The following is a 115,343-nucleotide window of genomic DNA, read 5'->3' as shown; positions in this document are numbered from 1 at the left end:
TTAGCCCCATATCTAAGAAAATTTGGAAAATTTACAGTACCTGATTTTATTGGAGATCGTTATTATTCGAATATTGCAAGAACAGTAGCTGTAATATGTGCTTTGATTGTCTCCTTTACTTATGTTGCTGGACAAATGCGAGGTGTTGGTTTGGTTTTTTCTAGATTTTTAGAAGTCGATATTAACACAGGTGTCTTTATAGGTATGATCATCGTATTATTTTATGCCGTACTTGGAGGTATGAAAGGGATTACGTATACACAAGTAGCTCAATATTGTGTTTTGATATTTGCCTTTATGGTTCCTGCCATTTTTATCTCCATTCAGATGACGGGCAATCCAATTCCACAATTAGGAATGGGAGGTAAAGTTACTGGAGAAAGTGTTTATTTACTAGATAAACTAGACGGACTTTCTACAGATTTAGGTTTTGCTGCTTATACGAACGGATCAAAATCATTAATTGATATCTTCTTTATTACGGCTGCACTTATGGTAGGTACGGCAGGATTACCACATGTAATTGTCCGATTTTTTACGGTTCCTAAAGTAAAAGATGCTCGAAAATCTGCTGGATATGCTTTATTATTTATTGCTATTTTATATACTACTGCACCAGCAATTTCAGTGTTTGCTCGAACAAATTTAATTGATACTGTAAGCGAAAAAGAATATTCAGAAATGCCTGCTTGGTTTTCTAAATGGGAAACCACAGGGCTTATTACATTCGATGACAAAAATAGTGATGGTAAAATTCAATATGTTGCTGATGAAACTATTAATGAATTGACAGTGGATCCCGATATAATGGTATTGGCAAATCCTGAAATTGCAAAGCTTCCCAATTGGGTTATTGCTTTGGTGGCAGCAGGAGGATTGGCAGCGGCATTATCAACAGCAGCTGGTTTGCTATTAGTAATCTCAACCTCGGTTTCGCACGATTTAATAAAAAAACAATTGAAACCTGATATTTCAGACAAAAGTGAACTAATAGCCGCTCGACTTTCAGCTGTCGTTGCTGTAGTTATTGCAGGGTATTTTGGTATAAACCCACCCGATTTTGTCGCCGCAACCGTCGCCTTGGCATTCGGTTTAGCAGCAGCTTCTTTTTTCCCAGCTATCATACTCGGTATTTTTGATAAACGCATGAATAAAGAAGGAGCAATTGCAGGAATGGTTGTAGGTATATTATCCATGTTATTTTACATGCTAAAATTTAAATTTCAATGGTTTGGTGGTGGAACTGAAGCAGAATGGTGGTTTGGTATTTCACCTGAAGGATTTGGTACGGTAGCAATGCTAATAAATTTCATTTTTTCAATAATAATTTCTAAATTTACTCCTCCACCTCCTGCAGAAGTTCAAGAAATTGTTGAAAATATTAGAATACCATCTAATGCAGGGGATGCAACACATTAAAACCAAAAAATGAAATTAAAAATAATTTTAACCTTCTGTATTATTGTAATTTCAGCATTATCATATGCTCAAAATAATGATAAAGCTAACGATTCAATTGTACTTGAAAAGGGTAAACTCACTGATGGCATTACCATTAAAGAAATTAAATCAAAAAAAAATGATGTTAGTATAAATGACCCCATCATTACAAGACCACCAACATTTGAAACATGTAAATCATTCAATGCTATTGAAGAGCAAAAAGATTGTTTTACACAAACATTACAGAAATTCATTTCGAAAAAATTTAACATCTCAGCGTTAACTATCCTACCCGAAGGCAGACATAAAATTCACTGTTTTTTTACAATTTCAAAAAAAGGAGAGATTACAAATATTGACATCTATTCCAACTACAAAATAGCTGAAACCGAAGCTGAAAAATTAGTATCAGAAATACCAAAATTAGAACCAGGAGAAGTAAACAATGAACCTAGCGATATTAGCTATTGGTTGCCTATAACTTTTATGTTGCAATAATAAAATAAATAATTATGAGTAATTACAGTATCAAACATTTAGAAGAATATTATCAAGTTTATAGAAAGTCAATCAGAGATCCAGAAAATTTCTGGTCAGAAATTGCTGAAGAGCATTTTATGTGGCGTAAAAAATGGGATAATGTATTGAGTTGGGATTTTTCCAAACCTGAAATAAAATGGTTTGAGGGTGCTAAACTTAATATTACTGAAAATTGTATTGATAGGCATTTGGCTACAAAAGGCGATAAAACGGCTATCTTATTTGAGCCTAACAGCCCTGATGAAGCCGCCCAGCATATCACCTATAGAAGATTATACGAGCGTGTAAACCAACTTGCTAATGTGCTTAAAGACCATGGTATTGAAAAAGGAGATCGTGTATGTATTTATTTACCCATGATACCTGAATTGGCAATTTCCTTATTGGCTTGTGCTAGAATTGGAGCCGTACACTCTGTTGTATTTGCAGGGTTCTCTTCAAACGCTTTATCTACGAGAATTAATGACAGTGACTGTAAGATGGTTATTACATCTGACGGATCGTACAGAGGAGCAAAAACAATTGATTTAAAAGGTATTGTAGACGTGGCTTTAGATGAATGCCCTTCCGTTAAAGATGTTTTAGTGGTAAATAGAATTAACTCAGATATAACGATGAAAGAGGGTCGCGACAAATGGTTGCAACCTCTATTAGATAAAGCTTCAATGGAGTGTGCCGCTGAAATTATGGATGCAGAAGACCCTCTGTTTATTCTTTACACTTCAGGCTCAACAGGTATGCCTAAAGGTATGGTACATACCAATGCTGGATATATGGTATATACCGCTTATACCTTTAAAAATGTTTTTCAATACAAAGAAAATGATGTGTATTGGTGTACAGCTGATATAGGTTGGATTACGGGTCACAGTTATATCGTTTATGGTCCATTAGCCAATGGTGCAACTTCCGTTATGTTTGAAGGCGTACCTAGCTATCCAGATTTTGGACGCTTTTGGGAAGTGATTGCTAAGCATAAAATTAATCAATTTTATACGGCACCTACTGCAATTAGAGCCTTGGCAAAACAAAATATTGACTTTCCAGAAAAACATGATCTATCCTCTTTAAAAGTTTTAGGATCAGTAGGCGAACCAATCAATGAAGAAGCTTGGCACTGGTATAATGATGTTATAGGTAAAAAGAAAAGTCCTATTGTAGATACGTGGTGGCAAACAGAAACAGGTGGCATTATGATTACTCCATTACCTTATGTTACCCCTACAAAACCAACCTATGCTACATTACCTTTTCCAGGAATTCAACCCGCTTTGATGGATGAAAACGGCGAAGAAATAAAAGGTAATCAAGTCGATGGTAGGTTATGTATAAAATTCCCTTGGCCATCAATGGCTAGAACCATTTGGGGTAATCATCAACGTTATAAAGAAACGTATTTCACAGCATTTAAAGATAAATATTTTACGGGTGATGGTGCATTACGCGACGAAGTGGGCTATTATCGAATTACCGGACGTGTGGATGATGTTATTATAGTTTCTGGTCACAATTTAGGTACTGCTCCAATTGAAGATGCAATAAATGAGCATCCTGCGGTTTCTGAATCGGCTGTTGTAGGTTTTCCTCATGATATTAAAGGTAATGCCCTTTATGGTTATATTATTCTTAAGGAAACTGGAGAAAGTAGAATTCATGACAATGTTAGAAAAGAAATTAATCAGATCATTACCGAACATATTGGCCCAATTGCCAAATTAGATAAAATTCAATTCACAAGTGGATTGCCTAAAACACGTTCTGGTAAAATTATGCGTAGAATATTAAGAAAAATTGCAAGTAGAGATATGAGTAATTTAGGCGATACCTCTACCCTATTGAACCCTGAAGTAGTTCAAGAAATAAAAGATAACGTACTGTAAAGAACAAAAAAGTGATCTATTAATTATCTGATTTTCAAATGTTTTGAGAGTTATTACCTTATTTTTAATTTGGATTTCTCATTAAAATTTTGTATTTTGCTCGTTATGATAGCAATAGATAAAACAGAAAATCAAAAATTATTCCAAGATTCGGTTACTTATGTTGAGAAGTTAGGTTTTGAAAACATAAAGGCGGACATTGAAGGTTATGAGACTCCAAAATCTTACTCCCAAAAAGGGACAGATTTTTCAGTAACACCAGATATTGTTGGTGAAAAAGCAGGTAGAAAACACTACTTCGAAGTAAGTTTAAAATCAGCTGAACCTAATCAATTGAAATCTAAATGGCGTTTTTTAGAAGTATTAACTCGTATGAAAGACAACCGCTTTAAAATAATAACATTTAGAGGTCATTATAAATTCACTGAAGACATGTTACAAGATATTAATCTTGAAAAAAACTTAATTAAACTATAATTTATAGTTATTCTTCTCGATATTTTGTTCTTAAAAATATCGAGAAGAATTATTTGACTCCCTCTTAGAATCAAAAGCATTTATTTATTTCTCAATAATTCATTTTGTTCTTTCATTAAATCAGTTAAATCTGACAGTAACTGAATATCTTTAGGAGTTACTACAGTATCATCCTTAGTATCTTGAGCTTTATTACGTAACCTATTCATAAATTTTACCACAATAAAAACCGTAAAACCTATAATAATAAAATCTAGAAAAGCCTCAAACAACGCTCCATAGCCTAAGGCTATTTTTTCTTGAATAATTTCTCCTGCACTATTCAATTCTGCATCTCTCAGAATTATTATCTTATCCTTAAAATCGATTCCATTTGTTAAATAAGACAATGGTGGCATCAATACTTTTTTTACCAGCACATCTATTACCTTATTAAATGATGCACCAATGATAACACCAATGGCCATATCCATCATATTACCCTTTACTGCAAATTCTTTAAATTCTTTTAATAATCCCATTAGTATCCGTTTTTTTATCCTTCTTCTATTTACAGAAAAACAATATCATTTACATTTATAATTGCAAAAATATTCTAATTATTAGTAATTAAAAACCTATAGTGAAATAGTTATCAAAGTTGTTGCAATAATTTCTTTATCTTTGTTTGCCAACACCATAATATCATTTATAAATTAACATAAAATATGAAAAAAATTACCTATCTCTTATTGATTATCGTGTTAGCTTCATCATGTGACTTAAATCTAGGTAAAGATGAATTTGATGCTGTTGACTGGAAAAAAAGAACCATAAACATAAGTCAAAAAGACTCACTACAATTTGGCAGAACCTATCTTTCCGTATACTCCCAAATATATAGTTATACTGAACATAAAACACATAACCTTACGGCGATGGTAAGCTTGAGAAATACGAGTTTTAATGATACAATTTATATTCTAAAAGCTGATTACTACCATACAAAAGGGCATTTAGTACGCACTTATATTAAACAACCTATTTACCTAGCTCCACTTGAAACTGTAGAGATAATTATTGACGAAGCCGATATTGAAGGTGGTACAGGTTCTAATTTTATTTTTGACTGGAATATTCCAAAAAAATCTCCAGATCCGCTTTTCGAGGGTATTATGAGCTCAACAATGAGCCAACAAGGCCTTTCTTTTACCACACAAGGAAAACGTATCGAATAATTTACTTTCAAATAACATTTTTAAATACTTCTTTAGTATACCCCAAAGAAAACATCAATGATAAAATTTTTTAAAATAAGCCTCGTTCTTTTTCTTGTACACACAACTCTAATAGCACAAGACTTAACTTTTGAAGAATACAATCCTAAATCAACCTTAGTTATTCCTGGTAAGATTATAAAAAAAGCTAAGTTTCCATTTATTGACGTGCACGGACATCAATACAACATGCCGAAACAAGATTTAAGCCCAGTTATTGCTGCAATGGATACGCTTAACATGGGTATTATGGTAAATTTAAGTGGCCGATCAGGAAAAGACCTGCAACAATCTGTTGCCAATATTGCTGAAAATTACCCCAACCGTTTTGTTGTTTTTGCCAATGTAGACTTTGATGGAGTTGGTAAAAAAGACTGGGCAAAAGATGCAGTAAATCAGCTAAGAGCAGATGTTAAAAATGGAGCAAGAGGACTAAAGGTTTATAAAAGTTTAGGACTCAGAAATAAAGACACTGACGGAAATAGAATTGCTATTGACGATAAAAGATTGGATCCAATATGGGCACTTTGCGGCGAATTAGGTGTACCTGTTTTAATCCATGCTGCAGATCCTAAATCGTTTTGGGATACATTTGATGGTGATAATGAGCGTTGGTTAGAACTCAAAACTCATCCGCGAAGAAAACGTGAAGCAAATGACCCTGCTCCATGGGAGCAAATTATTGCAGAACAACATCATATGTTCAAAAAACATCCTGAAACTACTTTTATAAATGCTCACATGGGTTGGTTTGCGAATGATTTGGGTAAATTGAGTGAGCTATTAGATGAAATGCCCAATATGAATGTTGGCATCGGTGCGATTATCGCTGAATTGGGTAGACAACCACGTTTTGCAAAAGCCTTTTTTATAAAATATCAGGATCGAATTTTATTTGGAAAAGACAGCTGGAAACCAGAAGAATTTCCAACGTATTTTAGAGTGTTAGAATCTAATGATGAATACTTTCCATACCATAAAAAATACCATGCTTTTTGGCCAATGTACGGCTTAGATTTACCCGATGATGTATTGAAAAAAGTATATTATAAAAATGCGTTGCGTATTGTACCTGGCTTGGATAAAAGTTTGTTTGAGGAGTAAATTCTACGTTGTGATTTAGGATGTTATATGTATTCCATTAAGCATTTCTTTACTATTAGGTTTCTCAAACCAACCCTCCATAAAGTCAAAGTTTTCTTTAGTCACTTCAAACTCAAATGTTACTCCTTTTTCAGTATTACGTTTTGTAATTCTGTTCAATCGGGTTTCTTTTGAAATGTTTAAAAAATGTATTGTTATTTCATAGCCCTTCGCTTTAGCAAATTTTCTAAACTTTTCTCTGTGTTCAAATTTTGAAAATCCTAAATCAAGAATAGCATCTGTATTTGCGTTTTCTAACTGATCTACTAAATCCATAATCATTTTTTCAGCACGTTCAATTCTTTCAAGAAACCATTCCAATCCGTCCGTTGGTTTCTTATCAGCCATAAAAAGTGTGTTATTCCATTTATCAATGGAGAAAATAACCCCATTTGTTTCTTTTTTCAATTCGTTAGCATACGTAGTTTTTCCAGCACCTGTATTCCCTACTATTAAGTGAATCATTTGTATTAATTTTATCTGTGACAATCGCTTCTTGTAAGAAACGCTTTAATGTTTTTCAACCTTTTTAGGTTTTAATTTTCTTTTCCAATACAGTATATACACAGTGCCCAAAATGGTAGGTAACGTCCAAGCAAATAAATTCCAAATACCTAAACCGGCGACTAAAAATGCCGTAACCGATGCAATAAAAGCTCCAATCATTTTTCCAACATGATTTCTTAGCCATTCATTTTTACCAATTATAATATTTTTATAAAAAATAAAATCTTTTATGGTTACTAGAAGTCCAAAACCTCCAAAGAAAATAAATAATAAATAATTCAAATCGTTTACTTTCATCAAACCATAAGCTCCAAATAATATCATTAATACTGATAATGATAACATACTCCCAGATATAATTTTATCAATTGGTTTCGCTGCTTTTTTGCTTTTCAATTTAAACGTTAATATTTGATTTCCTGAAATTACTAAATAGATGGTAAACAATCCAATTAGGAAAAGAAGTATGTTTTGATGATTGGGCATCCAAGAAATTGGTATTATAATTAATGAGCTTGTTATCATACCAATCGAAAATAATTTCCCCATAACTTTATGAGGTTTACTTCCTTTTTTCACAATTATACTGCCCAATCCGGTTATTAATCCCAGTCCTCCAAAAAAAGCATGGATATAAATAAAAATCTTAATTGTTTCTTCCATCGTACTATTGATTTAGTTTTTTCAAAATTCCATATATCCTTCTACAAAATAAAACTTAATTTCTTGAATTGTTATTTTTATATGATGAACTGCAAGAATTGTTACCAATATAAAAACCATAATTTGAATTCATAAAAAAACTAAGCTACTAATTAAGATGTCAGATTTTCATGATGTAAATAATCAATTTCGTTTAGTAACATTTCATATAGTTTAAAAACATTTGACAAACTAGTTACATCTTTTTTACGGATGCCTCCTTTAAAAATAAAAGATTTCCCTTCCAGCTCAATTTTCGGATTCTTACTATCCATTAAACATTGCGTTTCAATACTTTCTAATAATAATTCTGAAAATGGACTTTTTTTTCCTGAAAAATTATAAGTTTCAGATCTACTGAGAAAAGTAAATAGGGGTGCCTTAGTTAGTGAACAGTCTAAAAATTCAGTCTCTAAATCTGTCTTTCTAGAGTTTATTAAGATTGTTATTATTCTTCTATTCCATTTAACAGTAACTTCAACTATCCAGCTATGATAATTTTCAACAAAATGAACTTCTCCTTTGAGAAGTGTTTTCATTGATTGAATTATAGATTTCGTAAATTTATGATGTTCTTCCAAATTTATTATAATATACTTGAGCCTGCTGTTGTTTCTAAAAGGAATGTAAGTTATTGAATTATTACTATTATTAATTTAAACGTACAGACAAATTCTTTAATATTTGGAAAAAGTATAGAATTAAAAGCAGAGAACAATTATTGATACATGTAACCCTTAAATCTATAATTTAGAAAGCCTCTTTATGTCTTCCCAAGTAATCATTTCTAAACCCATTTTATTTTCGAACATATTTGTAACAAAAGCTTTTCCTAAATGCTCAACATCAATACCTCTAAACTTTTTTAATGGACCAAATAACACACGACTCAGTACAGGCCACACCTTTAATGTTATCCCTTGAGCTATCCCATATCTATTCGTTTTTGTTATAATCATTGAAGGTTGAAAAATACTGAGTCTATCAAAACTCATTGCTTCTAGTTCATTGACTAGCTCTCCTTTACTCCGTAAATAAAAAGATGCTGACTTTGCATTAATACCAACGGAAGATAATAATTGAAAGTGTGTAACACCAACTTCTTTACAGGCTTTAGCAAAAGAAATTACTGCAGTTTTATCTATTTTGACAAAGTCTTCTTTACTTACTTTAGACGGTTCACCTAAACCAAACGTACAAATGGCCACTTGATGATTTTTCACTATTTCTTGATACGTATTTGGATCAAAAACATCTACACTATGTTGTACTACCAATGTTTCAGATAGGTCTGGCACTAATCTACGACCTAACGTTGATATTTGAAGAACCTCTGCCCTCTTTATTAAGTAATTAAGCACCTGGTTTCCCACGGCACCTGTGGCTCCTAATACAATTACAGCATGTGATTTATTGGTCATATATAATTAAAGATATCTAGTCCAAAGAATAGCACTTTAGCAACAACTAAATTAAGGCTCTGGAATAACTAAAAGTACAGAAACATTTTAGTAAAAGAATAATGCCTTTTTAATTTCTGTACTCTTTTGATTTCGATATGTTTTTCTTTCGATGATGTATTCTATTAACCTGTATTTTTTAGCCCTCCTGATAACGAATTTGTAATGCTCAGTAGTTTTGTCAATAATTGATCACCCTCAATTGGATTGGTAACCATTAAACTTCTCCATTCTTTTAAATATTGAATATGAAGTTTGTGTAATACTTCCAATTCTTTTTCTCTTCTTTTCAAATTTTCAATTTGGCCTATTCTTCTAACGGAAGCTGACTCACCTAGTAAATCTTCAATGTGAATAATGCCTTCTTTATAATCCGTTAAAATTAGATTTAAAAAATTAGTTTTAATGTCTTTGTCAGAAACGAGTTCTGAATACACTTTCATCAGTTCCGAATTCGCAAGGATTAAATTTGTTTCTATTTGAATTAACATAAACCTTAAAAAAGGCCAAGAATCAACATGTTGTTTTAGCTCATTAAATTTTGATACTTTATTTTGTTTAAGTTCTTTTAAGGCGTGCCCAACACCAAACCAACCCGTCAAGGTAAAACGTGATAAATTCCAACTAAAAACCCATGGTATAGCCCTTAAATCACTTAATGTACGTTGTCCAGATCGCCGTGCAGGTCTCGATCCTATTTTACTTTTCTCTAATAAATCAATTGAAGTCGCTTCACTAAAAAACTGTATAAAATCATCATGCTGAACCATGTTTTTATAAAAAGCTACCGATTTATCTGTAATCCAATCTAACGTCTCATAGGGATAAATTTCATCATTTGCAGATGAGTGCATCTTCATAGTTTGTCGAGCCACACCTGACGCTAACATTTCTAAATTGTACGTTGCTGTTAAAAGATTACCAAATTGTTGTGCAATTGATTCTCCTTGTGTTGTTAATTTTATTTGACCATTTACGGTATTTTTAGGCATACTTTCCATAAAACGATGATATTTACCACCACCTCTACTTATAGTACCACCTCTACCATGGAAAAATATAATTTTTACATTATGCTTTTCGCCAATGTTGCAAAGACTTTCTTCAGCTTTATGTAAATGCCATTTACTCGCTAACACGCCACCATCTTTATTACTGTCACTATACCCAACCATTACTTCTTGCGTATTTGACATTAATTTAAGACGCTCTTTAGTGATGGGAAAATTTAAAAAATCTTCTAATATTTTATCGCCTCCTTCTAAATCTTCTATAGTTTCCAACAATGGAACCACACGTAAATCTGTATTTAAAAGTTGCGTTTCTCTCATTAATAAATACATAACCAACAAGTCACTAAGGCTTCTCGTCATACTAACAATTAAAGATCCAATTCCTTCTGAACCATATAAACTAATATGTTGCCTAACCACTCTAAAATAGTCTAGTACATTATCTGCTTCTAATCCATATGAAATTGTATTATTAGTTAAAGGAGCGTGTTTTTCTAATTCTTCTGTTAAAAAAGAAACACGTGTTTTTTCATCCCAATTATGAAAATCAAATTTTTCGAATCCAGATTTTTCTAATATCTGTGTAATTACTTTTTCATGATAACCACTGTTTTGTCTAATATCTAATTTGGCAAGATGAAATCCGAAACATTGAACTGTTCTTTCTACTGGAAACAAAATATCTTCTGCTATTCCTTGTGCTCCACCTTCTATTAAAATATTTCTAATAAATTTTAAATCTTCTTGCAATACGGTGCTCGACCTATAGTAAGAATCTGATTCACCAAATTTTTCAGCAATAGTGTTTTCAATTTTTATTACCAACAGGCTAACATATTGTCGCCAAGGTTCATGCGGATTACGTTTTAACGCTTTTTCTCCAGACGCTCCCAATATTTTTGCTTGCTTACTTACAGCTTCAAGTAGTGCAATGGGCACAGGGTTTTTAATTCCAGACAACGTTAAACGAGTGGCTAAATTCACCAATTGTTTATGAATAATATCTAATGCTTTTTCACGATGTATTAAGAGTGTATCTCTCGTAAAACTAGGTGTCACAAAAGGATGACCATCACGATCTCCTCCAACCCAACTACCAAAATTAAAATACGGATAATGCTCTGGATCCGTTAATTTATTAGCATTGAACCCTGCAGCTATCCAAGATTCCTTCAACCTTTCATCGCTTTTTTCTAATACCAAAGGGAATACCTTACTTAGGTAATACACAATGTTGTTACGTTCTGAAGTCAAATCAGGCTTTTCAAGATATGTATCTCCGGTTCTCCACCAACGTTCTAATAAATTGATAATCTTTTCTCGGATAGAATTTTTCTCAATTTTGGAAAGAATAGAATTTTCCTTTTGTACCAATAATAAGTACAGCTCTCTTTGTAATTCTATGATGGCAATTCGTTTCGACTCAGTTGGATGTGCGGTTAAAACGGGCATCACATTTAGAGAAGACAATAATTCAACAATCTTTTCTTCACTCAAGCCTTGTTCAATCCAAATCTTAAAAGTTTCTCCCCAAGAGCCTCTATTTGCAGCAATTCCATTTTCATTTTCCAGTTGCCTGTGGTATTGAATGGCAGCGTTTTCTTCGACTAAAGTTATCAACTGAAAATAAATACCTAATGCCTGTACTATTTTTTCATCAGATACGGAATATTCTAAAGTTTCATTTTGAGATGTTTTATATAAGTGTAGTAGTTTTATGGTTTCGTGCTCATTTATTCGCGTTAACATCTCTTCGTAGCAGAGAAGAATATACACTCTATCATCACTTATTTTTTGATATTCATTCGGTTCAATTTCAGTATTCATCTTAATTTTCAATATTAAAATTATTAAGAAAGCGTAATTCGTTACTTTTAGTAGATGTTATGCTTTAAAAAATATAAAACCCTATTATTTTTTTAAAGCTTAAAGATAAGGGTATTTATTTTAACTAAATAAAGTCTTAAAATAATCAAACCTAGATATCGATTTTATACAATATAAAGTAATATACGAATTTTATTTTTTTGAGAGATTTATAATTTCATCCGGTGTTGCAACATCTCCCTCCATAATTTTTTTATCATTCCCCATACTGAATCCCCATCTATAAATCCAAGAATATCCGTATTGAGTATATGAAGTAACTTCAGTTGAATACTCAGGAGTTTTTAAAGCTTCTTCTTGTGAAACAAAAGAATAGTTGTGTTTTTTCAGCATTATTATTAGATTCTCAATATAATCTGCGTTTAATAAACTTGCGTGTATCAACAAAGTTTGTGTAATTTCTCTATTGAAAATCTCTTTAGATTTTGATTCAAAAAAGAGCACTTTTTGTTCCATATAATTTATATACTTTTCACCTATTTCTTTCATTAACGTTTCATTTTTATCAACGAAAGCATTATGATAGGATTTTGCAAAAAGGTAGTCATCATTGTCAATAGTAACTGGTGACACTATATAATTATTATCATTTAGAAATGTTTTAAGTTTTTTATATGAGATAGAATCTGAGCCGGCATGTAAGTAAGGATGACGAAAATATTTGGGAGTTTTCCCATATTTATGCATCAATGGTTTTATTACTTTTTCACCTTTTAATAGATCATCAAAAAAAACGATATCAGAAACTTTATTATAATCTACATGAGAAAAAGTGTGATTTCCTAAATCAAGTCCACTTTGCAACCAAAGATCAAGTAAATGTACTTTTTGAGGATCCAACTTTCCTTTTTTATACAATTTTGATTCGTTTACAAATCCTATTGCGACTATGTTATTGTCTTTGAAAGCATTAAATAACTTGTTAGTAATTAATAAATCAACTTGACTAGTTTTTAGACTGTAACTTACGGTTGGTAAGTCATCAACAGTAATACATATTTTTTTCTGACAAACCGCGATGGAAGAATACAAAAAGACACATAATAAAAGAGATTTTATCATTATTCAATTTTTATAAATTTAGATTATAATAGAACTACTACTCCAGTATTATTTACTTTGAAATATAACAACTTTATATTTAAAGCTTTTAAAAATGGAAAGATAAAATCTTTATAATAAATCATCCCTCATTACCCAACAATTCATTAAAACATTTCAACTTTATATGACATACCTCTCATACTCAGCTTTATTTGATAGTACTTAATCTGAATACATTTTATCAATAAGTTCTTTATATTTTTTCTGTATAACTTTTCGCTTTAATTTTAAGGTTGCTGTAATTTCACCTGCTTCTATGCTAAAGCTTTTAGGGAGTAAAGTGAATTTTTTTATTTTTTCAAATTTTGAGAATTCTTTTTGAAGCTCTTCAAATCGTTTTTCAAATAGGTCAATAATCTGATTATTCGTAATTAATTCTTCAACATCTTTAAAGGTGATTTTATGTTCTAAAGCATATTTCTTTAAATTCTCAAAACTGGGTACTGCAAGTGCCGTAACGTATTTTTGTTGATCTCCAATAACTGCAATTTGCTCAATAAACGAATCGGTAATTAAAGCGGTTTCTAATTTTTGCGGTGCAATATATTTTCCGCCAGACGTTTTCATTAAATCTTTAATTCTATCGGTAATTATTAGGTTACCTTTTTCATCTATTCTACCTGCATCTCCTGTTTTAAACCAACCATTGTCAAAAACTTCTGCAGTAGCCTCTGGTTTTTTGTAATAACCTTTCATTACTCCTGGACCTTTTACTAAAACCTCATTATTATTACCAATTTTAATTTGAGATCCTTCTATAGGTTTTCCTGCCGAATTAAATTCAAAATTAGTATCTCCAAAGAGCGTAACCGTTGCCGTGGTTTCGGTTAAACCATAGCCACATTTAATATTGAGCCCAAATGAATGAAAAAAGGAGACCATATCTGCTGCTAAAGGAGCACCTCCACATGGCATAAACCTTATCCGACTACCAAATACGTCACGCAATTTACTTAGCACTAATTTATTTGCTATTTTATATTTCAATTTTAAAAATAGCGGTACTTTTTTAGCAATTCGTTTATGTTTATTATAATAATTATTACCAACACCCAACGCCCAACTTGCTAATTTCATTTTAGTTGGCGAAGCTTCCTTTCTTTTATCTTGAATTGCGGCAAATATTTTCTCAAATATTCGAGGCACGGTACACATTAAGGTTGGTTCTACTTCTTTTAAAACCTCCACAATTTTTTTAGGATCTTGATTAAAATAAACTTCGATACCTCTATGTAAACAAAAGAAAACCCAGCTCCGTTCGTAAATATGACTTAAAGGTAGAAAACTTAACGAAACATCTCTTTCTGAAACATTTAATTCATAATCATGTCCATTTAAAGAAGCACCAAAATTAGTATAATCCAACATTACACCTTTGGGTTCTCCTGTTGTACCTGAAGTATAAATGATACTTGCTAAATCATTTAAATCACACTCGTAATACCTTTTTTGAAGTTCCTTTTCAATCTGTTCTGAAGGCTCAAATGCTATAAAATCTTCTAAATAAATAGAATTGTTTGATTGATGGAGTTTTATCGTTTTTGTTAAGGCTACAATTAATTTTAAATACTTGGAAGTTTCTAGAAGTTCGTAAGCTTTATCATATTCATTTTGATCGCCAACAAAAAGTAGACTCACCTCAGCATCATTGACTACATATTCAACCTCTTTTTTAGAATTTGTAGCGTAAATAGGTATCGTAACTGCTCTAACACGCATAATTGCGACATCTGCAATTATCCAATTTGGCATATTTTCGGCAAAAATAGCAATATTCTGTTGTACCGATATTCCATAATTTAAAAGGGCTTTTGACAATGTTTCTATGCGAGATTCAAAATCTAACCAAGAAACACCTTCCCATTTATTAAGCTCATTATTCTTATAAAAGATGGCGTTTTTACTTTTAAAACGCTGACTATTTTCTTTTATCTCTTTTACTAAATGTTTGTAATTCATTACACTATTATTAGTTCCAAATTAATTTGGACATCGTCTAAATTAAAGCATACAAAGTTACGCATAATTGTACGCTGTTTGCCTAAATTGTGCGTTTCATATTTTAAAATATTACTATTTACATTTCGCTCTCAAATCACTCATAAGAACATTTATTGAACGAAAAAATGGCTTTTTGAATATACTTCATGTCTACTTAAGTAACTAATGCAGTATGACGTTGTACTCTTTAAATAAATTGAGATTCATTATTTTTCAAGTTCACCATTACTATAATTTTCTTGCTTGGTAATTTCCCCTATTTCGTTATAATAAATAACGGGGCCATGTTTTAGATCATCTTTAAATAAGGCTTTCATTTTAATTTCACCACTTTCATAATAAGTAATAACTTCTCCATTTGCTTTTCCGTTTACATAGACGTCTTTCTCTTTTATCTTACCACTAGGATAATAAATAACAACATCCCCTTCAAGATAACTAGTTTTGTTTTTATAAACATAGGTTTCTTCTGAAGTTATATTTCCCGCCTTATCATAATACTTCCAAACCCCATTTCTAAAATTTCTTAAAAACTCTCCTTCGGCTTGTATCACTCCCGATGAGTAATAATAATTGGCTGCCCCCTCTAAATAGCCAATGTCCTTTTTAAATACAAAATTCCTTTCCGATTCTAACTTTTCGTTCTTATCAAAATATTTCCATACTCCAGTATTAAAACCTTTTTTCACCTTGCCTGTTGCCTGCATTTTCCCATTGGGATGATATAAGGTGGTTTCTCCGTGCTGCAGTCCATCTTTCCATTCAGCAACGGCACTTAATGTTCCATTTTCATTATATTCATTACACTTTCCGTTTTGAAGGTTATTTTTAAAATAGCAATTCTGTGTAGCGATAAATTGACTGCCAATATTTTTATAACTCTGAAAAATATTAGGTTTTAATTTCACCTCTTTTACTTGTCCATCAGTTTCAATCTCTACCATTAAAGTTGTTCTACTTCTACCATTGTAATTGTAAAAGTATTTCTCATAAATTGGACTAGAGGCTATTAAACCATAATAGACCGTTCCTGTTCTTGCATAATCAGAAGCAACTCCTACAAAATCAATATCACATTGTAGAAAGTATTTGCCTGGCTTAATATTTTTAAAGGTAAAATTACCATATTCGTCCGTAAGTGCTTCAATTCTATATTGAAACGCTACTTTGTCCATAATAACATTTGCGTTGGGCTTAGTCTCCGTTTTACCCACTAATTTTTGCCATTCTATCAAGTAATCGGTAACAGGAAAAAGCATAACAATTGTATTTCTACCATAATGCTTAACTTTTTTTAAACCAGCTTCATTTCTATCTCGTGTAAAGGCAACCCCTCTAATAGTAGACATACCTGCTTCCAGCTTGGATGAAGCGTCTTTTATATCAAAATAGGCTTGAGGAAAATAAGTGAAATAATTGTTATTAAATTGGGCATTTGAAAAAATAGAATATAGTAAGAATGTATTTATAATTAAGAGCTTACTTAAGCTAAGTTTGGTAAAAAATGTTTTCATGATTTTTTTTTATCAAATAAATAAAAGTTGAAATTCCGCGTTGAATTTAAGATAAAATAATTGTTTTTTAAAACTGTTTATAAAAATAGAAACACCTACATCAAGATATTTTAAAATACAAGAAAAGTATACTTCGCATTAGTAATAAAGCTGCTTTAACGTTAGTTGTTTTAACAGGTAGATTTGATTGCTTTTACAAGAGCAAGTTAATTACATAGTTAAATTGGTTTAACAACATTAATTAGACAAAATGGAAGTAGTATAAGCGAGCAAAGAAGAATGAATAAAGTAGAAAAGCGTAAGGAACTCGCATTTACTGCATGTAATAAACTATTAAACCAAGCCTTTGCTATTGCTAAATAAAGATTAATATATGAGGACACCTACAAAAGTACTTTAATTAAAAAATGAATAATTTTTCTTTTTTTCACCACAGTATTTTGTTGTACAACGGTTTGTTTATTTGTCTTTAGTTCTTAACTTTATTAAATCTCCATTTGCGTTATATTTCCAATACCACTTAGAGTGTAGAATATTTGAATTTGCTTTGAGTAGTTTTTTATTGCAACCATAATGGCCTTGAAAAGTCATTTTATTTTGCTTGTTATATCTAAACTTATAAATTGCCACGCCCATATTATCTGCCATAAGGTTTTCATTAATGTCGTAATGTGCTTGATATACTTTATTATTATTTTTATCATATTTAAACTTCCAAATAGAAAAATTATGAAATCCAGCAGCCCTTTTTCCATCTTTGTCAAAATAAGATTCCATCAACATATTTGAATTTTTATCATATTTTCTTTTTACGATACAGACACCTTCTTCATTATTACTAAGATTGCCAAGTTTATCAACATTACGCGTTTCAATAATATTTTTTTTTTCATCTCGCAGCACAGTTTTTAGTTTTGTCTTATTGACTTGACTGAAACCTGTACTAATTTGAAATATATAAATAAGAAGAAATAGGGTTTTTAGAGATGTCATTTTTATGGTGTACATATTTGGTTTGTGATAAGATAAGTCCGAGTTTACGTTCGAGGCTTTTCCCCAGGAAAATCGGGAGCAATAAATTGCACACTTTGTTGTAAAACATTATTCAATATTATACTGAATCAATTCTGATGTTGTTATTTTGTCATTTTCTACCCACTTATGATAAATTAGTCCAATTCCTGGTTTAAAATAGAATTCATAAAATTCATTTTCAAGTGCTTCATGAGGAATTATTGTATATTTTATACATTCAAATTGTCCTATTTCAGTTTTTATTAAAGTTATTTTGTCATCTATTTTTACTTTTATAGTCTCATAAACTTTATAGGGATTTTGATTTAATTTATTATCATTTCTAAACATTAAAACTTCTTTAAAATCTCCATTATTTTGAGTTCTTAAAGTATCAATTTCATATTGTCCTTTTTCGTCATTTCTCACAATGTACTTAGAATTAAGTTCAGTCATATAGAACCATTTTTTATTATTAAAATCCATGGTTTTTTCTACTCGACTAATCAAGGTATCAGTTTTAATAAGTTTTCCTTTTATCTTAACTTTTTCAATATATTTCCAACTATTATTTACTTGTAAAGGTATCAATTCTTGAGAATTAATATTTATTGAAAAGAACATCGCTAAAGTGAAAAAAAACAATAATAATATATTTTTAGTCATTTTTTTAATGGTTTATAATTGTTGAGTTACGAACAGTACGGGAGCAAACTAGCGTTTGCTTTCCGCCACGCACGTATCATAATCTTTTGGTTTTGTTTTTTCTTATTTTGTATCAAAACGAAATCCCAAAGAATTTGCGACCTCATAAATATACGCTAACCATTCGTTCTAATACCTTAGCCCACATTAAGTTTAGGTTTTGTTGTACCTAGTTTTTATTGGGAATTGAGCTGCCATACCATTCTTATTATATTCCACATAGCAAAAAAGTCAGAACCTTTTAATGCATAAACATTGGCTTTTTCATCGCTTTTTTTTGTCAAAGTCAATTCAGTCCATTCCATTTTTGGTAAAGCACCGTTAAATGCTTCTTCCATTTCCTCCTTACTATCAAGAGAATGAGGTTTGATTTTCTTAATATTTGAAAATAATAAGGATTCCAATTTTCCATTATCTCCCCAGACAATTTTTCGAGTCCCAATAATAGTCCATTTAGTACTATTTGGTTGTGTAAAAAGTAACGTTGCTATTCCAATATTTTGGTCCATTATGTATTCATAATAATAGTCCTTCTTTTTTTGCGTAAGATTTTTAAAGTATAATGAATATTCAGTAGGAAGCTTATATTGTTCAGCTTTCCATACTAACCTGCTTGCGATATATTCATCGGTTTTCTGCATTTTTTAAATTGGGTACAACAATAGTGTATATGTAATAGCTACGCCATTGTTTAATACTATAAATGTAATTATTATTTTCACAATAGCACTACAAGCACCGTAATTATTGACATTATCATTTAATATGATTAGCACTAAACGTTTTTAACGGTTAACCAACGGATAAGTAATAACAAAGAAAAACCCGAACCAAGCAAAGCTCAATTCGGGTTTCTCAAAAAAAACAGAAAAATTGCTATTCTGCCATTGGCGGATATTTCGCCATAATTTCTGTTACAAATTCTTTTATACGTGCTTCTTTTTTAGAAATATTATTTGAAGATGCTAACGCACCTGTACCCATTCCTTGCCAAGCCAATTCTTTTTTATTGGCATCTATTAAGTCGATAAATAACGTACCTTCTGTAGATCGAGTTACATTATTATAAGCTCCCATTCCGAATCCGTAAGGGCCAAAACCACCATAATACCAAGGGTACCAACCGTTGTAATTATTGTTATACACATTAATTTTTTCTCTAGACTTGGTAAAGATATTTACCAATAAATCTGGATTTTCAGATTTAGTAAATCCTTTAGCTATTAAATCTGCCTCAACCGCTCGTAATATTCTACGTTTGTCTAAATCAGAAATGTCTACTTTGTCAATTCCTTTTTTATAAAAAGCAAACGTTTTGTATTGGTTAAAATCAACTTCTCTATCATAATCTGAAGAGACTCTAACTGATGCACAAGAGGATACTAAAAAAAGTACCACAACCACTGAAAGTAATTTTACGTATTTCATAATTATTTTTTTTAATAACGGTTTAACCTAATAACATATCGTCAACTATATTAGGAAGCGTAACTTTTAAATTGGGTTCTACTTCCATCGCACGCTTTATAGCAAATATAGCTTCTTTATTTCTTGCCCAACTTCGTCTAGCAATACCATTGTTTACATCCCAAAATAACATGGCTTGCAAACGTTGTTCAGCTTCTTTACTACCATCAATAACCATGCCGAAACCACCATTAACAACCTCTCCCCATCCAACGCCACCACCGTTATGAATAGATACCCAGGTGGCTCCTCTAAAGCTATCTCCAATTACATTTTGTATGGCCATATCTGCAGTAAACTTTGAGCCATCATAAATATTTGAGGTCTCTCTAAAAGGAGAGTCTGTGCCAGAAACATCATGGTGATCTCTTCCTAAAACAACAGGGCCAATTTCACCAGCAGCAATCGCATTGTTAAACGCCTTGGCTATTTTAATGCGACCTTCGGCATCTGCATATAAGATTCTGGCCTGCGAACCCACTACTAATTTATTTTCTTGTGCTCCTTTTATCCATTTCACATTATCAGCCATTTGCTGTTGTATTTCAGCTGGCGAATGCTGCATCATTTCTTCTAAAACTGCACAAGCAATAGCATCTGCTTTTTCTAAATCTTCAACCTTTCCAGATACACAAACCCATCGAAAAGGTCCAAAACCATAATCGAAACACATGGGCCCCATAATATCTTGTACGTAACTCTTATATTTAAAATCTATTCCGTTTGCAGCCATTACATCAGCTCCAGCTCGTGATGCTTCTAACAAAAATGCATTACCATAATCAAAAAAGTAAGTGCCTTTTGCTGTATGCTTGTTAATAGCATCGGCTTGACGCCGTAAACTTTCTTGAACTTTTTCTTTAAACGCAGCAGGATTTGTTACGATTAATTCAGTAGCCGCCTCGAAAGACAACCCCACAGGATAATAACCGCCTGCCCAAGGATTATGTAATGAGGTTTGGTCAGAACCTAAATCGATATATATATTTTGCTTATCAAATTGTTCCCAAACGGCAACCACGTTTCCATGATAGGCTATGGAGACTACTTCCTTATTTGCTTTTGCTTTACGAACACGCTGTACTAACACGTCTAAATCATCAAAAACTTCATCTACCCAACCTTGTGAATGTCGTGTTTCAACCGCCTTTAAATTAACCTCAGCACATACTGTGATACAGCCTGCAATATTCCCGGCTTTAGGTTGTGCTCCGCTCATACCTCCAAGCCCAGAAGTCACAAACAATTTTCCCGCTAATCCTTCACCTTGTTTTGCAATTTTTCGACCCGCATTTAAAACTGTAATCGTAGTTCCATGTACAATACCTTGCGGACCGATATACATAAAACTACCCGCAGTCATTTGCCCATATTGAGTTACTCCTAAGGCATTAAATTTCTCCCAGTCATCGGGTTTGGAATAATTAGGAATCATCATACCGTTAGTAACCACAACCCGTGGTGCATTTTTATGCGAAGGAAACAGCCCCATGGGATGACCTGAATACATCGTTAAGGTTTGCTCATCAGTCATTTCAGCCAAATACTGCATCGTTAATAAATACTGAGCCCAATTTTGAAACACCGCTCCATTGCCTCCATAAGTTATCAATTCGTGCGGATGTTGTGCTACGGCATTGTCCAAATTATTTTGAATCATATGCATTATGGCTTTGGCTTGCAATGATTTTCCAGGATAGGCTTCTATCGGTCTGGCATACATTTTATACTCAGGTTTAAACCGATACATATAAATTCTACCGTATGTTTCTAGTTCTTCCTTAAATTCAGGTAATAATGTGGCATGAAATTTAGCATCAAAATAACGAAGTGCATTTTTAAGAGCCAACTTTTTTTCATCTTCTGATAAAATGGCTTTTCGTTTTGGAGCATGATTTATTTCCGAATCATACGTTTTAAGATTGGGAAGTTGGTTTGGAATACCTTTTAAAATTTGTTGATGAAATTCGTTCATTGGTATTTATTTATTATAAACCGTTTATTATTCTCTAATTATCACAAGAATCTGTTTTTTTATCATAACCATAAGGACAATGTCTACATCCGCTTTTACAACAATACCCACGTTTTAAATGGTATTTCTCTGTAAACACTTTGTATCCTTTTTCCGTGAGATAATAATCCTCAGGTTCTAATTTCGGTAAATTATTAAACATGCAATTTTATTTATGAGGTAAATTTACCGTAAATATCATTAAATAAATTCACTAATTTCGCCATGATATGGATTTTAACGTAAACAGCAGAAACCAATCGGTGCATTTTCCATTATTGGAGGATATTGAACTTGTTATTAAACGAGAAGATGAAATACATCCTGAAATATCTGGTAATAAATATAGAAAATTAAAGTATAATTTAATTGCTGCCAGAGAGCAAGGCTTTGACACCTTACTCACTTTTGGCGGTGCCTATTCTAACCATATTGCTGCTACAGCTGCTGTAGGATTAAAATTTGGGTTTAAAACCATAGGAATTATCAGAGGCGAAGAACTTGTTGATAAAATTGAAGGAAATGCAACCTTGGCATTTGCTCAAAAATGCGGAATGCAGTTTAAGTTTATCACTAGAAGTTTATATCGTGAAAAAGAAAATACAGCATTTTTAAGTACTTTAAAAGACGAATTGGGTAGCTACTATTTAATACCTGAAGGAGGTACAAATAGTTTAGCCATAAAAGGTTGCGAGGAAATTTTAACAAAAGAAGACAAAAGCTTTGATTATATTTGCACATCTGTTGGAACAGGTGGCACTATTTCTGGTATTATAAATAGTACCGCACCTCAACAGAAAGTGATAGGATTTTCATCACTTAAAGGAGATTTTTTAAATGATGAAATTGCCAAATGGGCAACCAAGAACAATTGGGAATTAAATACCAAATTTCATTTTGGTGGTTACGCTAAAATAAATGATGAGCTTATTACATTTATAAATAATTTTAAGCTGACAACTGATATTCCCTTAGACCCTATTTATACCGGAAAAATGATTTACGGTATTGTAGCTATGGCGAAAAATAATGTATTTAAAAAAGGAAGTAAAATACTGGCAATTCATACTGGCGGTTTACAAGGAATAGCAGGAATGAACACTGTATTAAAACAAAAGAATTATTTGCAATTAATTTAAAATGAAGTATCTAAATATAGTTTTGAGTATTATTATTTTAAGTGTCTTTGCCAGTTGTGGCTCACACAAAAGAACAACATCACAAAAAATAATAGATCAACGACAACAAAATAAAGTCGTAAAAAAGACGGTAACACCCGTAAAACTTCAAAAAATAGATGAAGCTGATGTTATTCATGCAGATCTATTGAGACGTAAGCCTAATTTGAATGAAAACACAATGGCGTATATTGATGAATATAATGATATTGCCATTTTAGAAATGATAGCGTATAAAATACCTGCTAGTATTACCTTGGCACAAGGTATATTAGAATCTAACAGCGGTAAGAGTAGACTTTCAGTGAAAGGCAACAATCATTTTGGTATAAAGTGTCATACTTGGGATGGTAAACGTATGTATCATGATGATGATGCTCGTCAAGAATGTTTTAGAAAATATGAACATCCATTAACCTCTTTTAGAGATCATTCTTTATTTTTATTTGACAGAAAACGTTATGCTGGTTTGTTTGAGCTTCGTAAAAAAGATTATAAAGGTTGGTCAAAAGGTTTGAGAAAAGCGGGTTATGCAACAGACCCTAGATATCCTGCAAAGTTAATTACACTTATAGAAACTTATGAATTAGATAAGTATGACGACTTTGATGAAAGCTATCTTTACAATGGTAAGGTAATTAAAAAAACAAAAGATGATGTTACTTCTAAATATATCATTGTATCTAAAGGAGACACCTTGTATTCTTTAGCTAAAAACAACAACTTAACCGTTGATAAATTAAAGTGGTTAAATGGTTTAAAGAATAATGAACTGTCTGTAGGCCAGAAAATTTTTGTTGAGTAATTGCAATAGTAAAATAACTTTTTACAATAAAAAAATCGTCATAAATACTTTCGTATCAGTAACGATTTTCCAAAACTAAATCTAAATTATTAATTATTAATTATTATTTAATCTGTTATTTCCTCTATTACCTTTAGAGTTTTGCTTCTTCATGTTACGCTTTCCTTGTTTTTTCATTTTATCTCCTCTGCGTTTGGTTGTAGTTTTATAGGTTTCATATTGGTCTTCATTTAAAATCTTTTTCATAGATTCTTGACGAGCCAATTGTGCATCTAATCTTGCTTTTTGTTTGTCATATGAATTTCTGTTCGCTGGTTTTTCTCCTTTTTCACGTAAGGCTTGCATCTCTTTTCTTCTTGCATCACGCACAATAGCTTGTTCTTTGTTTAAATCATAAACCTTTTTTTGCTGAGCATCTGTAAGGTCTAAATTTAATGCCATTTTTTTTGTTTGTAATTCTGCCATTTGATCAGGTGTCATCGCTGATTTATTAAAGCCTCTTTTATTGTTTTGAGCAAAAGCACCTACAGTTAATAAGGCCATAAAACCTCCAATTACTAAATTTCTTCTCATCGGTTTACTATTTCCTATAAGGGATTTATTTTTTGTTTCTAAATTTTTCATGATATTTATTTTAATGTTATACTGCTTTGACTGTAACTATTAAAAATAGTTTAATTAAAAGTTTGATTTTAACAGGAGATTAACATTCCAAAAAATTAGTGACGCTATTAGAAAATTACTGTTTAATAGCTTTCAGAAACCTTAATAGCTTGATAAACAAACTATTTGTTTGTTTTTGCATGGGTAAGTACAGCTCTTAAAATTAAATATTGAGCCGCTAAATAGGTGAGCATAATAATGATAGGGAACAAATTATTGGTAGTATAAAACTTATTTATTGCCAACACAGAATCGGAAATAATAAAAAGACAAGCACCCATAAACATATATTTTGAAGCGACACTTTTTCTATTTAAGTAAAATAATAAGGAAACGATGCCCATCACAGAAATGGTAATACCATAAACCACCACAGGCACAAACAATTCATTTAAACTATTTTTCAATAAATTGATGAGTGCAAAAAACACTAATAAAAAGGGTATGGTTGCAATGAGTATTGTTTTTAAACTAGAGGTATTAATCCAACCTAATACTATTTTAATGTAAATGATATGTGCTATTAAAAAGGAAATTAAACCTAACATAAAATAAAGTTCGCCTTCAAATAACAATAATACATCACCAAAAAAGGAAAACACTAAAGCACCGACATACCAGCCATTAACTTGCTGCATTGACACTACATAGAGTGTCAAAAGCGTTAGCATTAACATGGGTTTAAAAACACTACGCAGTAGTTCTATATTGAAAACAACACCTACCATATCACAAAGTGAAACCATTACAAAAAGAGTTGTAATAATAGTAACCTTATTAATATTTTTGGTTGTAGCCATTATATCATCGCTATATAATCATCTTCTGAAATAATAGGAATACCTAAATCTTCCGCTTTGGTACGTTTACTGGGCCCCATATTATCACCTGCAATAATATAATTGGTCTTTTTAGATATGGAGCTTGATACTTTACCACCATTATCTTCAATTGATTTTTTAAGTTCGTTTCTACTCATTTTTGTAAAAACACCTGATACTACAAAAATCTTACCTTGCAATTCATCTGTCTGATTTTCCAACGCCTTGGCGGAAAGCTCCATTTGCACGCCATAGCTTTTTAATCTATTTACCAAGTCAATATTAAGAGGGTTGTCTGAAAAATCAATGATACTTTGGGCTATACGGTCTCCTATTTCATCAACGGCTATTAATTCTTCAAAACTTGCATTGAGTAAACTATCAATGTTCTTAAAATATTTAGCCAATTTTTTAGCAACTGTTTCACCAACAAATCGAATTCCCAAAGCAAATAAAACACGTTCAAATGGAATTTCTTTTGATTTTTCAATTCCTTTAATCATATTTTCGGCAGATTTTTCAGCCATTCTTTCTAACGGAATAATTTGTTCCGTTTTTAACTCATACAAGTCGGCATAATTTGTAATTAAGTTCTCCTTAGCTAACAAGGCAACCGTTTCACCTCCCAAGCCTTCAATATCCATGGCTTTTCTACTGATAAAATGTTGAATTCTACCTGCAATCTGCGTCGGACAACCATATTCATTAGGGCAATAATGTTTAGCATCTCCTTCAGTTCTTACCAACGCTGTATTGCATTCCGGACAATGTGTAGCATAAACCGTAGGTTGAGAATCTGCGGGTCTTTTTGTTAAATCTACCCCTACTACTTTAGGTATAATTTCACCGCCTTTTTCTACAAATACAGTATCATTAATACGAATATCTAGTTTTTCTATTTGGTCAGCATTATGCAACGATGCACGTTTTACAATGGTACCAGCTAACTCAACCGGTTCTAAATTAGCAACTGGTGTTATGGCTCCAGTTCTACCCACTTGATAAGAAATACTATTTAAAACGGTGCTTTTTTGCTCTGCTTTAAATTTATAAGCTATTGCCCAACGTGGAGCTTTGGCTGTATACCCTAATTCATCTTGTTGATGTAACGAGTTTACTTTTATTACCACACCATCAGTTTCATAAGGTAAATTGAATCGTTCAGTATCCCAAAAATTAATATAGTCTAATATTTCGTCTATGGACTTTGCTACTTTTATAGTATCAGGAATTTTAAATCCCGCTTTTTTAGCATTTTCTAAGGCTTCATAATGGGTTTTAAAAGGTAGTCGTTCTGCCACCACATGATATAGTAAGCAATCTAATGGTCGTTTAGCCACCTCTGCACTATCTTGCAATTTTAAACTACCACTTGCCGTATTTCTTGGATTCATATAAGGATCATCTCCTGCCTCTACCCTAGCTTCATTCATTTTAGCAAACCCTTCGAGCGGTAAAATAATTTCACCTCTAATTTCAAAATCGGCAACAAAATTACTTTTTAATTGCAACGGAATTGAGCGTATGGTTTTAATATTGGCAGTAACATTATCTCCTTGAAATCCATCACCTCTCGTTACGGCTTTTATCAATTGACCATTCTCATAGGTTAAATTGATAGAGGCACCATCATATTTAAGCTCACAAGTATATGCAACCGCTTCGGTTCCTAATATTTTTTGAACGCGTTTTTCCCAATCCAATAAATCTTCTTTAGAATAACTATTACTCAACGAATACATTCTATTTTTATGGGTAATCGTTTCAAAATTCTTCGTAATTTCTCCACCAACACGTTGTGTAGGTGAACTGGCATCAAAAAACTCAGGGTGCTTTGTCTCCAACTCTTGTAATTCTTTGAGCTTCATATCAAAATCATAATCGGAAATGGTGGCATTATCTAACACATAATAGTTATAATTATGTTCACGTAATACTTCTCGGAGTTGATTGATTTGTTCTTGTATTGATGCCATTTTCTTGGTAAATTTTAAAAGTTAAAAATAAGGAATTTATATAGGTTTAGGCTAAATAATCATTTGACTTTCTTTGTAAAAGATTCAAACCTTATAATCACGGAAGTAAATCATAATTAATGCTCTAAATTTCAGTAATGAAAGATTAATAAACAAAAGAAATGTTTAAAATGAAACAAAATATTTTCTCTTCCCGTTAATTTTGAATCTGTAAATAATATATTTTTACATTCATTTAATACATTAATATATATATGGTTGTTTGGGGTCTTTTTATTTTAGCAATTTTAATTTTCTTAGCATTAGATTTAGGTGTTTTTAATAAAAATCCGCATGTTATTAGTATTAAAGAAGCTTCGGCATGGACAGCAGTTTGGGTGACGCTTTCCTTTCTTTTTTCGGGTGTTATTTATTGGCTATATGGTTCGGGCACTATTAATAACCCAGATCAATTAACGGCTACTGATGCTACTATCAAATATATTACGGGCTATTTAATAGAACTTTCATTAAGTATTGATAATATTTTTGTGATTGCCGTTATTTTCACCTCCTTTAACATTCCATTAAAATACCAACATCGCGTTCTATTTTGGGGTATTTTAGGTGCAATCATTTTTAGAGCTTTAATGATTTTCTTTGGTGTAGTGCTTATTAATAAATTCAGTTTTACTACTTATGTTTTTGGAGCTTTTTTACTATTTACGGCCTTTAAAATGCTAACACAAAAAGAAGAAACGTATAATCCTAAAAAGTCTTTTGTATATAGAACGCTTAGAAAAGTAATGCCAATAACCACTCAAATGGATGGGCAAAAGTTTTTTATGCAGTTAAGACATATAAAAGCGGCAACACCACTGTTTATAACGTTGGTTGTAATTGAGTTTACAGATATATTATTCGCCCTAGATTCTGTGCCTGCCATCTTAGCCATTACTTCAGATCCATTTTTGGTATTTAGCTCTAATATCTTTGCTATTTTGGGGCTACGGTCTATGTATTTCTTTCTTTCAAATATGCTTAATAAATTTGAATATCTTAAATACAGTTTGGTCGCTATTTTAACCTTTGTAGGTGTAAAATTAATTTTAGCACATCACTTTAAATTTCCAGAATGGGTTTCGCTAACCTTTATAGGCATGTCCTTGCTGATAGGTATTTTAGTTTCACTAAGAAAATCAGAAGATTAAATATTTTAGTCGCGTATCAATGGCATTGTAGAACAACGCAACAATCCTTCTTGTTTGGCAATTTCGGCATACGGCACTTCTTCAACCGTAAAACCGTGTTGACGCAACCATGTATTTAAGCGTGTAAAATTACGTTCAGAAACGACCACTTTTTCAGAAATAGAAAATATATTACTATTCATATTATACATTTCTTCTTTTGAAATTTCATAAGTATTTTCAGCTCCAAAATAATTGACCAACCAATTGTACTCTTCTTCAATTAAGAATCCATTTTTATGGAGTATCGCTTTGTCTTTACCAATAGGTTGAAAACAACAATCTAAATGCAAGGCATTATCTTTAGCATCTGTATTAGATTTACGCAGCTCAAATGATTTTACCTTTTTGTTAGGAAACAATTCTTGTAAAGCTTCAACGGCATAACTATTAGTACGTGCAGTAATTAAATCAGCGTAATCATCACCCGTATAAACACCTACAAAAATGTACTCATTCCATGGCATTACATCACCGCCTTCTACATGTACCTTTTCTGGTAATTTAATTACGTTTATAGGATCTATTTGAGCTATAACATAATCTATAGCCTCGATTTCTCGATCTCGGTCAGGCAGTATATTTGATTTTATAAATTTATCTTCAATGACAAAGGCAATATCTCTAGTAAAAATCTGATTGTAATTCTCTATTGATTTTGGTCTAAAAACATGCACATCATATTTTTTAAAAACCGCATCTAAGGCTTCCATTTCAAGTATCATATCTTCTTGCTTCGGATAGGTACCTGCCAGAATATGCTCAATTGACTTAGGGTCATACGCTTCTTCAACAGAAGGTGCTGAACCATTACTGTTTGCAATACCTAAGATTACTGCTCGTAGTCTTGAAGTTTCGTTTTGTATATTTAGTTTAAGCATATAAAAAATGTCATTTTCCCCAAAAATATGGAAAAAATGACATTATAGATATTTTAAAATTGATAATTATCGTTTTTCTACTGGTATAAAAGGTCTTAAGGTTTCACCAATATATATTTGACGTGGTCTACCAATAGGTTCTTTGTTTAAACGCATTTCTCTCCATTGAGCAATCCATCCTGGTAAACGACCTAAAGCAAACATTACCGTAAACATTTCTGTTGGAATACCTAACGCTCTATAAATGATACCTGAATAGAAATCAACATTTGGATATAGTTTTCTTTCTACGAAATAAGGATCTTCCAAAGCTTCTTTTTCTAAGCCTTTAGCGATTTCTAAAATTGGATCTTCAATTCCTAAATCTGCTAAAACTTCATCAGCTGCTTTTTTAATAATTTTAGCTCGAGGATCAAAGTTTTTATAAACACGATGACCGAAGCCCATTAATCTAAAAGGATCGTTTTTATCTTTAGCTTTGGCCATGAATTTTTTAGTATCACCACCATCAGCTTTTATAGCTTCTAACATTTCTATAACCGCTTGGTTTGCACCACCATGTAATGGTCCCCAAAGAGCTGAAATACCTGATGCCAATGACACGAATAAACCTGCATGAGAAGAACCTGCAATACGCACAGTACTTGTTGAACAATTTTGCTCATGGTCTGCATGTAAAATTAATAGCTTATCTAAGGCTTCTACTACAATAGGATTTAAAGTATACTCTTCATTAGGTTGTCTAAACATCATTTGTAAGACATTCTCTACATACCCTAACGATGTGCTTCCATAATTTAGAGGTAACCCCATTTTTTTACGCATGGTCCAAGCCACCAATACTGGAAACTTACCTAAAATCTTAACTATCGATTTGTACATCGCCTCTTCAGACCGAACATCTACTGACGTTGGATTAAAAGCGGTTAATGCACTTGTTAATGAACACAATACGCCCATTGGGTGTGCCGATTTTGGAAAAGCATCTAATATTTTCTTAACATCCTCATCTACAATAGATTGATGTTGAATATCATAATGAAATTTATCCAACTCTTTTTCAGTTGGTAATTCTCCAAATATTAGTAAATAGACAACTTCTAAAAAGTGTGCCTTTTCAGCTAGTTCTTCAATACCGTAGCCTCTATAATGTAAAATTCCTTTTTCACCATCTAAAAATGTAATAGCACTCTCACACGACCCCGTGTTTTTAAACCCTGGATCTAACGTTATAACTCCGTCTGTACTAGTTCTTAGCGAGCTTATATCAATTCCTAATTCATCTTCAGTACCTTTTACGACCGGAAATTCATACGACTTTCCATTTATTGCTAAAGTTGCTTTTTCTGACATGTATTTTGCTTAAATTTTATTAAATATAGTATAACGCTAATTTACAAAAATTACTATAATAATTTTAAGAAAAAAATTGAATTTAATATTCCGCATAAAAAAAAGCGATTATCTAAGATAATCGCTTTTTATATTCACTTATAATTAAAATTATTTAACCTTAAATGCTTTTTCTTGAGGATAATAAGCTACATCTCCTAATTCTTCCTCTATACGTAATAATTGATTGTACTTAGCCATACGATCTGAACGAGAAGCAGAACCAGTTTTAATTTGACCACAATTTAACGCTACCGCTAAATCAGCAATAGTATTATCTTCTGTTTCACCTGATCTGTGACTCATTACCGTTGTATATCCAGCATCTTTTGCCATATTTACAGCAGCAATAGTTTCTGTAAGAGAACCAATTTGATTTACTTTAATTAAAATTGAATTCGCAATGCCATTCTCAATACCTTTTGCTAAACGCTCTACATTTGTAACAAATAAATCATCACCAACTAATTGAACTTTATCTCCAATTAATTCAGTAAGATATTTAGTTCCATCCCAGTCATTTTCATCCATTCCATCTTCAATAGAGATAATTGGATATTTAGCAGCCAATTCAGCTAGATATTCTGCTTGTTCTTTAGAAGTTCTTATTACACCTTTATCACCTTCAAATTTTGTGTAATCGTATTTACCATCAACAAAAAATTCTGCAGATGCACAATCTAAAGCAATCATAATTTCGTCACCTAATTTGTAACCTGCATTAGAAACAGCTTTTGCAATAGTATCTAAAGCATCTTCTGTACCTCCAGCTAAGTTTGGTGCAAAACCACCTTCATCACCCACAGCTGTACTTAAACCTCTATCGTGTAATACTTTCTTTAAGTTATGGAAAATCTCTGTTCCCATTTGCAAAGCATGCGTAAAGTTTTTGGCCTTTACTGGCATAATCATAAACTCTTGAAAAGCAATAGGAGCATCTGAATGCGAACCACCGTTGATGATATTCATCATTGGTACTGGTAACGTTTTTGCAGAAACACCTCCTACATAACGATAAAGAGGCATACCTAATTCATTAGCAGCAGCTTTAGCAACAGCTAAAGAAACACCTAAAATAGCATTTGCTCCTAACTTAGATTTATTGGGTGTACCATCTAACTCAATCATTAATTTGTCAATCAACGCTTGTTCAAAAACAGAAGTTCCAATTAATTCTTCAGCAATTATATCATTAACATTAGCAACGGCTTTTAAAACACCTTTACCCATATAAGCTTTACCACCATCGCGTAATTCAACAGCTTCATGTTCTCCTGTTGATGCTCCAGATGGTACTGCAGCTCTACCTAATATACCACTATCTGTAATTACATCAACTTCTACAGTTGGATTACCTCTTGAATCAAAAATTTGACGTGCGTGAATGTTAATTATAATGCTCATGACTTTACTATTTTTTGTTATTATTTAATGTTTTAAACTCTCTTAAATTGTTATTGTAAATTTACGCAATTACTACCGTTTTTACCTTAAAAATAAACCTTATATACGACAACGTTTTCGATAAAAATTAGGTCAATTCAGCTTGCAGAAGATTCCTTTTACATTTACAAAATTGTATTAATTACTTTCAATCATTTCAAAGAATTGATCAAAAAGATATACCGAGTCATTTGGTCCCGGACTCGCCTCTGGATGGTATTGTACAGAAAAACACTTTTTATTTTTGATCCGAATACCTGCTACGGTATGATCATTTAAATGCATGTGTGTTATTTCTACATTTTCATTCTTTTCAGTTTCTTCTTTGTTAATTGCAAATCCGTGATTCTGAGATGTTATTTCACCTTTTCCAGAAATTAGATTTTTTACAGGATGATTAATTCCTCTATGACCGTGGTGCATTTTATACGTGCTAATTCCATTTGCCAAAGCAATTACTTGATGCCCTAGACAAATTCCAAATAGCGGTAAATTCTTTTCAATAATTTCTTTAGCAACTTTCTGAGCTTCTAATAATGGTTCTGGATCTCCAGGACCGTTAGACAAAAAGTATCCATCTGGATTAAAACTACTCATTTCCTCAAAAGTTGAGTTATAAGGGAAAACTTTTATATACGCATCTCTATTGGCTAAATTTCTAAGAATATTCTTTTTTATACCAATGTCCAATGCCGAAATTTTATATTTAGCATTCTCATCACCCACATAATAAGGTTTGTCTGTTGACACTTGAGATGCCAATTCTAACCCATCCATATTAGGAACTTCTGCCAATTGCTTTTTTAATTTTTCAATATCATCTATCTCCGTTGAAATAATCGCATTCATCGCTCCATTTTCTCTAATATAAGTTACTAGAGCTCTCGTATCCACATCAGAAATTGCAATCAAATTGTGTTTTTCAAACCAATCTTTTAAAGAACCATCAGCATCAGGGCGTGAATAATCAAAACTAAAGTTTCTACAAATTAATCCAGAAATTTTTATTCCATCTGATTCAACTTCAGCTTCCTTGACACCATAGTTACCAATATGTGCATTGGTAGCTACCATTAATTGTCCAAAATATGAGGGATCTGTAAAAATTTCTTGATATCCGGTCATTCCTGTATTAAAACAAATCTCTCCTGTTGATGAACCTTCTATGCCTATTGATTTCCCTTCAAAAATAGTTCCATCAGCTAATAAAACGATTGCCTTTTTTCTAGTTTGATATTTCATTTAGCGTATATGATTTTTACAAAAATAATATAAAAAAAAGGATAAACTAAATTAGCTTATCCTTTTTATATTTAATGTTTATTAACATTCTATTCTTCCTCTTCTGAATTAGAAGCTTTTTTATCAGCAACTGGAACTGGAGGTACAGCTGTAGTAGCTTTACTACCACCTCTTCTACTTCTTCTAGTATTTTTCTTCTTATTGCTATTAGGATTGTAAGTAGTATTGTAATCTACTAATTCTACCATAGCCATATCAGCATTATCACCTAATCGGTTACCCAATTTGATAATTCTAACATAACCTCCTGGTCTGTCTGCTACTTTAGTAGCAACTTCTCTAAACAATTCAGTTACTGCCTCTTTTTGTCTCAAATAAGCAAAAACTATTCTTCTATTGTGAGTAGTATCAGCTTTTGATTTTGTGATTAAAGGTTCAACAAATTGTCTTACCGCTTTCGCTTTAGCAACCGTTGTATTTATACGTTTATGCTCTATTAATGAACATGCCATATTAGCTAACATGGCTTTTCTATGAGCAGTTTTTCTACTTAAATGATTAAATTTCTTTCCGTGTCTCATCTCTTACTATCCTTATTCTTTGTCTAACTTATATTTACTTAAATCCATTCCAAAAGTTAACCCTTTGACATTCACTAACTCATCTAATTCAGTTAATGATTTTTTACCAAAGTTTCTAAACTTCATTAAGTCGTTTTTATTGAATGATACTAAATCACCTAAAGTATCAACTTCAGCAGCTTTTAAACAATTTAATGCTCTTACTGAAAGATCCATATCAATCAACCTCGTTTTTAACAACTGTCTCATGTGAAGTGATTCTTCATCATAAGTTTCAGTTTGTGCAATTTCATCAGCCTCTAAAGTAATACGCTCATCAGAGAATAACATAAAGTGGTGAATCAATATTTTTGCAGCTTCAGTTAATGCATCTTTAGGGTTTATTGAACCGTCAGTTACAATATCAAAGATTAATTTTTCATAATCTGTCTTTTGCTCCACACGAAAGTTCTCTACTGCATATTTTACATTTTTTATTGGTGTAAAAATTGCATCAGTAAATATAGTACCTAAAGCAGCGTTTGCTTTTTTATTCTCTTCAGATAAAACAAATCCTCTACCTTTTTCTATTGTAAATTCTAAATCAAGTTTAACTGATTTTTCCATTTTACAAATAACTAAATCAGGATTCAATACTTGAAAACCTGAAATAAAGTTTTGAAAATCACCAGCAGTTAACTGATCTTTACCAGTTACTGTTACCGTTACTGTTTCGTTTTCAGTTTCTTCAATTTGTTGCTTAAAACGTACTTGTTTTAAGTTCAAAATCATTTCAGTAACATCTTCTACAACACCTTTTACTGTAGAAAATTCATGCTCAACACCTTCAATTCTTAAAGATGTAATTGCGTATCCTTCTAATGAAGATAATAAAACTCTACGTAGTGCATTACCAACTGTTAAACCATAACCTGGTTCTAAAGGTCTGAATTCAAATCTACCTTCAAAATCAGTAGATTCGATCATTATTACTTTATCGGGTTTTTGAAAATTTAATATTGCCATAAGTTCAAATACTATCTTTAATTATTTAGAGTATAATTCTACAATAAATTGTTCATTAATATTTTCTGGAATTTGAATTCTTTCTGGTACAGTTACAAAAGTACCTTGCATTGTATCACTATTCCAGTTTAACCACTCAAATACTGCACTATTATTAGCTAATGAATTTTCAATAGCCACTAAAGATTTAGATTTTTCTCTAACTCCGATAACATCACCTGCTTTTAAAGAATAAGAAGGAATATTAACTAATTCACCATTAACAGTGATATGTCTGTGAGAAACTAATTGACGAGCTCCACTACGAGAAGGAGAAATACCCATTCTGAAAACAACGTTATCTAAACGAGATTCACATAATTGAATTAAAATCTCACCCGTAATACCTCTACTTCTAGATGCTTTTTCGAATAAATTTCTAAACTGACGTTCTAAAATTCCGTAAGTGTATTTTGCTTTCTGCTTTTCCATTAACTGGACAGCGTACTCAGATTTTTTACCACGACGACGGTTGTTACCGTGTTGTCCTGGAGGATAATTTCTTTTTTCGAATGATTTATCATCTCCGAAGATTGCCTCGCCAAATTTACGAGCTATTTTAGTTTTGGGTCCTGTATATCTTGCCATTTCTTTTTGTTTTATAAAAGGGATTATGAATTAAGGCTTATCCTTCGATAATCTATATTTCCTTCTAATTGATTAAAATTTATATTAACAGTTACTAAATTATATTCAGTATTTTTTATTGGAGTTGTTGAAATTAATTCAACTTATACTCTACGTCTTTTAGGAGGACGACATCCGTTGTGAGGTAATGGAGTAACATCAATTATTTCAGTTACTTCGATACCAGCATTATGTATGGTTCTAATAGCAGATTCTCTACCATTACCTGGACCTTTTACATATACTTTCACTTTTCTCAATCCTGCTTCATGTGCAACTTTAGCACAATCTTCAGCTGCAGTTTGAGCAGCATAAGGTGTATTCTTTTTAGAACCTCTAAACCCTTGCTTACCTGCAGAAGACCAAGAAATAACATCTCCTTTTTTATTCGTTAAAGAAATTATGATATTATTGAATGTCGCTTGAATGTGAGCTTCACCAATAGCATCAACGATAACTTTACGTTTTTTTGAACTCGCTTTTGAACTTGTTTTTGCCATAATTAATAGTCATTAGTAGATTGTACAAAGTAAGTTAAAAAGATAACTACTTGCACAAACCCTTATAAATTATTTAGTTGCTTTCTTTTTGTTAGCAACAGTTTTTCTTTTACCTTTTCTAGTTCTAGAATTATTCTTAGTTCTTTGACCTCTTAATGGTAAACCTGATCTATGACGAATACCTCTATAACATCCAATATCCATTAAACGCTTAATGTTCATTTGAGTTTCAGAACGCAATTCACCTTCTATAGTGTAAGTACCAACTTGTTCTCTAATTCTACTGATTTCATCATCAGTCCAATCTTGAACTTTCGTGTTTTCATCTACCTTCGCATTGGCTAAAACTTCTTTTGCTCTATTTCTGCCAACACCATAGATGTAAGTTAATGAAATAACTCCTCTTTTGTTTTTTGGTATATCTATACCCGCTATTCTTGCCATAATTATCCTTGTCTTTGTTTAAATCTAGGATTCTTTTTATTGATTACATATAATCTACCTTTTCTGCGAACTATTTTGCAGTCGGCACTTCTCTTTTTTACTGATGCTCTTACCTTCATCGTTATATTTTTAGTATCTGTAAGTTATTCGAGCCTTAGTTAAATCATAAGGACTCATTTCTAATTTTACTTTATCTCCAGGTAGTAATTTAATGTAGTGCATACGCATTTTACCTGAAATGTGTGCGGTTACAATATGACCATTTTCTAGCTCAACGCGAAACATTGCATTTGACAATGCTTCAATTATTGTTCCGTCTTGCTCTATTGCTTGTTGTTTTGCCATATTATACTACTGATTTTCTATTAGTTCCTGTTTTCATTAAACCATCATAATGACGATTTAATAAATGTGAATTTATTTGTTGTATTGTATCTATAGCAACACCCACCATAATTAATAATGATGTACCTCCATAAAATATAGCCCAACCCGGTTGCACACCTGCTTTTACAATAAAAGCGGGTAGTATAGCCAACAGAGCTAAAAATATTGAACCTGGAAATGTTATTCTTGATAAAATAGTATCTAAGTAGTCAGCCGTTTCTTTACCTGGTCTTATTCCTGGTAAAAAGCCTCCACTCCTTTTCAAATCATCAGCCATTTTATTGGTGGGAATTGTAATTGCTGTATAAAAATAACTGAAAATTATAATTAAAATCGCAAACACTACATTATACCAAAAACCAAACATATCTTGAAAAGCAATACCCATAGATTTCAAGGTATTATTTTCTGCACTTGATAATAATTGAGGCACAAACATTAAAGCTTGAGCAAAAATTATCGGCATAACACCAGATGAATTTAATTTCAATGGAATATATTGTCTTGCTCCAGCAGCATCTTCAACATTACCTGCAACTGTACGCCTAGCATACTGAACAGCTATTCTTCGAACCGCGGTGACTAAGAAAACACATGCTAAAATAGCTACTAACCAAAGTATTACTTCAATTAAAACCATTAATAATCCTCCATTAGATTGTGTAACCCTAGAAGTAAATTCTTGCATAAATGTTGATGGTAATCGTGCGATAATACCAATCATAATTAATAATGAAATACCATTACCAATACCTTTATCAGTAATTCTTTCACCCAACCACATTGCAAACACAGTACCCGTAGTTAATAAAAGAATAGATGAAAACCAGAATAACGGCCCTCTACCTAATAAAAATGCTGTTTCAGGAATACCTAAACTTGGTAAACTTGCAATATAAGCCGGAGCTTGTAATAGTAAAATACCAATGGTTAACCAACGTGTTATTTGATTGATCTTTTTACGACCACTTTCACCTTCCTTCTGTAATTTTTGTAAATAAGGTACTGCTATACCCATCAACTGAACCACAATAGATGCAGAAATATAAGGCATAATACCTAATGCCATTACTGAAGCTTGAGCAAATGCTCCACCAGTAAAGGCATTTAACAATCCTAATAAATTATTATCACTAGTCTTATTAGCAAGATTTGTTAATTGAGTTCCATCAATACCTGGCAATGTTACTTGAGCAGCTAAACGATAAACAACCATTAATCCAAGTGTTAAGATAATCTTGTTTCTTAACTCTTCAATTCTCCAAATATCTTGTATGGTACTTATAAATTTTTTCATTTATTTCTTATAATGTTACTGCTTTTCCACCTACTTTTTCAATAGCTTCTTTTGCTGTTGCAGTAAATTTATGTACAGTAATATCTAATTTCGCTTTTAATTCTCCTCTACCTAAAATTTTAACCAAGTCATTTTTACCAACAACTCCATTATTAACTAGAATTTCAAAAGTAACTGTATCTTTAATGCTACCATTATCTACCATAGTTTGTAAGGTATCTAAATTTATAGCTGCGTATTCTTTTCGGTTAATGTTAGTGAACCCAAATTTAGGTAAACGACGTTGAATTGGCATTTGACCACCTTCAAAACCTATTTTCTTAGAATATCCAGAACGAGACTTAGCACCGTTATGACCTCTTGTAGCTGTACCACCTTTACCAGATCCTTGACCTCTACCTATTCTTTTCGCTTTACTTTTAACTGCACCTTTGGCAGGTCTTAAGTTGTTTAATTCCATATCGTTATCTTATTTAACTTCCTCTACAGAAACTAAGTGTTTAACTTTATTTACCATACCTAGAATAGTTGGTGAAGCATCATGCTCAACAACCTGATTCAATTTACGTAAACCCAATGACTCTAAAGTTCTTTTTTGATCTTGAGGACGTCTGATTTGACTACGTACTTGTTTTACTTTAATTTTTTTCATCTCCTCTTAGTTTTATCCGTTAAAAACTTTGTTTAAAGAAATTCCTCTTTCTTTAGCAATAGTATTTGCATCACGCATTTGCAATAAAGCATCAAAAGTTGCTTTTACCACGTTATGAGGATTTGAAGAACCTTGTGATTTCGATAATACATCATGTACACCAACAGACTCTAATACCATACGTACAGCACCACCAGCAATTACACCAGTACCATGAGTAGCAGGTTTTAAAAATACTTTTGCACCAGCATACTTACCTTTTTGTTCATGAGGTATAGTATGTTTTATGATTGGTATTCTTATTAAATTTTTCTTAGCGTCTTCAATAGCTTTTGCAATAGCAGAGGCAACATCCTTAGATTTTCCAAGACCATGACCTACAACACCATTTTCATTACCAACAACAACAATTGCTGAAAAACCAAATGTTCTACCACCTTTTGTTACTTTAGTAACCCTTTGTACTCCAACCAAATGATCTTTTAAATCTAATCCACTTGGTTTTACGTGTTCAACGTTTCCGTATTTTTGATACATAAATCTTAATTAAAATTTTAATCCTGCTTCTCTTGCTCCATCCGCAAGAGCCTTTACTCTACCGTGGTATAAATAACCATTTCTATCAAAAGCAACACCTTCTATTCCAGATTTTGTCGCTTTTTCAGCCAATGCTTTACCTACTGCAGCAGCTACTTCAATTTTTGTGCCTTTGGCAGCAATTCCTTTATCTCTTGATGATACTGCAACTAATGTGTTACCCGTAATATCATCTATTAATTGAGCATCAATTTCTTTATTACTTCTAAATACTGAAAGCCTTGGCTTTTCATTTGTACCTGAAACAATTTTTCTAATTCTTTGCTTAATTCTTTGTCTTCTCTGAAGCTTTGATAATGCCATAATATCTATTTATTATGCAGATTTACCTGCTTTTCTTCTTAATTCTTCTCCTACAAATTTAATTCCTTTTCCTTTGTAAGGCTCTGGTTTACGATAAGAACGAATCTTAGCAGCTACCTGTCCTACTAACTGTTTGTCAAAAGAACTTAATTTTACAATTGGATTTTTACCTTTTTCTGATACTGTTTCCACTTTAACTTCTGGAGCCAAATTTAAAACAATATTATGTGAAAACCCTAAAGCCAAATCTAATCTTTGTCCTTGATGACTAGCTCTATAACCAACACCAACTAATTCTAACTCCTTTGACCAACCTTTAGAAACTCCTTCAATCATATTAAACATAAGAGCTCGGTACAAACCATGCTTTGCCTTATCTTCTTTACTATCTGAAGGACGTGTTACTAAAATATTTCCGTCTTCAACTTTAATAGTTACATTAGAAAATTCTTGCTTTAACTCGCCTAATTTTCCTTTAACGGTAACTACATTATCTTTAACATCTATAGTAACTCCTTCTGGAATCGCCACTGGATTATTTCCTATTCTTGACATCTCTTATTCTTTATTAGTAAACGTAACATAAAACTTCTCCACCAACATTTTCCAATTTGGCCTGTTTGTTAGTCATCACACCTTTAGAGGTTGACACTATCGCAATACCAAGACCGTTTAAAACTCTTGGTAAATCAGAAGTATTTACATATTTACGTAAACCTGGTTTACTAATTCTTTCAATTTTCTTAATTACAGGTTGTTTTGAAACACTATCATATTTCAAAGCAATCTTAATAGAATCTTGAACTTTATTTTCTTCAAACTTATAACTTAAGATATAACCTTGATCAAATAAAATCTTAGTCATTTCCTTCTTTAAGTTAGAAGCTGGTATTTCAACAACTCTTAGTCCTGCATTCGCTGCATTTCTAATTCTTGTTAAATAATCTGCAATAGGATCTGTATACATATATATTTAATTACGGTTTTGGTTTTTAACCTTTAGATTAAACCTGAAACCAATTTATAATTTTACCAACTCGCTTTTCTAACACCAGGTATTAAACCTTGGTTAGCCATTTCACGAAATGTTACACGAGAAATTCCGAAGGTTCTCATATACCCTTTAGGTCTTCCTGTTAATTTACAACGATTGTGTAATCGAACAGGAGAAGCGTTTTTAGGTAACTTTTGTAATCCTTCAAAATCGCCAGCTTCTTTCAAAGCTTTACGTCTCTCAGCATATTTAGCTACTGTTTTTCTTCTTTTTACCTCACGGGCTTTCATTGATTCTTTAGCCATGTCTTAATTTTTTTTAAATGGTAAACCTAATTCGTTTAACAATGATTTTGCTTCTTTATCAGTATCGGCAGAAGTTACAAAAGTAATATCCATACCACTAATTTTATTCACCTTATCAATATCAATTTCAGGAAAAATAATTTGTTCAATTATTCCTAAATTGTAATTACCTCTTCCGTCAAAACCTGTAGATTTTATACCTCTAAAATCTCTTACACGTGGTAATGATGCAGTTACTAATCTATCTAAAAATTCGTACATTCTTTGTCCTCGTAACGTAACTTTAACACCAATTGGCATTCCTTTACGTAATTTAAACGATGCAACATCTTTTTTAGACATTGTTGCTATTGCTTTTTGACCAGATATTTTGGTTACTTCGTCAAGAGCATAATCAATTAACTTTTTATCAGCTACTGCAGCACCTACACCTTTACTAATTACAATTTTTTGTAATTTAGGAACTTGCATAATATTTTTATAGCCGAACTCTTCGGTTAAAGCAGCCTTAATTCTGCTATTATATTCTTCTTTAAGTCTAGGTACGTATGCCATAACTAAATAATTTCTTTTGATTTTTTAGAGAATCTTACTTTTTTGTCGCCCTCAATTTTATATCCCACTCTAGTGGTATTGCCATTTTCTACTAACATAATGTTAGATATTTGGATAGGAGCTTCAAATTTTGAAATTCCGCCTTGAGGATTTTGAGCACTTGGTTTCGTATGTTTAGATACCATATTAACACCCTCTACAACTGCTTTGTTCTTATCTTTAAGAATTTTAACAATTTTTCCTTCTTTACCTTTATCTTCTCCTGTTGTTACTCTAACAGTATCGCCTGTTTTTAGTTTGATCTTTATCATCATCTATAATTTTAAAGCACTTCAGGTGCAAGTGATACAATTTTCATGAATTGTTTTTCACGAAGTTCTCTAGCCACTGGTCCAAAAACACGAGTACCTCTCATCTCCTCAGTTGGTGTTAATAATACACATGCATTATCATCAAATCTTATATAAGAACCATCTTTACGACGTACTTCTTTTTTTGTTCGTACCACAACTGCTCTAGAAACTTGTCCTTTCTTTACTGTGCCGTTAGGTGTAGCATGTTTTACCGACACTACAATTTTATCGCCAACAGAAGCGTAACGCCTTTTTGTTCCGCCTAAAACTCTTATTACCAACACTTCTTTTGCACCGGTATTGTCAGCTACTTTTAATCTTGATTCTTGTTGTAACATAATTATTTAGCTCTTTCTAAGATTTCTACTAATCTCCAACGCTTGGTTTTACTTAAAGGTCTAGTTTCCATGATCTTTACAGTATCACCCTCATTGCAGTCGTTTTTTTCGTCATGTGCAACATATTTCTTCGTCTTGATAACGAACTTTCCGTACATAGGGTGTTTTGCTTTTGAAACTTCATTAACAACAATAGATTTCTCCATTTTGTTACTTGAAACAACTCCTATTCTTTCTTTTCTAAGATTTCTTTTTTCCATCTTGTAAATATGAATACAATTACTGTACTTCTCTTTTAGTTAATTCTGTGGCTAATCTTGCAACTGTCTTTCTTAAATCTCTCAGTTGAATTGGGTTCTCAAGTGGAGAAATAGCATGTGCCATTTTAAGATCTGAATAGTTCTTTTTTACTCCTGCCAATTTTTCCTGTATATCTGCTACAGCTAATTCTTTAATTTCTGATTGTTTCATCTCTTATCTTTTAGGCCTCGTTTTCGTCGTAATCCCTTGCAATTATAAACTTTGTTCTTACAGGTAATTTCTGTGCTGCTAATCTTAGTGCTTCTTTAGCAACTTCGATTGATACACCTCCGATTTCAAATAAAATTCTACCTGGTTTTACCACAGCTACAAAATATTCTGGAGCACCTTTACCTTTACCCATACGAACCTCTAAAGGTTTCTTTGTAATAGGTTTGTCTGGAAATATTTTAATCCAAATACTTCCTTGTCTTTTCATATAACGCGTTGCTGCAATACGAGCTGCCTCAATCTGACGTGATGTAAGTAGATCTTGATCTAAAGATTTTATACCGAACATACCGTTTGAAAGTCTATGACCCCTTTGGGCATTCCCTTTCATGTTCCCTTTAGCCTTCTGTACTTTACGATATTTCGTTCTTTTTGGTTGTAACATTTCTTAAAACTTTAAAAAATTATTTTCTTCTTTGAGGCTTTCTTCCTCCACCTTTTTGACCACCTTTACCTTGTTTCTTAGACAAGCCTACTAAAGGAGACAATTCTCTCTTACCATATACTTCACCTTTCATAATCCATACTTTAACACCTATTCTTCCATAAGTAGTATGAGATTCTACTAAAGCATAATCAATGTCAGCTCTAAATGTAGAAAGAGGAATTCTTCCTTCTTTATAAGACTCAGAACGTGCCATTTCAGCTCCATTTAAACGACCTGAAATTTGTACCTTAATACCTTCAGCATTCATTCGAATTGTAGCTGCTATAGCCATTTTTATAGCTCTTCTATAAGATATTCTATTTTCAATTTGACGTGCAATACTAGTTGCTACTAAAAAAGCATCTAATTCAGGACGTTTAATTTCAAAAATATTTATCTGTACTTCTTTACCAGTAATCTTTTTAAGTTCTTCTTTTAACTTATCAACTTCTTGACCACCTTTTCCAATAATAATTCCAGGACGAGCCGTAGTAATTGTTATCGTTATCAATTTAAGTGTACGTTCTATAATAACTCTAGCAACACTTGCTTTAGCTAATCTAGTGTGTACGTACTCTCTAATTTTATAATCTTCTGCAAGCTTATCGCCGTAGTCATTTCCACCATACCAGTTAGATTCCCATCCTCTGATAATTCCTAAACGATTTCCTATTGGATTAGTTTTTTGTCCCATACTATTTACGAATTGCTTGTATTATTTTTTTCTCCTAATATCATAGTAACATGATTAGAACGTTTTCTTATTCTATGTGCACGCCCTTGTGGAGCCGGTCTTAATCTCTTTAACATTGCTGCACTATCAACATAAATTTCTTTTACAAATAATCCAGCATCCTCGATATTTGCATCTTCATTTTTTGCTTGCCAGTTTGCTATTGCAGACAAAGTCAACTTCTCTAAATCGCGTGAAGCTGCCTTTGGACTGAATTTCAAAAGAGCTAATGCCTTTTCTACTTCAACACCTCTAATCTGATCAGCAACCAATCGCATTTTTCTTGGCGAAGTTGGACAACCATTTAACTTTGCAAAAAATTTAGTTTTGCGATCTTCTTTAAGCTGCTGTGCTCTTAATTTTTTTCGAACTCCCATTGCTTATCTTTTACCTTTATTTTTCGTACCACCATGTCCTCTAAATGAACGTGTTGGTGAAAATTCTCCTAATTTATGACCTACCATGTTTTCAGTAATATATACCGGAACAAATTGACGACCATTGTGAACTCCAATTGTTTGTCCAACAAAGTCAGGTGTAATCATTGAGGCTCTTGACCATGTTTTGATTACAGATTTTTTTCCAGAATCTATATTAGTTTGTACTTTCTTTTCCAATTTATGGAAAACGTAAGGTCCTTTTTTTAATGAACGTGCCATATCTTTCTCTTATTTTTTTCTACGTTCTACGATATACTTATTACTCGCTTTCGTCTTAGAACGTGTTTTATATCCTTTTGCAGGAATACCGTTTCTAGATCTTGGATGTCCACCTGAAGATTTACCTTCACCACCACCCATTGGATGATCTACTGGATTCATAACTACTGGTCTAGTTCTTGGTCTTCTACCTTGCCATCTTGATCTACCTGCTTTACCAGATACTTCCAATTGATGATCTGAATTAGATACAACACCTATAGTTGCTTTACATGTAAGTAAAATTAATCTTACTTCACTAGAAGGCATTTTGATTGTTCCATATTTTCCTTCTCTTGCAATTAACTGAGCAAAAGAACCTGCACTACGAGCTATAACTGCTCCTTGACCAGGATGTAATTCAATACAAGAAATGATTGTACCTAATGGTAAATCTTTTAAGATTTTAGCATTACCAACTTCTGGCGTTGCTTTCTCTCCAGATAATACTGTTTGTCCAACCTGTAATCCAGCTTGAGCAATTACATATCTTTTTTCACCATCTGCATAATTTAATAAAGCGATATAAGCAGTACGATTAGGATCATACTCTATAGACTTTACTGTAGCTGGTATACCGTCTTTCTCTCTTTTAAAATCGATAATACGGTATCTCTTTTTATGACCACCACCTAAATATCGCATGGTCATCTTTCCTCCACTATTTCTACCACCAGATCTTTTTTTCGGTGCTAACAAACTCTTTTCAGGTTTGTCAGTAGTTAACGTTTCAAAAGTATTTAATACTTTATGACGTTGACCTGGAGTTACTGGTTTTAATTTTCTTAATGACATCTTTTTTCGTCTTAAATATTGCTATAAAAATCTATGCTATCTCCGTCAGCTAATTCAATAATAGCTTTTTTATAAGCTCCTATTTTACCAGTTACAACTCCTTTTTTGGTAAATTTTGTATTACGCTTTACCGGATAATTCAAAGTTCTAACTTTACTAACTGAAACACCATAAGTGCTCTCAACAGCATTCTTTATCTCTATCTTATTTGCACGCTTATCAACCTCAAACGTGAATCTATTATGCAATTCACTCAGTTCGTTTGCTTTTTCCGTAATAATTGGTTTTATTAAAATGCTCATGCTATTACTTGCTAAGATTTGATTCAATTTCTCCTATACTTCCTTCCGTAAGAACAATTTTATTTGCGTTAAGCATCCCGTAAGTGCTTAATGATGAAGCGTTTACAACGCTAGTGCCTTTTAAATTGCGAGAGGACAAATATACATTTTTATTTGAAGCATCCAACACAAACAACGTTTTTTTGTTATTTAGCTCTAAAGCATTTAAAACATTTGTAAAGTTTTTTGTTTTTGGAGCATCAAATTCAAAGTTCTCTACAACAACAATATTGTTGTCTTTTGCTTTGATTGATAGTGCTGATTGTCTAGCTAATCGTTTTAAACCTTTATTCAATTTAAAACTATAACTTCTAGGTCTAGGGCCAAAAATTCTACCACCACCTCTAAAAACTGGCGATTTAATAGAACCTGCACGTGCCGTACCTGTACCTTTTTGTTTCTTTATCTTTCTAGTACTACCTTTTATCTCAGCTCTTTCTTTCGCTTTGTGAGTACCTTGTCTTTGATTTGCTAAAAATTGCTTAACATCTAAATAAACAGCATGCTTATTTGGTTCTATTGCAAAAATCGCATCTGAAAGCTCAACTTTTCTTCCAGTTTTTTTCCCGTTGATATCTATAACTTCTACTTTCATTATTTCTGAATAGTTATGTAAGCGTTTTTATGACCAGGAATAGCTCCTTTAACTACAATAAGATTCTTTTCAGCTATTACTTTTAAAACTCTTAAATTTTGAACTTTCACTTTATCACCACCCATTCTACCGGCCATTCTCATACCCTTAAATACTCTTGCAGGATAAGATGCTGCACCTATAGAACCAGGAGCTCTAAGACGGTTATGTTGACCGTGAGTTGCTTGACCAACACCAGCAAAGCCATGACGTTTTACAACCCCTTGAAAGCCTTTACCTTTAGAGGTACCTGCAACATCAACAAATTCACCTTCTTTAAAGTGTTCTACAGTGATTGAATCACCTAATTTGTACTCCTCATCAAAACCTTGAAATTCAGCAACGCGACTTTTGGCAGTTGTTCCAGCTTTCTTAAAGTGTCCTTTTAACGCTTTAGTTGTCTGCTTTTCTGCTTTGTCATCGAAACCTAGTTGTAAGGCTTCATAGCCGTCAACTTCTTTGGTTCTGACTTGGGTAACTACACACGGACCTGCTTCGATAACCGTACAAGGAATATTTTTCCCGTTGTCATCAAAAATACTGGTCATTCCAATTTTTCTTCCTATTAACCCAGACATTTTACTTATTTATTAATTAATTATTTATTTACTTTTTTTTCAAAAAAATAGGGTCAAAAATAATTCAACCCTGAATGTATTTTTTTCCGTTTTTCCCTCGTCAACCGCTTAGGACATGTTGAGATACAAATAAATTGCATCCCTTAATAATTATACTTTGATCTCTACTTCAACACCACTTGGCAATTCTAACTTCATTAAAGCATCAATTGTTTTTGATGATGAACTATAAATATCTAGTAATCTTTTATAAGAACTTAATTGAAATTGTTCTCTAGATTTCTTATTTACGTGTGGTGATCTTAATACTGTAAATATTTTCTTGTGAGTTGGTAATGGAATTGGCCCATTAATAACAGCACCTGTACTCTTAACTGTTTTTACGATTTTCTCAGCAGATTTATCTACTAAATTATGATCGTAAGATTTTAATTTTATTCTAATTTTTTGACTCATCTTTGTCTATTTAGTAAATTAACCTTGTGCTTTTTTAATTACTTCAGCAGAAATATTAGATGGAGTTGCTTCGTAATGTGAAAACTCCATTGTAGATGTTGCTCTACCTGATGACAATGTTCTTAAAGAAGTTACATAACCAAACATTTCTGATAATGGTACTGTTCCTTTAATCACTTTTGCACCTGCTCTATCTGACATACTTACTACCTGACCTCTTCTTCTATTTAAATCACCAACAATATCTCCCATGTTCTCTTCTGGTGTAAGTACTTCCATTTTCATAATAGGCTCCATAATTACTGCACCTGCTGCCTTAGCCGCAGATTTATAACCCATTTTTGCTGCTAATTCAAAAGATAATGCATCAGAATCCACAGGGTGAAAAGAACCATCTGTCAATGTAATTTTCATAGAATCCATCTCATAACCAGCCAAAGGTCCGTTTTTCATTGCTGCAGTAAAACCTTTTTCTACCGAAGGAATAAATTCTTTTGGAATACGTCCACCTTTAATCTTATCTTCAAATTGTAAGCCTTCACCTACAAAATCTTCATCAACAGGTCCCATTTCAAATACAATGTCAGCAAACTTACCACGACCACCAGATTGTTTTTTATAAACTTCTCTAGTTTCTGCACTTTTTGTTAATGCTTCTTTATACTCTACTTGAGGCTCACCTTGATCTACTTCTACTTTAAATTCACGACGTAGTCTATCAACAATAATATCTAAGTGAAGTTCTCCCATACCAGAAATAATGGTTTGTCCAGAAGCTTCATCTGTTCTTACTGTAAATGTTGGATCTTCTTCAGCTAATTTACCTAAAGCAACTCCAAGTTTATCAACATCAACTTTTGTTTTTGGCTCCACCGCGATACCAATTACTGGATCAGGAAAATCCATTGATTCTAAAACAATAGGATGTTTCTCATCAGATAACGTATCACCAGTTTTAATACTTTTAAAACCAACAGCAGCACCTATATCTCCAGCCTCGATATAATCAATTGCATTTTGCTTATTAGCGTGCATCTGATAGATACGAGAAATACGTTCTTTTTTACCAGAACGATTGTTCAACACATATGAACCAGCATCTAAATGCCCTGAATATGCTCTAAAAAATGCTAAACGTCCTACAAAAGGATCTGTTGCTATTTTAAAAGCTAAGGCAGCAAATGGTTCTTTTACATCCGGCTTTCTTTCAATTTTTTCACCTGTATCTGGATCAGTACCAATAATAGCATCTTTATCCAAAGGTGATGGTAAATAACGACAAACAGCATCTAATAAGAATTGAACTCCCTTATTTTTAAATGCCGAACCACATATCATTGGTATAATTGCCATATCCATAACCGCAGCTCTTAGTGCAGCATGTACTTCATCCTCAGTAATTGAATCTTCATCTTCCATGAACTTTTCTAATAAGTTCTCATCATAACTAGCAACTTCTTCAATCAATAAAGCTCTATGTTTTCTTGCGTCTTCTTTTAAATCTTCAGGAATATCAACTACATCAAAAGTAGCTCCCATATTTTCCTCATGCCATATAATTGCTCTGTTCTTAACTAGATCAACTACTCCTTTAAAATCTCCTTCTTCACCAATAGGTAAAACGATAGGAACTGCATTAGAACCTAACATTTCTTTTACCTGTCTGTTAACCATCATAAAGTCTGAGCCTTGACGATCCATTTTATTAACGAATCCAATTCTTGGCACTTTATAATTATCAGCTAATCTCCAGTTTGTTTCAGATTGTGGCTCAACACCATCAACTGCTGAAAACAAAAACACCAATCCATCAAGTACTCTCAACGAACGATTTACCTCTACAGTAAAATCAACGTGACCTGGAGTATCAATAATGTTACAGTGATAACTTTTTGATTCAGGAGTTGGTTCACCATTCAAACGTGGAAAAACCCATTCACAAGTAGTAGCAGCAGAAGTAATTGTAATACCTCTTTCTTGCTCTTGCTCCATCCAGTCCATTGTTGCTGCACCATCATGAACCTCACCAATTTTATGAGAAACACCAGTGTAAAACAACACACGTTCTGTAGTTGTAGTTTTCCCCGCATCAATATGAGCGGCAATACCTATATTCCTTGTATATTTTAAATCTCTTGCCATTTCTTAAAATCTAAAGTGTGAAAACGCTTTATTAGCTTCCGCCATTTTATGCACATCAGTTCTTTTCTTAACTGCCGCACCTTCTTCTTTAGCCGCAGCTAAAACTTCATTTGCTAAACGTTGAGCCATAGATTTTTCATTACGTTTTCTAGAATATGAAATCATCCATTTCATAGCCATAGAAACTTTTCTATCTGGTCTAATTTGCATTGGTATTTGAAATGTTGCACCACCTACTCTTCTACTTCTCACTTCAACATGTGGCATAACGTTAGATAACGCTTCTTTCCAAACCTCCAAAGATGTTTTCTCTTCGTCTTGTTTTTTCTCTTCAACGATATCCATCGCATCATAAAAAACTTTAAACGCTACAGACTTCTTACCGTCTTTCATTAAATTATTTACAAAACGAGTTACCAGCTGATCTTGAAATCTTGGATCTGGCAACAAATGTCTTTTCTTTGCACTTCTTTTTCTCATTACTTCTTACATTAAAGCGTTAAAATTATTTCTTAGGACGTTTAGTTCCGTATTTAGAACGTCTTTGTGTTCGTCCTTCAACTCCTGCAGTATCTAAAGCACCACGAACTACGTGATATTTTACCCCAGGCAAATCTTTTACTCTTCCTCCTCTAACTAATACTATCGAGTGCTCTTGTAAATTATGTCCTTCACCAGGTATGTATGCATTCACTTCATTACCATTTGTCAACCTCACCCTTGCTACTTTACGCATAGCAGAATTTGGTTTTTTTGGTGTAGTAGTATAAACACGTGTACATACGCCTCTTCTTTGTGGACAAGAATTTAATGCAGCCGATTTGTTCTTCTTAGTTATTTGGGTTCTTCCCTTGCGTACTAATTGCTGTATAGTTGGCATATAAATTAATTATTATTTTACTTATTAAAAATAAACCTCTTTTTTAAGAGTGTGCAAATGTATAAATAATTTCTGTTTCTACAAACAGGTGTTGCCTAAAATTTATCATCATTTTAAAAACATTTTCAAATATGTCCATTTTTAACAGTTTTAAACTAATTTTGAACTGATTTGAAACAGAAATTTACACCATATATATATACACTCTTTTTAATCCTCTTTTTTAACCATTGTTATGGTCAAAAAAAAGAATTGAATATTTCTGCTATTGACAGCACTTCAACATTGTTTTTACAGAATATACATTTCAAAAAGCATCATTTTACAGAAAAATCCATATTTAAAACTTTAGACTCTATAAAAATAGAAATTGAAAAATCTGGCTTTATAAATAACAGTATTGACAGCCTCATAAAAACCGACAGTAGTTATACAGCTGTTTTCAACCTGAGAAATCAAATACAATATATTCGTATCTATTTTGATAAAAATGAAATTAATCAAGACCAACTATCCACTATTTCAAAAAATGCAACCTCAAACTATTTTGAAGTACAGCCATCAAAACTAACAAACACTTTACATCAAATTACCAATACACTCGAAAAAGAAGGTCAATCTTTTTCTGAAGTTTCTTTAAAAAACATCACCATTAAAAATGACACTTTAATTGAATCGTTTTTATTGATCAAGAAAACAAGTGTTAGAAAAATAAATAAAGTAACAATAAATGGATACACTACTTTTCCTAAATCATTTTTAATTCAACATTTAGGTATAAAGCAAAATGAAACTTTCAGTAAACAGAAAATGAAGGATGCTTCAACTGCAACTAAAAATCTTCCGTTTGTTTCAGAAATAAAATCTCCAGAAGTACTTTTCACTAAAGATTCAACAATCGTTTATTTAAATCTAAAAAAGGAAAATGCAAATAAATTTGACGGCCTCATTGGATTCACCTCAAAAGAAAACGGAAAAGGTCTTTCTTTAAATGGATATCTTGATTTATCATTGAACAACCTTTTCAATTCAGGTGAAAATTTAAACTTAATTTGGAAAAATAATGGAAGCGATAGACAGGTGTTTAACATTGACATTTCATTACCCTACATATTCAATTCAAAAACATCACCCTATTTAGCATTAAACATCTACAAACAAGATTCCTCTTTTGTAAATACCTTATTTAAATTTGCCCTACCTTTTAAAATTAACAATAGAAATTCAGTCGGACTCGTATTGAAATCAGAAAGCTCATTGAATTTATTGACAAATATTAACAACAATACTGAAGATTATTCAACTTTACATTACGGCTTAAACTACAATTATGCTATCCCTAATTTCAACAATATATTCAAAACAAAATTCAATTTCATTTTAGAAGCACTTATTGGTAAAAGAAATGCCACAACAAAAGACAATCAACTTAAGATTTATTTGAAAAGCAACTTCTTATGGACATTAAACCATAAAAATCATATATTCCTACAAAACCAAAGCGGCTTAATTAACTCTAAAAATCTTTACAATAACGAACTTTTAAGGGTGGGAGGCTCAAATAGCATAAGAGGTTTTGACGAAGAAAGTATTCTAACCTCATCTTTTAGCACCCTCAATTTAGAATATAGATACGTTACAAACAATGCATCATACCTCTATTCTATTTCCGATTTTGGTTATACAAACCATAACAATTTAACTTCAAAACTATACGCATTAGGTTTAGGCTATGCATTCTCTTCAAAAATCGGATTTGTAAATCTAAGTTACGCCCTTGGAGCATCTTCTAAAACTCCTTTAAATATTAATAATTCACGCTTTCATATAAAAATTGTTAATTTTTTCTGAATTCAGAAAAAATTCATAGTTTTTTTAAATAATTAACAAAATTTTAAGGTTATTTTAAAAATTATTAGGATAAAATTTTTTTTGTTAACATATTTTTATGACTTTTGGTTAAATTTAATTCAAATAAATAAAAGTATGAAAACAAAGTTTAATGGATTTCTAACGCTATTACTAGCGTTAGTCGTGCAAATTACGTTTGCACAAGAAAAGACTATCACAGGTACAGTTTCTGACGAAACAGGACCTTTACCGGGTGTTAGCGTAATTATTAAAGGTACTACATCAGGTACCGAAACTGATTTTGATGGTAAATATACTATTCAAGCAAAACCAGGAGATATCCTGTCGTTTAGCTTTATTGGTATGTCAGCCAAAGAGGTAAAAGTAGGTTCTTCGAACACTGTCAACGTGGTAATGGCCGCTGACAATGTTCTTGAAGAAGTTGTTGTTACAGCTCTTGGTATTAAGAGAGAAACAAGAACTCTAACTTACGCTTCTCAAGAAATTAAATCAGAAAATTTAAACATCTCACAAGATGTTAACATGAAATCTGCTATTGCAGGTAAAGTTGCAGGTGTACAAATTCAAGGTCAAGCCGGTTCCAAGTTAGGAGAAGCTGGTAAGATAAGAATTAGAGGTGCAATGTCTTTAACCTCTGATAACGACCCTCTTTATGTAGTAGATGGAATCGCTATTGACAACCCTAGTGATGTCGACATGAACAACGTAGCTAGTCTAAATGTATTAAAAGGACCAAACGCAACTGCTTTATACGGTCAAAGAGCCGATGCAGGTGTAGTTGTAATTACAACAAAAAAAGGGACTACAAATGGTATCGGTGTAGAATTGTTAAGTTCAGTTACCTTTGAAAAAGTAGCTTACTTACCTAAATTTCAAAATGAGTACGGCCAAGGTTATGACGGCGAAGCTAGTTTAGGAACCTTTGACGGAGCTACAGCAGCAATTCCAGAATGGTCATCGTTTGATGGTGAAAGATATATTCAATGGGATAATAATTATGCTGACGAAAGTTGGGGTGCTAAATTTGATGGTGGTGATTATTTACCTTGGTATTCATTTTGGCCAGACAGTCCATACTTCGGGCAAACTGCAAAATATGAAGCTCAGCCTGATAATATCAAAAACTTTTACGACACTGGAGTTTCTTTAAAGAACTCTGTAGCCGTAAGTGGTGGAGGAGACAATTATAATGCTAGAATTTCATTTACAGATTTAGATCAATCTGGTGTAGTACCCTATTCTAAATTTGATAAGCAATTTGTAGCAGCAAATTTTGATTTTGATGTTACAGATAAATTTAATGTTGCTACTACTCTAAATTATTCTGTATCGAAAACTCAAGGAGATTTTGATGATGGATACAGTAACCAATCTTCAGGTAACTTTAACCAATGGTTTGGTAGAAACATTGACACTGATAAATTAAAAGAACTAATTGATTTAAAAACTCCAGATGGATATAATGCCACTTGGAACTGGTGGGGTCCTGATTACTATGCTTATGGTGGTGGTTACAAAAAACCAGCCTTTTGGTTTAACCCATATTACTACGCAAGAGAATATAAAAATGTTGATAGAAACAATAATTTTGCAGGTAGTGTGAATCTAACCTATAAATTTAATGACAATTGGAAGTTAACTGGAGGTGCTACGAGAACGAAAGATGAAATGAAAAACAATTATTACGTTCCATATAGCCTTCAATTTTCTGCTGCACCTGAATTATACAATTCATGGTCTAACTCATTTGGAGTTACCAGACGTACACGTTCAGAAAACAATTATAATGCAGCACTGAATTACACAAACAAGTTTGGTGACTTTGATGTTGATGCATTTGTAGGAGGAAACATAAGAGTTAACAACTACGATAGATTTAGAGCTGAAATGGATACAGGTGCAAAAATAGGTGGACTTATTATACCTGATGTATATACCTTTTCTAATGCAGGTATTGCACCATCACCAAATACGTACGTTAGTAAAAAAGAAGTGCGTAGTATGTACGGTAAAGCATCTTTTGGCTACAAAAACATGCTTTACTTAGACGGTACGTATAGAAAAGATTGGAGTTCTGCTTTACCTGAGAATAGCAACGGTTATGGATACCCTTCAGTCGGAACAAGTTTTATTTTCTCTGAGTTAATTGACAACAACGATATTTTAACTTTTGGTAAAATTAGAGCAGGTTGGGCACAAGTAGGTAATGATTTAGATGCTTACAAATTAGACCCTGCATATGCTCTATCGGACAAACCTTATGATGGTATTTCATTAGAATATACTAATACTGACATTTTAGATCCTAATATTAAACCAGCAATAAACACTTCATTAGAAGTTGGTTTTGATACCCGTTTTCTTAAAAATAGACTTGGCCTAAGCTTTACGTATTACAAAGAAAATAGAAAGGATGAAATAATCCCTATTAGTGTATCAAGAGGAACAGGATACGACAGTTACTTAACTAATGCTGGGGAGTCAGAAAGAAAAGGTGTAGAACTTACCCTTACTGCAACTCCAGTTAAATCTGATGACTTTAGTTGGGACATCACAGCTAACTTCGCTAAAAACACAACTACAATTGTTAGTTTACCTGGAGATTTAAAATCTTTAGAAGCTCCCGGTGGTAATGATGCATTTGGTTTTGTATACGTTACTCATGAATTAGGTAGTGATTGGGGCCAATTAAGAGGTACTGCTATTGAAAGAGATGCTGACGGTAATGCGGTATTGCAATCTAATGGATTATATTCAGTAGAAACAGCTCAATATTTAGGTAGTATTCTACCTGAATTTACAGGTGGTATATTGAATGGATTTAGTTATAAAAACTTAAGTTTAACCGCATCTATTGACTTCCAAAAAGGAGGTAAGTTTTTCTCATTAAGTGAAATGTGGGGATCTTCTTCTGGATTATTAGAAAGTACGGCTGGTAATAATGATAAGGGTAACCCTAAACGTGATGCTGTAGCTGATGGTGGTGGTACACATGTAGTTGGAGTTTCTGATACGGGTACACCAATTGATATGTATGTTGAAACATATGACTACAACACACAATACTATTCGAATAGACTTGCAGAACCATTTATACATGACGCTAGCTATATTAAACTTAGAGATGTAAGTTTGACTTATAATTTTTCAAAAAAATTATTAAACAATACACTTTCAGGTGCTAGCATTAGTTTTATTGCTAGAAACTTATGGCTAATCTCTGTATCTAAAGACAACACACAAGGTTGGGACCCTTCAGAAATGTCTCAATCTTATGGTGAGAATGGACAAATGCCAGGAACACGAAGTTACGGTCTAAACGTTAAATTAACTTTTTAATAAAAAAACGATGAAAAAATTTAAATATATAATCTTAACAACACTCTTAGTTGCTCTTGGAGCTTGTGAGAATGTCGATTTCGGAGATACAAACGTAAATCCAAATGGAGCTGGAGAAGCAAACACTTCATCTTTAATGGCAGGTGCTATGTCTCGATACTCTACATTAACGGGTAGAAATGACTTATTAAAACCAACATTATATGTTCAGTATCAAACGCAAGTAACTTATGTAGATGAAATGCTCTATAATGAAGCCGCTGTTAGTTGGTACAATTATTATGTGCAAACTTTATCTAATTTACAATTAGTTATTGATATTAATTCAGATGAAGCAAATCATAATACTATTCTATTAAGTCAAGGTGCTCCTGTAAACCAAATTGCAGTTGCAGAAATTTTTAAAATAATTATCTTTAAAAGAATAACAGATACTTGGGGAGATATACCTTACGCTCAGGCCTTACAGGATAAAGATAATTTAAGTCCAGTTTATGATAGCCAAAGTAGTATATACGAATCTATGTTAGCCCAGTTGAAAACATCTAGAGATAACCTAGATGACACGAAATTAGGCCCTACTGGTGATATCCTATTCGGCGGTGACGTTGCAAAGTGGAAAAAAATGGTGAATTCACTTATTTTACAATTTTCTTTACAATTATCTAATAAATACCCTTCTGCATCTGGTATAGCAGCAACGGCTTTCAATGAAGCTTTAAGTGACCCTAGCGGTGTAATTGAAGACTTAGCAGATGAGGCTTGGTTTTTATATAACGAAGATTTTCAAAACCCCTTTGCTGCAAATAGAAAACCGGATTACTTTCTATCACAAGAATTTACAGATGCTCTAAAAGGATTGGGTACTACGTCAAATACATTATTAGACGGAAGAATTAATGTTTATTCTAACGACCCAACTAAAGATGGAGTTCCTTATGGCTTTGCAAATGGTAGTGGAGCAGGAAAAGCAGGGATGTCAGATTTAATTTGGACAGAGTTAGCCCCTTTACAATTATTAACTTCTTCTTATACTTACTTAAATAGAGCTGATGCAGCTAATTTAGGTTGGACTAGTGAAAACGCAAGTGCAATGTTAAAATTGGGAATTGAAAGATCTTTTCAAACACTTGATGCTCATTATGGCACCACTATTGGCGGAAGTGCATCTACGTATGCTACTGCAAGAGTTGCTGACATGGTTGCCGCTGGAGCTACAAAAGTAATTGCTGAAGAAAAATGGGTTTCACTTTTTCCTAACGGCTTTGATGCTTGGTCTGAATGGAGACGTACTGATTTCCCAACGTTAATACCAGCCACTGATTTCTTTAATGATGGGCAAATACCAAGAAGGTATAATTATCCTACAGAAGAATCTAGTTTAAACGAAACAAATTATAATGCAGGTGTTGGAACATTATCTCCAAGTACAGATAAAAACACCTCAAGATTTTGGTGGGACCAATAAATAAGTAAAAATCTCATATAAGCCGTCTACTATTTATTAGTAGACGGCTTTTTATTTTGTAAAATGACGCAACCATTCCAAAACACTATCATCTTACAATAATATCTCCTTAATAAACAAGCCTACTTTAACGTAATTTATGTTAAATAGTTGTTTTATTAACATAATTTTATCACTTTTGCCACAATTAATTCAAATAATGATAATATGAAAACAAAGTTTAGTGGATTTTTAACGCTATTACTAGCGTTTATGGTGCAATTAACGTTTGCACAAGAAAAAACTGTTTCAGGTACAGTTTCTGATGAAACAGGGCCTTTACCAGGAGTAAACATTTTAATTAAAGGTACCACTATTGGTACTGACACAGATTTTGATGGTAATTATTCCATCAAAGCAAAAGCTGGTGATGTACTTGTTTTTAGCTTTGTAGGTATGCAATCAATTCAAAAAACTGTTGGAAATAACAATACTATAAGTATAGTAATGCAATCTGACAACTTATTAGAAGAAGTTGTTGTTACAGCTTATGGTACCCAGAAAAAAGAATCATTAACTGGTTCTGTAGCCGAAATTAAATCAGAAGAATTTGCTAAAGCACCTTCTGGTAATGCAATTACTGGTTTAACTGGTAAAGTTGCTGGTGTGCAAATCTATGCAGGGTCAGGTCAACCTGGAGCTGCTCCTTCTGTACGTTTTAGAGGTATTGGTTCATTAACAGGTTCTTCTGAGCCTCTTTATGTTGTTGACGGTGTACCGTTCAATGAATCTATTACAAGTATAAACCCAAATGACATTGAATCAATGTCGTTTGTAAAAGATGCATCTGCAGCTTCTTTATATGGTAGCCGTGGTGCAAATGGTGTTGTAATTATTACAACTAAAAAAGGTAAAAAAGGTAAACTAAGTGTGAATTTAGATCTTAGAACTAGTTTTACTGATAGAGCCGTAAAAGATTACGATTTTATAGATAATGGTGGTGACTATTATGAAACTTACCACAAAATGTTAAAAGGTGGATTTATTACAGATGGTGGTTTATCTGAAGCTGATGCTGGTCAAAAAGCATCTGATGAATTAATCACTGGCCCTGTAGGTCTAGTGTACAACACTTATGGTGGTGACAATACTTCTGTTGTTTCTCCTAATGGTCAAATTAGATCAGGAAGCCCTTTATGGACTTCAGATTGGGAAGATGAATTATTTGACAATTCAAGTGGTGTTAACACGGCTTACTTAAGTGTTTCTGGTGGTAGTGAAAATACTACTTACTTTTTCTCTGCTGGTCATGAAGACAACACTGGGTATAATATTAATACTGGTTTTAAAAGATATACTTTTAATACTACAATTGATTCTGATGTTACAGATAACATTAAATTTGGTGCCAATGTAAACTATTCTAATAGAGAGCAAAAAGGAACATTAACTAATAACATTACAGGTAACTTTAACTGGGTAAGAGTTGTTGCTCCTATTTATCCTGTATATGCTTTAGATCATGCAACAGGAATTCCTGTTACGGATGCTAACGGCAACAAACTATATGATTCTGAAGCTGTTACTTCTCCAAATTCTCTAGGTGTAAGACCATTTAATGGTTTTTCAAATCCGGTTGCCCTTCAAAAATTAAATGTAAACGAAAGTCAAAGAGATAATTTCACAAGTAGATTTTATTCTAAAATTAAATTTTTAAAAGACTTTACATTTACTTATAACTTTGGTCTTGATTTAGCTAATTACAATACTGTTGATTACACGAACAAAATTGTTGGTAGTGGTATTGCTCCAAACGCAAGAATTACTGAAGAATATGGTAGAGGACAAACTTTTACTAATCAACAATTATTAAATTATTCAACATTACTAGGTGATCGTCATACTATTGACATCTTAGTAGGTCATGAATCTTCTAATTACAACTTTAAAAACATTGAAGCTGATAAAAAAGATCAATTTATTTCTACAGATTTGTCTTTAGACTTATTTGCTGAAAATGATGGTTCTGGTAGTGTAAGAGGTGGTGCTAATGAGTATAACTTAGAAGCATATTTTGCTAGAGCATTATACGATTTCGATAATAAATATTACATTAACGGTAGTATTAGGAGAGATGGTTCTTCTGTTTTCAGTCCAGATAACAGATGGGGTACATTTTATGGTGCTGGTGCAGCATGGAGAGTTTCTCAAGAAAACTTTATGGCTGATGTAAGTTGGATTTCTGAATTGAAATTAAAAACTAGTTTTGGGCAATTAGGTAACGACGTTGTTTATTATCCATTATCATATACTGGCAATGTAATTATTAGAAATTATGCTCCGTATTTAGATCAATGGGATGTTGTTTCTGATGGTTTAGATTTTAGCTTAACTAAAACTGTACTTGGTAATGAAGATTTGAAATGGGAAACTTCGACAAATTTTAATGCTGGTTTTGAATTGAGAATGTTTAACGACAAACTTACAATTGAAGCTGAATACTTTCAAAGAAAAATTTCTGATTTATTGTATAACAGACCTTTATCACCTTCTAGTGGATTACCATCAGTTCCAGAAAATGTTATGGACATGCAGAACACAGGAGTTGAGTTAAGTATTGCTTACAACATTATTAATAATGAAAATTTAACATGGGATTTTGATGTAAACGCAACTTCTTATAAAAATGAAATTACAAAATTAGCACCTGGTAGAGAATTTATTGACAATGGTATTTACCGTTGGGTAAAAGGTGGTGGTGCTTATGATTATTTTACTCGTAAGTTTGAAGGTGTAAATTCGACTACAGGTATGACACAATGGGGAACTGATTTTGATTTCGAAGAAGATGGTACTACACCAACTAACGGAATAACTGAAGATTATTCAAGAGCTACTGAGTACGCAATAGGTAAAACTGCTTTACCTGATGTTTATGGTGGTTTTTCTACCACTGTGAATTACAAAAACTTCGACTTTGGTTTAGATTTTTCTTACCAAATTGGAGGTTATGCGTATGATAATATCTATAGTGGCGGTTTCACTGGTAAAACAGGTCAAAATTTCCATAATGATTATTCACAAACTTGGAGCTATGATAATACAACAGCATCATTACCTCGTATCGTAGAAGGGTCTAATAACTATTCAACTTCTGACTTTTATTTAGAGGATGCTACACATATTAGTTTAAATAACATTTCTTTAGGTTATTCTATTCCAGAAAGTGTTTTAGACAAAGTAGGTATTGACAATATTAGAGTTTATGGATTAGCTAACAACTTAGCATTATGGACTAAATCTGACAGACAAGGTTTTGATCCACGTGCAAGTGTAACCGGTGGTAATAACACTGTAAGATACTCAACACTAAAAACTGTTGCTTTTGGTGTAACTGTTAAATTTTAAAAAAAGAAATTATGAAAAAAATATTTTTATTATTAATAACTGCCGCTGCATTTACAAGTTGTAGCGAGGAGTTTATAACTTCAGATCTTCAAAATATTGTAACAGATGAAACAATTGCAGAATTATCTGCTGAATCACCTGAAGCATTATTAAATATCGCATCATCATTTGATGCCGGTACCATTAATAATTTAAGAACTTATGGTGTTGGTGGTACAACTGGCCATAATGATTATGGACAAAAATCAATAGATTTGATGATGGATATTATGTCTAATGACATGGAAACATTAGAATCTAACACGGGTTGGTACATGACACTTTATAATTATACTGGTCGTGTTCAAAATTTAAACGCAACAAGTGTAATTTGGAATTATTATTACGAAATCATTAAAGGAGCAAACCAAACTATTGGTTTAATAGGTAATGTACCTGAAGAAAGCTTAACTGATGATCTTAAATATGTTTTCTCAAGAGCAAAAGCAATTAGAGGATATGCTTATTTGTATTTAATACAAATTTATCAAAAAGGACAACCTGCATTAACTGATTTAGGAGTTCCTATTATTGATCCAACGGCTGACGTTCTTAATGGTCCTGGTTTTGGTAGATTAACTGTTCAAGATGTATACAATCAAATTGAAACTGATTTAACAGAAGCTTTTGACGGTTTAGATGGTTATGCAAGACCTGATAAAACAGCTGTAAATCAAGAAGTTGTTGCTGCTCTTTTAGCTAAATTTTACTTAGTTTGGGGTACAATTGACAATAGTAAATACCAAAAAGCTATTGATAATGCTATAATTGCACAAGGTGCTGGGTCTTTAAGTGGTTCTGACTTGTTAGATGGTTTTCAATTTATTTATAATCCTGAAGTAATTTGGGGTGCAGATCTAAATGTAGATACAAACAGTTACTATGCATCTTTCATTTCGCAAATGCAATCTTTTTCCGCTCAAAATCAATCAAATTATGGTACTACATTAGGTTACCCTGGTCAGTTAGCTCACCATAGGACTATTGATCCAAGGTTATATGCTGAAATCAAGTCTACCGATATTCGTAGTAACTGGTTTGGACCAGACAATGGTTACATTAAAGCAGGACAAGCTGATCAGTTTTATAACTATAAGTATTATGATAATACTGACTTTGAAGCAGACTACATTTATATGAGAGTTGCTGAATATTATTTAATTGAAGCTGAAGCAAAAGCAGAAATGGGTGATGATGCTGGAGCTGCTCAAGCTTTATATAATTTAATGACAACTAGAGATAGCTCTTATACTTTATCTACAAACACTGGACAAGACTTAATTGATGAAATTCGTCTTAACAGAAGAATTGAATTATGGGGTGAAGGATTCGGACTTTTAGATATGAAAAGATGGGGTGTAGGCTTAACAAGAGATTATGTAGGTTCAACACATCCTCAAAACTCTGGATTTTTTAATTTACCAGCTGGATCAAATTCATTTACATTTCAACTTCCTGAAGATGAAATTACTTTAAATGATGCTATTACAACAGCAGATCAAAATCCTAACTAAAATATTATAATATTTTAATTTTAGACCACCTCTTTCGAAACTTCGAGAGAGGTGGTTTTTTTATGTCCAAATTACATACCTTTGCTACATGAAAGAAACCTCGAACATATTTGGTATAAGAGCAATTATTGAAGCGATAAATGCTGACCAATCCATGGAAAAAGTATATATTCAGAAAGGACTTAGCGGTCATTTGTTCTCTGAATTAAATACGCTTATAAAGCAACATAACATTTCATCAAGTTATGTACCCATTGAAAAACTAAACCATCTTTCAAAAAATCAAAACCACCAAGGCGTTGTTGGAAAAATTTCTGCAATTGATTTCTATACCTTAGAAGATATTATAGTAAATAACCAGAAAGAAAATCCTTTATATCTCCTTCTAGATCAAATAACTGATGTTAGAAACTTTGGTGCCATTTTAAGAACAGCAGAATGTACAGGTGTAGATGCTATTATTATACCTAATCAAGGAAGTGCTCCACTAAATGCCGATGCCATTAAAACATCAGCCGGAGCTGCTTTTAAAATTCCTATTTGTAAAGTAAACCATTTGTTAGATGCGATCTACCATTTACAAGGTGAAGGTATCCAAATTGTTGGCATTACAGAAAAAACGGACACCACACTTTATGAGGTTGAATTTAACAAGCCCACCGCTTTAATTATGGGTTCAGAACATAAAGGTATTTCACCTGCCATTCTCAAAATAGCTGATGCTACAGCTAAATTACCATTACTAGGTGATATTGCATCACTAAACGTATCTGTAGCGTGTGGAGTGGCCTTATATGAAGTGGTAAGACAAAGGAGAAATTAACAGTAGTAGTCTTTCGCTGGCAGTTCTAACAAACTGTAAACTGTCATTGGTGAATTATTCTTCTTCATGATGTTCATCATACATCAGAAGAGGATCTTCTTCATCAAAATTTTCATCTTCCCAATAGTATTTTTCAGGTTGCGGACCATGTTTTCTATAGATGACGGCTAAAAGTATTCCTATTAAAAAACCTGATAAATGCCCTTCCCAAGAAACTCCTTCTTTGATTGGTAAAATGTACCATATCATACCACCATATAGAAATATCACAATTAATGATACCGCTATCAAACGATAATATTTACGAATCATTCCACTAAATAATATAAAACTAAACAGTAAATAAACAACCCCACTTGCTCCTATATGATACGCAGGTCTTGCTATTAACCAAGTTAATAAACCACTTAATAGAACTCCATAAATAAGTACTTTAAATGCAATATTTCTATAAAAATAAAACAACGCACTCATTAAAATAAAAAGTGGAATGGAATTATTAAATAAGTGTTTGACACCACTATGAATAAAAGGAGAAAAAACAATACCTCGTAATCCTTTTAACGTTTTTGGATACAAGCCATACTTCGTCAAATACAAATTATAATTTCCTTCTACCCAAAACACCACCCATAAAAACAGGACGAAATACAATGGTATTGCAATAACCATAGGTGAAAATTTAAATGGTTTATGTTCTTCTTGTAAATTCATAATTGGGTTATTACAAAAATATACCCATTTTTCTTAATATGCACATATTGTCATGAATTGCGTATGTTAATATCAAATATTTCTTTCAATTAAAACTAATCCACCTATGTTTTCTTTATTTTTGCATTATGGATGCACCACTAGCAGAACGTATACGACCAAAAAGCTTAGACGATTATATTAGTCAACAACATTTAGTTGGTGAAAAAGGAGCTTTAACGGCTCATATCAAAAGAGGTGTCATTCCGTCACTCATCTTATGGGGACCTCCAGGTATTGGTAAAACTACTTTGGCAAATATAATTGCTGAAGAATCTAAGCGTCCATTTTACACGTTGAGTGCTATTAATTCTGGTGTAAAAGATGTTAGAGAAGTTATTGAAAAGGCGAAACAAAGTGGCGGATTATTTACAACTAAAAATCCAATTTTATTTATTGATGAAATCCATCGTTTTAGCAAATCTCAACAAGATTCTTTATTAGGTGCCGTTGAAAAAGGATGGGTAACATTGATAGGTGCTACTACTGAAAATCCAAGTTTTGAGGTGATCCCTGCCCTACTCTCTCGTTGCCAAGTTTATATTTTAAATTCTTTTGACAAGAAAGATTTGATTGCCTTATTGAACAGAGCTATAGCTGAGGATCGGATTATTTCAAAAAAAAACATAGAATTAAAAGAAACAGATGCTTTATTGCAACTCTCTGGTGGTGATGCTCGAAAACTACTTAATATTTTTGAGTTGATTGTAAATGCAGAAGATGAACCTATTGTGATTACCAATGAAAAGGTTTTAGAAAAAGTTCAGAATAATACGGTCCGTTACGATAAAACTGGAGAACAGCATTATGACATTATATCTGCTTTTATTAAATCTATCCGTGGTAGTGATCCCAATGGTGCTGTATATTGGTTAGCAAGAATGATTGAAGGTGGTGAAGATGGTAAATTCATTGCCAGAAGACTAGTTATTTTAGCATCTGAAGATATTGGTAATGCCAATCCAAATGCCTTAATGTTGGCTACTTCTACCTTCCAAGCAGTTTCCGTAATTGGAAATCCTGAATCTCGAATTATACTAAGTCAATGTGCCGTTTATTTGGCTAATTCTCCTAAAAGTAATGCTTCATATATGGCCATTGGCAACGCCCAGCAATTGGTGCAGCAGACTGGTGATTTATCAGTACCTCTGCATTTAAGAAATGCTCCAACAAAATTAATGAAAGATTTAGATTATGGTAAAAATTATCAATATGCACATAACTATGCCGATAATTTTATTAATCAAGAATTTTTACCTGACGAAATTAAAAACACAAAACTATACGACCCCGGAAATAATAGTAGAGAAAATAATTTTAGAGAATTTCTAAAAAATCGATGGAAGGATAAATACGATTATTAATGTTTACTTGAAACAATAAGGTATCAAATTCTAAACGCCTATTTTCAGATAAATACAAGCGTATTCATCTTTTATAAGTTTACCATTTTACATCATATTCTCCCTTAATCAAATGACCACCGTGATAAAACTCAGCGTACCATTTATCGCCTTCTTTAAAGAAAGTACCTGATCTATCTTTTATATAATAAACACCTTCTTTTCCAGATTTTAATAATTGGAAAACAATTTTAGGCTCACTATCCACCAGGTTATAACCCATTCTGTTTTCTTGAGCATAAAGCTTCTTTGCAGTAGGCATTCCTAAAAGGGATCCTTTTTGATCTAAATCTTTAAAATTATTAATAAAACCAGATGTACTTGTTGTTTCCATCAATGTTTCTTCAATTTCAACAATTTCTTCTTCTACTTCAGCAACTTGAATTTCTTCCGGTATTTCAACCTCAGTAGATTCTATAATTTCAACTTCTTGCACAGCTTCTTCTACTGCATCTGCAGCGGCTTCCATTGCGGCATTTTTCGCATTTTCAATTTCACTCTTCGCAATTGATGTTTGTGACTTATCAGCGTTTGCATGGTTATAATTTTGAGCTGTTATAGATTCAAAAGCTTGGCGTAACGCCTCTTGATATCCTTTTTTATATTCCTTTTCTTTACTTTTCCCTTCTTCAGTAATCAATACTTTTTGATTTTTACAATTTATCAATTCGATAACCATTTTTGTGGTAAACATGTTAGAGGTATTATTAACACGAGCAGTTAAAACGTCGCAAGGATTTTTTGCAATTTCAGATGACATTTCTAGGTTATCAAACTGCGTTATAAACCCTTCTTTTTCAAATAAAAATTTAGTTAAGGAATTTAATTGATATTGATCATCCGTTTTTTGAAAATCATATTTTGCAGGAATAATTACATACTTATAGTCATCTAATGATTGTCCGATAATTGTATTAGATATAAAAATTGCAACAATAATAAACAACGAACTCAATTTCATAATATAGATTTTAGCCAATAAAGATAAGAATAATTTTAGTCAAAAATTAAATTCATTCCTAAACTAAGAGACATTTTTTTTGAATCATATAAATCTTTGTATCCTAAAACATTATCTACTGACGCATACAAACTAAACTTTCTAATCCTCGCTGCAAATCCAATTCCTATATTCGAAAATGAATAACTATCTAATGTATAGGTAACTTTGGTCTGCAAAAAATTACTAATCCTTCTTGAATAATAAACGGTAGCCGCTGTTTGAGGAAGTTTAGGTCTAAATATACTATACAGCTGAACACCTAGCTCATTTTGATAATTATATTGTGAAAATCCATTATTAGTATGGCAATCAATAATAGATGTATATTTTCTAATTTGTTTTCCAAAACCATAATGTACACTAGCATTAAATTTAGCTGAAGGAAAAGAGAAGTATGTTTTTGATACCTCTTTACGCTCAACTTGCTCATCAAAATCTACTCTTAAATCCTCCCAATAAGGAATAGGGTCATTTTCAGGTATGATAAGTCCAACACCTTCTAATTCATAATTTCCAGAAACTTTATAAGAACTAATATCTTTAGAATAACTTATAAAACCTACATCAAGCAGACTTGCAGATATCTTTAACTTATCGTTTAAATTGTAAGTAAAACCAGCATCAACCCCGAGCCCCAAATTACCACCTAAAAACATATTTGAAAATATACTCTTACCAGATAAAGCAAACTCATCATTTTTTATTAAGCCAGAAGATTGTATCAGAAAATCAATATTATTTAACTCATGTTGATACACATTGTTTTCGCCCAATACCGATTTAAAATTGCCTTTATTATTAACTGATTGTACGTTGAAAATTCCTGAATATAATTTCGCTCGAATGCCAACATTTAATTTATTATTTATTTTTCTTGAGATACCTGCATGAAAAACACCAAACGCTTGTCCTTTAAAATTTAATTCATTAAAATTTGTAGTGTTATTTAAATTGATATTACCATTTTCATCCGTATTTCCTTGATAAAATAAAATGGTTAATTCTTTAGGGTAATAGGCGACAAAATCGAATTCTTGATAAAATCCAAAATTTAAATAATCGCGATCATTATGTAATTTATAACCTATATTAATGATATCTAATTGTTCATTAACAGTAACAAAATCTGTTGCTTTCATTCTAAAAAGTTGGTTCCGAAGTTTATCGTTTATATCTATACCGTCTTTAGCCAAGACATCCGTAATCGTCAAATTATTTGAACCAACATTAACATAAATACCTGAAAACAATGGAATACCAATATGCTTTCTATAATTAGCTTCTGCTCCTGGATTTACCATTAAAGATTGTGGAATATCATTATTTCCAAAAATGAATTTCTTATTCTGAGCATAACTTTGTGACATCATAAAGCACAAAAAGAGAAGCATATATTTATTTTTCTGCCTCAATTTATCTTGAAAATAAAGTTAGTGGATGATTTTAAATTAAGATTCATTTGAACGTCCTTATCCAAAATACTTAAATCTGAGCTCGGTTGTAAATAGATTGTTATTCTTAGCTTGCGTGAACGTTTTAAAGATAATAGACCTAAACCATCAAAACGTTGCAGGTGATTTAATTTACCATTGTTTGGTACATTAAAGGTGAAACTTTCAGTAATACTGTCATCTTCATTTAAAAAAGAAAACTCAACATCAAAATTTCTATTGAATGTATTTTCAACATCAAAATTAAAATCTGCCTGAACTAAATTTTCTTGGACATATTCAGAATTAAAAATATCAATAATACTGACATCCGTTAAGGTAGCAACTTCAGCACTATTATCTGCATTCAAAAATTGGTTTTGAGTGAGGTTAAGAAAAATAAAGGAAGCTGTAAAACTTTGGTCAAATTCTATATTTTCTAACTGATCAAAATCAACTGTGCTAGTGCAAGACAGTATCATTTGCAATATTATAATTCCCAATAAACATTTAGTAAAGAACTTCACAGAATTTAATATTGTGGTTATTTAACCATAGTTATTCCCCATTAAAGATATTGTTTTATTTCTAAAAGGCCGGTTATATTAATAACACCATCTGTTTCTGTGTTATGATTTTCTTTAAAATGTATCGTTTTCATGCCTACGGCCTTTGCCCCTAGAATATCGGCTTCAAAATTATCACCAATCATTACACTATCATAAATAGTAGCTTCCGCTAACTGCATAGCATGTTGAAAAATTTTGGCGTTTGGTTTTTTGACGCCCACGCTCTCGGAGGTAATTATTTTATCAAAGAATTCTAGTATACCAGAAGTCTTCATTTTTTCAGTTTGAACTTCATCAAATCCATTCGTTATAATATGCAACCCATATTTTGGCGATAAATAATTCAATATTTCAACTGCACCATCAAAAAGGGTATTATAATTTGATAAATTATCGATATACACTTTACTTAATAGATCTATTTTAGGGTCAGAAATTTGATACGACAATAAATCAAATGTTTCTTTTAACCGTTTATATCTTAAAAGTTTCTTACTCACACGATCTTCACGATAAAGCTTCCAATACTTTAAATTTATAGGTTTATAATGAATTAAAAATTCATCAATATTCACTTCTATTCCATTTTCTTTGAATATAAATTCAAAAGCTTGAGCTGAATTGGTTTCAAAATCCCATAAGGTATGGTCTAAATCGAAAAAAATATGTTTTATTGACATTAAGGAAGATAAATGATTATGTTTGATGGTAAAATTACAACTTTAGAAGTTGTCTTTAATCTCAAATATAAGTTTATAGTGAAATTTAATCTTAAATTCATATTTACAACTCCATTTCAAAAAAACATTGCAACACTTTTTAGTGGCACTTTATTAGCTCAATTAATAAATGTAATTGGTGCTTTGTTTTTAGCAAAATTATATGCTCCTGAATTTTATGGAGCTTATAGTGTTTTTTTAAGTTTTGTAAGTATTTTAACTATTGTAAATAGTTTGAAATTAGAATATGTTATAATTACTGATACATCAGAAGAAAAAAGTAATAATATGGTCAATGCCATATTGATAATTGTTTTAATAGTTAGTATTATACATTTATTCCTTTTCGAACGCTTTAAAGATTTTTTTTTTAAGCACGGAATTATTTATATGCTATTATTATTAAGTAGTATAACCTCAATGTTTTTATCGAATGCCAAATTATTGGAATCTTATGCTACGAGAAAATCATGGTTTAAAAAAATTGCAAATGCCAGAGTTTTAATGGCAATAAGTACGGTGCTATTTCAATTTATATTATTTTACTACAGTAACAATGGACTTATTTATGGATATGCAGGTGCTGTACTTGTCCTTTTTGTTTTTTACATTTTAATTTCGAAAAATATTATTAAAAAGCCTGATTTAGCACTATTCAAAAATACGGTTAAGTATCATAAAAACATTATCCGTTTTGCGTATCCTTCAGGATTGATTAATGGTATTGCCAATTACATTTTACCCATATTGATACTAGCTTACTTTTCTGCGGCAGAATCTGGAGTTTATGCGTTAGGTTTAAAAGTAGTATCCGTACCTCTATTTATTATTTCTTCTTCCATTTCGCAAGTTTATTTTCAGAAAGCATCAGATTTTTTTAATCATGCAAAATACAAACTTTATGATTTCACAAAAAGAGTAGCCCTAACAAATATATTAATTATGTTAGCCATTCTATTGGTTATAAACACCATTGGCATTTATGTATTAGAATTATTTTTTGATAAGGATTGGGAAAATTTAAGTATTTATATTGTCATTCTCTCTTTCTTTGTACTTGGTCAAGTAGCCTTTTCGCCTATTAGTTCATTAATAGTTATTATTAATAAAATGCATATAGGATTGATTTTTAATATTACCTTGGCTTTTATTAATTTTATAGCCATTTACGTTGGTCAGCTCTATAATAATATCGTTTACACCGTTCTTATTTTCTCTATTGTTGGCGGACTGAGTTATATTATATTATTAATTTATTTTTTATCATTACTTAAAACGTATACAAAAGAGGTCTAACATTAATTTAAGGCAAAGCATAGATTTTATCGTTGTCAGATGAATAGTCAATTTAACCAATTGCAAAATCAGATAATGATAACAAAAATGATTGAAAATGATATTCAAATTATTTGCAATTAACTACGGAACGTTATAACTTTAAAAGTTCAGGCTAATGTATTTTCAACGTCCCAAATGGAATAATCCCAATCTAGAAAACGTGTTTTACATGTATGAAGCTCATTTAATAGTATTAGACACAATGATGCCATTTTTTAAATTTTCATCTTTGAATAAACTTATCTAATTGGAAAAAAAGTTACATATTCTATTTTTAAATGGATGGTACCCTTCTAGGGTAATGCCTTACAACGGTGACTTTATACAGAGACATGCGGAAGCAGTAGCTATAAAAAGTAAAGTGACCTCTATACATGTTATTACAGATGAAAATATCAATAATAACTTAGAAATTGAAAAAAACCAAATTAATGGTGTTACTACCATAATTGGTTATGTAAAACCAACTCAAAATAAAATTTTAAAAGGATATTTATTTTATAAAGCTTACAAGCAAATTTTTAAATTAATTGAACCTTATCAATTTGTACATGTTAATAGAATTTATCCCATTGGACTCATTGCTGTATATCTAAAAATATTTAAAAAGAAGCCCTTTATAGTATCCGAGCATTGGACAGGTTATCTTACTCATAAAATAAGAGGGCTTGAAAAATTTTTATCTAAATCAATAGCAAAAAACGCTTCCTATATCTGCCCTGTTAGTGATCATTTAGGTTCAATGATGCTAAAAAATGGATTAAAAGGTAATTATACAACGATACCTAATGTAGTTAATACGGATATTTTTAAGCCACTAAAAATAAAAAATAAGACATTTACATTATTGCACATCTCGCATATGGGAGACAAACATAAAAACATTTCTGGCCAACTAAGAGTAATGGCCAAACTAAAAGAAGAAATCTCTAACTTTAATTTTTATTTAATTGGAGAAAACTCTTTTAGGTATCAACCAATTATAAAAGAACTAAATATAGAATCTAACGTAATTCTCATAAATCAAATAAAGCATTCTGAGATTCCGGAATATATGCATAAAGCTGATTTACTTATTCAATTTAGTAATTACGAAAATCTTCCGTGCGTAATTTTAGAAGCTTTTGCTTGTGGATTGCCTGTTATATCAACAAATGTTGGCGGTATTTCTGAACATTTTCCTAAAAACTTTGGTGCTCTCATCACAAAAAATGATGAAAAAGAATTATTAAATAGTATCTTAAAATTTTATGAGACCAGTACTAACGATAATGCTGTAATTATGCATAATTATATAGAATCAAAATTTTCTCCTCAGGTTCTTTGTGATAAATTTACAAGTCTATACGAACAAGCATTATTAAGAATTAATAAATGATAGACGGGTTAAAAGATTTACTATCAGGTTTTAGAAACAGGAATGGTATAAGTATTTTTTATGCTACTATTTTAGCTAGAATATTATCTTTCTTTACTTCTTGGATTGCTTTACAACTGATAGACAGTAAAGATTTGGGTGTTGTAATTTATGCTTTTACCATAATTTCATTTATAATACCCATAAGTGGATTAGGACTTCATCAAAGTTTAATAAGATATGGGTCATTATCAGCATCTGATACTACCAAAAATCAAATCTTTAAATATGTATTAAATAAAGGGTTAATATCTTCAATTGTATTAGTATTAATAATAATTTTACTTAGTTTACTCTTTAAAAGTTATTTTCTAAATGGTATTAATTACCTTATTATTTTATCATTTGCAATCCCTACATTTTTCCTTTTAGAAATTGTAAAAGTTCAGTATAGACTTAAACATCAAAATAAAACATTCGCATTAGTTGAAGTTACTTATAATATTTTACTCATAATTTTAGTGACTATTTTAAGTTATACTTACAAAGAGTTGGGTTATGCCATTGCTTTGGTTACAGCTCCATTATTAACTTCAGTACTTTTTATCAAGAAATTAAACATTGATTTTAAAATAAATGTAAAACCAGATATTATAAATTTTGGATTTTGGAAATATGGTTTTTTTGCAAGCCTTTCAAATGTTGCAACAAAATTTTTAACCGCAATAGATATTCTCTTGATTGGGTATTTATTAAAAAATTCAGAAATGGTTACTGTTTATAAATATATTTCTCTTATTCCTCTGAGCTTACTATTTATCTCACAAGTTTTTATTACAACTGATTTTGTTAATTTAACTGAAAACATTTACAACAAAAATTACATTAAAAAGTACATTAAAAATTACATCTTTTTATTTGTATTTGTAAGTATTTGCATTGGGTTTTCCTCTTGGTTATTTGCCAAAGACTTATTACTTTTTTTCGGAACTGAATTTGTAAATTATAAAGCCTCGTTCTTAGTTTTAATATTGGGAGCCATTGGTATTTTAATTTTAAGAGGTCTATATGGTAATCTTCTTTCAATCATTGGCAAAGCCAATATCAACTACTATATCGCTATATCAGCAATTGTTTTAAATGTAATTCTTAATTATTATTTAATACCCAAATATGGCATTTATGGAGCTGCTTTAACCTCAACGATATTAATGTGGATAACAGGATTTATTTCTTGTTTTGTTTTTTACAAGTTGTATAAAAAGTTTCTCGTACATCAACAATTAGATTAATTGCCATTTTTTATATTGAAAATAGGTTTCTTTTATTGCACCAAAACTTTTATAAAAAGATGCTATTTTAGTAATCATAGAGCCTTCAAAATCTAAAACAAATGGTTGACCTGCATGGTGTTTAATTATAAAATCAATTAAAAAAGACATGGCTTGTTTTTCTCTACCTAAATTATTTAATGCTGAAAACAAATTTGTAATTCTATATTTATCTTTTAAAAAAATAGCCCCTCCAAGTAGTTTGTCATTTGAATTAAAAACTTCATAAATGAGTATTTCCCCTAAGAGTTGGCCTTGATTAACTAATCGTTGTAGTGCTAAATAATCTTGTGCAGATTTTTGTAAATCTTCTCCTTTATTTTCTCTAAACAACTCAATAATTGAATCTGCCGAAATTGTCTTTTTTATTTTTAAACCAAACTTTTGAGCTTGCTTCACACTACTTTTTCGACCTTTTGAATACCCTTTTAGCAACACCTGATAACTGCTATTTTCTAGAGGTAGTACAAAATTATCTCTAGGTTCCATACGATTTATAGAAAAATGATTGGAACTGTTGAGCATCATATCAATCAATTTAAACTTCTTCGGTATCTTTTGAATAAAATCTTCAAATAATTTCGATTCTATTTTTTTGTCCGAAAAAAGCCCCAATTGCTGTATCCAAGGAGCTTGGTAAATATAATTAATTCCGTATTTAACGCGTCTCGGCAACGGCATAACAGCGTCGTAATCATCTAACACCAACACATCCCATGTATCACAGACAGCATCTAAATACCAACTATAACCATAAACACGGCTATTTATTGAATCTAAAACACAATTATCATATTTCGAAAAGTCAACCTGACTCCTAGTTAGATACCTAATCATAAAAAATATTTTAGGCTGTTGGCGTTAACTTTTTAAACATATCTATGTAAATTTTACGCCATCGTCTCCATCTGTATCTATTGCCTAAAGTCTCGTTATGAAATAGCGTAATAAAAGTACCATCCACTTTTTTAACCTGATTGGCTAAGTCAATAATTACTTCAAAAGACTGTTTATTTGGAAGTTTTAAATAATCTTTTAAAGTACCATCCATAACCGCAAAAGGAAAAACTTTTAATGGCGTTTGAATTTCAAATTCTAAATCATAGAAATAAAATGGAGTACATGTGCTTGCCCTAAAACCGAAATGAGAAGCATAACCCATCGTATAATCTTCCTTTACTTCTAAATTCACTAAATTTTGATAGGTTTCTGGTAAATCTAAACGTAGATAATGTTGTCGCGATTTTTCAATAGGTCTGTTAACGATAGATTCTAATCTTAATTTTTCTGATTGTAATTTACTTTCGTCTTTAGACGTAAAGTACGATGGATGCAATCCAACTTCAGCATAATCGGCCACAGATTTAATTAATGATTGATAACTCACATTTCTTGAAGAAGTGTTTTTATCGAAAGTAGTATACCCCCCCACAGAAAAGAAAAATATAGTTTTGATATTATATTGTTTTTGTAGACTAATGAGGTCATCAAAAGTATCGAAAGGGTCTTGTTTAAATCCTAAAATAACCAACGACCTATACCATAAATCAAAAAGTCTCAATTTTGATAAATCTCTAAAATATCCGGCCACTGTCCTTACCAATCCTTTATGTTTAAAACAGTAGGCAATATCAACATCTATAGTTGATATAAATTTGAATTCTCTTTTTTTTAATTTACCTGACGGGTACTTCTCTTTTAATATTTCCTTAAATTTATATGCCCAAATATCTATTAAAGGTTTATGTAAAAATTGATGTTTGAATGCTAGGCTATCTTCTGCTGGATAACGCTCATGTTCGTCTCTAAGGTGCGGTAAGTATTCTTCATACCTACTCACTAAATAAAAGGTAGCTGCAAAGATGTCAAATGGTACAGAAGCCTCTTGTCGTGTTTGAAAAAAACACTGAACGCCATTCCATTCGCCCATTTTAATTTCAATATCATTAATACCTTGCTCAAACAAAAGGTCAGTACTTCTAATAAATATTTCATTCCCGAAAGGTTGTTTACCATAAGACAATTTATATCCTTCATGGGCAATAAAATCTTCTACTTTTGATGTAAAATCAACTTGAATTTTTAAAATCCTTGTAAAAAAGTGTTTGAAAGTATAGGTTAACCTAGGCGTTATTTTATTGGTATATACTAGTAGCATTATTTTTTCATGTTCAGTTTTCGGCAGGCAGTTGCAGTCTTCGTATGACTATTCATAGTATAACAAACTTATAATTCTAATGTAAAAACTACATCAAATTACCATCTGCAAAGCTAAAGTAATCTTTTTCAGTTATTATTAAATGGTCTAATACTTTTATATCTAAAGTTTTACCTGCTTCTTGTATTTTTTTTGTCAAATCAATATCTGCTTTACTGGGTTTTAAATTTCCTGACGGGTGGTTATGACTGAGAATAATAGCAACGGACGAAAGCTCTAATGCTTTTTTAAATAACATTCTAACATCTACTAAAGTGCCCGTTATACCACCGCTACTTAATTTGTTTTTGTAAATAATTTTATTAGAATTGTTTAAATAAAGTAACCAAAATTCTTCATGTAATAATTCTCCAATTATGGGTTGCATAATTTCAAAAACCGCTTTACTACTAGATATTTTTGGCTTTATTAAAGCCTCTTCTAATCTTCGTCTTCGACCAAGCTCTAAGGCCGTAATTATGGTAATTGCTTTCGCATCTCCTATTCCTTTAAATTGCATGAGATCGTTAACAGACAGTTTACCCAATTCGCTTAGATTATTATTTACATTCGCTAAAATTCGCTTTGACAAATCTACAGCACTTTCTTGTCTATTTCCAGATCCAATTAATATAGCGACCAACTCTGCATCAGATAAAGAGTCTTTACCCTTAATTATTAATTTTTCTCTTGGTCTGTCATCTTCCTTCCAACCTTTGATTGAAGTTGGTTTATTTTGATCGTCCATGCTTACTACTCCTATTTATGAAATTATTCTTTTACTAGAATTTGTTCAATTTAATAAATAATTATCTTTCTATGCATTAAGTAGTTACTTAAAATATAAAAAAGGATCTTACTTATTAAATTTTATGCCCTTATACTTCTATAACACAACTATGGAAGTCAATAGCACTCATTTTCTACTAAAATTTAAAAAGTTCAAATAAGTATTAGAAAAAACAATACTTTTGTATATACTTTCAAATTTAAAATTATTTATGAGAATAATTATTGCTGGTGCTGGTGAAGTAGGTTTTCATTTAGCAAAGCTACTCTCTTTTGAAGCTCATGATATTACACTTATCGATGAAAAATCTGAACGTTTGCATTATGCTGATTTACGTTTAGATATAAAAGTGATGAAGGGTAATGCCACATCAATTCGAGTTTTAAAACAAGCTGATGTAAAACATACAGATTTGGTAATAGCAGTAACTTCAAATGAAACTGTTAATATAACTATATGCTTTTTAGCTAAAAGACTGGGTGCTAAGCAAACCATTGCGAGAGTTCGTAATTCAGAATTCATAGATAATAAAAATGAAATCAATTTTTCAGAATATGGAATTGATGAATTAATTTCTACAGAAGAATTAGCTACCAAAGAAATTAAAATGTTGCTTAATCAAGCTGCATTTAACCATATGCACGAGTTTGAAGATGGTCGATTAAGCTTATTAGGTATTATACTTTCTAAATCGGCACCCTTTGTAGGTATGTCTGTAAAAGAAGCGGCGGCTACTTTTCCAGAAATTCATTTTATGCCCATTGCCATACAAACGGACAACTCTAGTAATAGTATAATCCCTAGAGGGGATACCATCTTTAAAAGTGGGGACCTCGCCTTTTTTATAACCGTAAAAGAAGGGGTTAATGAGTTATATAAATTAACTGGAAAAACAAGAGAACCCGTAAAAAATATAATGATATTGGGTGGAAGTTCTGTAGGAAGAAGAGTAGCTAAACAACTCTGCAGCAAACATCTTAATGTAAAAATTATAGAAAAAAATAAAACGAGAGCTTTAGAATTGGCCGATAGACTACCCAATGCTTTGGTTATACATGGTGACGGTAGAGATATTGAATTATTAGATGAAGAAAGTATAGAATGTATGGATGTTTTTATTGGAGCTACAACCAGTTCTGAAGCAAATATTATGGCCTGTCTTATTGCAAAATCAAAAGGTGTTAAAAAAACCATTGCTATGGCTGAGATTGTTGACTATTCAAAGCTTTCTCATTCCATCGGTATCCATAGTATTATCAATAAAAAATTATTAGCGGCAAACTCTATTTTTAAACATATAAGGAAAGGAGATGTATTAGAAATTGCTACCTTGAATAATTTAGATGTTGAAATTTTAGAATTTCAAGTTAGAGAAGGTTCTAAAATCACCACTAAAAACATAAGAGATTTAAACTTACCAAGAGAAGCTACTATTGGCGGTGTAATTAGAGATGGAATAGGAATGATTGCCTTAGGTGACTTTAGAATTCAAACCAATGATAAAGTAGTAGTTAGTTGTTTATCAGATACACTTAAACAGGTTGAAAAATTTTTCGCCTAAGATCACGTTAAATTACAAATGAAAAATTTAAACATAAAAATCATTTTTCAAATGATGGGGTTCCTCCTCATTTTTAATGGTCTTTTTATGCTCATATCAGCTGGCGTAAGTTTCTATTATGACGACGGTGCTACCCAAGGAATTTTTTTTGCAGGTATCATCACCATATTGGCTGGATTAATTTCGAGGTTTACAACCAAAAATTTTAAAAAAAGAATTAATAAACAAGAAGGATATATTATTGTTACCCTTGGATGGGTTTTTATGTCTCTATCAGGTTCTTTGCCTTATATATTTTCTGAATCTATACCTTCATTGACCAATGCCTTTTTTGAAACAATGTCCGGGTATACCACTACAGGAGCCTCTATATTAAATGACATTGAAAGTATGCCTGAAGGAATTCTCTTTTGGCGTAGCACAACACATTGGATTGGTGGTATGGGTATTATTGTTTTAACCATTGCTGTTTTACCCTTATTAGGCATAGGTGGTATGCAACTTTTTGCGGCAGAAGCTCCAGGACCTTCTGCGGATAAATTGCATCCACGTATTACGGACACTGCTAAAAGATTGTATTTAATTTATTTAGGCCTTACAGTAGCAGAAGCCGTATTTTTAAAATTAGCCGGCATGAGTGTTTTCGATGCTGCAAACCATGCAATGAGTACTCTTTCTACTGGAGGATTTTCAACAAAAAACGCGAGTGTTGCCTTTTGGAATGACAAACCAATTATACATTATATCATAACCATTTTCATGATTATTGCAGGTACAAATTTTGTATTAACTTATTTTGCTTTCAGAGGAAAATTAAGTAATGTTTTTAAAGATGAAGAGTTTAGGGCCTATATTCTTAATATTATAGGAATTAGTGTTATTGTAGCGTTAATTATTTATTTTAGAGCAGATGTATCTAATATTGCCACAGAGACACAATTAATAGACCATCCTATGGTTTATGGAAGATTAGAAAGTGCTTTTAGACATGCTTTCTTTCAAGTGGCCAGCGTAATAACTACCACAGGTTTTGTTTCAGCAGATTTTACGGTTTGGACTCATTTTTTAACCATATTGTTTTTTATACTGATGTTTTTTGGAGCTTCAGCCGGTTCAACATCTGGTGGTATTAAATTTGTTCGTCATATTATAATGATAAAAAATGGTATTTTAGAATTTAAGCGATCAATGCATCCAAGTGCTATTATTCCAGTTTGGTATAATGGTAAAACAGTTTCTCAAGATATTGTATTTAACATTATGGCTTTTGTTATTCTCTATTTAATTGTATTTGCCTTAGGCTCTCTTGTCTTTGGATTACTCGGTCTTGATTTTATTACTGCCATTGGTGGTTCTGCTTCCTCACTAGGTAATGTTGGACCTGCATTTGGTCAATTAAGCCCTGTAAACAATTATGATAGTTTACCAAGTTTAGGCAAATGGTGGTCCGCGTTTTTAATGTTATTAGGTAGACTCGAGTTATTTACCGTTTTAATACTATTTACACCTTACTTTTGGAAAACAGGTAAATTCTAAATTGAAAAATATATTTTAAATTAAAAGATAAGTCATTGTTTCAATAATTTAATTCAATCAATTATTTATGCATGTCACCACATAATTTAGTGTATAATTCGTATGTCTTTTGAGCAGTAATAATAATAATAATAATAGCATGGCAACTATTTTATTGTTTTTGCTTTTAGCTCACTTGTCTTTGGTTTACTCGGCCTTTATTCTATGACTGCTATTGGTAGTTCTGTTTCTTCTCTAGGTAATGTTAAATCTGCATTTGGTCAATTAAGCCCGGTAAACAATTATGATAGTTTACCAAGTTTAGGTAAATGGTGGTCTGCCTTTTTAATGTTATTAGGTAGACTCGAGTTATTTACCGTTTTAATACTATTTACCCCTTACTTTTCGAAAACAGGGAAGTTCTAAATAAAAAAAATCCATCTTAAATTAATAAGATGGATTTTTGTTTGAATACTATCTTTCAATCAATTATTAATTTACATCCCACCATAATTTAGTGTGGTTGTCATCGGCTCCTTGAGCAGTAATAATTGCAGTATAATTTGTAGGGTTATTATCTTGTACCGAAGAATCATAAGAATCTCTAACAGGAATTCTAGGATCACCAGCATTTGTTGAAGGAACTAAAACAGGGTAGTCAAATCTTCTCCACTCAGCCCATGCTTCCCAACCGTTTAAATATAATGCTATCCATTTTTGATAAGCGATGTCATTCATGCTTGTCCAAGGATGTGCTGCTATATAAGCAGTCTTATCAGCAGCATCTACACCCCAGTAATCCATAGAAGCAGCAATACCTTCTTCATATAAAACAGTAGCAGCAGTTCCGCCAACATTCCATCCTTTTACTGCAGCTTCCGCCATAGCAAATTTCATTTGAGCTGCAGTGTAAAGAGGTGTTGGGTAATCAACATCGTAAATTATAGTTGCTGTTGGAAAAGAATAATCTGGTACATTACCATTTACTGTTCCGTTTGGAGCACCTACATATTTTGCATCTGTATTACCAGGAAACATTGGATTAGTAGCTGTTCCAGCGGTAGCAGGCTCAGCATACTTAAACAATCTAGGATCAAGATTAGATCTTAAAGTTTCCATCATCGTTACAGATAAAACGTAATCTTCTCTTTCCTTCCATCTATCATGCCATACGCTATCATCTACATCAGTAGTTCCATAGGTATATTCTAAATTTTGAGCATTCGTACTTATATAGACACCAGATGCAATTACCTCCTCGAATTTAGATTTAGCTAAAGCAGGGCTAACATCAGAAATTCTTAGTGCCATTGTCATTTTTAATGAATTGGCAAATAACCACCATTTGTTCATGTCTCCGCTAAACATGACATCACCATGGGGGCCTGTTTTAGAAGGATCAATAGCACTCATTGCTGACTCAAGATCTGCAAAAATTATGTTATAAATTTCTTCTTGAGTATCAAATGCAGGTTGAGGATTATCTATACCTTGAAAACCTTCGGTATAAGGTAAGCCACCCCATTTGTCTGTCATATAATGTAAGATATAACCTCTTAAAATCTTTGCAGTGGCAATTTGGTTAGCATTATCACCAAATTGAGCAGCAGTAGCTATTGTAGCGGCATCTTCGTTCAATTCAATAATTCGATTCAAATTTTGTATAGCACCCGTAAAGAAATCATTATAGCTTCTCGTTAAAGTTGAATATCTAGAATCTCCTGGATATTGCCCTTCAGTCAATTGTTGCGTGAAGAGTATTCCTTGCATGTTTGTGGCAATACCATTTATGGAATTACCATCATTGTCATCAAAACCACCTACACGTTTCTGTGCTTGCGTAAGTAACTGAGAAGTTACCGCCGCAGTTGGTCCGTTAGGATTGTTATTTACATCTCCAAAATCTACAGTTTCACAAGAGCTGTAAATAAAAGAAATACCAAGAACCAATATTATATTTTTTATTTTGTTATTCATCTCAGTTTTTTTTTAAAATGTTAATTTTACATTAAGTCCAAAAGATCTGGTAATTGGTAATTGACCAGCTTCTGCCCAGTTTACACCGCTTCTTTTTTCAATTTCAGAAGGGTCAACCCAATTTAAATCAGAATCAATCAACCAAAGGTTGTTACCGAATACAGATAATTGAAGTGCTTCTAATCCCATTTTTGAAACTAAATCACTGTTAAAGTTATAGTTTAACCTTGCTGTTCTTAATTTTAAATAAGTTGCATCATGTACGTTATTTTCGTATATATTACCCAAGTTACCTAAGTTAAAATGATCTTGAGCATCAACATATTTATCAACTATAGTGCCATCAGAGATAGGTATACCATCTGCATCTGTTCCTGTTTGTAATACACCAACAATGTGTACACCACCACCTGAAGCAACAGGATCTCTTAATGGATTACCCTTATCATTTAAACCCGCAGTTTTTGCAGATAAACCTGAGTGATCCATATATCTTTCTGTTCTAGAATAATATAAACCTCCTTTTTGCCCGTCTAAACCAACAAATAAATCTAAATTTTTATATCTAATTGTAGTTGTAATACCATAGGTATAATCAGGTAATAAACTACCCAATTTCTTATTAGGTTCTCTTGCAAACTGATCAGTACCAGTATAGATAATACTACCATCAGTATGGTTAGCAAAACCTCTACCTAAGAATAAACCATATTCTTCACCAACTCTAGCTTGTAATTTCATACTAGAAGTATATGTACTAATATCATAAGAATCAACACCTGGGTAAATGGCATCAACATACTTTTCTAATGTTGCAAAATTCACGCCTAGATCCCATGTGAAATCATCTGTTTTAATAATAGATCCATTCAATCCAATTTCAATACCTGTTGAAGTATTTTTACCTGAATTCACAATGATATCTCCATAACCAGTAGAACCATCTAAATTAACTTCTACAGGTAAATCTTCATCAACTCTTTTAAAGTATGTCACATCTAAACCTATTCTACTTTTTATAAATCTAAATTCAGCACCTACTTCAAATTCACCTCTTGTACCACCAACTAAGTTAGGATTATTTTGGCGACTAGCTACTGATAATGTACCCTGTCCTTGATATAATCCATTAACATTATAAACACTAGAAATTTGATATGGGTCTGGAAAATAAGGAGCTTTTGCATAACCAGCTCTCAATTTAAAAAATGTCATAATATTGTTTTGTGGTAAAAGCTTGTTTACCAATAAACTTGTTGACACACCGTATGTTTCTACCCTATTATTGTCTGGATCAGCAGTAGAAGACCAGTCAAACCTGTAAGATCCATCAAGATATAACAAGTTTTTAAAACCAAAAGATGCTTTTAAAAACGTACCTCTACTTTCAAGTTGCTCTATGACTGTGCCTGCAGAAACAGGATCCTTAGAACCAGCTAAGCTGTAAAACTCAGGAATTGTTAAATCACCATTAGTACTAGCCGATAAACCTTTAAAGTCTTGAATAATAATTTCTCCACCTAAACTAGCTGCTACATCTAAATTCCCATCTAAAAAGCTATTATTATAATTTAACATACTAAAATAATGCTCTTTGTTGTATCTTCTTTGATATTCTGAATAACTTGCAGCCTCCAATAAACTTTTAGTGGTACCACGATCATCATTAGCATAATTATGAAAGGTAGATCTAATTTCGGCTATAATATTAAATTGGTCATTAAATTTGTAAGTACCTCCAATTTTACCATATGCAGAATTTTTATATTCATGTCTAAGATTTTCATAAGATTGAAAATCTGGCATATCCCAATATAATGGTCTTGCATCTCTTGCACTTCTAATGTTCCAAGATACTATTTGTCCATTACGCTCATAATCTCTTAATCTATCAAAATCAAGTTGTCTTTGCCACCATTGGTTCATATTTGAAGCTAGATTGGCATAACCTTGATCAGGATCATTTGTAGTTTTTCTATCTTGATAATTAACATTTACATTAACCGTAAATTTATCAGAAATGTCATAACTAGCATTTAAAGACATATTAATTGTCTTTTGATCAGAGTTTCTAATAATACCACCTTTATCGATAAGAGAAATTGCGGATCTAATATTATAACCATCTCCACCTTTAGAAAAACTTAAAGAGGTATTATTTGTGATACTCGTTCTATAGAATGAGTCAACATCGTTTGGTGTTGGTGACCACTCTCTTAATTCTCCAAATTCTGGAGTACCTTGAACCCATGAATCCCAATGACGCACTAAAGTACCATCTAATTTAGGACCCCATGATTCATCAGCGTTATATTCTGGTATATTTTGACCATCAAAACTTGCCCAATCTGCTGGGTCAGTAGCTGGATCATAAGTAAACGTGTTAAATGTTTGACTATAACCACCACCATATTCATTTTGATAATCTGGTACTATTGAAACATTACCAACAATAGTAGAATGATCAACAGTAAACGAAGCTTTACCATTTGTACCCTTTTTAGTGGTAATGATAATTACCCCGTTTCGACCTTCCGGACCATAAATGGCAGTTGCAGAAGCACCTTTCAAAACAGACATGTCTGCTATATCGTTCGTATTAATGTCTCCCGTTTCATATACTTGAATTCCGTCCACAACATATAACACATCCGTTTCACCTCTTAATTTAATTTCAGAATCTCTAAAACCAGTACTAGCTTGACCAACAATTTGTACACCAGCCACTTTACCAGCTAAGGCATTGTTTACGTCAATATCTTTACCTTTTTGAAGTTGTTCAGCATCAACAGATTGTTGAGAATACCCTAAGGATTTCTTTTCTCTCCTAAGACCTAAACCAGTAACCACAACTTCGTCAAGTACGTTATCAGCTTCTAGAACTACATTCATAGTACTTGATGTTCCAACAGTAACTTCTTTTGAAGACATACCAATAAAACTAAACTTAAGTACATCTCCTGTTTTGGCTTTGATAGTATAAATACCATCAAAATCAGTTTCTGTGCCCGAAGTTGTCCCTTTAATGACAACACTAACACCTGGTAACGGGCCTGATTCATCTGAAACAGTACCATTAATTGTTCTTTCTTGTGCATGCAGCAGCGAACCACATAAAACAGAAAAAACCAACAATAAATTGTAAAATTTAAATTTCATAAAAATATATTTGAGTTAATAAAAATTAAAAGAATGCCAAACAAATAGTATTAGAAGGAACATTTAATTCAAATAAACTTCTCAGTATGAAAACAAAGGTTAATGGAACTCTGCTTTTTAAAGAAGAAAGTAACTTCAACGACAAGTGATTGACATTCGGAAACAAATGAAGTATATATTGTAAGTTTCATAGGAAAAGTTTATAATACCTTACGTATCCGACAAACACTTACCGTCTATTTACCATTAAAACATCCTTAAAAAGAAAATTTAAAAAGAGTTTAAAAAAATAGTATACAACTCGCCATAATAATACACTTAATCAATGACTGCAAGCAATCAAAAAGTTACTATGAGTAGAAATATATTTGAAAAATAACTTATAAAAAGCAAGTTTAAATGACCTTTGACACAAAAGTAGATGACATCAACACAAAGGATTTGTATTCTAATTAAAATAGAACTTTTAAGGGCTATAATACCTTTACTTCACTAAATATTTTAGGATTATTAATTAAAAAAAGTACAGAAGAAGTATATCAGAATGTAAAATTAGATGTGCTAATAGGAGTTGAATTAGCATAGAATTATTTTGGCTTACACCACTCTTCTAAGTAAAGTTGATCGATATTGTGAAGGAGTAAGATTTGTTTCTTTTTTAAAAGCTTTATTAAACGTAACCTTATTATTATAACCTACATCATAAGCGACATCAATAATAGTCAAAACCCCACTTTCATCATTATTAAATATATCTTGGGCCTCTTTTATTCGAAACATATTAATTAAAGTAAAAAAGTTCATTTTAAAATGCTCATTAATAACTTGCGACGTACTATGCCTATCTGTTCCCAATCTTTCTGAAAGTTTTTCGAGACTAATATCACTAACTTTGTATACTTTTTCTTTATAGAACAAATTCAATAAATCATCTTTAAGTTCATTTGAAAGCTCTTCATTCAGTCTAGATTTTTCGTATTTAAAATTAAATATATTTGTAAGTCGGTACTGGTTCGTAAAGATACTAGGTTGAACATAAGCAGAATACCCAACAAACATGATAACAATTGACAAGGTAATCATTTGCGGATGCACATAATAACTCGATGTTAATAAACCTGAAATTACAATAAGAAATATCAATTGAGAAATTACAAATGCCCCATTTAGGACTACAACATTTCTAATCCACAATTTGATATTATTATGTTCATTACCTTTCTTAAATTTCAAATATTCATTTAATGTAAAAATACCATATATTGTTAATGAAATTGCCTTCAGTATAAGTGAGTAATAAAAAAAGGGATCGTCCCATTCTTTATGATTAATTATAATATTTAACTTCTCATTTACAGGAAGTATATAATATTTTGTAAAATAAATAAGCATAAAAACAAATGGTACTAAATGCAAAAGATCTAAAGTTTTGAATTTATACTTAGTACTTATTCTTTTTATATAAAAGTACAATAGAGGTCCATATAAAAAATTTAACGTAAATGTAGAAAATAAGGAATGTGGAAACTTTACTTGAATATTAGTTATATAAATACACACATGAATAATAAAAAGAGAACTAAATAATATAAATAAACTAATCAACAAGTTCGCAATTCTGTCCTCAGATTTCTTAAAATTAATTACTAAAGCTATAAAAAGACCAATCAATCCAGTATATAAATAAATCATAACCCAATATTCGTACTTCGGGGCAAATTTATCACTAACAGATATAAAAGCTTTATCTTCTCTTATACTATCAAAAACATGTTGATTAAGGATATCAACATCATTTGATTGCCTTATATATTTCTCTATAAATTGAGTAGCATTGGGAACATCTTTCAAAATAGCATGACTATAAGCCAATTCCTTAATTTCTTCATTTGACTTGTTCACGTCCTTTCCTTGAGAAACAAGTGTATTGTAAGCATCAACTATGACTTGTGCATTTTTGTGATTCAGAAGCCCCGGGTTGTAATTAATTTCCACTACATCTACTCCATCAGAATCCATTGCAACTGAAGTATTTTCAATTGCATCATTCTGAGAAAAAACAGCAATGCTGATAAAAAAGAAAAGTATTTTAAAAATACTAAATCGATTCATAATCACTAATTATTTTTATAAAGTTTTAATTCACAGCCCCATGACTATGGCCAAATATACAAAATTTAGTTAAAAAAGTGTTAAAATAACCTTGAATTGTTAAAGTTAGCCAATAAAACAGATTTTAATGTTAATTATTTGTTCACAACTTCGCTCATCTTAAAACACTGAACAATAATTATTTAGTAATTTTAACGTTATAAGAAAAAGCAACTTCCCCAAAAGATATTATTGCTAAAAATACATTGACATGATTCTATTTTCAAAATATTTGATTCCCAAAAATTATACGGGCTTAGCTATCTATCCCTTTATTTTTTTAAAGAATAAATCATTGTCAGATAATTGGGTATTGATAAATCATGAACGCATTCATTTAAAGCAGCAACTTGAATTGCTCTGGGTATTCTTCTTTCTTTGGTATATTTTAGAATTTCTTTTTCGTTTCGTTCAATTAAGAAATTGGAATGATGCTTATAAAAACATCAGCTTTGAAAAAGAATCTTATGAAAATGAAGGCAATCCAAATTACCTAAATGAACGTAAAACTTGGTCTTTTATCAACTATTTATAAGGATAATCACCCTTTACATCACCACTAGTATTGTTTTAACTTCTCTATTTCTTCTTACAAGATTACCTCTCATTTTTCAATCAAATAAATTGTAAATTGCGTTTGCAAAATTAAAGATTGTAAATGAAAACTATAAAATCATATATCCCTAAAAATAAAATTAGAATTGTAACTGCAGCTTCGCTTTTTGACGGGCATGATGCCTCCATTAATATAATGCGTAGAATTATTCAAGCCACAGGTGTTGAAGTAATTCACTTGGGCCATGATAGAAGTGTAGAAGAAGTAGTTAATACTGCTATTCAAGAAGATGCCAATGCTATTGCTATGACTTCTTATCAAGGTGGGCACAATGAGTATTTCAAATACATGTATGATTTGTTACAAGAGAAAAACGCATCACAAATAAAAATATTTGGAGGTGGCGGTGGCGTAATTTTACCTGAAGAAATTAAGAATTTAATGGATTATGGAATTACCAGAATTTATACGCCAGACGATGGTCGAAAAATGGGACTCCAAGGAATGATTAATAATATGGTAGAACTATGTGACAACGCAATTCTAACACTGCCCCATGAAAACAATATTCTAAAGTTACTTGAAAACAAAGACGTAAACACTATTGCTAGATTAATTACACTAGCAGAAAATGACTACAAGACTTATAAAAAGATTTATGAAGATTTTTCTTCAAATATACCTGAACAAGCAAAGACTCCTGTATTGGGAATTACCGGAACTGGTGGTGCTGGAAAATCATCATTGGTAGATGAATTAGTACGACGGTTTTTAGCAGATTTCGAAGATAAAACCTTAGCGATAATTTCTGTAGATCCATCTAAAAGAAAAACAGGCGGAGCGTTATTGGGAGATAGAATACGAATGAATTCTATAAAAAATGACCGTGTTTATATGCGTTCCTTGGCAACTAGACAGTCGAACTTATCACTTTCAAAAAATGTTGTAGATGCCATTGATGTTTTAAAGGCTGCTAATTTTGACCTCATCATTTTAGAGACTTCTGGTATTGGACAATCGGGAACCGAAATAATTGAACACTCCGACTTTTCTCTATATGTAATGACACCAGAATATGGTGCAGCTACGCAACTCGAAAAGATTGATATGATTGATTATGCTGATGTGATTGCTCTTAATAAGTTTGATAAACGCGGTGCTTTAGACGCTCTACGCGATGTTAAAAAACAATACCAACGTAATCATAATCTTTGGGATGAAAACCCAGACGATATGCCTGTTTTTGGAACCATTGCCTCACAATTTAACGATCCTGGAACAAACTCTTTATACAGCGTTATAATTGAAAAACTTAACAACAAAACTCCAATTGATTTTAATAGCTCATTTCAGATAACTGATGAAATGTCTGAAAAGCAATTTATAATTCCACCAAACAGAACGCGATATCTTTCTGAAATAACCGATACCAATCGTAATTATAATCAGACAAGTATTGATCAAAAAAGGATAGCACAAAAATTATATGGAGTTTATATGACAATATGCTCGGTACTAAATATTGATTCTGCTAATTGGATAAAGAAATTCTTTAATGAGAGTGGAGCTAACGATGAAGAAATTCTTCGCTTTGCTATGAATGATAATGATAACCAATTAGATTCGTCATCAGAATTTCTAAAACTTCTATTAAAAGAATTTTCTCGTACTAAAAAGGAGTTGAGTCCTCAAAATTGGGAAACAATTTTAGCTTGGGAAGATAAAAAACAGGCCTATAAAAACCCTATTTATTCGTTTAAGGTTCGTGATAAAGAGATAAAAATTGATACACATTCTGAATCTTTATCACATTTACAAATACCTAAAATTTCTTTACCAAAATATGAAGCTTGGGGAGATGTTTTATTGTGGAGCTTACAAGAAAATGTACCTGGAGATTTTCCATATACTTCAGGAATTTATCCATTTAAACGCACCGGAGAAGATCCAACTAGAATGTTTGCAGGCGAAGGAGGACCAGAACGCACCAATAGACGTTTTCATTATGTTAGTTTAGACATGGATGCAAAACGATTGTCTACTGCATTTGATTCTGTTACATTATATGGAAATGATCCAGATTTGCGTCCAGATATCTATGGTAAAATTGGTAATGCAGGTGTTTCTATTTGCTGTTTAGACGATGCTAAAAAATTGTATTCTGGTTTTGAATTGACAAACCCAATGACTTCAGTTTCTATGACTATTAATGGTCCGGCACCAATGTTGCTTGGCTTTTTTATGAATGCTGCTATCGATCAGGAATGTGAAAAATATATAAAAATAGAAGACTTAGAAGAGGAGATTGAGATAAAAATTGAATCAATTTACAATAAGAAAGGCGTTAAAAGACCAAAATATCAAGGCGATCTTCCCAAAGGAAATAACGGATTGGGATTAATGCTTCTTGGGGTTTCTGGTGATGATGTTTTACCCAATGCTATTTATCAAAAAATAAAATTAGAGACTATCGCTAAAGTTCGGGGTACAGTTCAAGCTGATATTTTAAAAGAAGATCAAGCCCAAAATACATGTATTTTTTCAACAGAATTTGCACTGCGTCTTATGGGCGATGTGCAAGAGTATTTTATTGAAAATAAAGTTCGGAATTTTTATTCTGTCTCTATTTCAGGTTATCATATTGCTGAGGCAGGAGCAAATCCAATATCTCAATTGGCTTTCACTTTATCAAATGGCTTTACGTACGTAGAATACTACTTATCTAGAGGAATGGACATTAATAAATTTGGACCCAATTTATCATTCTTTTTCTCTAACGGAATTGATCCTGAGTATGCTGTAATTGGCCGAGTAGCTCGTAAAATTTGGGCAAAAGCCATGAAATTAAAATATGGAGCCAATCCTAGAGCACAAATGCTTAAATATCATATTCAAACTTCTGGCCGATCATTGCATGCTCAAGAAATTGACTTTAACGATATAAGAACCACCCTGCAAGCTTTGTATGCCATTTATGATAATTGCAACAGCTTACACACCAACGCTTATGACGAAGCCATTACCACACCAACAGAAGAGTCTGTACGTAGAGCCATGGCCATTCAGTTAATTATCAATAAGGAATTAGGTTTAACGAAAAATGAAAATCCAATTCAAGGTGCATTTATTATAGAAGAGCTAACCGATTTGGTTGAAGAAGCGGTCTATGCAGAATTTGATAGAATTACCGACAGAGGTGGTGTTCTGGGAGCTATGGAAACGATGTATCAACGTTCAAAAATTCAAGAAGAAAGTTTGTATTACGAAACTTTAAAACACAATGGAGACTTCCCCATTATAGGCGTAAACACTTTTTTAAGTAGCAAAGGCTCTCCAACTATTCTACCTCAAGAAGTCATTAGAGCTACTGAAGAAGAAAAGAAATATCAAATAGAAGTGGTTGACAATTTAATCAAAGGTAATCACGAAAAATCTGCAGAACAACTCAAGTTATTACAAGAAAAGGCCATTAAAAACGGCAATGTTTTTGAGCAATTGATGGAGGCCACTAAAGTTTGTTCTTTAGGTCAAATAACTCATACATTATTTGAAGTTGGCGGCGAGTATCGTAGAAATATGTAAATAATCACTTGTATTTCAATCATTAAAAGGGAAGAGGTCACTTAAAGATTAATTGACCTCTTCTAATTTTATTTATTTATAACTTTCTATTTTTTCCAATCGCTCTTTTTCAACAGCAACTTTTAACCAATATAGAAGCAGTAAACATCCAATTGTTAAGCCTGTCATGATATACCAAGTCGTGTCAAAACCTAAATAATCTACAAAATGCATCCCCATATTATGACCAAAAACATGAGCAATTGAAAATGATATGGTGTATAACCCCATATATTCACCTTGTCTCCCTCCTTTAGCTCGTTGCATTACAAATGCATTTGAAAACGGGAAGAGTATCATTTCTCCGACAGTCATTAAAACCATTCCTATTATTATTATTCCAATCCAATGACTTAAATTTAAAATGAAGAGACTTGCACCCATTAGGGCAGCTCCAAAAATCATCAACCCGACCATGTTCAGTTGCTTATCTTCTAGTTTTTTAATCAAAGGCATTTCCAATACAAAAATTAAAAAACCATTAAACCCCATCAATAGACCGATATGGAATTCAGATAATTCATATACATCTTTATAATATAATGGCATGGTAGAAAAGTATTGTAAGAATACAAAACCGAACAATACCATGGCAGCAAAAAAGATAAAGAATATCTTATCGTTATACACAGATTTAGGATTTTCTACAATAATAATATCTAAAACTCGTGCTTTTTTTGGACGTAATACCATCACCAATAGTATGGCTGCTAATAAACAGGTAATACCATCAATCCAAAAAAGTGATTCATAGCCAATTGCTGTAATTATTAAACCTCCAATAACTGGCCCTCCAGAAAAACCTAAATTAATAGCCAATCGTACTAAAGTAACAGAACGTGCTTTATTTTCTGGTTTGCTATAGGCATTCAAAGCCACAAACATAGCAGGCCTAAAGGTATCTGCGACCAGCATTACTAAAAATATACCCATACAGATGGTATAAAATGTTGTTAGGTATTGCAAACCAACAAATAGGAAGCCCGTTCCTATTAAACTAAACACCATTACTTTATAATATCCAATTTTATCGGTTAGCTTACCCCCTATCCATGAACCAACCACAGAACCTAAACCAAAAGCCGTCATAACCCAACCTACTTTACTTACCGTAAAGCCCATGTGTTTGGTTAAATACAATGATAAAAATGGAATAACCATTGTACCTGCTCTATTCACAAAAGTTATTAAAGCAAGCCACCACACCTCTCTAGACAAACCATTAAAAGTGTCTAGATAAGGTTGGACAATTTTATTATTTAAATAAGTTAGTAGTTTCATTTTTTTCTAAAAACAAAAAACCCGGCAAATTGCCGGGTTTTTATTATATAATTTATTATACCGATCAATTTATAACATACCCAAGCTTGTTCGTTCTTGAACAAATAAACTTGACATATTTTAAAGTGGTATACATTATTCTTTGTTTATAATAGTTCAAAGCTACAAAATATTTTTTTAATCATTATATTTACCTCAAATTCTAGTTTTTATGCAAAGATTTATTGTTTTGGTTCTTTTAGTAATTTCATCTATCGCCTGCTCACAAAAAAAGGTGATTTTCGATGATTATATTGCTTCAATAAAAGGGTATCAAATTGAATTAAACATGGAATTTTCTGACCCAATAGAATCTCCATTAACGCAAGAACATAGAGTGAAATTTGAGAGCTTAGACTTTTTCCCAATTGATTCAACTTATAAGGTTACAGCAACTTTCGAATTGGATAAAAATCCAAAGACGTTTTCAATGCCTACCACTACAGATAGGTTACCTATTTATAAAACCTATGGAGTGGCTAAATTCAATTTAAATGGCAAAAAATTAACGTTGCAAATTTATCAGAATCAAGATTTAATTCTACAACCAAAATATAAGAACCATTTGTTTATTCCTTTTCGGGATAAAACAAACGGAGAAGAAACCTATGGCGGTGGACGCTTTTTAGACCTAGAAACTCCAGAAGGAACTACTATTGTCATTGATTTTAATAAAGCATACAATCCTTATTGTGCCTATAACGGAAAGTACTCCTGCCCTATTCCGCCCAAAGAAAATGATTTAGAAGTTGCGATAAAAGCTGGTGTAAAAAATTATAAAAATGGACATTAAACAAGATATTTTAGAAAGTTATAATAGAATCTTTCCATATATACATAAAACTCCTATAATTACCTCAAAGACTATTGATAAAATGTCAGGGGCCAAATTGTATTTTAAATGTGAGAATTTTCAAAAAATGGGTGCTTTTAAAATGCGAGGTGCAACCAATGCTATTTTGCAATTAACAGCGGAACAGAAGCAAAAAGGTGTCGTTACACATTCATCCGGTAACTTTGCTCAAGCCTTAGCATTAGCTGCAAAAAACTTAGGTGTAAAAGCGTATATCGTTATGCCTAGCAATGCTCCAGAAGTTAAAAAAAGTGCCGTTCGAGGTTATGGCGGTGCAATTACTGAATGTGAACCTACGCTGGAAGCTAGAGAAACCACAGCAAGTAAAATTCAACAAGAAAAAGGAGCCACATTTATCCATCCCTTTAATGATTTTAATGTGATACTTGGCAATGCTTCTGCAGGAAAAGAATTACTTGAAAAACAAACTGATCTAGATATAATAATTGCCCCAGTAGGTGGAGGTGGATTGATTTCAGGAACCGCTTTAAGTGCCATTGCATTTGGAACCAACTGTAAAGTTATTGGAGCAGAACCTTTTGCTGTTGATGATGCTTATCGATCTATGGAAAGCGGAAAGATAGAACACAACACAACTACGGATACCATTGCAGATGGACTAAAAACCTCATTGGGTGATATCACATTCAACTTAATCAACAACCATGTTGAAAAAATAATTCGTGTTACTGAAGATGAAATTGTATCTGCTATGCGGCTTATATGGGAACGCATGAAGATTATTGTAGAACCTTCTAGTGCTGTGGCTTTAGCCGCAGTTCTCAATTCAAAAGCTGAATTTGCAAATAAAAAAGTAGGAGTTATCCTTTCTGGTGGTAATGTTGACTTAAAGAAATTACCTTTTTAATAATTAGAAGAGCTAATTCATTTTCATCATAGCCTCCAAGTAATTATTGGTGTTCAAATATTCTTTTTTTATCGCTTTTAAATAATTCAATATAGCTATCCTATCAGGATAATTAGATTCCAAACAATCATTCATATCAGCATCATATACAAAAAGAGCGAGATACCAATTTCCTTGACGTTTTACCTGAGGGTCTCCAAATATTGGATCTATCCCTTTATTTTCCATGGCCGCATTTGCAAAAACAGGTAATAAATTTATAGATTTATCTGAAATTTCAGTTTCATAAAAAGAAAGAAAAAACTCTTCTCCGTCAACATTTATTGGCACATTATATTCAACCGTTTGATGATTTAATGAATACTTAGTATTGATAAAATTATAAAACTCATTGGCCTCTTTGGGATCTTCAAAAACAAATGCATTATCCTTTGGCAATTGTCGTTTAAATTTTTTACCCGTCGTTAACTTATAATCTTTTATAGTTGGAGCAATGCGTAAAGGAATACAAGAAGTAACAAATAATAACGTAAGAATAAGATACACGTATTTCATAGGATAAACTGTTTCAACAAAGGCATCAAATATTATACCACTCGAAGAGCATTCCTAAAATAAAGAAACAATATTATATACCTAAAATTTTAGCGTCAACAAAAAATTCTGAATGAATATCAATTTGATGATCTGAAGTTAAAACTTCATCGGTGACCGCTTGAACTTTTAATGAAAACTTATCTTTTTTAACATACTCTTGAATATCGACATCTACAGTTTGTAGTTCTAGTGTTTTACCCGGAGTCGCAGAAACATCTTCGTTAAAAGCAATTTCTAATTCCTGAAGACCCTCTGCTACAATATAAATTTTTATTGATTCTAAAAAACTAAAATCCTCATTGTCAGGAGAAACTAATGTTAAATCTAATACTCTTAAACGAATGTCTTCAATTAAATCTTTATGTGTATTGTTAGACTCAAACTCAGACTCTGAATTTGTTTCCATTTGTGGCGTATTTAAAACAAACGGTAAATTAATACCTGTTGAAGAGGGTATTGTCATTGATGAGTCATAGTCCATTGTAAACTTAGTGAGGTTATCTATTTCATCACATGAAATAATCGTTGCCATCATTAAAATTAGAACCAGAAAATACTTTTGCATATCTATGAAATTACGAATGTAGAAAGTCAAACGTAATTGATTGCAGAATATTTCAATTTTTATGAGTTATATAAAATTGTCAATTTGTAAAAAATAATTATTAGGATTTAACCAAATACATTCCTAAAAAAACAGCTCCAAAACCAAGAGCAACACTACCAATTGCATAAGCAAAAAAGCTAGCAAAATCACCAGCTTTCAAAAAGACATGATTTTCATAAGCAAATGTAGAAAAAGTAGTAAAACCACCGCAAAAACCTGTAGCTAATAGCAACGTTTGGTTTTGTGTTAATGTATCATTTTTAGCCGCTAATCCGAGAATTAAGCCTATAAGTAAACTACCTAATACATTGGCCAAAAATGTACCATAAGGTATTCCACTCGAAGCACTATTAAAATATTTAGCCACTAAGAAACGAGCAACACTTCCAAAACCTCCCCCAATAAAAACTAATATTAGTTGCTTCATTTTTAATACTCTTTTTTAAATAAAATTTTCATTTTTCAGCACTACCAATTCTCGTTTCAAAAGTAAAACCCATTTACAATTCAACATTATCGGCATCATTAGCATTCCATTTTCCAGTTATCGTTCCTTTATTTAAGGTAATTATTCCTGGGTTGGCACGTATCATTGTTTTCAGCGTAATATCATCACAAAACAAAGCATCAAAATCTAAATTATATTCCTTTTTAATTTTTAAAAAATCTGCCTCTTTATTTGAAGACATGGCATAAACATCATAACCTTCTTGTAAAGCTTTGGTTGAAAATTCTTTTATTTTTGGCAATAAAGAGATTTCCGTTTTACTTAGATTGTGCATTACAATTAATACCAACTTTTCTTTTTGCATCAAAAATTCTGTAAAATCGACACCATCTCGTTCCATGGAAAAATCATGAATTGGAACTTCATATCCTTTTTCTATTAAAACCGTTTTTCTATCCACGAATGTGGCTCCTTCAATTTCCCAAGGTTTTTCGGCTGTAGTATATTCTTTATCTTCTCCATTAACTTTATAAATCCAAGTATCTTCATAAACATCAGGTTTTGCACCTTCAGGTATTATCATACCTTCAGGTATATTTTTACCAATTGCATATGGTCTAAAATCTATTAATGGCAAATGCGTCAATACATAATAAACAATGTATAAAAACACCATAAATGCAGCAAAAGAAATCCATTTAACCACATTTTTCCCAAACAATGGTTTTATATTTTTAATAGTAAACAACAGCACAAAAATGAGCCCAATAAGAATTACATTTTTATAAAAAGTTTCCCAAGGAGTTAATTTCACAGCGTCACCAAAACAACCACAATCCGTTACTTTATCGTAATAGGCCGAATACCATGTTAAAAATAAAAACACTAACGTAAGCAGCAGTAAACTCCAAACTGTAGTTTTGGGTTTAAAACCAATTAACAAGGTAACACCCAACATTATTTCTGCAAGAATTAAAAGTATAGAAAAAGGCAGTGCAAAAGGACTCAAAAACTCTAAATTTAACACATCAGCAGCAAAATAATCTTGAAACTTATATGCTGAACCCAATGGATCTATCAACTTTACAAATCCTGAAAAGATAAATGTAGCTGCTACTAATAATCTGGCAATGTGTGTTAAATATTTCATTTTATATGGCTATTCATTCATTAAAATCAATGCAAAAACTGCGTAATTAATCATATCTTGATAATTCGCATCTAAACCTTCAGAAACTAACAATTCACCTTTGTTGTTTTCTATTGATTTAACTCGTAATAATTTTTGTAAAATTAAATCTGTTAAAGAACTTACACGCATATCTCGCCAGGCTTCACCATAATCGTGATTTTTGTTTTCCATTAAGTTCTTGGTGATTGCAACATGCTTATCATACAACTCTTCCGTCTCTTTATCGGACAAATCTGGTTGATCGGCCACACCTTTTTCCAGTTGTATCAACGCCATAATACAATAATTAATAATACCTATAAATTCTGGCTTCTCACCTTCATCAACCTTTTTAACTTCATTTTCTTGTAAATTTCGAATTCGTTGAGCCTTAATAAAAATTTGATCTGTTAAAGATGGCAAGCGTAAAATTCGCCATGATCTTCCATAATCCTTCATTTTATTAATAAATAGCTCTCGACATATGGCAATTACAGCATTATATTGTTCAGAAGTTTGGTGCATGTTATAGTTTAATTCTTTATAAGTAGCGAATTTATCAAATTCTATTTAAATTCAGTAACAATGACTTAATAAGTTATAAAAGAACATAGATAATAAGTAGCTCCTATTAATTTTTCAAAATTTATAATTTAGTACCTTTGAACAAACATAAACAATGAAAAGAATTGCAGTATTTTGTGGATCGAGTATTGGACATAACACCATATATGCTAATGAGGCGAAAAAACTAGGTTTTCATATGTCTAAAAATAATATTGGTTTGGTCTATGGTGGTGGAAAGATTGGAATGATGGGGGTTATTGCCGATACGATAATGGAAAATAAAGGTGAAGTTATTGGTGTTATTCCACATTTATTAAGACATGAAGAAGTTGCACATGCCTCCATTACAAAAATGATATTTACAAAAAAAATGTCTAAACGCAAAGTTAAAATTAGCCAATTGGTTGATGGTTATATTGCATTAGCAGGTGGTTTTGGAACTCTAGACGAGATTTTTGAAGTACTCACACTAGGACAATTAGGTATTGAAAACAAACCTATTGGAATTCTAAATACCAATGGATATTTCGACCATACGCTACAGCAATTAGATGTAATGGTGAAAGAAGGCTTTTTAAAACAGGCCAATAAAAATATGCTTTTGGTAAGTGATCATGTAGAGGAGTTAATACAATTGATGGATAATTATACAGCACCAAAAATGACTAAGGTGATTAACAAAGTGGTAAAGGCTAAAAACTCTAGTAAATGAATATTAACTGTAGCTGCAAACTTATCGATTTATCAACCCCAAAAGTAATGGGAATTTTAAACTTAACCCCAGACTCATTTTTTGATGGAGGTAATTTAAAAAACGATGAAGACATTCTTAATAAAGTAGAAAAAATGTTAAACGAGGGTGCTACTTTTATTGATGTGGGTGGTTATTCTTCAAGACCCAATGCGAATGACGTTAGTGAAAATGAAGAATTAAATAGAGTTATTCCTGTTATTGAATTATTGGTAAACAATTATCCTGATATTTTAATTTCTATTGACACCTTTAGAAGTACCATTGCCAAAAAAGCTATTAAAGCAGGTGCATGTATGATAAATGATATTTCGGCTGGTAATTTAGATACTAATATGTTTGCAACAGTAGCAAATCTGCAAGTACCTTATATTATAATGCATATGCAAGGAACGCCTAAAACCATGCAGGTAAATCCAACTTATAATGATATTACTCAAGATATTATCTTTTACTTTTCTCAAAAATTAAACACGTTAAGAAGACTTGGAGTAAATGATGTAATAATTGATGTAGGTTTTGGTTTCGGAAAAACACTAGAGCAGAATTACGAATTATTAAACAACTTAGACCTGTTTTGCAATTTAGACACCCCTATATTAACAGGAGTTTCTAGAAAATCTATGCTTTACAATGTATTAGAAACATCGCCTAAAGAAGCCTTGAACGCGACTACGGTAGCCAACACTATTGCCTTACTTCACGGTAGTTCCATTTTGAGAGTACACGATGTAAAAGAAGCGACAGAAGCTGTAAAGATTGTAAAAAAGCTCAGGAAATAAGATTTTACCTCAAATTGCACTTCGGCATAATTTTTGTTAAATTTTTGTTAACCTTTCCTTGTAAAAAGATTATGTGATTATGTTAAAGTCTTGAGATAATTATGTAATAAAGTTATTTTTTTTAACCTTTAATACTACAATTATGAGCGAAAGAAACACTCCTGAAGTTAATGCCGGATCTATGGCAGACATTGCATTTTTATTATTAATCTTCTTTTTAGTAACTACTACAATGGATACTGATATTGGAATTTACAAACGACTACCTGAAAAGCAAATCACCCCTCCAGAAATAACTTTAAACGAAAAAAATGTTTTAGAAATTAACATCAATGCTAATGATGAAATTTTAATTGAGGGTGATCAAATTATGAAAATTGAAAATCTGAAACAGGTTGTCGTAGATTTTATAGATAATGGAGCAGGAACAAATAATAAAGGTGAAAAATGTACTTGGTGCAATGGTAAAAAAGATGTAACCTCATCTGACCATCCCGAAAAGGCAATGATTAGTTTTCAATCAAAAAGAAATGCATCATATACTACCTACATATCTGTTCAAAACGAAATTTTAAGTGCGTATACCCAATTAAGAAATGATTTATCACAATCTCTTTATAACAAAACCCTAAGCCAGTTAGAAACTGAATTAAAAAACAACAAAGGCAATAAAGAATTGGCAGAAAACGTACAATATATAAAATCTAAATATCCACAATTAATAACAGAGCAAACCCCTGAAAAATAGATTAAGAAAGACATCAGTAAAATCATAAAATAACAATTGAAACATTTAAATTTTTGATATTAAATCTTTCAATGCTTTTAATCTTTTTACTACATTTACCAAAACCTTATTTTTTGGACGCATTCAAATTTTTAGACTTTAGTTTTTTAGATATTTTAGATATCGCTTTGGTTGCTATTTTACTCTATTATGTTTACAAACTTATTAGAGGCACTGCAGCAATTAACATATTTTTAGGTATTGCCATTGTCTATTTGATTTGGAAATTAACCGTCGCATTAAAAATGGAATTGCTAAGTGATATTTTAGGCAAATTTTTGGGTGGTGGGTTTATTGCTTTAATTATTGTTTTTCAACAAGAAATTAGAAAGTTCTTATTAATGGTTGGTTCTACTAATTTCACCACAAAAAAAGGATTTCTAAAGCGGTTTAAACTACTTTCGAATATGCGTAAAAATGATGATTTTATTTCTACAGATGTAGATAGTATAATTGACGCATGTGAAGAAATGGCAAGTACGAAAACGGGTGCTTTAATTATTATTCAACGCAATAATAATTTGGATTTAGTAAAACAAACTGGCGATAAAATGAATGCCGAAATCAATAAAGCTCTATTCACCAGTATTTTTTACAAAAACAGCCCACTTCATGATGGTGCACTGATAATTGAAGACAATTTTATTACAGCTACAAGAGTAATTCTTCCTGTTGAAAAAGACATTATAATTCCCGCTCGTTTTGGATTAAGACATAGGGCTGCACTTGGTATCACCATGCGTTCAGACGCCTTAGCTTTAGCCGTTTCTGAAGAAACGGGACAAATATCGTACATAAAAGATGGTGAGTTTATCTTATATAAAGATATTAATCATTTGAAAGATTTAATTAAAGAAGACTTAGATTAGTCAGTAGAGCCTCATAGCATTGTGAGATATGAAAAAAGGCACCTAAATGCTATTTACAATGCCATCTATTCTATTTCTTAGTTAAAATTAACTCGCTTGAGCCGTTTCAAATTGAATTTCGTACAACTTACTATAATACCCTTTTTGCTTAAGCAATTCTGCATGTGTGCCTTGCTCTACTATTTTCCCTTTTTCCATTACAATAATTTTATCCGCTTTTTTTATGGTAGCCAATCGGTGGGCAATTATTATTGAAGTTCTATTTTGAGTAATTGTATTCGTAGCCTTTTGTATTAACCTTTCTGACTGAGCATCAATTGACGAAGTTGCTTCGTCCAAAACCAAAATTGCAGGTTTGCTAACATAGGCTCTTAAAAACGCGATGAGCTGTCGCTGTCCAACAGAGAGCATTCCTCCTCTTTCTTTCACATTATAATTATAATTACCTGGAAGTGTCATAATAAAATCGTGGATACCAATAACCTTTGCAGCTTCAGTAACTTCCTCCAAACCAATAGCCTTATTATTTAAGGTAATATTATTTAAAATAGAGTCTGAAAACAAAAAAACGTCTTGCAACACTACACTTATTTGGTTCCGTAACGACTCTAATTTTATCTGATTAATATCGATACCGTCAATCGTAATTGAACCTGAGTTTATTCTATAAAACCTACTCAGTAAATTAATAATTGTAGATTTTCCTGCACCCGTTGCCCCTACTACCGCAACTGTTTCCCCTTGTTTTACTTCAAATGAAATTCCGCGTAGCACAGGTTCATCCTTCAAGTATCTAAAATAAACATTGTCAAATTTAATATTACCTTTAAGGTGCTCAATTTCAAGTGTACCTGTATCTACTTCAGCAGCATCTTCGTCTAAAACTACAAACACTCGCTCTGCGGCAACCATACCCATTTGTAAGGTATTAAATTTGTCCGCAATTTGACGTAATGGCCTAAAAAGCATATTGGTCATATAAATAAAACTGGTAATAACACCAAATGAAGTGGCTCCCTCTACAGCAGCTGTAAGTCCACCATACCAAACAATTAAGGCCAATGTTATTGAAGATAAAATCTCAACAACAGGAAAGAAGATAGAATAGTACCAAACGGTTCTAATATGAGCTTTTTTATGTTTATCATTAATAGCTAAGAACTTGTCATGTTCAACTTTCTCGCGGGTAAAGAGCTGCACAATTTTCATTCCGGAAATCCTTTCTTGCACAAAACTATTTAGGTTAGAAACTTGATTTCTTACATCTTGAAAAGTGCCCTTAATTTTTATTTGAAATAACTTGGTAGCATAAACCATAATCGGCAATACGGCTACAACAATTAATCCCAATCGCCAATTCATTACCATCATTATGATGATGATAACAAGCATTTGTAATAAATCACTGATAATAGCAAACAAACCTTGACCAAATATACTAGCGATAGTCTCAATATCTGAAACCACTCTAGTTACTAATTTTCCAACAGGTGTCTTATTGAAATATTGCATTTTAAACTTTAAGACTTTTTCGAAAAGTTTTGTTCGAATATCTTTTATAATATTTTGCCCTAACCAGTTGGTATAATATATAAATAGGAATTGAAAAATGACCTCAAGAAATACAACACCTAACATTACTAAACTAAAAACCAATAATAGTCTGGTATTTCTACCTATGATATACTCATCTACGATCCATTGTAACAAAACTGGTCTTGCAGCGGCAAGTCCCGCTAACAAAAGTACAGCAACCGTAGACAGAGCAAATTGAGAACGATACGCTTTCGCGTACGACATTAACCGTCTGAATATCTTAAAATCAAAAGCATTACCTGTTACTTTTTCGCTCATTTAATATAATTTATTTACTATAGATTTAGGATATTTTACTTCAGACAAAAATAAGGCTTGCGGTGGAGCTGAAAATCCGGCATTTCTCCTATCCTGACTCTTAAGAATTTCAACAAAATCTTCAATTGATTTTTTATTTAATCCAATTTCAATTAAAGTACCTACAATTGCTCTAACCATATTCCTTAAAAACCGATCTGCTGTTATATAAAATGTCAATTCATTTCCTTTTTTTAACCATTTCGCATCTGAAACAATGCAATTATAGGTTCTAACATCTGTTTTCGATTTAGAAAAGCATTTAAAATTAGTATAATCCTTAAGTATACTTGCTGCTTCATTCATTTTATTTACATCAAGTACTTTTTGATATAACTGCCATGTTGTATCTATTAAAAACGGATTTCTACCCAACCATATTCTATATTCATAGCTTCTGCTGGTGGCATCGAATCTGGCATGAGCATTATCATTCACCAAAAAAATATTTTCAACTACAATATCTTCTGGCAAAAACGCATTTATCTTGTTCATTAAATGTTCTTCCTCAAATGCAGTATCAACATCAAAATGTGCAAATAATTGCAAGGCATGCACACCAGCATCAGTACGACCTGCCCCAACAAGATCAATATCAACTCTCAATATAGTCGTCAGAGCCTTTTTTACAATTTCTTGTACAGTAATTGCGTTGGGTTGCACCTGCCAACCGTGATAGTTTTTACCATTATATGAAAGTTCAATAAAATACCTCAAGAAATCTTATTTTTGCTAAAAAAGCAAAGATAGGTATTCCAAATTTTAAATAACAAGCTATTAAATTCTAAAAAACAATCTTGAAAAAAATACTTCTACTTTCCGACACCCATAGCTATATTGATGATCAAATATTAAAATATGTAAAATTAGCCGATGAAGTTTGGCATGCTGGAGATATCGGTGACCTCGTAGTAAGTGATACTATAAAAAAACTAAAACCACTTAGAGCTGTTTATGGCAATATTGATAACACAGATATTAGGACAGAATTTCCACTAAATAATAGATTTACAATTGAAAATGTAGACGTTTGGATAACACATATTGGTGGATACCCAAATAGATATGATGCTAGAATTAAAGAAGAAATTCAAAAAAATCCGCCAAGAATTTTTATATCTGGTCATTCCCACATTTTAAAAGTAATGAACGATAAAAAATTAAATCTATTACATTTTAACCCTGGTGCAGCTGGTAAACATGGTTTTCATCAAGTGAGAACTATGTTGCGATTTAGTATTGATAATTCAAAAATTGAAAATCTAGAAGTTATTGAATTAAGTAAAAGAGTTTAAATTAGCTCACTTTAGGCCATCACGTTTATTTTGAATAGGTACCAAAATAAAAATACTAGTACCTTTACCCGCTGAAGACACGATATTAAAAATACCATTCATTGCTTTTATTCTGGCATTTATATGGCTCAAACCTAATCCGTTTTTATTCTTTATTGTTTTAACATCAAAACCAATACCATCATCACTTAATCGAACACTAAGCATATTATCTTCTCGTTGTACTAGCATAATAGTTGCGTTTGACGCATTACTATGTTTTAAAATATTATTTATTAATTCTTCAATTATACTATAAATTTTTATCTCAAAATCTTGATCATACCGCGTTAATCCTCTATCGTCACTACGCAAGTTAATTTCAGAATTAGAGTATTTTTGACAAATATCATGTACTGCAAAAGCCAGTCCAAATTTTAAGAGTACAGATGATATTAATTCATGAGATAAATCTCTGATTTTAACAGAGGCTTCCTTTACAATACTTTGTGCCTTTGAAATTTCTTGAGGAGCATTTGCTTTCAATTGAGACTTTGTAGCTTGCAAATGTAAATTTGCTGATGATAGCAATGCACTAACACTATTGTGTAGAATTTCAGCAATTGTTTTTCTTTCTTTTTCTTTGGCGTCTATGGTAGCATTAATTATTCTGGCCTGAGTTTCGTTTTCTAGTTGTTCTATTTTACTTTTTTGTTTTAATCTGTAATTTCTATAATAAATATACCCTAATATGATCACGGCCAATAATGCTAACGCGGAACCATAAAATAGAAATTGAGCTCTTAAGCGTAAAGATTTTTCTTCTTCAATTTTTTGAGCCTGTTTTGCAGCATTATATTTAGCTTCAATTTCAGAGATGTTTTCAGCAACATTCACTTCATTAATACTACTCGTTAAGTCTGTTGCTTCCTCTAAATAACGGTATGCTTTCTTAAAATCACCTAACTCCTCATTTGCATACGCCAAATTATAAAGTGCATATTCTTTAACTACTACAGCCTTTTCTGAATTCAAATCCTTTACAGATTCATATGCTTTAAGATAATTATCATTGGCTTTTATAAATTGTTGTTTTTCATAATAAATGTTACCCAAATTCATTATTGCAGTTGCCAATCCTAATGTATCTTTTTGTTTTTCTTTGATAGCGAATGATTTTTCATAAAAATCTTCGGCCTTCTCTAAGCTATTTTCACTCGCAATAATACCTAAGTTGTTATAACTAAAAGAAATGAAGTTTTCAGTTTCAGGGGTAATAGGATAATCCAACATTTTAGTAAAATGCAGCACCGCACTATCATTTTCTTCCTTATTATAATAGTTTTTTCCAAGTGCTAAATAAGCATCTAAAATTTCTATAGTATCATTTAATAATATAGACTTTTCTAGCACTTCTTTATAATAGTCATTCGACTTATTAAAATTTTGAGCCTCATTAAAAATCTTTCCTAAATACTTTATATATTTTAAATATAATGGGTCTTGACTTGAATCACCAGACAATTCTGAATGTCCTTTCAATAATAAGTTTACAGCTTCTTCATGCTGATTTGTATTATAATAAAACTTAGCCTTTAATAGATTTAAATTATTTTTTCTTGATCTAAGATAGTATGGATTACTTTCTAACTTTTCAATATTACTTAAGACTAGTTCGTATTCTTTACTTTGTAGATTTTTTTCGATCTCCTTTTCTAAAGAGTCGGTTTGTGCATAGAACCAAAATCCACTTAACATAAAAAAGAAGAAAGGCACAATTTTAAATGTACTCTTTTTAAGTGGAAAATGTAACATTATTATTAAGCTTAGTTAGGCAAAAGTAGCTATAAAGTTATACTATTTCATTCTTCATGGCAAAAATAGCCAAACCGACAGTATTCTTTACATTAATTTTCTTAATCAAGTTTTTACGATGTGTCTCCACAGTACTTTCACTTATACCTAGGGCATCACCAATTTCTCTTGTAGTATATTGTTGGGCAATAAGTTTTAAAATTTGATATTCCCTTCTTGTTAAAGAATTTATTAATACGCCTTCAGGGTTATCTGTTTTGTGCATTGGTTTGCCCATAAGCGTTTTCATCATTTTCTCTTTCACTTCATCACTAAAATATTGCTCACCTTGGCTTACTTTTCGAATGGCTTTTACAATATGTTCTCCAGCTGATTTTTTAGGTACAAATCCCATCGCACCCATGCCCAGTACTTCTTTTATAAGTTTTATATCATCATAACTTGATAATATAATTATTTTAGGAACATCATCCATAGTTTGAAACTTCTTGAGCACCTCCAAACCATCTAATATTGGCATATTAATATCCAAAATAAGTATATCTGCTGAGTTTTCTTCAAACCATTCTATAACTTGTTCTCCATTTAAAGAATAACCAACAACATCAACATCACGTTCTAAGCCAAGCACTGCAACAACACCATCAATTAATATTTGATGATCATCTGCAATATGAACGGTAATTTTATCGTTTAAAAACTCTTTTAAATCATCATTAACCATACTTAGACATAAGATTTATTATTACAATAGTAAACTAAATAATAAGCATAATATTGTGTCTCAAATAGGATATTATGTTAAAAAAAAATCCGAAGTAAAAACTTCGGATTTAAATTACAAATTATTGAAAAATTATTCCATCAATTTTTTTGGCTTCCCTCTTTTAATGCGACTATAAGGAGCATCATCTTCAATAGAAGCTACGTCAAAAGTACTTTCAAAAAAGCTATTGAAATCAATGCTAGAAGTCTCAAAAGTAATAGTGTGCGTAACCACCTTATTGGAAAATCCATTTTCAATTAGGTTGATGTGTGTTTGATTTTCATTAACATTAGAAGTAACAATAATGTTGGCATTCACTGTAAAGGTAATTTCATATTTACCATCTAATGTTTCAATTACGGGATAAGACTGTAACAATGTACCGTCAATATCCTTTAAAATAGTTGTTTTTTTAGTGCTGTTGGTAAATGATGCTAATACCAAAACGGCACTCAATGCGAGTACAAATTTTCTCATGTTAGGGGATTTTAAAGTTATTAATTATTTCTTTTGATTCCAATTTCTTTGAAATCTATAAAACTTCATCTTTTATTTTAAAACTAACGATACTAGTGAATTTAAAAACTACCCAGAAACCACTAGTTTTTAATTTCAAAATAAAAAATTGACGTTTTACTATAGTAATATAACAAAAAAATGTTAATAAATCAGCTAAAATTTGTTCACAAATAGATTTTTGTAATTTTAAAAAACTGTATTACAACACCTTAGGTGTTGGCTAAAAAAAAATATCCAATTACACATTCATTCCAATTTATTACTATATTAGCAACAGAGAAAAGAAAACTCCTATTATAATTGGAAAGTGGTATAACTACTCTCCTTTCTCCCCTTTCTTTTCTCCCCTTATTTCAAGGAGTATTTATTATATATAAGTGTTTAGCGACAACGAAATACTCCCTATAACTACAGCCACATCTTCTGATGTGGCTGTTTTTTTTTGCATAAAAAAAAAGCTTACCGTCTCCGATAAGCTTTCGCACAATATAACTAAGATGTTAGGTCTATCGCAATCTATCCACAGATTTTACAAGGTCTTCATCCTTTTTGATAGCTCTGTTTGCAATGGCTAGCAAAACAACAACTACAATAGGTAAAAACGCCCCAATACCCTTCTCAGAAACTTGACTTTCTCCAGATAATGTTAGCAGATGATAAATCAATATGCCTAATAAAATAAAGTTTACTAGAATGTTAAAACGATTAATAACAAACTGATTTTTTCTTTGTTTAAACATAAAAACGCTTACAACACTCATAACGCCAGATATAACAAACAAAACTGGTATTACTTTCAGTGTAAACTCACTTTCTTTAAATAAGTCTAAAGCATAAAAAGATGCTCCCGACCCATTACTCCATAAATAAAACATTTGAATAAGTACTACTGAACAAATAGCCGCCAGAAGTAAATACAATGATTGAATACGTTGAATCATGTTTTTTAATTAAAATAACTTTGCAAACTTAAGTTAAAGTTTTTAAGAAATAAACTTATATATTAAATTTAATTTGTATAATTGCATACACAATTATTGTGTATTGTAGATTTTCTTCTTTTTACAATATTAAAAATTAAATTATATCATACAATTTATTTTACAACTCTCAGTTATAGGAAGCCCTCCTTATATTAATTAAATCACATTATTATTCAATGTTTGAAATAGAATCTTTAAAAGAGAAAAAATTACCAGAATTACAAGAAATTGCCGAAAAAATTGGCGTACCAAAATACAAGCAACTAAAAAAACTAGATTTAGTTTATCAAATTTTAGATGTACAGGCGACTAAACCAGTACCTACAGAGCCTAAAAAAGAACGCAAACCGGCAAACAAAGCACCACGCAAACGAATTGGAAAACCTGTTCCTATCACACCTATCTCAAAAGAAGAAAAGGTAGTTGAAAATGTTAAAACAGCGGAACCTATAGTTGAGCCTACCGTTGAAAAAACGGAAAAGCCTAGCAAACCAACACCAAAACCTAATCCTCGCAAGAAAGTTGAGAAAGAAGGTGTTGTTACAGATAACAAACCTGCTACAGATAATAAACCTAAGGAGAATACTTCAAAAAATCCTAGACCGCCCCGTAAGGAGCATAATCAAAACGGGCCTAACCCAAGAAATACAAACAAACAAAACAAGCCACAACCAGGTGCAAATAGAAGACAAGGAAAATATAGAGATCCTGACTTTGAATTTGACGGCATCATTGAAAGTGAAGGGGTATTAGAAATAATGCAAGATGGTTACGGTTTTTTACGCTCATCTGATTATAATTACCTATCATCTCCTGATGATATTTATGTATCACAATCTCAAATAAAATTATTTGGATTAAAAACAGGTGATACTGTTAGAGGAATTGTTCGCCCTCCAAAAGAAGGTGAAAAATATTTTCCATTAATAAGGGTATCATTAATTAATGGTTTAGACCCAAGTATTGTTAGAGACAGAGTAGCATTCGAGCACTTAACACCATTGTTTCCTAACGAAAAATTTAACCTAGCCGAAAAGGGAAGCTCAACATCAACGAGAATAATTGATTTATTTTCACCAATTGGTAAGGGACAAAGAGGTATGATTGTATCTCAACCAAAAACGGGTAAAACAATGTTATTAAAGGATATAGCCAATGCAATTGCAGCTAACCATCCTGAAGTATATCAAATTGTTTTATTGATTGATGAAAGACCTGAAGAGGTTACAGATATGCAACGTAACGTTAAAGGAGAAGTTGTTGCTTCTACTTTTGACGAACCTGCTGAAAAACATGTGAAGGTTGCTAATATTGTATTAGATAAAGCAAAAAGACTAGTAGAATGTGGACATGATGTGGTTGTATTATTAGATTCAATTACACGTTTAGCTAGAGCCTATAATACAGTTGCTCCTGCTTCTGGTAAAATATTATCCGGTGGTATTGATGCAAATGCATTACACAAACCAAAACGCTTTTTTGGTGCAGCACGTAAAATTGAAAATGGAGGTTCTTTAACCATTATTGCAACTGCATTAACTGATACCGGTTCTAAAATGGATGAAGTTATCTTTGAAGAATTTAAAGGTACTGGTAATATGGAGCTACAATTAGATAGAAATATTGCTAATCGTAGAATTTACCCTGCTGTTGATTTAGTTAAATCTAGTACACGTAGAGATGACTTGTTACTTGATGCGAAAACAGTACAACGTATGTGGGTAATGCGTAAATATTTAGCAGATATGAATCCTATCGAAGCGATGGAGTTTATTAGCGAAAAAATTAAGTATACTAAAGACAATGAAGAATTTTTAATATCCATGAATGGATAAAATTGCACTTTTTTTAGTCTAAAACTAGAAGTAGAGTAGTTTAAATTTAAAAATATCTAACTCAAGTAATTGAGAGTCAAGCATTTTTTGTTTGACTCTTTTTTTTATATCAAATAGTTTTTTTAGTGATATAAATATATGTATCTTTGCCGTCCATATCACGGGATAGATTATTACCCTTTGATAACGCTCAAGACAGGTACCTACCCAAATGAGCAGAACTATAAAAAATAGTGCTTACTTATATTTTAGCACATAAACATATATCGCGGGATAGAGCAGTAGGTAGCTCGTTGGGCTCATAACCCAAAGGTCACAGGTTCGAGTCCTGTTCCCGCTACTAGAAAAAAGCTTCCATTAAATTGGAAGCTTTTTTTGTTTTGGATAGTTGCCAAATTCCTTAATTAGAATTGAAATAAAGTAAAGGCAATTCCCAAAACATACTACTCCTAAACTTTCATTCAAAACTTTCCTATAAATGATTTAGATCATTTCAATTGAGATCTTACGAAAGTACTTTTGATATCATGATTAGTTATCGTTGTTTTTTAATCTTTAAAAAGTAATAATGAAACCTGACACGCATAATCTTAAAATATCACATAGAGATAAGATACTCTTTCCAACCTCTGCAATTACAAAATATGATATGATAAAATATTATATAAACATTGCAAACTACATGTTGCCCTATTTATACGACAGACCCTTAACGATGCAACGCTTTCCAGAAGGGATCAGCAAAACAGGTTTTTTTCAAAAAAATGAACCCACTTATTTTCCAGATTGGATCACAACAAAAAAAATAAAAAAAGTTGATGGGTGGGTTAATCACGTTATTTGCAATACAGAAGAAACACTCATTTATCTTGTAAATCAAGAGGTACTTACTTTTCATATTGCGTTAAGTCAAATTGATAAAATAGACTATCCAAACAAGTTGGTTTTTGATTTAGATCCGCCTAATGGTAATTTTGATCTAGCTATTAAAGCTGCTAAAGCCTTACGTTATCTATTAGAAGAAGAATTAGAATTAAGCACTTATGTAATGACTACTGGCTCTCGTGGACTACACGTAGTAACCCCTTTAAATAGAGAGGAAAATTTTGACGAAGTTCATGAATTTTCAAAAATGGTAGCTACATATATCTCAACTAAAAATTCAAAAGAATTTACAACAGCCATTAGAAAAGTCAAACGAAATGGAAGACTTTACATTGATTACCTTAGAAATTCTTATGCTCAAACAAGTGTTGCCCCGTTTTCTGTAAGAGCCATTGAACATGCCCCCATTGCAACACCCTTAAATTGGGATGAATTGAATGACAACACACTCCATGCACAATCGTATACTATTAACAATATTTTTAAAAAATTAGAAAAAGAGGGTAATCCTTGGATCGATTTCGAACTTAATTGTAAAAGTATAGCGAAATCAAAAATTCAATTGAAAAAATTAATAGATAACATTTAAAGCATTATATGAATCACTAAAATTTAAAAAGATGGGTACTACAGGTCATAAAATTTCGATCTTAAAAGATCTTGGTAAAAAAATAAAAACAGATAAAGATTTAGATTTACTCATCGATAAATTGGCCGATTCTCGACTTGTGTTATTGGGTGAAGCCTCTCATGGTACACATGAATTTTACACTTGGAGAACTGCCATTAGTAAAAGGTTGATTGAAGAGCATGAGTTTAACTTTATCGCAGTAGAAGGCGATTGGCCTGACTTCTATCAGGTAAATCGTTACATAAAACAATATAACACAGAATATAAAAACGCTAAAGATGTTTTAAAAAATTTTAACCGATGGCCTACATGGATGTGGGCAAATTGGGAAACCGAAGCCTTAATAAAGTGGTTACATAATTACAATAAAAATTTCACCGTAAATAACCGGATCGGCATGTATGGTTTAGACGTTTACAGCCTTTGGGAATCAATGGAAACAATTGTTGATTACCTCAAAGTAAATGACCCTTCTTTATTGCCAACAGCTAAAAAAGCGATGAGCTGTTTTGAACCTTTTGGCGATGAAGCTGGCATGGCCTATGCTAGGTTCTTACATCGATTTGCCCCCAAAACTTGTGAAAATGAAGTAGTTGACCTATTGCAGGATATTTTAAGAAACGCAACACATTATAATTCAGATTTAGAAGCGTCTTTAAATATTGAACAAAATGCTCACATTGCAAAAAATGCAGAGCAGTATTATCGCTCTATTGTTTCTGCAGACCAAAATTCATGGAATATAAGGGATCATCATATGATGGATACCTTACGAAGGCTATTGACTTTTCATGGCACAAATTCTAAAGCCATTGTATGGGAGCACAACACGCATATTGGTGATGCCAGAGCAACAGATATGCATCAAGAAGGATTGGTAAATGTTGGTCAGTTAGTTAGGGAAGAATTACCAAATCTTAATCCCAAAATTATTGGTTTCGGTTCCTATAAAGGGAGCGTGATGGCCGGTAAAGAATGGGGTGCCACCATGCAAAAAATGACGGTACCATCAGCTGAAAAAAACTCATGGGAATACCTGTTACATAAAACTGGAAAAGGGGATCAATTACTATTTATGGATTCACTAAAAAATGATAATCATTTCAAAGCAGCTATCCCTCATCGTGCTATAGGCGTGGTATATCACCCTGAATATGAAAGTATAGGAAACTATGTTCCGTCTATAATGCCAGAAAGATACGATGCCTTTATTCATATTGAAAACTCAAAAGCCTTGCATTCTATGCATGTACATACAGATAAATCTCAGTTACCCGAAACCTATCCATGGGCATTTTAACTTTTAAAAATATATTTATGATGATGTAGGTCATTGTGAAATTACTTAAAATTAACATCCTTTGCATTTCAATTTATTAAATAATAGTATCATGAAAACTTTAAAATTTAGTGTAATACTTCTTATCGTATTTTTCACTTCTTGTGTAAGTCAAAAAAAATATACAAATCTCCAAAACACTGCTGACAATTGTGAGAGTAATCTGAAAAATGTCTCTAACGAACGTCTTCTATTAGAAAATAATTTAGCCAATGAGAAAAGTAAATCTAAAGCACTTGAACAACAAGTAGATTATTTTAAAAGTACAAATACGAACCTTTTGGATCGTCTTTCAGACCTCTCTGTTGTAAGTAAATCAGGAGCCGAGAGTATTAAAAAATCTTTAGAAGCTTTAAACGAACAAAATACTTATATAAAAAACTTAACCAGTTCAATGCAAAGAAAAGATTCTCTTAACCTTGCATTGGTAATGAATCTTAAACGTTCTTTAGATAATTTTGATGATGAGGATATTAATATTGAAGTAAAGAAAGGAGTCGTTTATGTTTCTTTATCAGATAGAATGCTTTTTAAATCAGGGAGTTACACCATCAATGATTCAGCACAAGAAGTGATAGGAAAAATTGCAAAAATTGTAAATGACCATAATGAATTAGACATTCTAATTGAAGGACATACAGATACTGTACCAATCCATACCGCATGTATGACAGATAACTGGGATTTAAGCACAAAAAGAGCAACATCTATTGTTCGATTAATGCAAACTAAATTTGATGTATTACCTGAAAGAATGACAGCAGGAGGTCGTTCAGAATATATACCTAAAGCTTCGAATGACACTGCTGAAGGTAGAGCAGCAAATCGTAGAACCGAAATCATTATTCTTCCAAAACTCGATCAGTTCTTTGAACTTTTAGAACCACCAACTAACAGCAAATAAATTAAAATCTGCTTGGTTAAATGAGAGGCTATAAAAAGGAAGTCTATATGTAATGACTTCCTTTTTTTTAAAGAGAATTTAAGATAAATACTATTTACAATGAAAAAACAAATTTTATGTTATACAAATTTTTCTGAGAATGCATTGAATGCCATTAATTATGCTATAAAATTATATGAACAAAAATCTTGCGTATTTTATATTTTAAATGCGTTTCAAGCCGATAGAGAAGCTTCAGATATTGAGGCTCTCGTGCCTGATCCAAAAAATGAAAACTATATAACAGCTAAGAAAACATCAGAAGTTGGTTTAAAAAATATTATAGCTATTTTAAATTCAAATGACAAACATACATACAAAACCTTGTCAAGTTTTAACGCTTTATTGTTTGCTCTAAAAGATATTATACAAAGCAACAGTATTGATTTACTTGTAATTGGAACTAACAAAGCATCAGATATTGAAAATGAAGATGGCATTCCTACGCTAAGTATCATGGAATATATTACAGAATGTTCAGTGATCGCAGTTCCTGGTGACTATAATTTTTCAAGACTTAAAAATATAGTACTTCCCCTTGATTACAAAGAAGCAATAAATGAAATTAATTTTACTGAACTGTTAGCTATTGATAAGCTATATCATCCTGAAATACATTTGGCACACATCAAAAATGAATTTAATCTTAGTGACCATCAATTAGAAAACAAAACCTTGTTAGAATCGATCTTTAAAGGAACAAAATATAGTTTTGACACCCTTAAACTTATGAATATTAATAAAAGTATTCATTTGCTTATTGATAACAAACAATACGACCTCATCATTTTTCTTGATGAAAAATCGAATTACATTGGCAACGAATTACCTAGGTCTTTACGCAAACAAATAGATACGCATTTATCAATTCCTGTTTTATTACTTAATATTAAAGTAGCATCGTAAAACCAATTAACAGAAAATACGTTAACATTATGAAAATACAATATGTATTACTGTAAAACTGACCTTGGTCATTTCAATTACTAAACATGATCCATAATTTTGATATTCAATAATAAATCATTTAATAACATTAACAATGGAAACATTAGCAACAGAAACAGAAGTAACTTCAATGCCAAGAATAGGTGATGAAGCTCCAAAATTTAAAGCAGTTACTACACAGGGAGATATTAACTTTCCTGATGATTACAAAGGAGAATGGGTAATATTATTTAGTCACCCTGCAGATTTTACACCCGTTTGTACTAGTGAATTTATAACATTCGCAAATCTTGAAAGTAAGTTTAATAAAGCTAATTGTAAACTCGTTGGATTATCTATTGACGGGCTATACAGTCACATTGCTTGGTTACGAACCATTAAAGATAAAATTGAGTTTAATGGTATAAAAAACATAGAGGTAAAATTTCCATTAATTGAAGATATCTCTATGGAAATTGCCAAAAAATATGGAATGCTACAACCAGGAGAGAGTAAAACACAAGCAGTAAGAGCAGTTTTCTTTATAGATCCAAAAGGTACAGTAAGAGCCATTATTTACTACCCTTTGAGTTTGGGTAGAAATTTTGATGAGATTTATAGAGCTCTAATTGCGATGCAAACTGCCGATGCATTTAACGTTGCCACTCCTGCCGATTGGAACCCTGGTGATGATGTGATTGTTTCACCCGCTGGTTCTTGTGGTGTAGCTGAAGAAAGAATGACTAACACCGACGAATTAGATTGTAAAGATTGGTTTTTCTGTACTAAGAAATTGGACAAAGATGAAGTATTAAAGAAAATTCTTAAAAGTTAAGTCATATACATTAAAAAAATGAGGAGAAAATTACAATCTCCTCATTTCAAAATGATTTTTAAGAAACTTCAATTACTTTTGGTGTATGTTTTTTCAATGCTTCTTTTTTGGCAAGGTTGAATTTTAAGATTCCATCTTTATAAGAAGCTTTTACTTTTTCATCTTCAATACTATCTGGTAATAATAAAGATCTTTCAAAAGAATCATAACTAAATTCCTTACAGGTATAGTCCTCTTCTTTTTCTTCTGTAGTGTTT

Annotated in this window: 115 protein-coding genes and 1 tRNA gene (2 of these 116 only partly in view); 38 read left to right on the top strand and 78 right to left on the bottom strand. The window is 31.8% G+C overall.

The genetic code is table 11. The features are described 5' to 3' along the window. From JBL43_RS12685 to JBL43_RS12670, 4 genes are all read left to right on the top strand, one after another. Nucleotides 1–1,419, top strand: the 3' portion of a protein-coding gene (locus tag JBL43_RS12685) for a sodium:solute symporter family protein (RefSeq protein ID WP_198841779.1). The gene continues 270 nt to the left of window position 1, outside the view; only the last 1,419 of its 1,689 coding nucleotides appear in the window; its start codon lies beyond the left edge, outside the window; it ends in the stop codon at nt 1,417–1,419. Nucleotides 1,420–1,428: 9 nt separating this feature from the next. Next, entirely contained in the window at nt 1,429–1,941 is a 513-nt protein-coding gene (locus JBL43_RS12680; RefSeq protein ID WP_198841778.1) for an energy transducer TonB, read from the top strand. Between the two features lie 14 nt (nt 1,942–1,955). Then, nucleotides 1,956–3,863 carry an acetate--CoA ligase gene (acs, locus tag JBL43_RS12675; protein WP_198841777.1) on the top strand — a complete coding sequence of 636 codons (1,908 nt, stop codon included), beginning with the start codon at nt 1,956–1,958 and terminating at the stop codon, nt 3,861–3,863. Between the two features lie 105 nt (nt 3,864–3,968). After that, nucleotides 3,969–4,340, top strand: coding sequence for a hypothetical protein (locus tag JBL43_RS12670; protein WP_198841776.1), 372 nt, complete (start codon nt 3,969–3,971; stop codon nt 4,338–4,340). A gap of 80 nt (nt 4,341–4,420) precedes the next feature. On the opposite strand, the gene mscL is transcribed toward JBL43_RS12670, so the two are convergent. Continuing rightward, a complete protein-coding gene (gene mscL / locus JBL43_RS12665; RefSeq protein ID WP_198841775.1) occupies nt 4,421–4,861 on the bottom strand; it encodes a large conductance mechanosensitive channel protein MscL in 441 nt (146 codons plus the stop codon). 186 nt (nt 4,862–5,047) lie between these two features. On the opposite strand from mscL, the gene JBL43_RS12660 reads away from it, so the two are divergent. Then, a complete protein-coding gene (locus JBL43_RS12660; RefSeq protein ID WP_198841774.1) occupies nt 5,048–5,557 on the top strand; it encodes a DUF3124 domain-containing protein in 510 nt (169 codons plus the stop codon). Nucleotides 5,558–5,614: 57 nt separating this feature from the next. Beyond that, the gene (locus JBL43_RS12655) at nt 5,615–6,700 is read left to right on the top strand and encodes an amidohydrolase family protein (RefSeq protein WP_198841773.1); all 1,086 of its coding nucleotides are present in this window, start codon (nt 5,615–5,617) and stop codon (nt 6,698–6,700) included. 15 nt (nt 6,701–6,715) lie between these two features. On the opposite strand, the gene JBL43_RS12650 is transcribed toward JBL43_RS12655, so the two are convergent. The 14 genes from JBL43_RS12650 to JBL43_RS12585 form a co-directional block, all read right to left on the bottom strand. Continuing rightward, nucleotides 6,716–7,204 carry a P-loop nucleotide/nucleoside kinase family protein gene (locus tag JBL43_RS12650; protein WP_198841772.1) on the bottom strand — a complete coding sequence of 163 codons (489 nt, stop codon included), beginning with the start codon at nt 7,202–7,204 and terminating at the stop codon, nt 6,716–6,718. Between the two features lie 45 nt (nt 7,205–7,249). Then, nucleotides 7,250–7,909, bottom strand: coding sequence for a hypothetical protein (locus tag JBL43_RS12645; protein WP_198841771.1), 660 nt, complete (start codon nt 7,907–7,909; stop codon nt 7,250–7,252). 152 nt (nt 7,910–8,061) lie between these two features. After that, a complete protein-coding gene (locus JBL43_RS12640; RefSeq protein ID WP_198841770.1) occupies nt 8,062–8,487 on the bottom strand; it encodes a hypothetical protein in 426 nt (141 codons plus the stop codon). 204 nt (nt 8,488–8,691) lie between these two features. Continuing rightward, the gene (locus JBL43_RS12635; protein ID WP_198841769.1) at nt 8,692–9,369 is read right to left on the bottom strand and encodes an NAD(P)H-binding protein; all 678 of its coding nucleotides are present in this window, start codon (nt 9,367–9,369) and stop codon (nt 8,692–8,694) included. A 164-nt stretch (nt 9,370–9,533) separates the two neighbouring features. Next, the gene (locus tag JBL43_RS12630) at nt 9,534–12,248 is read right to left on the bottom strand and encodes a phosphoenolpyruvate carboxylase (RefSeq protein WP_198841768.1); all 2,715 of its coding nucleotides are present in this window, start codon (nt 12,246–12,248) and stop codon (nt 9,534–9,536) included. A 192-nt stretch (nt 12,249–12,440) separates the two neighbouring features. Beyond that, nucleotides 12,441–13,370, bottom strand: a complete 930-nt coding sequence (locus JBL43_RS12625; RefSeq protein WP_198841767.1) for a polysaccharide deacetylase family protein — start codon at nt 13,368–13,370, stop codon at nt 12,441–12,443. Nucleotides 13,371–13,574: 204 nt separating this feature from the next. After that, a complete protein-coding gene (locus JBL43_RS12620) occupies nt 13,575–15,371 on the bottom strand; it encodes an AMP-dependent synthetase/ligase (protein WP_198841766.1) in 1,797 nt (598 codons plus the stop codon). 248 nt (nt 15,372–15,619) lie between these two features. Further along, nucleotides 15,620–16,927, bottom strand: a complete 1,308-nt coding sequence (locus JBL43_RS12615; protein WP_198841765.1) for a toxin-antitoxin system YwqK family antitoxin — start codon at nt 16,925–16,927, stop codon at nt 15,620–15,622. 459 nt (nt 16,928–17,386) lie between these two features. Continuing rightward, nucleotides 17,387–17,920 carry a hypothetical protein gene (locus JBL43_RS12610; protein WP_198841764.1) on the bottom strand — a complete coding sequence of 178 codons (534 nt, stop codon included), beginning with the start codon at nt 17,918–17,920 and terminating at the stop codon, nt 17,387–17,389. A gap of 108 nt (nt 17,921–18,028) precedes the next feature. Next, nucleotides 18,029–18,607: a hypothetical protein gene (locus JBL43_RS12605; RefSeq protein WP_198841763.1), complete on the bottom strand. Its 579-nt coding sequence runs from the start codon at nt 18,605–18,607 to the stop codon at nt 18,029–18,031. A gap of 215 nt (nt 18,608–18,822) precedes the next feature. After that, nucleotides 18,823–19,287 carry a hypothetical protein gene (locus JBL43_RS12600; protein WP_198841762.1) on the bottom strand — a complete coding sequence of 155 codons (465 nt, stop codon included), beginning with the start codon at nt 19,285–19,287 and terminating at the stop codon, nt 18,823–18,825. Nucleotides 19,288–19,522: 235 nt separating this feature from the next. Then, a complete protein-coding gene (locus JBL43_RS12595) occupies nt 19,523–20,074 on the bottom strand; it encodes a DUF4136 domain-containing protein (RefSeq protein WP_198841761.1) in 552 nt (183 codons plus the stop codon). A 22-nt stretch (nt 20,075–20,096) separates the two neighbouring features. Beyond that, nucleotides 20,097–22,088, bottom strand: a complete 1,992-nt coding sequence (gene hutU / locus JBL43_RS12590; protein ID WP_198841760.1) for a urocanate hydratase — start codon at nt 22,086–22,088, stop codon at nt 20,097–20,099. Between the two features lie 34 nt (nt 22,089–22,122). Further along, on the bottom strand, nt 22,123–22,290 hold the full coding sequence (locus JBL43_RS12585; protein WP_198841759.1) for a C1orf53 family protein: 168 nt from the start codon (nt 22,288–22,290) through the stop codon (nt 22,123–22,125). A gap of 67 nt (nt 22,291–22,357) precedes the next feature. Here JBL43_RS12585 and JBL43_RS12580 point away from each other — a divergent pair, with 67 nt between their 5' ends. After that, complete coding sequence (locus JBL43_RS12580; RefSeq protein ID WP_198841758.1) at nt 22,358–23,266, top strand: 1-aminocyclopropane-1-carboxylate deaminase/D-cysteine desulfhydrase; 909 nt, start codon at nt 22,358–22,360, stop codon at nt 23,264–23,266. 1 nt (nt 23,267) lies between these two features. Further along, nucleotides 23,268–24,110: a glucosaminidase domain-containing protein gene (locus JBL43_RS12575; RefSeq protein ID WP_198841757.1), complete on the top strand. Its 843-nt coding sequence runs from the start codon at nt 23,268–23,270 to the stop codon at nt 24,108–24,110. 96 nt (nt 24,111–24,206) lie between these two features. Here the strand turns inward: JBL43_RS12575 and JBL43_RS12570 are convergent, their stop codons facing one another. The 3 genes from JBL43_RS12570 to ligA form a co-directional block, all read right to left on the bottom strand. After that, entirely contained in the window at nt 24,207–24,734 is a 528-nt protein-coding gene (locus tag JBL43_RS12570) for a DUF4890 domain-containing protein (RefSeq protein ID WP_198841756.1), read from the bottom strand. Nucleotides 24,735–24,895: 161 nt separating this feature from the next. After that, entirely contained in the window at nt 24,896–25,573 is a 678-nt protein-coding gene (locus tag JBL43_RS12565; protein WP_198841755.1) for a lysoplasmalogenase, read from the bottom strand. Beyond that, nucleotides 25,573–27,570 (bottom strand): NAD-dependent DNA ligase LigA, encoded by a 1,998-nt coding sequence (gene ligA / locus JBL43_RS12560; RefSeq protein WP_198841754.1) that lies wholly within the window; start codon nt 27,568–27,570, stop codon nt 25,573–25,575. The genes JBL43_RS12565 and ligA overlap by 1 nt, the downstream gene beginning before the upstream one ends. Before the next feature lie 254 nt (nt 27,571–27,824). On the opposite strand from ligA, the gene JBL43_RS12555 reads away from it, so the two are divergent. Next, nucleotides 27,825–28,760, top strand: a complete 936-nt coding sequence (locus tag JBL43_RS12555) for a TerC family protein (protein ID WP_198841753.1) — start codon at nt 27,825–27,827, stop codon at nt 28,758–28,760. Between the two features lie 5 nt (nt 28,761–28,765). Here the strand turns inward: JBL43_RS12555 and JBL43_RS12550 are convergent, their stop codons facing one another. From JBL43_RS12550 to rpsL, 36 genes are all read right to left on the bottom strand, one after another. Next, nucleotides 28,766–29,680 carry a dimethylarginine dimethylaminohydrolase family protein gene (locus JBL43_RS12550; RefSeq protein ID WP_198841752.1) on the bottom strand — a complete coding sequence of 305 codons (915 nt, stop codon included), beginning with the start codon at nt 29,678–29,680 and terminating at the stop codon, nt 28,766–28,768. Nucleotides 29,681–29,746: 66 nt separating this feature from the next. After that, the gene (locus tag JBL43_RS12545) at nt 29,747–31,033 is read right to left on the bottom strand and encodes a citrate synthase (protein WP_198841751.1); all 1,287 of its coding nucleotides are present in this window, start codon (nt 31,031–31,033) and stop codon (nt 29,747–29,749) included. A gap of 150 nt (nt 31,034–31,183) precedes the next feature. Continuing rightward, the gene (eno, locus tag JBL43_RS12540; protein WP_138950901.1) at nt 31,184–32,476 is read right to left on the bottom strand and encodes a phosphopyruvate hydratase; all 1,293 of its coding nucleotides are present in this window, start codon (nt 32,474–32,476) and stop codon (nt 31,184–31,186) included. A gap of 177 nt (nt 32,477–32,653) precedes the next feature. Then, entirely contained in the window at nt 32,654–33,757 is a 1,104-nt protein-coding gene (gene carA / locus JBL43_RS12535) for a glutamine-hydrolyzing carbamoyl-phosphate synthase small subunit (protein WP_198841750.1), read from the bottom strand. Between the two features lie 89 nt (nt 33,758–33,846). Continuing rightward, a complete protein-coding gene (gene rplQ, locus JBL43_RS12530) occupies nt 33,847–34,338 on the bottom strand; it encodes a 50S ribosomal protein L17 (RefSeq protein ID WP_117879371.1) in 492 nt (163 codons plus the stop codon). 12 nt (nt 34,339–34,350) lie between these two features. Next, nucleotides 34,351–35,343: a DNA-directed RNA polymerase subunit alpha gene (locus JBL43_RS12525; RefSeq protein WP_117879372.1), complete on the bottom strand. Its 993-nt coding sequence runs from the start codon at nt 35,341–35,343 to the stop codon at nt 34,351–34,353. Between the two features lie 21 nt (nt 35,344–35,364). Beyond that, nucleotides 35,365–35,970, bottom strand: a complete 606-nt coding sequence (gene rpsD, locus JBL43_RS12520; RefSeq protein ID WP_117879373.1) for a 30S ribosomal protein S4 — start codon at nt 35,968–35,970, stop codon at nt 35,365–35,367. Between the two features lie 143 nt (nt 35,971–36,113). Further along, nucleotides 36,114–36,509 carry a 30S ribosomal protein S11 gene (gene rpsK, locus JBL43_RS12515; RefSeq protein ID WP_138950904.1) on the bottom strand — a complete coding sequence of 132 codons (396 nt, stop codon included), beginning with the start codon at nt 36,507–36,509 and terminating at the stop codon, nt 36,114–36,116. A gap of 69 nt (nt 36,510–36,578) precedes the next feature. Beyond that, complete coding sequence (gene rpsM / locus JBL43_RS12510; protein ID WP_117879375.1) at nt 36,579–36,953, bottom strand: 30S ribosomal protein S13; 375 nt, start codon at nt 36,951–36,953, stop codon at nt 36,579–36,581. Nucleotides 36,954–36,955: 2 nt separating this feature from the next. After that, nucleotides 36,956–37,072, bottom strand: a complete 117-nt coding sequence (ykgO, locus tag JBL43_RS12505) for a type B 50S ribosomal protein L36 (RefSeq protein WP_013305171.1) — start codon at nt 37,070–37,072, stop codon at nt 36,956–36,958. Between the two features lie 10 nt (nt 37,073–37,082). Further along, complete coding sequence (gene infA, locus JBL43_RS12500) at nt 37,083–37,298, bottom strand: translation initiation factor IF-1 (protein ID WP_117879376.1); 216 nt, start codon at nt 37,296–37,298, stop codon at nt 37,083–37,085. Between the two features lies 1 nt (nt 37,299). Continuing rightward, on the bottom strand, nt 37,300–38,637 hold the full coding sequence (secY, locus tag JBL43_RS12495) for a preprotein translocase subunit SecY (protein ID WP_198841749.1): 1,338 nt from the start codon (nt 38,635–38,637) through the stop codon (nt 37,300–37,302). A 7-nt stretch (nt 38,638–38,644) separates the two neighbouring features. Continuing rightward, nucleotides 38,645–39,097: a 50S ribosomal protein L15 gene (gene rplO / locus JBL43_RS12490; RefSeq protein ID WP_117879378.1), complete on the bottom strand. Its 453-nt coding sequence runs from the start codon at nt 39,095–39,097 to the stop codon at nt 38,645–38,647. A 9-nt stretch (nt 39,098–39,106) separates the two neighbouring features. Beyond that, nucleotides 39,107–39,289 (bottom strand): 50S ribosomal protein L30, encoded by a 183-nt coding sequence (gene rpmD, locus JBL43_RS12485; protein ID WP_117879379.1) that lies wholly within the window; start codon nt 39,287–39,289, stop codon nt 39,107–39,109. Nucleotides 39,290–39,301: 12 nt separating this feature from the next. Next, nucleotides 39,302–39,826, bottom strand: coding sequence for a 30S ribosomal protein S5 (rpsE, locus tag JBL43_RS12480; protein WP_117879380.1), 525 nt, complete (start codon nt 39,824–39,826; stop codon nt 39,302–39,304). A gap of 9 nt (nt 39,827–39,835) precedes the next feature. Further along, the gene (gene rplR, locus JBL43_RS12475) at nt 39,836–40,189 is read right to left on the bottom strand and encodes a 50S ribosomal protein L18 (RefSeq protein WP_138950906.1); all 354 of its coding nucleotides are present in this window, start codon (nt 40,187–40,189) and stop codon (nt 39,836–39,838) included. Between the two features lie 12 nt (nt 40,190–40,201). Continuing rightward, complete coding sequence (rplF, locus tag JBL43_RS12470; protein WP_198841748.1) at nt 40,202–40,744, bottom strand: 50S ribosomal protein L6; 543 nt, start codon at nt 40,742–40,744, stop codon at nt 40,202–40,204. A 13-nt stretch (nt 40,745–40,757) separates the two neighbouring features. Beyond that, on the bottom strand, nt 40,758–41,156 hold the full coding sequence (gene rpsH / locus JBL43_RS12465; RefSeq protein ID WP_117879383.1) for a 30S ribosomal protein S8: 399 nt from the start codon (nt 41,154–41,156) through the stop codon (nt 40,758–40,760). Between the two features lie 62 nt (nt 41,157–41,218). Beyond that, nucleotides 41,219–41,488, bottom strand: coding sequence for a 30S ribosomal protein S14 (gene rpsN / locus JBL43_RS12460; protein ID WP_138950908.1), 270 nt, complete (start codon nt 41,486–41,488; stop codon nt 41,219–41,221). Between the two features lie 3 nt (nt 41,489–41,491). Continuing rightward, entirely contained in the window at nt 41,492–42,043 is a 552-nt protein-coding gene (rplE, locus tag JBL43_RS12455) for a 50S ribosomal protein L5 (RefSeq protein ID WP_117879385.1), read from the bottom strand. A 2-nt stretch (nt 42,044–42,045) separates the two neighbouring features. Further along, nucleotides 42,046–42,354, bottom strand: a complete 309-nt coding sequence (gene rplX / locus JBL43_RS12450) for a 50S ribosomal protein L24 (RefSeq protein WP_117879386.1) — start codon at nt 42,352–42,354, stop codon at nt 42,046–42,048. Nucleotides 42,355–42,365: 11 nt separating this feature from the next. Next, a complete protein-coding gene (gene rplN, locus JBL43_RS12445; RefSeq protein WP_117879387.1) occupies nt 42,366–42,734 on the bottom strand; it encodes a 50S ribosomal protein L14 in 369 nt (122 codons plus the stop codon). 2 nt (nt 42,735–42,736) lie between these two features. Further along, the gene (rpsQ, locus tag JBL43_RS12440) at nt 42,737–42,994 is read right to left on the bottom strand and encodes a 30S ribosomal protein S17 (RefSeq protein ID WP_117879388.1); all 258 of its coding nucleotides are present in this window, start codon (nt 42,992–42,994) and stop codon (nt 42,737–42,739) included. Nucleotides 42,995–43,013: 19 nt separating this feature from the next. Next, nucleotides 43,014–43,205: a 50S ribosomal protein L29 gene (rpmC, locus tag JBL43_RS12435; RefSeq protein ID WP_198841747.1), complete on the bottom strand. Its 192-nt coding sequence runs from the start codon at nt 43,203–43,205 to the stop codon at nt 43,014–43,016. 10 nt (nt 43,206–43,215) lie between these two features. Next, nucleotides 43,216–43,650 (bottom strand): 50S ribosomal protein L16, encoded by a 435-nt coding sequence (gene rplP / locus JBL43_RS12430; RefSeq protein ID WP_198841746.1) that lies wholly within the window; start codon nt 43,648–43,650, stop codon nt 43,216–43,218. A gap of 19 nt (nt 43,651–43,669) precedes the next feature. Continuing rightward, nucleotides 43,670–44,386 carry a 30S ribosomal protein S3 gene (rpsC, locus tag JBL43_RS12425; RefSeq protein WP_117879391.1) on the bottom strand — a complete coding sequence of 239 codons (717 nt, stop codon included), beginning with the start codon at nt 44,384–44,386 and terminating at the stop codon, nt 43,670–43,672. A 5-nt stretch (nt 44,387–44,391) separates the two neighbouring features. Beyond that, nucleotides 44,392–44,802, bottom strand: coding sequence for a 50S ribosomal protein L22 (gene rplV, locus JBL43_RS12420; RefSeq protein ID WP_117879392.1), 411 nt, complete (start codon nt 44,800–44,802; stop codon nt 44,392–44,394). A gap of 3 nt (nt 44,803–44,805) precedes the next feature. Continuing rightward, nucleotides 44,806–45,084, bottom strand: a complete 279-nt coding sequence (gene rpsS, locus JBL43_RS12415) for a 30S ribosomal protein S19 (RefSeq protein WP_117879393.1) — start codon at nt 45,082–45,084, stop codon at nt 44,806–44,808. Between the two features lie 9 nt (nt 45,085–45,093). Further along, a complete protein-coding gene (gene rplB, locus JBL43_RS12410; protein ID WP_198841745.1) occupies nt 45,094–45,918 on the bottom strand; it encodes a 50S ribosomal protein L2 in 825 nt (274 codons plus the stop codon). A gap of 11 nt (nt 45,919–45,929) precedes the next feature. Next, entirely contained in the window at nt 45,930–46,220 is a 291-nt protein-coding gene (rplW, locus tag JBL43_RS12405; protein WP_138950913.1) for a 50S ribosomal protein L23, read from the bottom strand. A 4-nt stretch (nt 46,221–46,224) separates the two neighbouring features. After that, on the bottom strand, nt 46,225–46,854 hold the full coding sequence (gene rplD / locus JBL43_RS12400; protein WP_138950914.1) for a 50S ribosomal protein L4: 630 nt from the start codon (nt 46,852–46,854) through the stop codon (nt 46,225–46,227). Beyond that, complete coding sequence (rplC, locus tag JBL43_RS12395) at nt 46,854–47,471, bottom strand: 50S ribosomal protein L3 (protein WP_117879397.1); 618 nt, start codon at nt 47,469–47,471, stop codon at nt 46,854–46,856. Before rplC ends, rplD begins: the two co-directional genes overlap by 1 nt. A gap of 150 nt (nt 47,472–47,621) precedes the next feature. Continuing rightward, complete coding sequence (rpsJ, locus tag JBL43_RS12390) at nt 47,622–47,927, bottom strand: 30S ribosomal protein S10 (RefSeq protein ID WP_117879398.1); 306 nt, start codon at nt 47,925–47,927, stop codon at nt 47,622–47,624. 18 nt (nt 47,928–47,945) lie between these two features. Further along, the gene (fusA, locus tag JBL43_RS12385; RefSeq protein ID WP_198841744.1) at nt 47,946–50,069 is read right to left on the bottom strand and encodes an elongation factor G; all 2,124 of its coding nucleotides are present in this window, start codon (nt 50,067–50,069) and stop codon (nt 47,946–47,948) included. 3 nt (nt 50,070–50,072) lie between these two features. Continuing rightward, a complete protein-coding gene (gene rpsG / locus JBL43_RS12380) occupies nt 50,073–50,549 on the bottom strand; it encodes a 30S ribosomal protein S7 (protein ID WP_117879400.1) in 477 nt (158 codons plus the stop codon). Between the two features lie 25 nt (nt 50,550–50,574). Then, nucleotides 50,575–50,949, bottom strand: a complete 375-nt coding sequence (rpsL, locus tag JBL43_RS12375; protein ID WP_117879401.1) for a 30S ribosomal protein S12 — start codon at nt 50,947–50,949, stop codon at nt 50,575–50,577. A gap of 171 nt (nt 50,950–51,120) precedes the next feature. Here rpsL and JBL43_RS12370 point away from each other — a divergent pair, with 171 nt between their 5' ends. The 6 genes from JBL43_RS12370 to rlmB all read left to right on the top strand — a co-directional run bounded on the left by JBL43_RS12370 (nt 51,121) and on the right by rlmB (nt 63,391). Continuing rightward, a complete protein-coding gene (locus JBL43_RS12370; protein WP_198841743.1) occupies nt 51,121–52,800 on the top strand; it encodes a POTRA domain-containing protein in 1,680 nt (559 codons plus the stop codon). A gap of 135 nt (nt 52,801–52,935) precedes the next feature. Then, nucleotides 52,936–56,160, top strand: a complete 3,225-nt coding sequence (locus JBL43_RS12365; RefSeq protein WP_198841742.1) for a SusC/RagA family TonB-linked outer membrane protein — start codon at nt 52,936–52,938, stop codon at nt 56,158–56,160. Nucleotides 56,161–56,170: 10 nt separating this feature from the next. Then, nucleotides 56,171–57,628 carry a SusD/RagB family nutrient-binding outer membrane lipoprotein gene (locus JBL43_RS12360; protein WP_198841741.1) on the top strand — a complete coding sequence of 486 codons (1,458 nt, stop codon included), beginning with the start codon at nt 56,171–56,173 and terminating at the stop codon, nt 57,626–57,628. Between the two features lie 207 nt (nt 57,629–57,835). After that, nucleotides 57,836–61,015: a SusC/RagA family TonB-linked outer membrane protein gene (locus JBL43_RS12355; RefSeq protein WP_198841740.1), complete on the top strand. Its 3,180-nt coding sequence runs from the start codon at nt 57,836–57,838 to the stop codon at nt 61,013–61,015. 11 nt (nt 61,016–61,026) lie between these two features. After that, the gene (locus JBL43_RS12350) at nt 61,027–62,568 is read left to right on the top strand and encodes a RagB/SusD family nutrient uptake outer membrane protein (protein ID WP_198841739.1); all 1,542 of its coding nucleotides are present in this window, start codon (nt 61,027–61,029) and stop codon (nt 62,566–62,568) included. A gap of 88 nt (nt 62,569–62,656) precedes the next feature. Beyond that, nucleotides 62,657–63,391 carry a 23S rRNA (guanosine(2251)-2'-O)-methyltransferase RlmB gene (rlmB, locus tag JBL43_RS12345; RefSeq protein ID WP_198841738.1) on the top strand — a complete coding sequence of 245 codons (735 nt, stop codon included), beginning with the start codon at nt 62,657–62,659 and terminating at the stop codon, nt 63,389–63,391. Between the two features lie 54 nt (nt 63,392–63,445). Here rlmB and JBL43_RS12340 read toward each other — a convergent pair whose 3' ends face one another. Then, complete coding sequence (locus JBL43_RS12340) at nt 63,446–64,105, bottom strand: rhomboid family intramembrane serine protease (RefSeq protein WP_198841737.1); 660 nt, start codon at nt 64,103–64,105, stop codon at nt 63,446–63,448. Nucleotides 64,106–64,233: 128 nt separating this feature from the next. Here JBL43_RS12340 and JBL43_RS12335 point away from each other — a divergent pair, with 128 nt between their 5' ends. Further along, nucleotides 64,234–65,508 (top strand): replication-associated recombination protein A, encoded by a 1,275-nt coding sequence (locus tag JBL43_RS12335; protein WP_198841736.1) that lies wholly within the window; start codon nt 64,234–64,236, stop codon nt 65,506–65,508. A gap of 79 nt (nt 65,509–65,587) precedes the next feature. On the opposite strand, the gene JBL43_RS12330 is transcribed toward JBL43_RS12335, so the two are convergent. From JBL43_RS12330 to JBL43_RS12315, 4 genes are all read right to left on the bottom strand, one after another. Then, complete coding sequence (locus JBL43_RS12330; RefSeq protein WP_198841735.1) at nt 65,588–66,508, bottom strand: hypothetical protein; 921 nt, start codon at nt 66,506–66,508, stop codon at nt 65,588–65,590. Between the two features lie 35 nt (nt 66,509–66,543). Beyond that, on the bottom strand, nt 66,544–67,920 hold the full coding sequence (locus tag JBL43_RS12325; RefSeq protein WP_198841734.1) for a DUF5723 family protein: 1,377 nt from the start codon (nt 67,918–67,920) through the stop codon (nt 66,544–66,546). 38 nt (nt 67,921–67,958) lie between these two features. Beyond that, on the bottom strand, nt 67,959–68,462 hold the full coding sequence (locus JBL43_RS12320; protein WP_198841733.1) for a hypothetical protein: 504 nt from the start codon (nt 68,460–68,462) through the stop codon (nt 67,959–67,961). An 86-nt stretch (nt 68,463–68,548) separates the two neighbouring features. After that, entirely contained in the window at nt 68,549–69,229 is a 681-nt protein-coding gene (locus JBL43_RS12315) for a YjjG family noncanonical pyrimidine nucleotidase (protein WP_198841732.1), read from the bottom strand. Between the two features lie 78 nt (nt 69,230–69,307). On the opposite strand from JBL43_RS12315, the gene JBL43_RS12310 reads away from it, so the two are divergent. The 3 genes from JBL43_RS12310 to JBL43_RS12300 all read left to right on the top strand — a co-directional run bounded on the left by JBL43_RS12310 (nt 69,308) and on the right by JBL43_RS12300 (nt 73,255). Next, on the top strand, nt 69,308–70,564 hold the full coding sequence (locus JBL43_RS12310) for a lipopolysaccharide biosynthesis protein (protein ID WP_198841731.1): 1,257 nt from the start codon (nt 69,308–69,310) through the stop codon (nt 70,562–70,564). Between the two features lie 289 nt (nt 70,565–70,853). Next, nucleotides 70,854–71,984 carry a glycosyltransferase family 4 protein gene (locus tag JBL43_RS12305; protein WP_198841730.1) on the top strand — a complete coding sequence of 377 codons (1,131 nt, stop codon included), beginning with the start codon at nt 70,854–70,856 and terminating at the stop codon, nt 71,982–71,984. Continuing rightward, nucleotides 71,981–73,255: an oligosaccharide flippase family protein gene (locus tag JBL43_RS12300; protein ID WP_198841729.1), complete on the top strand. Its 1,275-nt coding sequence runs from the start codon at nt 71,981–71,983 to the stop codon at nt 73,253–73,255. Before JBL43_RS12305 ends, JBL43_RS12300 begins: the two co-directional genes overlap by 4 nt. On the opposite strand, the gene JBL43_RS12295 is transcribed toward JBL43_RS12300, so the two are convergent. The 3 genes from JBL43_RS12295 to radC form a co-directional block, all read right to left on the bottom strand. Then, on the bottom strand, nt 73,247–74,131 hold the full coding sequence (locus JBL43_RS12295; protein ID WP_198841728.1) for a GNAT family N-acetyltransferase: 885 nt from the start codon (nt 74,129–74,131) through the stop codon (nt 73,247–73,249). The two genes, JBL43_RS12300 and JBL43_RS12295, sit on opposite strands and share 9 nt — an antisense overlap. Before the next feature lie 10 nt (nt 74,132–74,141). Then, nucleotides 74,142–75,452, bottom strand: coding sequence for a polysaccharide deacetylase family protein (locus tag JBL43_RS12290; protein ID WP_198841727.1), 1,311 nt, complete (start codon nt 75,450–75,452; stop codon nt 74,142–74,144). A gap of 88 nt (nt 75,453–75,540) precedes the next feature. Beyond that, the gene (radC, locus tag JBL43_RS12285; protein WP_198841726.1) at nt 75,541–76,239 is read right to left on the bottom strand and encodes a RadC family protein; all 699 of its coding nucleotides are present in this window, start codon (nt 76,237–76,239) and stop codon (nt 75,541–75,543) included. Between the two features lie 253 nt (nt 76,240–76,492). On the opposite strand from radC, the gene trkA reads away from it, so the two are divergent. The 3 genes from trkA to JBL43_RS12270 all read left to right on the top strand — a co-directional run bounded on the left by trkA (nt 76,493) and on the right by JBL43_RS12270 (nt 79,783). Beyond that, nucleotides 76,493–77,842, top strand: coding sequence for a Trk system potassium transporter TrkA (trkA, locus tag JBL43_RS12280; RefSeq protein ID WP_198841725.1), 1,350 nt, complete (start codon nt 76,493–76,495; stop codon nt 77,840–77,842). Nucleotides 77,843–77,860: 18 nt separating this feature from the next. Next, nucleotides 77,861–79,378: a TrkH family potassium uptake protein gene (locus tag JBL43_RS12275; protein ID WP_198841724.1), complete on the top strand. Its 1,518-nt coding sequence runs from the start codon at nt 77,861–77,863 to the stop codon at nt 79,376–79,378. Nucleotides 79,379–79,582: 204 nt separating this feature from the next. Further along, on the top strand, nt 79,583–79,783 hold the full coding sequence (locus tag JBL43_RS12270; protein ID WP_198841723.1) for a hypothetical protein: 201 nt from the start codon (nt 79,583–79,585) through the stop codon (nt 79,781–79,783). A 66-nt stretch (nt 79,784–79,849) separates the two neighbouring features. Here the strand turns inward: JBL43_RS12270 and JBL43_RS12265 are convergent, their stop codons facing one another. The 3 genes from JBL43_RS12265 to JBL43_RS12255 form a co-directional block, all read right to left on the bottom strand. Next, complete coding sequence (locus JBL43_RS12265; protein WP_198841722.1) at nt 79,850–81,334, bottom strand: SusD/RagB family nutrient-binding outer membrane lipoprotein; 1,485 nt, start codon at nt 81,332–81,334, stop codon at nt 79,850–79,852. A 12-nt stretch (nt 81,335–81,346) separates the two neighbouring features. Continuing rightward, nucleotides 81,347–84,493 carry a SusC/RagA family TonB-linked outer membrane protein gene (locus tag JBL43_RS12260; RefSeq protein WP_198841721.1) on the bottom strand — a complete coding sequence of 1,049 codons (3,147 nt, stop codon included), beginning with the start codon at nt 84,491–84,493 and terminating at the stop codon, nt 81,347–81,349. A gap of 597 nt (nt 84,494–85,090) precedes the next feature. Continuing rightward, nucleotides 85,091–86,605, bottom strand: coding sequence for a helix-turn-helix domain-containing protein (locus JBL43_RS12255; protein WP_198841720.1), 1,515 nt, complete (start codon nt 86,603–86,605; stop codon nt 85,091–85,093). 250 nt (nt 86,606–86,855) lie between these two features. On the opposite strand from JBL43_RS12255, the gene JBL43_RS12250 reads away from it, so the two are divergent. Both JBL43_RS12250 and JBL43_RS12245 read left to right on the top strand, forming a co-directional pair. Beyond that, nucleotides 86,856–87,179 carry a hypothetical protein gene (locus JBL43_RS12250; RefSeq protein WP_117879422.1) on the top strand — a complete coding sequence of 108 codons (324 nt, stop codon included), beginning with the start codon at nt 86,856–86,858 and terminating at the stop codon, nt 87,177–87,179. A 123-nt stretch (nt 87,180–87,302) separates the two neighbouring features. Further along, the gene (locus tag JBL43_RS12245; protein WP_198841719.1) at nt 87,303–90,782 is read left to right on the top strand and encodes a methylmalonyl-CoA mutase family protein; all 3,480 of its coding nucleotides are present in this window, start codon (nt 87,303–87,305) and stop codon (nt 90,780–90,782) included. Between the two features lie 72 nt (nt 90,783–90,854). Here the strand turns inward: JBL43_RS12245 and JBL43_RS12240 are convergent, their stop codons facing one another. Next, complete coding sequence (locus tag JBL43_RS12240) at nt 90,855–92,102, bottom strand: MDR family MFS transporter (protein WP_198841718.1); 1,248 nt, start codon at nt 92,100–92,102, stop codon at nt 90,855–90,857. Nucleotides 92,103–92,313: 211 nt separating this feature from the next. On the opposite strand from JBL43_RS12240, the gene JBL43_RS12235 reads away from it, so the two are divergent. Together JBL43_RS12235 and JBL43_RS12230 are read left to right on the top strand one after the other, a co-directional pair. Continuing rightward, nucleotides 92,314–92,934: a DUF1684 domain-containing protein gene (locus JBL43_RS12235; protein ID WP_198841717.1), complete on the top strand. Its 621-nt coding sequence runs from the start codon at nt 92,314–92,316 to the stop codon at nt 92,932–92,934. After that, nucleotides 92,924–93,862, top strand: a complete 939-nt coding sequence (locus tag JBL43_RS12230) for a pyridoxal-phosphate dependent enzyme (RefSeq protein ID WP_198841716.1) — start codon at nt 92,924–92,926, stop codon at nt 93,860–93,862. The genes JBL43_RS12235 and JBL43_RS12230 overlap by 11 nt, the downstream gene beginning before the upstream one ends. A gap of 12 nt (nt 93,863–93,874) precedes the next feature. On the opposite strand, the gene JBL43_RS12225 is transcribed toward JBL43_RS12230, so the two are convergent. The 5 genes from JBL43_RS12225 to JBL43_RS12205 form a co-directional block, all read right to left on the bottom strand. Continuing rightward, a complete protein-coding gene (locus tag JBL43_RS12225; RefSeq protein WP_198841715.1) occupies nt 93,875–94,417 on the bottom strand; it encodes a hypothetical protein in 543 nt (180 codons plus the stop codon). A 73-nt stretch (nt 94,418–94,490) separates the two neighbouring features. Then, nucleotides 94,491–95,024: a hypothetical protein gene (locus JBL43_RS12220; RefSeq protein ID WP_198841714.1), complete on the bottom strand. Its 534-nt coding sequence runs from the start codon at nt 95,022–95,024 to the stop codon at nt 94,491–94,493. Nucleotides 95,025–95,124: 100 nt separating this feature from the next. After that, on the bottom strand, nt 95,125–95,493 hold the full coding sequence (gene crcB / locus JBL43_RS12215; protein WP_138950943.1) for a fluoride efflux transporter CrcB: 369 nt from the start codon (nt 95,491–95,493) through the stop codon (nt 95,125–95,127). Nucleotides 95,494–95,566: 73 nt separating this feature from the next. Continuing rightward, entirely contained in the window at nt 95,567–96,664 is a 1,098-nt protein-coding gene (locus tag JBL43_RS12210) for a BT_3928 family protein (protein WP_198841713.1), read from the bottom strand. A 9-nt stretch (nt 96,665–96,673) separates the two neighbouring features. After that, complete coding sequence (locus JBL43_RS12205; protein ID WP_117879430.1) at nt 96,674–97,210, bottom strand: DUF1599 domain-containing protein; 537 nt, start codon at nt 97,208–97,210, stop codon at nt 96,674–96,676. 154 nt (nt 97,211–97,364) lie between these two features. Here JBL43_RS12205 and JBL43_RS12200 point away from each other — a divergent pair, with 154 nt between their 5' ends. The 4 genes from JBL43_RS12200 to JBL43_RS12185 all read left to right on the top strand — a co-directional run bounded on the left by JBL43_RS12200 (nt 97,365) and on the right by JBL43_RS12185 (nt 100,441). After that, nucleotides 97,365–97,964, top strand: coding sequence for an LOG family protein (locus tag JBL43_RS12200; protein ID WP_198841712.1), 600 nt, complete (start codon nt 97,365–97,367; stop codon nt 97,962–97,964). Further along, nucleotides 97,961–98,785 (top strand): dihydropteroate synthase, encoded by an 825-nt coding sequence (folP, locus tag JBL43_RS12195; protein WP_198841711.1) that lies wholly within the window; start codon nt 97,961–97,963, stop codon nt 98,783–98,785. Before JBL43_RS12200 ends, folP begins: the two co-directional genes overlap by 4 nt. A gap of 142 nt (nt 98,786–98,927) precedes the next feature. Beyond that, entirely contained in the window at nt 98,928–99,533 is a 606-nt protein-coding gene (locus JBL43_RS12190) for an ExbD/TolR family protein (protein ID WP_198841710.1), read from the top strand. 113 nt (nt 99,534–99,646) lie between these two features. Beyond that, entirely contained in the window at nt 99,647–100,441 is a 795-nt protein-coding gene (locus JBL43_RS12185) for a diadenylate cyclase (protein ID WP_233098768.1), read from the top strand. An 87-nt stretch (nt 100,442–100,528) separates the two neighbouring features. On the opposite strand, the gene JBL43_RS12180 is transcribed toward JBL43_RS12185, so the two are convergent. Together JBL43_RS12180 and truA are read right to left on the bottom strand one after the other, a co-directional pair. Continuing rightward, nucleotides 100,529–102,295: an ABC transporter ATP-binding protein gene (locus JBL43_RS12180; protein ID WP_198841708.1), complete on the bottom strand. Its 1,767-nt coding sequence runs from the start codon at nt 102,293–102,295 to the stop codon at nt 100,529–100,531. Further along, the gene (gene truA / locus JBL43_RS12175) at nt 102,296–103,051 is read right to left on the bottom strand and encodes a tRNA pseudouridine(38-40) synthase TruA (RefSeq protein ID WP_198841707.1); all 756 of its coding nucleotides are present in this window, start codon (nt 103,049–103,051) and stop codon (nt 102,296–102,298) included. It abuts the gene before it with no gap. An 80-nt stretch (nt 103,052–103,131) separates the two neighbouring features. On the opposite strand from truA, the gene JBL43_RS12170 reads away from it, so the two are divergent. Beyond that, complete coding sequence (locus tag JBL43_RS12170; protein ID WP_198841706.1) at nt 103,132–103,629, top strand: metallophosphoesterase family protein; 498 nt, start codon at nt 103,132–103,134, stop codon at nt 103,627–103,629. A 6-nt stretch (nt 103,630–103,635) separates the two neighbouring features. On the opposite strand, the gene JBL43_RS12165 is transcribed toward JBL43_RS12170, so the two are convergent. The 4 genes from JBL43_RS12165 to JBL43_RS12150 form a co-directional block, all read right to left on the bottom strand. Then, nucleotides 103,636–105,423: a tetratricopeptide repeat-containing sensor histidine kinase gene (locus tag JBL43_RS12165; protein WP_198841705.1), complete on the bottom strand. Its 1,788-nt coding sequence runs from the start codon at nt 105,421–105,423 to the stop codon at nt 103,636–103,638. 37 nt (nt 105,424–105,460) lie between these two features. Then, the gene (locus JBL43_RS12160; RefSeq protein WP_198841704.1) at nt 105,461–106,147 is read right to left on the bottom strand and encodes a response regulator; all 687 of its coding nucleotides are present in this window, start codon (nt 106,145–106,147) and stop codon (nt 105,461–105,463) included. A gap of 132 nt (nt 106,148–106,279) precedes the next feature. Continuing rightward, on the bottom strand, nt 106,280–106,666 hold the full coding sequence (locus JBL43_RS12155) for a hypothetical protein (RefSeq protein WP_198841703.1): 387 nt from the start codon (nt 106,664–106,666) through the stop codon (nt 106,280–106,282). A 548-nt stretch (nt 106,667–107,214) separates the two neighbouring features. Further along, the gene (locus tag JBL43_RS12150) at nt 107,215–107,649 is read right to left on the bottom strand and encodes a DUF4293 domain-containing protein (protein WP_198841702.1); all 435 of its coding nucleotides are present in this window, start codon (nt 107,647–107,649) and stop codon (nt 107,215–107,217) included. Between the two features lie 218 nt (nt 107,650–107,867). On the opposite strand from JBL43_RS12150, the gene rho reads away from it, so the two are divergent. From rho to JBL43_RS12115, 7 genes are all read left to right on the top strand, one after another. Further along, nucleotides 107,868–109,526: a transcription termination factor Rho gene (rho, locus tag JBL43_RS12145; RefSeq protein WP_198841701.1), complete on the top strand. Its 1,659-nt coding sequence runs from the start codon at nt 107,868–107,870 to the stop codon at nt 109,524–109,526. A 267-nt stretch (nt 109,527–109,793) separates the two neighbouring features. Continuing rightward, nucleotides 109,794–109,866 (top strand) — tRNA-Met (locus JBL43_RS12140). A 228-nt stretch (nt 109,867–110,094) separates the two neighbouring features. Next, complete coding sequence (ligD, locus tag JBL43_RS12135; protein WP_198841700.1) at nt 110,095–111,000, top strand: non-homologous end-joining DNA ligase; 906 nt, start codon at nt 110,095–110,097, stop codon at nt 110,998–111,000. Nucleotides 111,001–111,031: 31 nt separating this feature from the next. Beyond that, on the top strand, nt 111,032–112,342 hold the full coding sequence (locus tag JBL43_RS12130) for an erythromycin esterase family protein (protein ID WP_198841699.1): 1,311 nt from the start codon (nt 111,032–111,034) through the stop codon (nt 112,340–112,342). 91 nt (nt 112,343–112,433) lie between these two features. Beyond that, nucleotides 112,434–113,285 (top strand): OmpA/MotB family protein, encoded by an 852-nt coding sequence (locus JBL43_RS12125; protein ID WP_198841698.1) that lies wholly within the window; start codon nt 112,434–112,436, stop codon nt 113,283–113,285. A 99-nt stretch (nt 113,286–113,384) separates the two neighbouring features. Continuing rightward, nucleotides 113,385–114,230 carry a universal stress protein gene (locus JBL43_RS12120; RefSeq protein WP_198841697.1) on the top strand — a complete coding sequence of 282 codons (846 nt, stop codon included), beginning with the start codon at nt 113,385–113,387 and terminating at the stop codon, nt 114,228–114,230. 136 nt (nt 114,231–114,366) lie between these two features. After that, the gene (locus tag JBL43_RS12115) at nt 114,367–115,086 is read left to right on the top strand and encodes a peroxiredoxin (protein ID WP_198841696.1); all 720 of its coding nucleotides are present in this window, start codon (nt 114,367–114,369) and stop codon (nt 115,084–115,086) included. A gap of 58 nt (nt 115,087–115,144) precedes the next feature. Here the strand turns inward: JBL43_RS12115 and JBL43_RS12110 are convergent, their stop codons facing one another. Then, nucleotides 115,145–115,343: the end of an Hsp20/alpha crystallin family protein gene (locus tag JBL43_RS12110; RefSeq protein ID WP_198841695.1), read on the bottom strand. 245 nt of this gene lie beyond the right edge of the window; only the last 199 of its 444 coding nucleotides appear in the window; the start codon falls outside the window, past its right edge; it ends in the stop codon at nt 115,145–115,147.

Origin of the sequence: Aureibaculum flavum, assembly GCF_016406085.1 — a bacterium.
GTDB classification, from domain to species: domain Bacteria; phylum Bacteroidota; class Bacteroidia; order Flavobacteriales; family Flavobacteriaceae; genus Aureibaculum; species Aureibaculum flavum.
The sequence above is the reverse complement of the archived record's forward strand: the minus strand, read 5'-3'. Positions and strand labels throughout refer to the sequence as shown.

What these genes read in the sequence shown, in the direction of transcription:
- JBL43_RS12680 (WP_198841778.1), top strand. Translation starts at nt 1,429, where the DNA reads ATGAAATTAAAAATAATTTTAACCTTCTGTATTATTGTAATTTCAGCA.
- acs (WP_198841777.1), top strand. Translation starts at nt 1,956, where the DNA reads ATGAGTAATTACAGTATCAAACATTTAGAAGAATATTATCAAGTTTAT.
- JBL43_RS12670 (WP_198841776.1), top strand. Translation starts at nt 3,969, where the DNA reads ATGATAGCAATAGATAAAACAGAAAATCAAAAATTATTCCAAGATTCG.
- mscL (WP_198841775.1), bottom strand. Translation starts at nt 4,861, where the DNA reads ATGGGATTATTAAAAGAATTTAAAGAATTTGCAGTAAAGGGTAATATG.
- JBL43_RS12660 (WP_198841774.1), top strand. Translation starts at nt 5,048, where the DNA reads ATGAAAAAAATTACCTATCTCTTATTGATTATCGTGTTAGCTTCATCA.
- JBL43_RS12655 (WP_198841773.1), top strand. Translation starts at nt 5,615, where the DNA reads ATGATAAAATTTTTTAAAATAAGCCTCGTTCTTTTTCTTGTACACACA.
- JBL43_RS12650 (WP_198841772.1), bottom strand. Translation starts at nt 7,204, where the DNA reads ATGATTCACTTAATAGTAGGGAATACAGGTGCTGGAAAAACTACGTAT.
- JBL43_RS12645 (WP_198841771.1), bottom strand. Translation starts at nt 7,909, where the DNA reads ATGGAAGAAACAATTAAGATTTTTATTTATATCCATGCTTTTTTTGGA.
- JBL43_RS12640 (WP_198841770.1), bottom strand. Translation starts at nt 8,487, where the DNA reads ATGAAAACACTTCTCAAAGGAGAAGTTCATTTTGTTGAAAATTATCAT.
- JBL43_RS12635 (WP_198841769.1), bottom strand. Translation starts at nt 9,369, where the DNA reads ATGACCAATAAATCACATGCTGTAATTGTATTAGGAGCCACAGGTGCC.
- JBL43_RS12630 (WP_198841768.1), bottom strand. Translation starts at nt 12,248, where the DNA reads ATGAATACTGAAATTGAACCGAATGAATATCAAAAAATAAGTGATGAT.
- JBL43_RS12625 (WP_198841767.1), bottom strand. Translation starts at nt 13,370, where the DNA reads ATGATAAAATCTCTTTTATTATGTGTCTTTTTGTATTCTTCCATCGCG.
- JBL43_RS12620 (WP_198841766.1), bottom strand. Translation starts at nt 15,371, where the DNA reads ATGAATTACAAACATTTAGTAAAAGAGATAAAAGAAAATAGTCAGCGT.
- JBL43_RS12615 (WP_198841765.1), bottom strand. Translation starts at nt 16,927, where the DNA reads ATGAAAACATTTTTTACCAAACTTAGCTTAAGTAAGCTCTTAATTATA.
- JBL43_RS12610 (WP_198841764.1), bottom strand. Translation starts at nt 17,920, where the DNA reads ATGACATCTCTAAAAACCCTATTTCTTCTTATTTATATATTTCAAATT.
- JBL43_RS12605 (WP_198841763.1), bottom strand. Translation starts at nt 18,607, where the DNA reads ATGACTAAAAATATATTATTATTGTTTTTTTTCACTTTAGCGATGTTC.
- JBL43_RS12600 (WP_198841762.1), bottom strand. Translation starts at nt 19,287, where the DNA reads ATGCAGAAAACCGATGAATATATCGCAAGCAGGTTAGTATGGAAAGCT.
- JBL43_RS12595 (WP_198841761.1), bottom strand. Translation starts at nt 20,074, where the DNA reads ATGAAATACGTAAAATTACTTTCAGTGGTTGTGGTACTTTTTTTAGTA.
- hutU (WP_198841760.1), bottom strand. Translation starts at nt 22,088, where the DNA reads ATGAACGAATTTCATCAACAAATTTTAAAAGGTATTCCAAACCAACTT.
- JBL43_RS12585 (WP_198841759.1), bottom strand. Translation starts at nt 22,290, where the DNA reads ATGTTTAATAATTTACCGAAATTAGAACCTGAGGATTATTATCTCACG.
- JBL43_RS12580 (WP_198841758.1), top strand. Translation starts at nt 22,358, where the DNA reads ATGGATTTTAACGTAAACAGCAGAAACCAATCGGTGCATTTTCCATTA.
- JBL43_RS12575 (WP_198841757.1), top strand. Translation starts at nt 23,268, where the DNA reads ATGAAGTATCTAAATATAGTTTTGAGTATTATTATTTTAAGTGTCTTT.
- JBL43_RS12570 (WP_198841756.1), bottom strand. Translation starts at nt 24,734, where the DNA reads ATGAAAAATTTAGAAACAAAAAATAAATCCCTTATAGGAAATAGTAAA.
- JBL43_RS12565 (WP_198841755.1), bottom strand. Translation starts at nt 25,573, where the DNA reads ATGGCTACAACCAAAAATATTAATAAGGTTACTATTATTACAACTCTT.
- ligA (WP_198841754.1), bottom strand. Translation starts at nt 27,570, where the DNA reads ATGGCATCAATACAAGAACAAATCAATCAACTCCGAGAAGTATTACGT.
- JBL43_RS12555 (WP_198841753.1), top strand. Translation starts at nt 27,825, where the DNA reads ATGGTTGTTTGGGGTCTTTTTATTTTAGCAATTTTAATTTTCTTAGCA.
- JBL43_RS12550 (WP_198841752.1), bottom strand. Translation starts at nt 29,680, where the DNA reads ATGCTTAAACTAAATATACAAAACGAAACTTCAAGACTACGAGCAGTA.
- JBL43_RS12545 (WP_198841751.1), bottom strand. Translation starts at nt 31,033, where the DNA reads ATGTCAGAAAAAGCAACTTTAGCAATAAATGGAAAGTCGTATGAATTT.
- eno (WP_138950901.1), bottom strand. Translation starts at nt 32,476, where the DNA reads ATGAGCATTATAATTAACATTCACGCACGTCAAATTTTTGATTCAAGA.
- carA (WP_198841750.1), bottom strand. Translation starts at nt 33,757, where the DNA reads ATGAAATATCAAACTAGAAAAAAGGCAATCGTTTTATTAGCTGATGGA.
- rplQ (WP_117879371.1), bottom strand. Translation starts at nt 34,338, where the DNA reads ATGAGACACGGAAAGAAATTTAATCATTTAAGTAGAAAAACTGCTCAT.
- JBL43_RS12525 (WP_117879372.1), bottom strand. Translation starts at nt 35,343, where the DNA reads ATGGCAATATTAAATTTTCAAAAACCCGATAAAGTAATAATGATCGAA.
- rpsD (WP_117879373.1), bottom strand. Translation starts at nt 35,970, where the DNA reads ATGGCAAGATATACAGGACCCAAAACTAAAATAGCTCGTAAATTTGGC.
- rpsK (WP_138950904.1), bottom strand. Translation starts at nt 36,509, where the DNA reads ATGGCAAAAACAAGTTCAAAAGCGAGTTCAAAAAAACGTAAAGTTATC.
- rpsM (WP_117879375.1), bottom strand. Translation starts at nt 36,953, where the DNA reads ATGGCAAGAATAGCGGGTATAGATATACCAAAAAACAAAAGAGGAGTT.
- ykgO (WP_013305171.1), bottom strand. Translation starts at nt 37,072, where the DNA reads ATGAAGGTAAGAGCATCAGTAAAAAAGAGAAGTGCCGACTGCAAAATA.
- infA (WP_117879376.1), bottom strand. Translation starts at nt 37,298, where the DNA reads ATGGCAAAACAACAAGCAATAGAGCAAGACGGAACAATAATTGAAGCA.
- secY (WP_198841749.1), bottom strand. Translation starts at nt 38,637, where the DNA reads ATGAAAAAATTTATAAGTACCATACAAGATATTTGGAGAATTGAAGAG.
- rplO (WP_117879378.1), bottom strand. Translation starts at nt 39,097, where the DNA reads ATGGAATTAAACAACTTAAGACCTGCCAAAGGTGCAGTTAAAAGTAAA.
- rpmD (WP_117879379.1), bottom strand. Translation starts at nt 39,289, where the DNA reads ATGAAAAAAATTAAAGTAAAACAAGTACGTAGTCAAATCAGACGTCCT.
- rpsE (WP_117879380.1), bottom strand. Translation starts at nt 39,826, where the DNA reads ATGTATCAAAAATACGGAAACGTTGAACACGTAAAACCAAGTGGATTA.
- rplR (WP_138950906.1), bottom strand. Translation starts at nt 40,189, where the DNA reads ATGGCATTATCAAAGCTTCAGAGAAGACAAAGAATTAAGCAAAGAATT.
- rplF (WP_198841748.1), bottom strand. Translation starts at nt 40,744, where the DNA reads ATGTCAAGAATAGGAAATAATCCAGTGGCGATTCCAGAAGGAGTTACT.
- rpsH (WP_117879383.1), bottom strand. Translation starts at nt 41,156, where the DNA reads ATGTATACAGATCCTATTGCAGATTATTTAACAAGAATTAGAAATGCA.
- rpsN (WP_138950908.1), bottom strand. Translation starts at nt 41,488, where the DNA reads ATGGCTAAAGAATCAATGAAAGCCCGTGAGGTAAAAAGAAGAAAAACA.
- rplE (WP_117879385.1), bottom strand. Translation starts at nt 42,043, where the DNA reads ATGGCATACGTACCTAGACTTAAAGAAGAATATAATAGCAGAATTAAG.
- rplX (WP_117879386.1), bottom strand. Translation starts at nt 42,354, where the DNA reads ATGATAAAGATCAAACTAAAAACAGGCGATACTGTTAGAGTAACAACA.
- rplN (WP_117879387.1), bottom strand. Translation starts at nt 42,734, where the DNA reads ATGTTACAACAAGAATCAAGATTAAAAGTAGCTGACAATACCGGTGCA.
- rpsQ (WP_117879388.1), bottom strand. Translation starts at nt 42,994, where the DNA reads ATGGAAAAAAGAAATCTTAGAAAAGAAAGAATAGGAGTTGTTTCAAGT.
- rpmC (WP_198841747.1), bottom strand. Translation starts at nt 43,205, where the DNA reads ATGAAACAATCAGAAATTAAAGAATTAGCTGTAGCAGATATACAGGAA.
- rplP (WP_198841746.1), bottom strand. Translation starts at nt 43,650, where the DNA reads ATGTTACAACCAAAAAGAACGAAATATCGTAAAGTACAGAAGGCTAAA.
- rpsC (WP_117879391.1), bottom strand. Translation starts at nt 44,386, where the DNA reads ATGGGACAAAAAACTAATCCAATAGGAAATCGTTTAGGAATTATCAGA.
- rplV (WP_117879392.1), bottom strand. Translation starts at nt 44,802, where the DNA reads ATGGGAGTTCGAAAAAAATTAAGAGCACAGCAGCTTAAAGAAGATCGC.
- rpsS (WP_117879393.1), bottom strand. Translation starts at nt 45,084, where the DNA reads ATGGCACGTTCATTAAAAAAAGGACCTTACGTTTTCCATAAATTGGAA.
- rplB (WP_198841745.1), bottom strand. Translation starts at nt 45,918, where the DNA reads ATGTCATTAAGAAAATTAAAACCAGTAACTCCAGGTCAACGTCATAAA.
- rplW (WP_138950913.1), bottom strand. Translation starts at nt 46,220, where the DNA reads ATGAGCATTTTAATAAAACCAATTATTACGGAAAAAGCAAACGAACTG.
- rplD (WP_138950914.1), bottom strand. Translation starts at nt 46,854, where the DNA reads ATGAAAGTAGAAGTTATAGATATCAACGGGAAAAAAACTGGAAGAAAA.
- rplC (WP_117879397.1), bottom strand. Translation starts at nt 47,471, where the DNA reads ATGTCTGGGTTAATAGGAAGAAAAATTGGAATGACCAGTATTTTTGAT.
- rpsJ (WP_117879398.1), bottom strand. Translation starts at nt 47,927, where the DNA reads ATGAGTCAAAAAATTAGAATAAAATTAAAATCTTACGATCATAATTTA.
- fusA (WP_198841744.1), bottom strand. Translation starts at nt 50,069, where the DNA reads ATGGCAAGAGATTTAAAATATACAAGGAATATAGGTATTGCCGCTCAT.
- rpsG (WP_117879400.1), bottom strand. Translation starts at nt 50,549, where the DNA reads ATGAGAAAAAGAAGTGCAAAGAAAAGACATTTGTTGCCAGATCCAAGA.
- rpsL (WP_117879401.1), bottom strand. Translation starts at nt 50,949, where the DNA reads ATGCCAACTATACAGCAATTAGTACGCAAGGGAAGAACCCAAATAACT.
- JBL43_RS12365 (WP_198841742.1), top strand. Translation starts at nt 52,936, where the DNA reads ATGAAAACAAAGTTTAATGGATTTCTAACGCTATTACTAGCGTTAGTC.
- JBL43_RS12360 (WP_198841741.1), top strand. Translation starts at nt 56,171, where the DNA reads ATGAAAAAATTTAAATATATAATCTTAACAACACTCTTAGTTGCTCTT.
- JBL43_RS12355 (WP_198841740.1), top strand. Translation starts at nt 57,836, where the DNA reads ATGAAAACAAAGTTTAGTGGATTTTTAACGCTATTACTAGCGTTTATG.
- JBL43_RS12350 (WP_198841739.1), top strand. Translation starts at nt 61,027, where the DNA reads ATGAAAAAAATATTTTTATTATTAATAACTGCCGCTGCATTTACAAGT.
- rlmB (WP_198841738.1), top strand. Translation starts at nt 62,657, where the DNA reads ATGAAAGAAACCTCGAACATATTTGGTATAAGAGCAATTATTGAAGCG.
- JBL43_RS12340 (WP_198841737.1), bottom strand. Translation starts at nt 64,105, where the DNA reads ATGAATTTACAAGAAGAACATAAACCATTTAAATTTTCACCTATGGTT.
- JBL43_RS12335 (WP_198841736.1), top strand. Translation starts at nt 64,234, where the DNA reads ATGGATGCACCACTAGCAGAACGTATACGACCAAAAAGCTTAGACGAT.
- JBL43_RS12330 (WP_198841735.1), bottom strand. Translation starts at nt 66,508, where the DNA reads ATGAAATTGAGTTCGTTGTTTATTATTGTTGCAATTTTTATATCTAAT.
- JBL43_RS12325 (WP_198841734.1), bottom strand. Translation starts at nt 67,920, where the DNA reads ATGATGTCACAAAGTTATGCTCAGAATAAGAAATTCATTTTTGGAAAT.
- JBL43_RS12320 (WP_198841733.1), bottom strand. Translation starts at nt 68,462, where the DNA reads ATGATACTGTCTTGCACTAGCACAGTTGATTTTGATCAGTTAGAAAAT.
- JBL43_RS12315 (WP_198841732.1), bottom strand. Translation starts at nt 69,229, where the DNA reads ATGTCAATAAAACATATTTTTTTCGATTTAGACCATACCTTATGGGAT.
- JBL43_RS12300 (WP_198841729.1), top strand. Translation starts at nt 71,981, where the DNA reads ATGATAGACGGGTTAAAAGATTTACTATCAGGTTTTAGAAACAGGAAT.
- JBL43_RS12295 (WP_198841728.1), bottom strand. Translation starts at nt 74,131, where the DNA reads ATGATTAGGTATCTAACTAGGAGTCAGGTTGACTTTTCGAAATATGAT.
- JBL43_RS12290 (WP_198841727.1), bottom strand. Translation starts at nt 75,452, where the DNA reads ATGCTACTAGTATATACCAATAAAATAACGCCTAGGTTAACCTATACT.
- radC (WP_198841726.1), bottom strand. Translation starts at nt 76,239, where the DNA reads ATGGACGATCAAAATAAACCAACTTCAATCAAAGGTTGGAAGGAAGAT.
- trkA (WP_198841725.1), top strand. Translation starts at nt 76,493, where the DNA reads ATGAGAATAATTATTGCTGGTGCTGGTGAAGTAGGTTTTCATTTAGCA.
- JBL43_RS12275 (WP_198841724.1), top strand. Translation starts at nt 77,861, where the DNA reads ATGAAAAATTTAAACATAAAAATCATTTTTCAAATGATGGGGTTCCTC.
- JBL43_RS12270 (WP_198841723.1), top strand. Translation starts at nt 79,583, where the DNA reads ATGACTGCTATTGGTAGTTCTGTTTCTTCTCTAGGTAATGTTAAATCT.
- JBL43_RS12265 (WP_198841722.1), bottom strand. Translation starts at nt 81,334, where the DNA reads ATGAATAACAAAATAAAAAATATAATATTGGTTCTTGGTATTTCTTTT.
- JBL43_RS12260 (WP_198841721.1), bottom strand. Translation starts at nt 84,493, where the DNA reads ATGAAATTTAAATTTTACAATTTATTGTTGGTTTTTTCTGTTTTATGT.
- JBL43_RS12255 (WP_198841720.1), bottom strand. Translation starts at nt 86,605, where the DNA reads ATGAATCGATTTAGTATTTTTAAAATACTTTTCTTTTTTATCAGCATT.
- JBL43_RS12250 (WP_117879422.1), top strand. Translation starts at nt 86,856, where the DNA reads ATGATTCTATTTTCAAAATATTTGATTCCCAAAAATTATACGGGCTTA.
- JBL43_RS12245 (WP_198841719.1), top strand. Translation starts at nt 87,303, where the DNA reads ATGAAAACTATAAAATCATATATCCCTAAAAATAAAATTAGAATTGTA.
- JBL43_RS12240 (WP_198841718.1), bottom strand. Translation starts at nt 92,102, where the DNA reads ATGAAACTACTAACTTATTTAAATAATAAAATTGTCCAACCTTATCTA.
- JBL43_RS12235 (WP_198841717.1), top strand. Translation starts at nt 92,314, where the DNA reads ATGCAAAGATTTATTGTTTTGGTTCTTTTAGTAATTTCATCTATCGCC.
- JBL43_RS12230 (WP_198841716.1), top strand. Translation starts at nt 92,924, where the DNA reads ATGGACATTAAACAAGATATTTTAGAAAGTTATAATAGAATCTTTCCA.
- JBL43_RS12225 (WP_198841715.1), bottom strand. Translation starts at nt 94,417, where the DNA reads ATGAAATACGTGTATCTTATTCTTACGTTATTATTTGTTACTTCTTGT.
- JBL43_RS12220 (WP_198841714.1), bottom strand. Translation starts at nt 95,024, where the DNA reads ATGCAAAAGTATTTTCTGGTTCTAATTTTAATGATGGCAACGATTATT.
- crcB (WP_138950943.1), bottom strand. Translation starts at nt 95,493, where the DNA reads ATGAAGCAACTAATATTAGTTTTTATTGGGGGAGGTTTTGGAAGTGTT.
- JBL43_RS12210 (WP_198841713.1), bottom strand. Translation starts at nt 96,664, where the DNA reads ATGAAATATTTAACACACATTGCCAGATTATTAGTAGCAGCTACATTT.
- JBL43_RS12205 (WP_117879430.1), bottom strand. Translation starts at nt 97,210, where the DNA reads ATGCACCAAACTTCTGAACAATATAATGCTGTAATTGCCATATGTCGA.
- JBL43_RS12200 (WP_198841712.1), top strand. Translation starts at nt 97,365, where the DNA reads ATGAAAAGAATTGCAGTATTTTGTGGATCGAGTATTGGACATAACACC.
- folP (WP_198841711.1), top strand. Translation starts at nt 97,961, where the DNA reads ATGAATATTAACTGTAGCTGCAAACTTATCGATTTATCAACCCCAAAA.
- JBL43_RS12190 (WP_198841710.1), top strand. Translation starts at nt 98,928, where the DNA reads ATGAGCGAAAGAAACACTCCTGAAGTTAATGCCGGATCTATGGCAGAC.
- JBL43_RS12180 (WP_198841708.1), bottom strand. Translation starts at nt 102,295, where the DNA reads ATGAGCGAAAAAGTAACAGGTAATGCTTTTGATTTTAAGATATTCAGA.
- JBL43_RS12165 (WP_198841705.1), bottom strand. Translation starts at nt 105,423, where the DNA reads ATGTTACATTTTCCACTTAAAAAGAGTACATTTAAAATTGTGCCTTTC.
- JBL43_RS12160 (WP_198841704.1), bottom strand. Translation starts at nt 106,147, where the DNA reads ATGGTTAATGATGATTTAAAAGAGTTTTTAAACGATAAAATTACCGTT.
- JBL43_RS12155 (WP_198841703.1), bottom strand. Translation starts at nt 106,666, where the DNA reads ATGAGAAAATTTGTACTCGCATTGAGTGCCGTTTTGGTATTAGCATCA.
- JBL43_RS12150 (WP_198841702.1), bottom strand. Translation starts at nt 107,649, where the DNA reads ATGATTCAACGTATTCAATCATTGTATTTACTTCTGGCGGCTATTTGT.
- rho (WP_198841701.1), top strand. Translation starts at nt 107,868, where the DNA reads ATGTTTGAAATAGAATCTTTAAAAGAGAAAAAATTACCAGAATTACAA.
- ligD (WP_198841700.1), top strand. Translation starts at nt 110,095, where the DNA reads ATGAAACCTGACACGCATAATCTTAAAATATCACATAGAGATAAGATA.
- JBL43_RS12130 (WP_198841699.1), top strand. Translation starts at nt 111,032, where the DNA reads ATGGGTACTACAGGTCATAAAATTTCGATCTTAAAAGATCTTGGTAAA.
- JBL43_RS12125 (WP_198841698.1), top strand. Translation starts at nt 112,434, where the DNA reads ATGAAAACTTTAAAATTTAGTGTAATACTTCTTATCGTATTTTTCACT.
- JBL43_RS12120 (WP_198841697.1), top strand. Translation starts at nt 113,385, where the DNA reads ATGAAAAAACAAATTTTATGTTATACAAATTTTTCTGAGAATGCATTG.
- JBL43_RS12115 (WP_198841696.1), top strand. Translation starts at nt 114,367, where the DNA reads ATGGAAACATTAGCAACAGAAACAGAAGTAACTTCAATGCCAAGAATA.